A 113,085-nucleotide genomic window follows, 5' to 3' on the forward strand; every position below is an offset into this window, starting at 1 on the left:
GCAACAGCGCCGTGAGGTTGATCGAGAGCATGTTCACGAGAACGAGCGTTCCGGCGGTGACGACGACTTCTGGGTTCCCCCAGGCGATTCCGAGCCCCGCGGTGGCGGCGGGGGGAACGAGCGCGACGGCGATCGCAACGCCGACGAGGACCGAGCCGACGTTCCGAGTGAGGCTGACGACGGCGGCCACGCCCGAGCCCAGCGCGAGAAACAACGCGAGAACGTTCGGCGTGATCCGCTCGTGGATCTGGGGTACCGTCGTGATGTCGAACCCCGGTGGGAGCAACACCGTCCCCCTGAGTGCCCACCCGATCAGCGCCGCCGTCGCGATCGCGACGACCAGCCCGGCCCCCTGCAGGACGACGCCGCGCGTCGCGAGCGACTCGTCGTCGACGATCACGCCGACGCTCGCCGCGAGTGCGGGCCCCATCAGCGGGGCGACGACCATTGCGCCGATGATCGTCGCCGCCGAGTCCAGCAACAGTCCCGCCGTCGCGATCGCCGTACTCACGACGAGCAGGCTGAAGTACGTCGACGCCGCGGGCGCGAGGTCGGCCGCTCGTGCCCGGAGTTCTTCCCGGGAGATCCGCGTCCCGGAAGCCGATCCGGAGACGGCGTCGGTTCGACTCGAAACGATCACCTCGGCCGCCGTGACGACCGTGTACGACCGTTCGTCGAGGCCCGCGTCTCGGAGATCGGACAGCAGCGGTTCGACACCTGACGGCGAAAGCGGAATCGAGACGACGGCCTCGAACTCGCCGCGGTCCGTATCCCGGGAGACGCTGTAATCGACACCGGCTTCGTCCGCCGTCTCGAGGACGAGATCCAACTCGCCCTGCGGCACGAAGACCTGTATGAGACGCATACGGGGTGTATGACAAGGAAAGACATAGGCTATTGTCACACCGTGACGACTACCAGCTGTACCGACGGTTCTGGCGGGAGCGGTACCGGGGACGAGGTGTCGTGGTCCGGACTCAGAACTGCTGGCGGCCCTCGTCGGTGACGACGCTCTCGAGCAAGTCCACCGGAGTGGCATCGTAGGCGGGGTTCTCGACGGCGAACCCGTCGGCTGGTTCGGCCATTACCTCGCTGCCGGGCCGGTGTTCGTTCTCGAAGACGAACCCCTCGGCGACGATCTTCGAGGACGCCCCGAGGACGGTGACCGGCACGTCGAGCCGGTCGGCCGTCGACGCGAGCGGGAAGGTCCCGACCCGGTTATACAGCGTCTCGTCGACGATACAGTCCATGCCGACGACGACCCGGTCACACTCCTCGAGGTAGATCCCGTGTGCGCCGTCGGTGATCAGCGTCGCGTCGACGCCGTCCATGGCGGCCAGTTCCCGCGCGGTCTTGCGCCCGAGATACCGCGGTCGGGCCTCGGTGACGTACACCTCGAAGGTCTTGCCCGCGTCGGTCGCTTGCTCGAGGGCCGCCTGAACCGTCGAGGAGTAGTCGTGGACCAAAAGCGTCGCGCCGTCTTCGAGGACATCGACGGCGTTTTCGGCGGCCAGTTGCTTGCCGGACTCGATCCGCGAGACGACTGCGTCGATCCGCTCGCTGGTGAGGCGCTGGGCCGCCGCGACGTCGTCCGGGTCGGCGTCGGTCACGGCGTCGACGACGTCCCGAACGGCGTTTTGCAGGGAGGCGTGGGAGGGGTTTGCCCCCCGCAGCACGGAGCCGTTGCGCTCGAGGGCGCGGACGTACTCCTCGACGGTGGCGAACTCGCGCTCGGTCAACTCTGCTAGGGCCTGGGCGGCACGGACCGCAACCACCGAGGAACTGTGGGTCTGCATCTCCCGGATCTCCTCGGCCGTCTCGTCGATCATACCTACACGGTTTTCCGTGAGCGGCAAAGGTGTTCCGGGTACTCTCAGGTGGATGCTCGCCCCGCCGTCACTCGGTCTCGTCGAACTCGAACTGATTCCGCAGCTCGGCTTCGATCCGATCGACGAGCGTCTCGAGGACGACGTCGAACTGCTCGTGGTCGGCGGCCGGCCCGACTCGCTCCCGCGGGTTCTCCGGGAGTTCGACGCGGAACGCGCCCGCGCCCTCATAGAACGGTTCGCTCTCGCTCAACACCTGTCGATCGATCGCTTTGAGGACCCGGGAATCGTATTGGCCGTGTAGTTGCTGGTAGGCGCTCGAATAGGCCGCCTCGAGTTCCTCGAAGTATCCTGTCGGCTGTACCGGTTACGCGATTCGCCGGGAATGGCCCGGCAAATCGCTACACTGACTTACAGCCGACAGGATCGGAGACGTACTTTTCCTCGAACTTCTCGGGGTCGAACTCGGTCATAGCAGAGCATCGGAGCGCGAGCGGGGAAACCGTTCGGAACCGACATCGGCCACCGGCGAACGGTATAGGTTGCCTCAGCCCCTAGCCCGCCCCATGACCGTCACCGTCCGCTACACCTGTCCCCACTGCAACGCCATGGTCAGCCTCGAGCGGCCGCCGGATCTAGCCGATCGGTCGGTCACCAAAATCCGCCAGCCGGGCTGGGAGTACGCGAACCCGGACGATCCCGACCGCGAATCGGCCGACGGGATCGAATTCGTCTGTGGCGAGGACGGCCCCGTCACCGACCTCGAGGGCGAGCCGGTCGCGGGCTGTGGCCGCCCGTTCTATCTGAACTTCGTCCGCTACGAGCAGGGGGTCGAACTCGAGCCGGAGCCGCCGACTTACGGCGGGCCGCGGTTCGACTTCAACGGCTGACCCCGCCACGAAACTTATGCCGTGACTGGCCCACGTCGGCCCATGAGCGATCCGCTCCCCGAAGAGCGATCGTCGGAACCGATCACGGTCGAGTCGCTGACGACGGATCTCCGCGATCTCGGCATAGTCGCCGGGGAGACGGTGCTGGTCCACGGGTCACTGTCCGCCCTGGGGTGGGTCTGTGGCGGCGCTCCCGCCGTAGTCGACGCCCTTCAGCGCGTGATCGGCGAGGACGGCACCCTCGTGATGCCGACGCACTCGCCCGGCAACAGGGACCCCACGAACATGGGACACCCGCCGGTGCCCGACGCCTGGTACGAGACGATCCGCGAGGAGCTGCCGCCGTACCGACCCGCCGTGACGCCGACCCAGGGGATGGGCGCTATCGCCGAATGCTTCCGCTCGTATCCCGGCGTCCGCCGGAGCGCCCACCCACAACACTCCTTCGCCGCGTGGGGTGCCGACGCCGAGTTCGTTACTGAGGAACACCCGTACGACGACTCACTCGGCGAGTCGTCGCCGCTTGCTCGGCTCTACGACCTCGAGGGGCGGATCCTGTTTCTGGGCACTACTCACGCGACGAACACCTCGCTGCATCTCGCCGAGTATCGCGCCGACATCGACCTCGAGCAGACGAGCCACGCCAGCGCAGTGGTCGTCGACGGCGAACGCGAGTGGATCGAGTGGGCGGACCTCGATATCGACGACGGCGACTACCCGGACTGCGGCGAGGCCTTCGAACGTGCCCACCCGGACGCGTTCGAAACCGGCGAGGTGGGTGTTGGCGACGCAAAACTGCTCGAGCAGCGTCCACTCGTCGACTTCGCCGTCGACTGGTTTGAGGCGACGCGAGAGTAAGCGACCCGTTCGCGATCCACCGCTCCACGTCGCCGTCGCTCCCTCGAGCCCGGCGGCGACGGCCGCTTCCGGTGAACACAACCCTTTTCGACCGTCGGACGAACCTACCGACATGGACGAAGCCGCCGTTCGCGACCGCCTCCGGACGGTCGAGGATCCGGAACTCGGCGACGATATCGTGTCGCTCGGACTGGTCAACGACATCACGGTCGACGGCGACGAGGTCGCGATCGATCTCGCACTCGGCGCTCCCTACTCCCCGAGCGAGAGCGACATTGCCGCCGCCGTCCGCGAGGCGCTGACCGACGCGGGCCTCGAGCCGGACCTGACCGCCAGCGTCCCGGACCGCGACGACCTCACGAGCGAGGATCAGGTGCTGCCGAACGTCAAGAACGTCATCGCCGTCGCCTCCGGGAAAGGTGGCGTCGGCAAGTCGACCGTCGCGGTCAACCTCGCGGCCGGACTCTCGCAACTCGGCGCTCGAGTCGGCCTCTTCGACGCCGACGTCTACGGGCCGAACGTGCCGCGGATGGTCGACGCCGACGAGCCGCCGATGGCCACCGAGGACGAGACGCTCGTCCCGCCCGAGAAGTACGGCGTGAAGCTGATGAGCATGGCATTCCTGACCGGCGAGGACGACCCCGTCATCTGGCGCGGTCCGATGGTCCACAAGGTCATCACCCAACTCACGGAAGACGTCGAGTGGGGCCACCTCGACTACCTCGTCGTCGACCTCCCGCCGGGGACCGGCGACACCCAACTGACGATGCTCCAGACCATGCCCGTCACCGGCGCGGTCATCGTCACGACGCCCCAGGACGTCGCGCTGGACGACGCCCGCAAGGGCCTCGAGATGTTCGCCAAACACGACACCGTCGTGTTGGGGATCGCCGAGAACATGTCGACGTTCGCCTGTCCCGATTGTGGCGGCGAACACGATATCTTCGGCTCCGGCGGCGGCGAGGACTTCGCCGAGGAACACGAACTGCCGTTCCTCGGTTCGATCCCGCTCGATCCGGCCGTCCGCGAGGGCGGCGACGGCGGCAAGCCGACGGTGCTGAAAGACGACGACGCGACCAGCGACGCCGTCCGGACCATCACCGAGAACGTCGCCAACAACACCGGGATCGTCCACCGACAGGCGATCTCCCAGAGCCGGCGCAACGAGGCCGCCTCCCCCGACCGATGACCGACGGCAGTGAGGCGGACGACGCCGGGGCTGACGAGTTCGAGCCCGACCCCGAACGCGTAGACCGGCTGCGGGAGATCGCCGACGACGTCCGCGGCGAGACCAGCGAGAGCAAACAGCTCGCGAACATCCTCTACCGGACCAGCGACCTCTACGACGAGGACGAAGAGACCTCGCCCGAGGAGATCGTCCGCAACGTCAAGTTCATTCTCGAGGTCAACGAGCGCGGCGGCCTCGGCCGCTGAGCGGACAGCGGCGATCGCGGCCGATCGCTCGGCGCGGCGCTTTTGTCGATCCGCCTCGAGGGGCCACTGTGGACGCGAATCAACGGTCTCGAGCGAACCCCTACGGCATGGACGAAGACTGCCGGAACTGTCCGGCGCTCTGTGAGACGCGCGAGCGGGTCGTCCACGGCTACGGCGACGTGGCTGCGGACTTCCTGTTCGTCGGCGAGCGGCCGACCACACGGGCCGACGAAACGGGCATCCCCTTCGCCGGCGCAGGCGGGAGCGACGGCGACGGTGGGCTCCGGCGGATGCTCGAGCGACTCGGCCTCTGTGCCGTCGACTCGCCGGCCGACGCGCCCGCCCTCGAGAACGTCTACGTGACGCATCTCACGCGCTGTCGCGACCCCGACCGCCGACCGACCGACGCGGAGGTCGACACCTGCGAGCCGTATCTCAGCGCCGAGATCCGGATGATAAACCCCGAGATCCTGATTCCGGTCGGCGAGCGCACGCTCTCGGAACTCGGCCGCGAGTACACCACGACGCCCGCGGCGGACCTCGGGTTCCCGGACGATCACGCGCGGCGCATCCGGGGTCGGGGCTTCGAACTCGTCCCGATGATCGAGCCCCGCGAGCAGACCGCCGAGCAGACCCAGAACTGGCTCGAGGCGTTCGTCGAGCTGATGGCGTCGGACTATCGGCAGACGAAGGGGCGACAGGAACGGTAAGGAAGCGGCGGTGATCGAGCGGCGCTACCAGTAGGGGTTCTCGCGCCAGCGGCCCGAGCCGATGCCCGAGGCGATCAGCGCGGCGACGGCGACGGCGGCGACGGCGAGGACGCCCATCGACGGCGCGAGGTACTCGCCGGGCGAGTCGAGCAGATAGCCGGTTGTGAACCCGTACAGGCCGAAGACCGCCAGCGCGGCGATGACGGCCGTCGCGACCAGTCCAGCGATCGAACGTTCGTCCATACCGACTCGCACGCACTCCCCCACTATAATTCGTGGTCTTTCGACGCCGGTACCCACCCTCGGGAAGCGCCGCGTTCAAGGACCGCGACCGTGGAGTACCGGCCATGATCGTCGTCGTTCCGGTCGACCCGCCGCGGGACGGACTCGTCCTGTCCGCGCTCGCCGACAAGTCGCCGCTGACCGACTCCGAGGCCACGTCCCTCTACGAAGCCGCCGTCGCCGATGTCTGCCGGGCCGTCGCCTCGAGCGGGGGCGACCTCCTGGTCAATTACCGTGACGCCGGGACCCTCCCCGAGACCCACGCTGACGGCGACCCCGAGGCCGAGGTCCGGGCGCTGGTCGTCGAGGCCTTCGGCGAGGACGCCGCGGTCCGGTTCGAGCGCCAGGTCGGCTCGAGCCGTTCGGCTCGCGTGGGCAACACGGTCACTCACCTGCTCGAGCAGGAGGAGGCCCAGAGCGTCGGCGTCCTCGAGCCGACGGCACCGCTGGTCAATCGGACGGAAATCGACGGCGCGGCGATGTCGCTGCGCCGGGACGACGTCGTCCTTGGGCCCTCGACCGGCGGCAGCGTCTACTTCGCGGGCTTTTCCGAGCCGATCGACTTCACCGACGCCCACACGCCGCCCGAACTGTCGACGCTGGCTCGACGGGGGGCCGACGCCGGCCTCGGCGTCGGGTTCGCGCCGATGCTGCCGACGATCCGGACGCCGGCCGGACTCCGTGAGACCATCGCCGGCCTCGAGGCACGACGCGCGGCCGGTCGGCCGAGTGCCGAGGCGACTGCGGCGCTCGTGGGCGAACTGGGACTTCGGGTCGGTGAGGACGGGACGCTCGAGCGCGCGTAGACCGACAACCCTTTTTGAGCGTGTGCGGAAGCGATAGGTGAGGTGGGGTGGCAGAGCGGCCCAACGCGCCTGCCTTGAGAGCAGGTGGCTGTCAAGCCTCATGGGTTCAAATCCCATCCCCACCGCTTTTGCGACGCGTTCGCGAGTAATGCGAGCGAACGCCCGTGAGAACTCCGTTCTCAAGATGAACGGACGTGAGGAGCAAAGCGTCAAGATGGATTTGAATTAGACCGAGGTTCTGCGAGCGTAGTGAGCAGGTTCTCGGGCGTGGTTCAAATCCCATCCCCACCGTCTTCTCACGAGTACGATACGACGAGCGAAGTCGTTCGAAACGGTGAAGCCGTTTCGTGATGACGAAAGACGCCCAGCGTCTTTCGAACCACGAGGAGTCTCTCGAGCGGAAAACGAAACGGTGGGATTTGAATCAACGAGTGAAACTCTCAGGCTTCGTTCAGCGAGCGTATCGGTACAACGACTCAGGAGCGCGGTTCCTTCTCGAATTCCCGCTTCAAATACCGAGCGAGGTGTTCGGCAAACAGTTCGACGCCGGCTTCCGAGAAATCGATGTGTAGGTCTTCGGGTATCGAATCGACGACCTCTTTCGCCGTCTTTTCCGCGACTGGTTTGATGTTTTGTTCCTGAATACTCCAGTATCCCAGGAACAGAACGATGGCACTCGCTTCCGTTTCGGTCGCTGCCTCCAACTCGAAGTCGAGTATCTTCTTCGGTCCAGTTGGATCGTTCTGGTAGAGTTGCAACTGCAGCCCGTTCGTTAGCACGCCGAACTTAGCACCGGTGTCGTCGATGTATCCGTTCAGCTGATCGAGATGGTTCTCTAACGTTCGCTCTGGTCCTTTGAACTCGTATACGACCGTCTTCGTGTCTCGGATCGTATTCCCCTTTCCGGACGTGATGTAGTCGACGTAGCCACTCGGAACCGCGTATTCGCTCCGGAGGTCCGTCCCGACCCGCTCGTACCCTAACAGTTGGAAGTATCCCTCGTTGAGAAAGACCATCTGCACTTCGTCCTCAGAAAAATCCCGCGAGACGATCGCACCGATATCGTTCAACACGTCGGTAAATTCGGAGGTTTCGAGCAAGAATTCGGGGTCGGTCTCCATAACGCGTCTATTCTAGTACTCGAGAAGAGCGTTTCGAAAGAAAGGCCGTCCCGTGGTCCACTCTCGAGGCAGTCCTCGAGATACTATAGCGGAGTCATAGCCCACCCGGATCTCCGTACGGACGCTTCGTCCGGTTGCTCGAGAACAGATGCGGCGAAGAAATCAGAGACGGTCGGGTCGCGACGCAGTACCGCCGGACCGAGGTCCTATTCGTAGGACAGCTCGAGATCGAGCGTGCGCTCGAGGAGGTCCTCGTCGTAGTACTCCTCGGTCTGGCCGGGTCGCATCTCGTGGATCGCGCGGACCTGCTGGACCGTGTTACGGAAGTTCTTGAACGTGGCCTCGTCGACCATCTGGCCGTCGAGGGTGACCGCACCGGTCCCCTCGGCCTTGGCCGCGTTGAAGCGCTCGATCTTGCTCACGTCGCGCTCGAGTTCCTCGGGCGTGGGCATGTGGACGGTGTTTGCCTGCAGGGTCTGTTTGGGATAGAGCGACCAGGAGCCGTCGAGCCCGAGCTGGGCCTCGTGTTCGACCTGATCCGCGTAGTCGTCGGCGTTGTAGAACGTCAGGCCGGCCCGTTCCTTGAACAGGTCGTCGAAGGGGCCGCCGATCGAGACGAGACCGGCGGCGCTGGCCTCGTTCGAGAGCGCCTCGAGCAGGCCGTCCCAGCGGGGCATGCCGTCGCCGAGGTCGCGGCCGCCGAGTTCGGCGGCGTAGTCGACGGGACCGAAGACCAGTCCAGTGAGCCGGGAGTCCTCGCCGAACTTGGCGATCTCACGCAGATCCGAGCGGGCGCGGCCGGTCTCGATGATGATCGAGAGGCCGATGGAGCCGTCCTCGTAGCCGTACTCGGACTCGGCCTCGGCGACGACCTCGGCGGCACGCTCGACGTCCTCGAGGCGGCCGACCTTGGGGACGACGACGCCGTCGATCTCGTCGCCGATCTCGGCGACGAGCTGGTCGATCTGGTCGCGGCCCTTCTCGCGGTACTCCGCGTCCTCGTAGCTCCACTCGACGCGGGGCCAGATCTCGCCGGGGAAGTCGTACTCGGGAACCTTCTCGATGGTGTTCTCGAGCCCCTCGGCTTTCATGTTCGGCGCGGTGCCGTCCTCCATGTCGGGGACGAGCCAGTCGGGTGCCTGGAAGCCCTCGGCCTCGAGCGCGGAGACGAGGTACTTCGCGGAGTCGTCTTTTGGAACGGCGGCCGGTGCAGTCTGGAACGTACGGCAGAGTCGGATGTCGTCAGTCATGTGTTCGTATCTGAGTTCGTGATTGTCCGCGGTCGTTTGTGATAATCGATCGTGTTAGTTAGAACGCTTTCGGATCTCGGCCGTCCGCGTCCCCGAGTAGACGGGTTCGTCGTTCTGGTTGAACGCGATGTGCTGGAACCGGACGGTGCCGGCCGCGTCGCTCGAGGCGTCGTCTTCGGCCTCGAGGACGCGCGTGAAGGCGTAGACGGTGTCGCCCACGGCGACGAACGTGTGGAAGGATTCGTCGTCGAAGCCGACCTCGCGCCACGTTTGCTCGTCCGAGCGAGCATGGCCGAGTGCCGTCGACCGGGTCACGTCGCCGTAGGTGACGATGTTGCCCGACGGCGAGTCGGACATGACGTCGACGTTGTGATGCTGTTTGGCAGTGTTGAGCGTCGACAACGGCAGCGAGGCGACGGTCACGTCGTCCTGCGTGCGACCGCGCTCGTGGCGGTAGGCGACGGCGGCGTTCTCGTCGTCGGCGTCCTCGAGGGCCGCGACGAAGTCCTCGAAGTAGCCCCCTTCGGGTGCGATGAACTCGTCGGGGAGTGTGGGTTCGTCCTCGTCTTCGGCGGCCGCAGCGCCGCTCCCGTCCGTGGCCATCGGCTCGCGGCGCGGAATCATGTTCGTCCGCTCGTAGGAACAGAGAACGTCACCGGTCTCGGCGTCCGTACCGCGGGTGCGCCAGGAGACGATGCCGTACTCCGGTCGGGAACTCGAGGTCGCCGTGTTGACGACCTCGCTCTCGACGTGGAGTTCGGTGCCCGTGTAGACCGGCGCCTCGGGGAAGCGAACGTCGGTCCGACCGAGGAAGTAGCCGCCCTTCTCACTGAGGTCCTCGACGGTGATCCCCAGCGTCGCGGCGGTCAGATAGTCCGGGTGGACCGGCGGTTCGTCGAAACCACGCGCTGCGGCGGCGTCGCTGCGCCAGTAGGCGGGGTCGTGGTTCAGGGTCTGGCTCATCCACTGTTCGTTGCCGAACTGGGTGAGCGTGAGGCCGGGGTCGTGTTCGATGATATCGCCCTCCTCGAAGTCCTCGAAGCAGTTGCCCTTCTCCTTGGTCTCGACTTCCTCGAGCGCCTGTGCGAACGTGTCCGGATCTGTCCAGTCAGTCATCTGCAGTCACCTCGTCAGTGTCGGTCGCTAACTGTTCGCGTTCCCGGCGGGCGATCGTCCGTCGCATCTCGTTTTCGACGATCATGTAGCCCTCGTCGAAGCCCATGCCGGGCTTTGCCAGCACCTGTGCGGCGTTGGTCGCGAGCGCGACGTGGGCGCAGGCTCGCGCCGAGGTTTCGGTCTCGTTGCAGGTCCCACCGAGGTAGGCGCGGGTATCGGTTCCCTCGCAGTAGCGGACCGCCTGCCCGCTGCGGTGGATACCCCCGAGGTCGGGGGTCTTGACCTGCACGAGGTCGGCGGCCCCCGAATCGACGAACGCCTGCACGTCCTCGAAGGTGTTACACCACTCGTCGGCGACGATGTCGACGTCGACGCCGGCATCTTTCAGTCCCTCGCGGAGTTCGACCATCGCGTCGATCTGGTCGGCACGGTTGCCGACGTCCATCGGCCCCTCGATCTGGATCGGGTAGGGCGCGGCGGCTGCCTCGAGGTCGGCGAAGTAGTCGACGACCTCGTCGCGGTCGTAGGGCGCGCCGAAGATCTCGCCGATCATGCCGTAGACGTCGATGTGGAAGCGAGGGTCGTAGCCCTCCGGGCCGAGTTCCTGGGAGCGCTCGACCAGCCACTCGACGTACTCGAGCAGCACTTCGCCGTTCTCGCCGATCTTCTCGACGCTGTTGATCAGGGCGTGGGGCAGGACGGGGACGCCCTTGACGAACATCTTCTCGGTGTTGTTGTACCGGTCGTCACCGGACTGGCCGAAGACCGGCACCGGCTCCGTGGCGGGCTCGGTGCCCAGTGCGTCAGCCATCACGTCCGTCTTTGTCTTCCCCGTGGCCGACCCCGCGGCGGCGAGTAAGGCCTGCGAGACGCCGTAACGGATCGCGGTGTGGAGCCGGTCACCGTCGACCTCCAACTGCTCGAGGGACTCGGCGTTGTCGAGGAAGTCGGTGGCGTCCCGGCCCTCGAGTGCGTCGGCGACGGGGCCCTCGATGACCGGGGCGTACTCTTCGGCTTTGAACAGCGGGTCGCGCCCGCCGGCACCGGAGTACTGGACCGCGGCGCAGTCGCCCCGGACAACGGTCCCGTCGGCGAGTTCGATGTCGACGATGATCGACTCGCCGGCCTGGCGAATCTCGTCGAAGCCGTCGGTAACGGGCTCGCCCTCGTAGGTGAACCCGTCGTGTTCGGCACCTTGCTTGATCGCGCGCTGATCGTCGAAGAAGAACCCGGAGTAGCCGGGCGTGGCGTGAATTCCTGTAATCTCCATTTAGACGTCACCCTGTGGCTGTGACTGCGGTCGGCCGATGAGCTTTCCGTCGCTGATCGCGTCGACGTCGTCCGCGACCATGCGGAACGACTGATCGCGGCCCTCGGTGTCGGCACGTCGGGAGAGTCGGGCCTTGTGAATCTCCTTGATGTCCTCGTCCATCTCGAGGTCGGCCCACTCGAAGATGCGGACGCGACCGTCGTCGTCGCGTGCGGGGAGGACGGCTCCTTTCGCGCTGTCGCTGGGTGCGAACGGCACGTCGAGTGCGCCCGAGTCGAAGGCCTTGAGCGTCCCCTGAACGACGTCGCCGTCGCCGTGTTCGAAGATGGTGTCCATCAGACAGCGGGTCTCGCGCTCGATGAGGTCCTGTTCCTCCTCGATGCCATCGATGTCGATTTTCTGCTCGATGGCCATGTCGATGACCTGCCGCGTGGTGCGCAGGCCGGCCGAGTTGGCCTCCTTGGTCGGGACGCCCTGGAACTCCTGTGGGGACTTGGTGATGACCTTGTCGGGCTGGGCGATGGCGGCGGTCATGCCGCCGAGGCTGATCACGCCGTTGGCGCGGGCCTCGTCCGGCGGGAAGCCGCCCATCCACTCGTGGAAGACCGTCGTGACGACGACCTCGTCGGGCAGATACTCGTTGCCCAGCTTCTTCAAGGCGTTCAGGGCGGCGACGTCTTGCACGACGTTACCGACCTGCCCGTAGCCGAGGGTGATCGAGCGCACGCCCTGCGTGGCGGCGAGTTTCCCCTCGACCAGCATGACTGCGATCGCGATCGACGGCGGGACCAAGGTACCGGTAAGGGGGCCGAACGGCTCGCGGTTGATCCGCACGCCCCGTTCGGTGTAGGCTCCCGCGAGTCGATCGACGAACTGCCACTTCTCGATGGTCTCCTCGAGCCCGTGGCGTTTCGTGTACGGAATGTTGTAGGAAATCGGGCCGCCCTCGAAGCTCTGGAAGCCGCCGGCGAAGGTGATCGCCGCCAGCAGGCGGGCGTCGGGCGTCCCGTGGCGCACCTCGATCGGCGCGTCGACCGCGTCGATCAGCTGTCGACAGCCGTCGACGCCGTGATTGACGGCGGGGAACCCGTTGAGCGTGTCGTCGCCCGTCTCGAGGGCCTTGTCCAGCCCCTGTTGGGCCTTCTCGTACTCGTTGTCCCGGGTGTAGGAGTCGATCGTGGTCGGCAGGAGATCCGCCTGTCCCTCCTCGTGGAGGTATCGCAGGAGTTCGATCTGATCGTCGAGCCGGGGGACGCCGGCTCGTGGCTGCAGAAGGGGCTTGTCGGCCGACTCGAGGACGTCGGCGAATCGCTTGTGGTCGGGCAGCGATTCGTGGTACTCGATGGCCTCCTCGAAGTCGACGTCTTCGCCCGTCGGCCAGTTAGATCGAATTTCCTCGTCGATACGCCGTAGCTCGTCGGACGGAATACGTTCGTCTCGTATCATCTAGGAACTAATAGTAGCGCGTTCCGACTCCGTCGGTGTGATCTGGAGGTCTTCGCGCAGCGCGGCAATCGCGTCCTCGGGATCGGTTTCCGAATCGAAGACGCGGTCGAAACCGAGTTCGCGGAAGGTCCGACGGGTTTCCTCGAACTCGTCTTGCCCGACGGCGAGGTTGCCGCCGATGTAGGTGACCGCGTCGACGCCCGCGTCCTCGAGAACGCCTTGGAATCCCTGACAGTCCTGCTCGGCGTGTCCGTAGAGCGAGGAGACGAGTACAGCGCTGGCGTCGTGGGCTTTAGCGGCCTCGGCGAACTCCTCCTGGGAGGTCTGGACACCGAGGTTCACGACATCGAAGCCGGCTGCGCTGAAGGCTTGCTCTAGGATTGTGATGCCAACGACGTGGGCATCGGAGCCGATCACGCCGAGGACGACCGTTTGGGACATCGTACTCGGACTCATGAGCGACCGGTGTATAAACCTAATGATCTTCCATGATAATACTCCTTAAAGATCCTAAGACCGTCCCAATGGGTGATGCTCACTCAGCCCTCGGTACCTGCCACCAACTACATAATCGATGGTAAGGGTTTTGGTACTGGTTTGGAAAGGGGGGCATACAGACATGGGCGCACTCTCGAACCTTCGCGTGCTGGATCTGACCCAGGTGCTTGCCGGGCCGTACTGCACGATGTTGCTCGCGGACATGGGCGCGGACGTGGTCAAGATCGAGCGGCCGGGCGGCGATATGATCCGGTCGAACCCGCCGTTCGTCGACGACCCCGACGAGGAAGCCTACGGGGGCTACTTCCAGAGCGTCAACCGCGGCAAGAAGAGCATCGAGCTGAACTTAGGCGACGAGGAGGATCGTGCGGACTTCCTCTCGCTGGTCGAGGAGGCAGACATCGTCGTCGAGAACTACCGCTCCGGGACGATGGAGAAGTACGACCTCGGCTACGAGACCCTCACAGAGTACAACGAAGATATCATCTACTCCTCGATTCGGGGCTTCGGCGACCCGCGGACCGGCGAGACCCACCGCCAGGGCCAGCCCTCCTTCGACCTCATCGCGCAGGCGCTTGGCGGCGTCATGGAAACCACCGGCCAACCCGACGGCCCGCCGACCAAGACCGGTCCCGGCGTCGGCGACCTCTTCACCGCGACGCTGAACTGCATCGGGATTCTCGCCGCCGTGAACCACCGCGAACAGACCGGCGAGGGCCAGTACGTCGACACCGCGATGTACGACTCGATGCTCAGCTTCACCGAGCGCGCCATCTACCAGCAGTCCTACACCGGCGAGGCCCCCACCCGACGGGGCAACTCCCACCCCACGCTCTTTCCCTACAACGCCTTCGAGACCGACGACGGCTACGCCGTCATCGCCGCGTTCAACAACAACCACTGGGCCGAACTCTGTGACATCATGGGTCGCGAGGACTTGGCCGAGGAGTACCCCACGACCGCCGAACGCCTCGAGAGCCGCGATCACCTCCGCGGCGAGATCTCGGAGTGGGCACTCGAGCAGACCAACGACGAACTCGTCGGCCAGCTCGAGGGCCGGGTCCCGGCCGCGCCCGTCCAGACCACCGAGGAGATCTTCGAAGACGACCACGTCCACGCACGCGACATGCTCGTGCCCGTCGAACAGCCCGGGGCCGACACCGACGTCGAGATCGCGGGCAATCCGATCAAGATGAGCGAGACCGAGCCCGAGCCCCGCGGTCGCGCGCCGCTGCTGGACGAACACCGCGAGGACGTGCTGGGCGAGCAGGCAGAAGAGACGGCCGACGACTAACACCGATTGTTTGTTTTCTGATATGTGGGTCGGGAAGATGAGTTAAATTCCGCCCGACTTCGTAGGCTCCCTTAGCGAGTTCCGACTTTTCTTCTGCTCGATCACGAACGTCGCGACGGAGTTCCTCGAGGTCCATTGGTAGTTCTTCGAGAATCATCGGATACCTCTTCGTAGTGTGACAAGAGATAAAAATGTCGGCCCAGTACAGTACACACCTGTCTGAACTCTCATCCTACAAAATCTCGTGTAGTATGTGTTCGAGGCCTTGCTCCAACTCCGAGGCCTGCAGGATCGTTACCGGGTTCTCGGTTTGCTCCTCGAGAGAGGCCGTTTCGTCCTCAAGGTCCTGCGTTACCAGCAGGCCGTTCCACCCGGAGCCGAAGTACTCGTCCTCGTCGGGACCGAAAACGAACTCCTCGTTGACACGGAGGAAAGCGAGGTACTCCAGCGTCTCCTTGATCCCACGTCGGATCGTGTCGACGTTGGCACTGTTTTTGACCTCGACGATCAGGTACTCGTGTTGGTCATCGTCCTCAGAGATGACCTCAAGGACGATCACGTCGGGGCGACCGGTGTGATTCCTGAACTCTCGACCGAAGTAGTCGCTCGCGATTTCCTGTGCCTCGAGCTGGACTTTGTCGGTCCGCGAGAGTGTCTCCATGTCTCTGTCGGGTTCGGCGACGAACGACAGGTTCCGATCGCTCGCCGAGTTGTCGTGGTAGAGGACGATCTCCTTCTCGTCCTCGAACCGCGCTACCTCCTGTCGGCCCGTCGCGATCGTCTTGTACGTCGGCCGATTCTCTTGGAGTCGCTCGAGCGTTGCGACGAACCGAAAGAGGACGAATAGTTCGAACAGCGAGTCCTGATCGTCGGGGGCGATCGCCGTCTCCTCGAGTAGTGAGCGGATCGCGTCGGCGTCGCCATCGAACAGTCGCTCTCGAGTCCGCAGGAGCGACGCCGCCTCGCGGTACACGGCGTGGCGTGAGTTCGCCGCCGTGGTGAGCATTCGCTCCGTCGGCTCGTAGCTGTCCGGATCGCGAATCCGTCGGACGTGGACGTTTCGCTCGACGATCCGCTGGAGTTCATCGATTAGATCCTCGCTTCCCTTCCACGTCTCCTGTACCCAGTCGTAATCGTCGCGGAGGTACTCTTCAGCTTCCCGGATCGTCGTATGGACAATCGAGATCAGACGTTTGAGGACGATGTTTTCGGGGATGTCGTAGTCTATCGTCCGGTCATCACAGACGAAGATGGACCGGTCTCGAGGATGCTCGGAATACCTCTTTTTGATCGTCTCGTTCCAATTGATTCGGCCATCGACCGTTCCGCGGCGGGTTCTCGACGTCGTTCGCGTTTCGGTTCGAATGCTCCGTAGGTGGCTCCGAAGGTCGCGAACGAAGTCGACGATGTCAGATTTGAGGATGAAGTGGAGGTCGAGGAGGAGTTCGTACTCCTCGAATCGTTCATCCAACTGTTCGGGTTTAATCGACGCCGCCAGCTCGCGTTCGGGAAACGACCCTCGCATAACGTGTGCGAGGATGTCCTCGGTCAGTTGATCGAGGAGTTCGTCCCTATTCATTTTCGGCGAGGGTCACCTGTAGCATCTCTCGAGCGGCTTGCTCAAGCAGCAAATCGTCGATCTCCCTGACGGCCGCGATTTCGCGGACGATCTGCCGTCGCTTCGGGACGCCCTCGAGCTGCGGGAAGACGTAGCTGATGACGGCCTGCGTGAGATGGTACTCGAGGTCCGATTCGGGATGCTGATCCACGTAGCGGAGTACGTCCTCGACGATCGCTGGCCCGATCGCTCGCTCCTCGACGGCATCGTTTGTCTCCCGCCAGACGCGGCCGGTCGCCATCGCGACGTTCCGATCGGGGTCGAGTCCCCACGCGTCCGCATACTCGTAGACGAGGTCCTCCAACTGGTCGTCGTCAGACGGAAGGTCGGGAGCCGACACGCGAATAAATGCGAATCGGCGCATGAACGCGTAGCTCATCTCGTAGAGCGATGTCTTGTCGTAGGTGTTCATCGTCGCGAAGATCCGCCACGAGTCCGGCACGACGTACTGGTTGTCCGCCGGAAGTCCAGTCAGTTCGTCGGTCGTCGTGAGTTCGATCTCGTGACCGTCCTTGGTGTACGGCAACTGCACCGACTGGCCGGAGAGAAGTGTGAAGAGTTGGCCGAACGCCTTGTCGATGTCGGCGCGGTTCAACTCGTCGATGACGATCAAATCGTTCGATTGCGTTCCCGTCCGGTTGTTCTTGAGACGGTTAAGGACGACACCTGGAGTGAACGCGAGGTCGTCGCTACCGCTCTCGTCGGATTCGTTCGGCATGTAACCGCCGACGGTGTCGAACGTCGACCAGTCGGCGGTCGCCGTGGTCAACTCGTAATCCGAATACAGGTGCGGATAGCCGTCCACGAGGGACGAACAGACTCGACGAGCGATTTCCGTTTTCCCCGTGCCCGGCGGACCGGTCAGGAGGATATGTTTCCCCGATCGCAGCGCCGTCGTGATCTGCTCGAGAATCCGCTCGCCCTGTTCGTCGGGGAAATAGAGCCCGTCGAGCGTCGCGGCCGGTATCGAGCCCCGATACGGTTTGTGAACGTTGATCGGAGAGACTTCACGCAACTCCGGCGAAAGCGCCTCGAGGAGGGTGACGGGTCTGTCGTAGTCGATCGTTCCGTCGTCGTTCCGAAACGCCGCGTATTTGGACTGAAGGGGGAATCCCGTACCGGACGCTTCCCCACAGAGGCCGTTGGCTCGGTCGATCGAGAGCGACCCCGTCGTCAGTGCAGCAGCCTCGCGATCGATCTCCGCGATCGACTTGTCGACGATCGAGCGAGACGTATCGATATCGTCGATCGAACCCGTGAGGAACAGCCGATCGAACGTTACGATAAACGGATAGTGTACGTCGGTTTCGTGTTCGTCTCGCCACCACCGCTCGTCGTTCTCGAACCGTTCGCCGAGGATGCCGACACCAATAATCCCGTTCGGTTGGCGGCTGAGATCCTCGGCCGATGGCTCGGCGCGGGAATGCAGGATCGCAACGTCCCCCTTCGAGACGCCCTCCCACCGATCCCGGTGGTCCGTTTCGAACGAGACTGCCCCGTACTCGACGCTCGTGAGCCAGTAGTCGGGCGGCGCAGTGAATTTGTAGACCGTCGGCGATGTCGTCCGAATATGGGAGAGTACCGGATGGCTACTGTCCGACGGCTCAGGCATCGATCCTTCGTCCGTCGGTACCGTGTACGTCTCTCGGAGGATGCTGTTCAGTCGGGGCTGGCTGAGGACACCGCCCGCGTGATCTATCTCCGCCTGGAGGAAACGGACCCAGCAGAGAAAGAGTGTCTTTGCCGGTGCGAACGAGCAGTGGGATCCGACACCGAGTTCGTCGGCGATCTCCTCGAGTTCGGGTTCGATCGATTCGTAGATCCGCCTGAGTTGATCGAACGTCGCCGCTGTACTCGCCGAGACGGTACCCGAGGGTTTGAACCCGGAAAGGGAAGCCGACCACTCGGCGATGAGTGCCCGTCCGAGGCGGGTCTCGAGCCATGACACGTCTCGGTCGGAGTCCTCGAGTCGCGCTCGAATGTCGGTCATCGCTGCCTCGAGGGTCTCGTAGTCCTCGACCGGTTCGGCCGGATAGAGCTTGCGACCCCGAATCTCCTCGATGAAAGCCGAAATCGAATCGTATTCCTCGAAGAACGTCGATCCGCCGCGTTCGAAGTCGATCGAGCTGAACGTGTCGTTCGGCCACCCTCGGAAACCGAGCGTCTCCCAGAAGTCCTCGCGTTCGAGGGTCGTCTCGTAGACGGGATCCAAAAACATGACGTGGTGATACGTGGCGTCCGACACGTCGCCCCACCCGATCGCGTCGGTAAACGCCGTCGCCGTCTCCCCGTCCAGAATCGTCGCGTGATCGATACGTGCCAGCAGCGTGTACTCGCCGCCACGACGGCCATCTCGATCCGCGAACAGGAGGTAGTCCCCGGTGTCGGCCGCGATGTCTTCTCGATTGCCCCAGACGCGAAGCGTCTCGTACTCGAGAGGGATCTCACAAACGTCCGCAAGTCGGTCCCGACGAACGCCGTCGACGGCGGTTCGCTCGAAATTGATCCGGATCGGCTCGTCCGCTTCCGTTTTCACCGGAACCTGATAGACCGTCGGCGGCCCGTTATTGTCCGTCTCCGCGGATAGTCCCGCACCCATTGTTCTCTAAATCGAGACAGTATCACCGTATAAATCCTGTTGCAGCATCACGATTCCCTCTCCGGGTTCCGCTCTTTATACGCCGACGACACCCGAGACACGCTCGAGGCGAGGGCCATCCGAAAAATCGAGACTCGAGCCCCGCTTACGGACCGACCGGCCGACCGACGATGCCGACGGAGAGGTGGTGTGTCGAATGGTGGATTCGCCCGCGACGGCCGACCGGCCGGCTGACCGCCGAGGCTCGAGCCGACCCGGCTACTCGAAGCCTACGAACGTCGCCGGCGGCACCGTACAGCCACAGGGCTGGAGGTGGCTCGTGTCGGGGCCGGTGACGACCGACACCGTCACCGGCTCGCCACAGCGGGGACAGTCCGGCAGCGACCAGTCGTCGTCCGACTCCCGGTCGCTCGCGGGGTCCCTAGCCATCGCAACCACCACGTGCGGCGCGCGTGGCAGAGGCTCCTTGCGTCGGGCGATTTGTGCGTCGTGCGGGACGTTTATATCCCGGAAGTAGTAACGTAATCATGGCTTCAACCCTTGCGGGTTTGGAAGCCAGTCTCGGGTGCTGTGACACCCGGGGCATTTCGATGTGCCCCCTGTTTCGGAGCCTGACTTCCAGTTAGTACGTTTAGCTGTTCGGACTTATATCTACTGTTGGCGCGGTGGAATAGAGGGCGCTCGAGCGATCCCGAGCGGCGCGTCCCGGCGGGCCTCGAGCGTCGCCGTTTCCGGACGCCGGGTGGCGGCCTCGAGGCGGCCCGTCGCGATCGAGCGGCCAGCCACAATCTATATCCGCGTCGTCGCGAGAGAGGGGGCATGAGCATTCGGGACGGGCCCCGCTCTGGGGGCGTCTCGATGGACGAGATCCGTGTCCTCTGCGTGGACGACGACCCGCAGTGGGCCGTGAAGATCGCCGAGTTGCTGGACCGACGCGACGTCGCCATCGACACGCTCAGTGCCACCCGCGCCAGCGAGGCCCTCGAGTACCTTGCCGACCGCGAGATCGACTGTATCGTCTCCGAATACGACCTGCCCGACGCCGACGGGCTGGCGCTGCTCGAGGACGCCCGCTCGGAAGTCGACTCGATCCCCTTTCTGCTGGTTACGGGCTCGGGCTCGGAAGCGATCGCGAGCGAGGCGATTTCGGCCGGCGTCACCGACTACGTGCGGAAGGCCGACGACCCGGAGCGGGACGCGGCCCTCGCCGACGCGGTCGTCGATGCCGTCGAGGCGGCCCAGCGCCGCCGGGAACGCGAGCGACAACTCCACGCCGTCGAAACCGCACAGGAAGGGGTCAGCATCCTCGACTCGAGCGGCCGATTCGTCTACGTAAACCGGGCCTACGCCGACCTCTATGGCTACGAGCCGGCGGAGCTGATCGGCGAACACTGGGAACTGATTTACCCGGACGACGAGGTCGCCGCCGCCCACGAGGAGATCATCCCGACGGTGATGGCCGAGGGCGAGTGGTATGGGGAAACGACCGGGCTCCGGGCCGACGGCACCACCTTCGTCGAGGCCCACTCGCTGTCGACGACGGGCAACGGCGATCTCATCTGTACGGTTCGGGACATCACGGACCGCAAGGAACGCGAACGCGATCTCGAGCGCTACGAGACGATCATCGAGGCGCTTGGCGATCCGGTCTACACGGTCGGCGACGACGGGCGCTACACCTACGTCAACGACGCCTACGCCGAGATGACCGGCTACGAGAAAGACGAGATCGTCGGCGAGCCGATCTCGTTCCTGCTCGACGACGAGTCCGTCGAGCGCGGGGAAGCGACCGTCGGCTCGCTGCTGTCCGCCGACACTGAGGGCCGCCAGTGTACCTACGAGATCACCATCGAGACGAGCGACGGCGAGCGGATTCGGTGTGAGGACAACGTCTCGCTGTTGCCCCTCGCGGACGGTCAGTACCGCGGCGTCGCCGGCGTCGTCCGCGATATCACCGCCCGCACCGAGCGCAAACGCGAACTCGAGGAGTACGAGACGATCCTCGAGACGATCCCGGACGAGGCCTATCAACTCGACGCCGAGGGCTACATCACGAAGGTCGTCCCGCCGAGCAACGGCGAGGTGACGACGACCGGCTACCGACCCGAGGAACTGGTTGGGGAACACGTCTCGCTGATCATGGACGAAGACGACATCGCCACCGCCGAAGCGGAGATCAGGGCCCTGCTGGCCGATCCGGACCGCAATCACGCCTCCTTCGAGATGGAGACGGTCACGAGAGACGGCAGGCGACGCCCCAACGAGAACCACATCTCGATCCTGCCCTCCGACGAGGACGGCCGCTTTCAGGGGACCGTCGGCGTCCTGCGGGACATCAGCGACCGCAAGGAACGCGAGCGCGAGCTGAAAGCCCAGAACGAGCGCCTCGAGCGCTTTGCCAGTATCGTGTCCCACGACCTCCGGAACCCCCTGAACGTCGCACAGGGCCGCCTCGAGCAGGCCCGCCGGACCTGCGACTGTGACGAGACCCACCTCGAGGAGGTCGCGTGGGCCCACGACCGGATGGGCGTGTTGATCGAGAACATCCTGACGATCGCGCGCGATCGGGATCCACAGCCCGACCCGGAGCCGATCGATCTCGCGGCGATCGTCGACGACTGCTGGGATCACGTCGACACCGGGACGGCCGCGTTGCGGGTCGACACCGACGCCGTCGTTCGGGCCGATCGGGCGCGGCTCAAGCAGTTGCTCGAGAACCTGCTTCGCAACGCCGTGGATCACAGCGACGTCGGCCCCGCGGGCCCCGACGGCGATGGGGACCGCTCCGGCGTCACGATCACGGTCGGCGACCTCGCGGGCGGGGACGGCTTCTACGTCGCGGACGACGGCCCGGGGATCCCGCCCGACGAACGCGAGCGGGTCTTCGAGAGCGGCTACTCGAGCGACGGGGACGGGACCGGCCTCGGGCTCGCGATCGTCGAGCGGATCGCGGCGGCCCACGGCTGGACGGCGACGGCGACCGAGAGCGCGGCCGGCGGCGCACGGTTCGAGCTGGCCGATGTCGACTCGGTCGGCCGGTGACGGCGACGAGGAGAAATCCTTTTGCGGGACCCCCACACACGTCGAGGTATGAGCAACGATTGGCCAGTCGATCCCGACGGCGAGGAGGGCAGCGAGGGGATGCGCAAGTTCGACATGCGGATCATCGCGGACAAGGTCGACGAGGAGGAGGACTTCCCGATGGTGCGCGACGAGTTCGTCGAGGAGTACGGCGACTATCCCGTCCGAATCAACCACGAGACGGTCGTCGCGCTCAGCGACATCTTCGAGTACGTCGAACCCGCGGAGTTCGAGACGATGGTCGACATGCACAAGGCCGTCGGCGCGGCGATGCGCGAGGGCGGTTTCTGGAAGTACCACCCACACGGCAAGGACCCGGAGAAGGTCCACGCCTGATCGGGCGCCCGCTCCATCACGAATCTGGATTACGTATCACTTATACGACGGCGTTCGAAAGGAACGTTCACAGTGACTAACACGCAGGTAACGCTCGTTCAGATCGACAACTACGGCCCCTGGACCGTGACCCCGGAGCCCCGCCGGGAAGCGGACCTCCAGACCATGCAATCCCGACTGTACGCCGACATCTCCCAGTTCGTCGGCAACCGCGACGGCTACACCTTCTTCACCCGGTTCGACAACATCATCGCCGTCACGAACGGCTGCTCGATGGAGGACCACGCGCTCCTCCAGGAGTCGGTCGGCAACCGATACCCCGTGACGCTCAGTCTCGGCGTCGCGACCGGTCGCAGTCCCGTCCAGGCGCTGTCGGACGCGACCGAACGCCTGCAAGACGCCGGCAGCGCACAGGACGAGGACCGTCGGGAGTGTCTCGAGGGACGGGCCATCGACGAGGAGTTCCGGGCCGACGAGGACGTCCAGATCGCCCACTTCGACGTGATCAACGCGACCGGCAACTACACGGACGAACTCAACGCCTTCGACACCTTCATCGAGATCGAGCAGGGCTATGCGGAACTCATGCGCCACATGCGCCACGCCCACGACAGCCTCTCCTTCTTCGTCGGCGGCGACAACGTCATTGTCGTCTGCCCCGATCTCGGGACCGCCGACTACGAGGAGGCAGTCACACACGTCGCGGACGCCGTCGGCGTCGAGATGCAGGTCGGCGTCGGTCGCGGGAAGAGCGCCCACGAGGCCGGCTACGACGCCAAACACGCCCTCGAGACCTGTCGGGCCGACGGGACGCGGGTCGAACTCGAGTGGGAGAACGCCTGAGTTCGGGAGTTAGAGAACTTCGCTCCCGATTTTCTTAAGTGTGGTGGAGGTAGCTTTTAGCCCGTCCGTGTGATCCGTACACGTATGGAATCGGAACTGTCCGTCAGGGACGTGCTGACGAGCGAGTACGTCGGCGTCAGCGAATCGGATACCGTGCTCGACGTGGTGCGGCTCATGCGCGAGGAACGGACCAGCTGTGCGCTGGTCGTCCGGGGCTCCGAGCCCGTCGGCATCGTGACCGAGTGGGACGTCCTGGAACTGATCGCCGGGGAAGGCGAGCCGTCCGCGACGACCGTCGACGAGGTGATGACGACGCCGGTCATCACGGTCGACCCCGACCGATCGCTGACCGACGTCGCCACCACGATGGCCCGCCAGAACATCCGTAACGTCGTCGTCGACGGCCCGGACGGGATCGTCGGGCTCGTCACCCAGCGCGACGTCATCGCGGCCGCCAGCTCCTTCCAGGCGACGATGACTCCCGCCCGCTCGAGCGAGCCGCCGATCGATCGCGACCGCGGCATCGCCGAGCCCGCGACCGCGCCCCCCGCCGGGGAGGGCGAGGCTGCCGTCCTCCCCAACGGCGGCGACGAGTACACCACCCAGGGCGTCTGCGAGGCCTGTGGCTCGCTCGCGGACGCGCTGTGGGACGCCAACGGCCAGCTGGTCTGTTCGGACTGTCGGACGGTGTAGGCCGCTCTCGGAATTCACAACTGCGTGTGGTGTGTCATCAGTCAACGCAGACTATCTCTCCGATAGAAAGACCTTTCGGGTGCCGCAGTGGACTGACCGGTAATGATCGCGACCCTCGACGACCTGGACGTCGAAGGGACTACCGTCGGTGTTCGCGTCGACGTCAATAGTCCGATCGACGACGATGACACGCTCGCGGACGACGCCCGCCTGCGCGCCCACGTCGATACCCTCGCGGAACTGCTCGAGCGGGACGGTCGGGTCGCCGTCCTCGCCCATCAGGGCCGACCCGGCGGCGACGAGTTCGTCTCCCTCGAGTCCCACGCCGAACGGCTCTCGGAACTGCTCGGGCAGCCGGTCGACTACGTGGACGCCACCTTCACCGACGCCGCCCGCGAGGCCGTCAGGGACCTCGAGGACGGCGACTGCGTCGTCCTCGAGAACACCCGCTTCTACAGCGAGGAGTACATGGAGTTCGAGCCGGAGCGGGCCGCCCGGACCCATCTGGTCGAGGGCCTCGAGCCGGTGTTGGACGCCTACGTCAACGACGCCTTCGCGGCGGCACATCGCTCCCAGCCCTCGCTGGTCGGGCTCCCAACGGTCCTGCCGAGCTACGCCGGCCGGGTCATGGAGTCCGAACTCGACGTACTGGGCTCGATCGAGGAGACCGACGAACCCCGCGTCTACGTCCTCGGCGGGGCGAAAGTCTCCGACTCCATCGACGTCGCCTGGTCGGTCCTCGAGAAGGGGCTGGCCGATCACGTCCTCACGGCCGGCGTCGTCGGCAACGTCTTTCTCATCGCCGACGGCGTCGACCTGGGCGACGCCAGCTCCGATTTCATCTACGACCAGGGCTACTGGGACGAGATCGACCGCGCCGCGGATCTGCTCGACGCCCACGGCGACCGGATCGCGCTGCCCCGCGACGTCGCCGTCGACCGGGACGGCGGCCGCCACGAACTCGGCGTCAACGCCCTTCCGCCGGGCGACGGCGAATCCGCCATGGACATCGGCGGGTCGACCCTGGAGTACTACCGGCGCGTCCTCGAGGACGCCGAAACCGTCATCCTCAACGGCCCCGCCGGCGTCTTCGAGGACGACCGCTTCGAGACCGGGACACGACAGCTCTACGACGCCGCGACCGACATTCCCACGAGTATCGTCGGCGGCGGCGACACCGCCTCGGCGCTTCGCCAACTCGGCGTCGAGGGCTTTTCACACGTCAGCACCGGCGGCGGCGCGGCCCTCCGGATGCTCACCGCCGAATCGCTGCCCGCCGTGACCGCACTCGAGAATGCCCCCGAGCAACCAGCGGCCGACGATTGAACTCGCCACGCGGGCCGACCTCGACGCTCTCACGGACCTCTGGGTCGACCTCGCCCACGACCAGCGCCGGTACCAGTCGGCGGTCCGCCCCGAGGCCAACCGCGAGGCCATGCGGGAGACGCTCGGTGCCTATCTGGTCAGCGACGGCCTGTTCGTCGCCCGCCTCGAGGGCGCGATCGTCGGCTTCGTCTCGGTGACGGTCGAACGCGGCACCCTCGAACTCGACACCACGCGCGGCCTGCTCTCGAACATCTACGTCCGGCCGGCCTACCGGGGACAGGGGATCGGCACCGCCCTGCTTGAGGCCGCCGAAGCGTCGCTCGCCGACCGCGGCGTCGACGAACTGCTGCTCGAGGTGATGGCGGACAACGAGGCCGCCCGTCGGTTCTACCGCCGCCACGGCTATGATCCGTTCCGCGTGTCGATGACGCGCTCGCTCGCGGACCGCGACGAAAACGATACACACTCAAAGGAGGACGGCTAACCCACGGCCTGCGCCAGGGGAGCATGGGCGGTTCATGCACTCGACTTGTAATCGAGACTTCCGGGGTTCAAATCCCCGCCCTGGCTTTCTACCTCGCGTTCAAACGCCGCCACCGACCGGTTCGGACCGTCGGTTGCTATCGGCTCCCGTCGAACGTCACGCGCTCGAGACGCGACCGAGCAGTGCCCCACGGAGCCGAGAGACGGCCGTCTCGCGGCGTCCCGGCCGTCGGTTCCGCCGGCGGCCTACCACAGTCCGAGCGCGCGACCGGTCGCGAGGACCGCGAACATCGCCAGTCCGAGCAGGATCAAAACCAGCGCTTCCGCCGAGACGGCGGTGACCAGGGCCCGAGCGACACGAGTCGGACGACCGGTCGTCCGGTCGAGGCGCCAATCGGCCCGCTCGTCGGGTGACACACACGCGGGTACGGGCGGGGACGACTAAAAGCTGTCCGCGGGACGCGGCGGTCGGCGACGCCCTGACGGACTACTCGAGGAACCGGGTTCGAACGTCACCGGTCGGCATCAGACACTGTTCTTTCTGCCCGAACCAGCGATAGCGACGGGCCGCGACGAAGTCGTAGGCGCGATCCCGGATCGGGCGCGGGAGATACCGCAGTGCCGACAGGAGGGCGTAGACGCCGCCGAGGTGGGCCGCGATCCGAGCCACGGCCGCGGACTTGACGTAACAGTCGTCGCCCTCGACCAGGACGATCGACTCCAGCGCGTCCGTCGGCAGGTCGTGAGCCGCGAGCAGGTCCTGACCGACGTCGGACTGGAGGGACGCGAAGTGGATCTTCCCCGCCGGATCCCGGGGGACGATGAACTGGACGACCCCGTTACAGAGGTTACAGACCCCGTCGAACAGGACGATCGGACTCTCGTCGGGGACCTCGGTACTCATCGGACGGAACGCAGTAGGCAGCGGGGCCAGTTCAGCGTTCCGATCGGACCCGTCTTCGAACGAGAAGTAATCGCACAAATAGCTGTTTCAGCTTGCACGAAGCATATTCCGTGCCGGTCGAGACGCCCGGACGTCTCTCCACGACGATGTCCCGACACCCCTCCATCACTGCCGTCCGCCGGCGACTCTCGAGCGGTGCCGATCGAGTCGCCGCCGGGATCGAACGCCGGTTCGCGATCGACGCGCGAGCGCTGGCAGCGTTTCGGATCGCGCTCGGACTCCTGTTGCTCGCCGACCTCGCGCTCCGGGCTCGAAACCTCGAGGCGTTCTACACCGACGCCGGCGTCCTTCCGCGCCGGGCCCTGTTCTCGGACTACTCGCAGGTGTACTCGCTGCACGCCCTCTCCGGCGAGGCGTGGGCGATCGCGCTGTTGTTCGTTCTAGCGGGCGGCGTCGCCCTCGCGATGACCGTCGGCTACCGGACACGGCTCGCGACGATCTGCTCGTGGCTGTTGCTCGTCTCCCTGCACGCCCGGAACCCGATGGTCCTCAACGGCGGGGATGTGCTGCTTCGACTCCTCGTGTTCTGGGCGATGTTCCTCCCGCTGAGCGAGCGCTGGGCCGTCGACGCGTACCGTCCCGAGACGGCCCGGGCGACCGTTGCGAACGTGGCGACGATGGCGCTGTTGCTCCAGGTCGTCGTCATGTACGTCTCGAACGCCATCCACAAGAGCCGGGGGGAGCTGTGGTTCGGCGGGGAGGCAGTCGCCTACGTCTTCAGCCTCGACTACATGTTCACGTACCTGCTCGGCGACGTCCTCACGGCCTATCCCGAACTGTTGCGGCTCATGACGTATCTGTGGGTGGCGTTGCTCGTCTGTACGCCGCTGTTGCTCCTCCTGACCGGATGGCCGCGAGCGGCGCTGGCTGGTGCATTCGCCGGAATGCATATCGGAATGCTCGTGACGATGCGGATCGGGCTGTTCCCGCTGGTCGTCGTCGCCGCGCTCGTGCCCTTCTTCCCGCCGGTCGTCTGGGATCGGTTGACGGCGGCGGTCGCCCGAACCGGCCTTGCCGGACCGCTCCGAAACACGGTGGAACGATTCCGGCGGTGCCGTCCCGAAAGATCGATGGCCGACGTGGTCGGGACCGCCGTCGTGCCGTCGCATCGGTTCCTCACCGCCGGCGTCGCCCGCGGCCGGTCGCTGCTATCGACGGCCGTTCCAGCGGTCTTTCTCGTCCTCGTCGTTCTCTCGAACGCCCAGGCACTGGGATACACGCAGGTGCCCGACGCCGGCGAAACGGCTCTCGAGGCCACCGAGACCGACCAGTCGTGGCGGATGTTCGCCCCGGAACCGCTTCGGACCGACGGCTGGTTCCACGCCCCGGCCGACCTCGAGAACGGCTCTCGAGTCGACGCCATGCACCGGTCCGCGGTCAACTGGAACCCACCTCCGAGCCACGAGGACGTCTACCCGACCACGCGGTGGCGGAAATACCTCGCGAACATGGAGAGCGGGGACAACGAGAACCACCAGTCGTACGTATCGAACTACCTCTGTGAGCGGTGGAACGACGACCATCAGACGGACATCGAGCGCCTCGAACTCTACTACATGGCCCAGGAGTCGGAACCGTACAACGAGACCGAACCGGTCACCAGCATCAAACTGCGCGAGTACGACTGCGACGGCGCGTTCGTTCAGGACTGAGACGGGTCGCTGTACCGGTGGTCCAGTGGGGACGCCGACGCTACTCGTCGACCGGTCCCTTCGCGACGCGGGCCTCGCCGGAGACGGCGTCGACGTGGACGTGAACCGGTCCCGCGTCGGTCTCGAGCGGCACGATCCACGAGGCGCTGGTCCGGTGGGGCTGGTCGGCCAGCGCGAGACCGTCGTACCCCTCGTTCGCGGCGGTCTTGCGGGCGATGTCCGCGGCCTCCTCGGCGTCGTCGATACGGATGTCGTCGGTCAGTCGGACGGTCACCACGGGGGCGTCGGCCATGCGGACGATCCGTTCGGTGACGCTCCCGACCAGCACCCGGTCGAGTCCGGTCCGGCCCTGGGTCCCCATCACGATCATGTCGATATCGTTCTCGTCGGCGTACTCGAGGATCGTCTCGTGGGGGACCCCCTGTTCGACGGCCGTCACGGCCGCTACGCCCTCGCGGTCGGCCTCGGCCGCGACGCGCTCGACTGCGCGCTCGGCCGCGGGAATCGCCTCGTCGGTCTGTAGCGTTCCGAGCGGGCCTTCGGGGACGATCGATAGCGCGTGGACCGTCGCATCGAACCGGTCGGCGATCGCCAGCCCGTGGGTGATCGACCGGCGGGTACCGTCGCTCCCGTCCGTCGGAACGAGGATGTCCTGATACATCGACACCGCGAGGGTAGGGAACGCGGCCCTAAATACCCTCGAGTCGATGCTCACGGGCCGGTGACGGCCCACACGGGCCGCTGGTTGTCCCCTCGAAACGACGAGGGCGTATCAGTGATCGGGAGTACTCAGATCGATTATCGATGGTAAGCGATCCCGGCGCGCTCTCCGAACGATGTAAATCTTTTTTACGGTACGCGCGAACGTACCGCACGGACTATGACAAATCTTGTCACTAATCTCGCGGCCGCCGTCGAGGAACACGGCGACAACACCGCGATCGGCTATCAGGGGACGGAAACGAGCTACGAGGAGTTCTGGGGGCAGACGGGTGCCTTCGCGACCGCGCTCGAGGAGCGCGGACTTGGTGCGGGCGACCGCGTCGCGCTCTATCTGCCGAACGTGCCGCCGTTCCTGATCGGGTTCCACGGGACGCTGCGAGCCGGCGGGGTCGTCGTCCCGATGAACCCGCAGTACAAGTCCCGCGAGATCGGCCACCTGCTCGGCGACAGCGAGGCCAAGGTCGTCGTCGCGCTCGCCGACCTCGTCCCCTTCGTCAACGAGGTCCAAGACGAGACGAGCGTCGAACACGTCGTCAGCATCGGCGGCGAGGCCGAGGGCGCGGTCACGCTCGAGGAGTTCCTCGAGCCGGGCGATCCCGATATCGTGGACCGGGCCGACGACGATGTGGCGGTCCAGCCGTACACCTCCGGGACGACGGGCCAGCCGAAGGGCGTCCAGCTCACCCACAACAACCTCGCGTCGAACGCGAACTCGGCCGCGAAGCTCATTCCCGATGGGATCCGCGCCGACGACAAAGGACTCGGCGTCCTCCCGTTGTTCCACATCTACGGGATGACCGTCACGATGAACGCGACCCTGTTCAACGGCGGTGCCTTCTACCCGATGCCCGAGTGGGACGCACAGGACGCCGTCTCGCTGATCGAGGACGAGCAGTTGACGATTATGCACGGCGTGCCCGCGATGTACAACGACGTCATCAACCAGCCAAACGCCGAGGAGTTCGACCTGTCGTCGGTACGGCTCTGTGGCGTCGGCGGCTCGGGCATTCCGGTCGAGGTCCTGCGCCAGTTCGAGGAACTCTACGAGCCGAAGATCTACGAGGGGTACGGCCTGACCGAAACCAGTCCGATTACCCACTTCAACAGCCCGATCGACGGCCGACGCGTCGGCAGCATCGGGAAGACCGTCCCCGGCGTCGACTCGAAGGTCGTCGACGACGACTTCGAGGAAGTCCCGCCGGTCGAGGAGGGACCGATCGACGAGGAAGAGGCCGACCTGCGCGAGATCACCGGCGAGATCGTCGTCGCCGGGCCGAACGTCATGAAAGGCTACTACGGCCTGCCGGAAGCCAACGAGGAGGCGTTTACCGAGGAGGGCGGCCGGACGTGGTTCCACACCGGTGACATCGGCTACCACGACGAGGACGACTTCTTCTACGTCGTCGACCGCGAGAAACACATGATCGTCACGGGCGGGTACAACGTCTACCCGCGCGAAGTCGAGGAACTCCTCTTCGAACACGAGGACGTCGCCGACGCCGCCGTCGCCGGCATCCCCGACGAGCGCCGCGGCGAGACCGTGAAAGCGTTCGTCGTCCGCACGCCCGACGGCGACGTGACCGAGGAGGAGATCAAGCAGTACTGTCTGACTAACCTCGCGGAGTACAAACACCCCCGCGAGGTCGAGTTCGTCGACGAACTCCCCCGAACGACCACCGGGAAGGTCCAGAAGTTCAAACTTCGCGAGCAGGAGGGTGACGACTGATGGCGCTCGGTGACGCAGTCCGCCTCGATCTCGAGGCGGACGGAGCCGCGACGATCACGCTCAATCAGCCCGACCGCCGAAACGCACTCTCCGAGGAGATCAGCACCGGGATCTCCGAGGCCCTCGACGAGATCGAGGGCAGCGACGCCCGCGTCGTCGTCTTACAGGGCTCCGGCGGCTCGTTCTCCGCCGGCGGCGACATCGAGCGGATGACCGAGGCCATCGAGGACGACGTCCCCGCGGACGATCGGGTACGCCGCCTCGAGCGGTCGACGAACGAACTGATCGGGCGACTGGTCGAGTTCCCGATTCCGACGGTGGCGCTGATCGACGGGGCCGCCGTCGGTGCCGGCGCGAACCTCGCGATCGCGTGTGACATCCAACTGGCCAGCGAGGACGCCGCCTTCGGTTTCGTCTTCCGACAGGTCGGCCTGAGCGTCGACGCCGGAACCTCCTATCTGCTGCCCCGAATCGTCGGCGAGAACGTCGCCAAGGAACTCGTCCTGACCGGCGACATCTTCGGCCCCGAGCGCGCGGCGGATCTCGGGCTGGTCAACCACGTCTACGACGCCGACGAGTTCGACGACCGGGCCGACGCGTTCGTCGAAAAAATCGTCTCCGGGCCACCGATCGCCCTGCGCCATGCTAACCGGCTGGTCGGCGAAGGGCTGAACAAATCGCTCGAGCAGGCCCTGACCGACGAGGCCGTCGCACAGGGGATCGTCTTCGAAACCGAGGATCACGCCGAGGGCGTCTCCGCCTTCCTCGAGGACCGCGAGCCCGAGTTCGACGGACAGTAGGGAGTCGGCTTCGGGTTTTAGTTCCCCCTCGAGTCACTCGCCCCGGGCTGACCCGCCCAGCGGAACCAGCCTCGAGACCCGCGCGTTCTCCTTGAGCCGGAGGCCGCCACCGGCCACCGTCAGCGGGATCAAGGGCAGGTGATCCCGGACCTGCATCGACGGATGCGAGCCGCCCCGGGCGAGCAGTTCGTTGCGGGGCTGGAGCTGTACCGGCTCCGTGAGGTCGGTCAGGAACTCGTTGTGCTGGATGACGTACTGGCCCCCATCGAGGTGCCACCAGCCGTACTCGTCGTCGGGGGCCTCGAGTTCCGTGGGGACGGGCTCGAGGTCGGCGTCTGCGAGTTCGTCGCCGCCGAAGTCGAGCCGGCCCGGTGTGGCCACCTCGTAGACGGCACTCACCGTCAGCTCGATCCCGTTCTCATCGACCTGTACCGGTTCGTAGACGAGGTTGTCGACGGCGTCTGCGAGGGGATGGTCGGCGGACATGTTGGGTGAGCTGACGGTGCCGAACGTCAAAAAGGATGCTGTCAGCGTCGCTCGAGTCGCGGGGCTGCCCGAACCCAGTAAACTAGACTCCATATAGATTGCAATATATAAATATATGAATAAAATACTGATAACTTATCAATAGTTATTTGAGAAATGGTTTTCAACACACATGTCGATGCGCCCTCCACTCGACCGCCGCGATGTCTGTTACATCGCGATGGTACTCGTCGTTTCGAGCATCGTCGGTATGGCATCGGAACAGTCACCCTACCCGCTCCGTACAGACCTCATGTACGCCGTTGAGGGAAACGCCGTCGCAGTACTCCAACCTGACCCGAACCTTCTCCTGACCGCGCTGTTCGTCATCGTCTATCTTCTCGTGTACCCAGCGCTGCTTCTCGCCACCTATATTAGTTTGAAACACCGCCACGGCCGCACCCGGGCACTCGATTACGTCACCACGTACACGACCGTCCTCGTCGTGTCCATGCCGTTCTTCTACTTCGTGCCCGTCGGCGTCACCGGCTACTACCTGGACGGCGTCGAACCGGTACTGTACGAATCGACCGGCCCGATTCAGACCGTCATGAAAAACGTCGACACCCTCGAAAAGGCGTTCCCGAGCCTGCACGCTGGCCTCGCCGGAACTGCGGCCCTCTACGCACCCAGCGGCTACAAACGGCTCAGTTGGGCGGCCACCGGTGCCATCCTCGCCGCCACGGTATACCTCGGCGTCCACTGGCTCACGGACCTCGTCGTCGGCCTCGCTCTGGCGTACGGCTGCTACCTCGCCACGCCGACGATCCGGGCCTTCCTCGAACGCGTCGAGCCGCGGCCGGAACCGGTCACCGTCACCGACGACTGACCGCGTCGCGTGTCGCCTTCTCGGAGACCGTCAGTGGTTACTATAGTGTCCGGCGGTCGTATTCGCGTGTATGACCGACGTCCTCTCCGATGAGATCGCCCGGTTCGTCCGCGCGGTCGGTCCCGACCCCGACGAAACGCTGCTCGAGATGGACGAGTACGCCGCCGCCGAGGGCTTTCCCCACGTCGGCCCCGAAGTCGGCGCGTTTCTCCGACTGCTGGCCCGACTGACCGACTCCGAGCGGGTCTTCGAGTTCGGCTCGGGCTATGGCTACTCGGCCTACTGGTTCGCCGAGGCCCTGCCAGCGGACGGCGAGATCGTCCTGACCGAGGTCGACGAGGCGGAACTCGACCTCGCCCGCGAGTACATGGCCGCGGGCGGCTACGACGGGATCGCGACGTACGAACTCGGCGACGCGATGGAGACGATCGACCGCTACGACGGTCCGTTCGACGTCGTCCTGATCGACCATCAAAAGGAGCGCTACGCGGACGCGTTCGCGGCCGTCCGCGATGAGATACCGGTCGGCGGCGTCATCGTCGCCGACAACGCCATCACCGCCAGCGTCGTCGCGTTCGACGACCTGCTAGCGTGGGCCGAGGGCGACGCCGTCGAGACCAACGATCACACCCAGGGGGTCATCGACTACCTCGAGACGGTCCGAGCGGACCCGTCGTTCGAGACGATCGTCGTCCCGCTGGGCGAGGGAATCACGGTGAGTTACCGCGTCGAGTAACCGCGAGCGGCGGCGATCGGTACGCGGTCCGTCTCAGGGGCTACTGTAGTCCGAGGTCTCGCCCTCGAGGACTGCGTCGTCGGCCGGGGCCGGTGAGCCGTACTCCCGGAGGCCGAGAAAGAGCGTCGTGCCCGCAGCGGCCAGCAGCGTCGCCCACGTGACCGCGGTCACTGCGAGGACGGTCGCGGCGGCGGGTCCCGGTGCGACAGTGCCGAGGGTCTCGAGGCCGGCGGCGTGACCGACGGCGGTCACCAGAAACGCGAGCCAGAGGGCAAGCGCCGTCCGCGCGAGCGCCCGCCGGCTGACCGAGCCGGCGTGGCGGGCGAGGGCGTAGACGCCGACGACGGCCACGGTCGTCGCCGTGAGGGTCAGCCCGAGCCCGTCGACGGTGGCGTTCGCGACGCCGGCGACGGCGAAACAGGCCAGCGCGGCGGCGAGGCGAAAGCGGTCCGTCCCGCGTGGTGTCGAAGTCACGTCAGGCACTGCTTTGCCGGGTTGAATGGGTGATCGAATATATAGCTGTTGACTGGGCTCGGGCTCGAGCCACGATCCCCGACTCGCCGCCCGCGCGACGGGCTCACTCGGCCGAGCCGTCGGCGGCCGGCAGGGTGACGGTAAAGGTTGCGCCCTCGCCCGGCTCGGAGTCGACGGTGATCTGGCCGCCGTGGCGCTCGATGATCCGGTGACAGAGTGCGAGCCCGATCCCCGTCCCGGGGTGGTCCTCGTGGCTGTGGAGCCGCTGGAACACCCGGAAGATCCGGTCTTGATGCTCGGGATCGATCCCGATCCCCTCGTCGCGGACCGAGATCGCCCACCGGTCGCCGGTTCGTTCGGCGCTGACGTGAATTTCCGGTGGCTCGTCGCCGCTGTACTCGAGGGCGTTCGTGAGGAGGTTCTGGAACACCTGTCGGAGCTGACCGGCGTCGCCCCGGACCACGGGCAGGGACTCGACCGTGACCGTGGCGTCTTCCTCCTCGATCCTGAACTGGAGGTCCTCGCGGACGTCTGCGACGACGTCCGCGAGGGAAAGCGGCTCGAGGGGGTCCCCGCGGGTCTCGATGCGGGAGTACTCGAGCAGGCCGTTGATCATCTCCGAGAGCCGCTCGGCCCCGTCGACGGCGTAGTCGATGAACTCCTGGCCGTCCGCATCGAGGTCGTCGGCGTAGCGGCCCTCGAGCAAGCGGAGGTAGCTCGAGATCATCCGCAGGGGTTCTTGCAGGTCGTGGGAGGCGGCGTAGGCGAACTGCTCGAGGCGTTCGTTCGACTCCTCGAGTTTGCGCTGGTACTCCGTGCGTTCGGTGACGTCCTGAATGACGAGCATCCCCGAGGTGACCGCCCCACCGGTCCGGACGGGAAGGGTAGTTGCGCGGAGTTCCCGGCCGCGGTAGCCGATTTCGAAGGACCGCTGCTCGCCCTCGAGCGCGGCGCGGAAGTGGGGTTCGATCTCCGCGAGTAGGTCGTCGGGGTATCGCTCGTGGATCGTCTGGCCGATCGTGGCCTCCCGATCGATGCCGATCTCGCCGAGGAGACCACCGCCCGCGGCCGTATACCGCAGTTCCTCGTCGAACAGCGCGACGACGCCGTTCGGGAAGTTCTCGGCCAGCGTCCGGTAGCGCTGTTCGCTCTCCTCGAGTCGGCGCTGTCGCGCCTTCCGTTCGGTGACGTCCCTGACGACGCCGATCCGCTCGCGCCCGCGGTCGGCCGACGTGACCGACGTGACCGCCGCCTCTATCGAACGTCGCTCGCCGGCTTTCGTCCGAAGATCCGCTTCGACGGTCGGCTCGCCGCACTCGTCGGCGGCGATCTCCCGTGCGAGGGCCATCACGTGTTCGTCGACGACCATCGAGGCGTGGCTCCCGAGCAGTTCCTCGCGGTCGTAGCCCGTCAACTCGACGTACGCGTCGTTGACCATCGTGAACCGGCCCTCGGCGTCGAGGACGTAGATCCCGTCCTCGACCGTCTCGATGATCCGTTCGTACTGCTCGAGCTGTCGTTCCCGTCGCTTTCGCTCCGAAACGTCCCTGAAGTACACCGACAATCCGGTCTCGGAGGGGTAGGCCTGAATCTCCATCCAGACGTCGAGCGACTCGGAGTAGCGCTCCCACGAGACCGGCTCCTGAGTCGCCATCGCCTCCCGGTAGCGGTCGGCGAGATCCGAGCGCGTCCCGCTGGGGAACACCTCCCAGATGTTCCGTCCGAGCAGTTCGTCCCGTGAACGGCCCAGTAGCTCCGCAGCGCGGTCGTTGACGTGAGTGAAACACCACTCGTCGTCGAGCGCGTAGAAGGCATCCGAGACGCGCCCGAGGATCTCGCTCAGTTCGGACTCGAGTTCGTGTTTGCGACGTTGGAGACGGCGTTCCTGTTCTTTCAGCGCCGTGATGTCCTCGCCGACGGAGACAACCCGTTCGACGTCGCCATCGGGGCCGAACACGGGGACGGCAGTGATGGAAAACCACGTCCGCTCGCCCGAGTCCGCCCCGATCGACAACTCCACATCGCGGACCGGCTCGCCGGTGTCCCTGACGCGTGCCGACGGGCCGTGATCGGGGCCGATCGGCTCGCCATCGGCGTCGACGACGGTCCGTTCGGCGAGCAGTTCGGTCTCGCCGAGCGGCTCGCGATCCGCGAGTCCGAGCGCCGTCTGTGCGTGTCGGTTCGCCAGCACCGTCTCTCCCTCGGCGTCCTCGACCGAGACCGCCACCGGCATCGTCCGGAGCAGTGTCTCGGTCTGGACCCGTTCGCGCTCGAGGTGCTGTTCGTGGCTGATCCGGTCGAACGTCGCCTCCAGACTCGAGGCGACGATCTTCGCCAGTGAGAGATCGGCCGCGTCGAAGGCCGCTTGCTCCTCGGCACCGATGATGACGATCCCGTGGTCGCCGATCGGGAGACAGATCTCGCTGTGGATCGGCGTCTCGGGGTTGTAGACGGCCTCGTCGGCAGTGACGTCGTCGTAGATCAGCGGCTCGCCGGTCTCGAAGACCTGCCAGGCGATCCCCTCACCCGCCTCGAACGTCGGCGGCTCGCCGAAGAGGGATTCGGCCGCGTCGGTCCAGGCGACCGGCTCGAGCGTCTCGTCGGCCGGCTCGTGGAGGAAGACGCCGTTGACCTCGAGCGCGAGGATGTCGGCGAGATGGCGACACGCCTGCTCGGCGACCGCCCGCCGCGTGCCGGTGGCGAGCCACTCGCGAACGGCCTCGTTGAGCCGCCGCAGCTGATAGGCCCGACGGTGTCGGTCGGTCACGTCGTAGTAGAGTTCGAGCCGGCCGCCGGCGTACGGCCCCGACCGGATGGGCTTGCTCCGGTGTTCGAGCCAGCGTTCCTCGCGGCCCTCGTCCGACGTGACGCGACACTCGAACCGTTCGGCGTCGCTGTTGTCGTCGTAGGTCGCGCCGACGATGTCGGCGAACCCGGCCGGTTCGGCGATCCGGTCGCTGATCACGTCGTCGACCACCGTCATCTTGTCCCGGCCGACGACGGTCGCCGCGTCGAGCCCGAAGTACCGCTCCGTCGCGTCGTTGATCCAGACGATATCGAACTCGTCATCGAGGACGAAGACGCCGACATCGGCCTCCTCGAGGACGGCCGTAATCGGTTCGAACGTCGAGGGCGGTCCCGCGGTGGCCGACGTCGCTTCGGACGCGGTGTCGAGTTCACGGACGAGCGCGATCGATCCCCGACTGCCATCGGCGGCCGGAACCGTCCCGAGGCGAACCGAACAGGCCACAGTGGTCCCGTCGGCCGTCCGAACGGGGAACTCGAACGGGGCATCGTCGGCCGCGAGCGCGTCGGCACCCTCGAGCAGCCACGAGACGTGTTCGCCCCGGAGCGCCTCGTGCGTGTACCCGGTCAGCTCGAGCAGGTCGTCGTCGACGGCGACGATCCGGTCGTCGGCGTCCAGTTGGATCACGCCGTCGTCGACCGTCTCGACGAGCGTTCGGTACCACTGGCGGGCCGCCCGGCCGTCGCCCTCGTCCCACGGTGGCGAGCCCGCTGGTTCCACCCGTTCAGTCATTGAGAGAGCAACGCCACTCCGACGGATAAGTGCAGCGCCGATGGCTATCACGGCGGGGCCCGCATGCGGGCGCGGCCGTCGAACCGAAACACGGCGACCGGGCCGTTCCCGTCAGTCGTCGCCGGTGAGGACGCGCTCCTCGGGGCTCGGCCGACCCGGATGGATCCCGTACGTGGCGAACCCGTAGAGGACCGTCATCGCGACTGCACAGATGACCGTCGCACCCGCGAGCGACTCGACGGCGAGGCCGACGACGGGCCCGCGAAACGCCTCGCCGACGGCGGCCGCCGACTCGCCGTCGGGGGCCGCCGACAGCCCGTAGGGGAGAAACGTCGCGAACGCGACGAGCCACCATCGCGTTACGGCCCGTCGGAGTCCCACCGTGCCGGCGTCTCGGGCGGCGTTCGTGAGCGCGGCGACGCCGAGCGCGATCAGGAGCAGCGCCGGCAGCGTTCGAAGCGGGGAGTCAAAGCCGGTATTAACCGCGACGCCGACGGCGACGATCGCGACCGCGGCGACGCGCACCGAACGGGGCGGCCGATGGCCTGTTTCGGGCATCCTGTCGCCCGGTAGCAACGGGTTGTACAAAACTCTCCCGACCCGTCCGTGTCGTCGCGCGGACGACGCGATCGCCGCGCCCCCGCGGCCACAACAAAGGACGTATTACCACTGCCGGTAACTCGAGGGTGAGAACGAATGCAGGACCGCGATCGAGTCTCCCTGACGGCACTCCGACGGTCGGTGGCGGCCGCTCGCGGCCGCGCGATCCGCGCCGCATCGCGGCTGCCCGGTGCCGAGACCGCCGGACGGCTGGGGCGGCTCTGGCAGCGACACGTCAGGGGCCGGCCCGACCAGTATCAGGCGTCGATCACCTTTCCGACCGGGCCCGACCGACCGGATATCGGCGAGATACAGGGCTGGATCGAGGCCCTCGAGTACGCGTTCGAGGGGCGACTCGATGTCTACGCCCGACGGGGGCGCATCGCGGTCGAAACCGATCCCGTGTCGGCGGAGCTGTTCGACTCCGAGGAGTTCGAGGCGATCTGCGATCGGATCGCGGACGGCTACGGCGGTTCCCACTCCCTCGCACATCTGCGGAAGTGGCGACGGAACGAGGGCCGGCTCGTGCGGGCCCACGTGATCGTTCCGGTCAAGCCGCTGTTTCCCCGCGATGAGGAACCGGCGACGGAACCCGCTGCGACCGCGCCGGCGGCCGGGTCCGACTGAGGACCGGGCGCAGCGTCGCTCGGCCGCCTGCGGTCGTCGCCCGCCCGATCAGTCGTCGTCGCTCGGCCCGGGGCCGGGCTCGCGGTCGGTACTCGGACTGCTGCCCGCGCGATCGCGGTCGCCGCTCCGCGACCGATCGCCGGTCGTATCGCCCTCGCTCGGCGTAACCTGACTCGTCCGATTCATCCAGTTATCGATGTTCTCGGCGACGTAATCCTTGCCGCCCCAGCCGAAGGCGACGCCCGCACCGATGGCGATCGCCGCGCCCAGCCCCCACGCGAGCGCTCGAGCGAACACGTAGAGGATGCCGACGTCGATCCCCATCGTATCGAGGCCGATGACGATCGCGGTGAAGTAGAGGAACATCCGCGCGCCGGTCGCGAACCAGGTCGTGTAGGCTGTCTCGGTCGCGGCCCGGGTCCGCTCGATGGCGTCGCCGATGAAGTCCGCGACGACGAACCCGAAGGTGATCACCAGCAGGCCGGCGACGAATGCCGGCAGGTACGAGACCGCCGTGGAAATCCACTCCGACAGCATTGCGATCGCGAGCGCGTTCGCGGCCGCGAGGATCGCGAGGCCGTAGACGAACCACTTCGCGAGCGTTCCGAAGGCGTGTGAGACCGCCCGTTCGGTGCCGCCGAGGATGCGTCCCAGTGGCGTCTCGAGAACCATCCGATCGAGTTCGACGCCGTCGGCGAGCCGGCGGACGACGCCGGCCGCGACGCGCCCGAGGACCCAGCCGATCGCGAGGATGATCAGCGCGCCGACCAGCCGCGGGAGGAACGTGACCAGCTCCGCGATCGGGTCCTGCAGCCAGTCGGGGACCTGTGCTTGAGCGGGGTACGGTGGGATCATGGACAGTGGGAGTTGGTGTCGTCCCGCCTTCGTAATTGAGTGCGTACGGATTGGTATCGAAATCAACCTGTTTCGGCGGCGGCCGCCGCGGCGATTGAAGTGTCCGTTACGGCGAATTGCGCGCTGGCCGTACCGTGCCGGTCCGATGGGATTTCCGAGCGGACCGGCGGTCGTGCCGGTCTCGATCGGGCGGGCGACCCGCGAGCCCGCGGGCGATAAACGGCTATTGGGGCCGATCGAACCAACGGCCGGAGACGTACCGGCACGCGGGCGACAGGAACGGTCGACCGCCACTGACCGAACATGTCCAGTTTCACTCATGGGCTGCCCCGGTGACGCGCCGCCGTCGGCCGGTGACGTCGGTTTCGAGGGCGGTGTCGCGGCCGGTCCGCCGAGGGTCGACGGAGCGACCGCCCGACGGGAGCGCCAGTGAACGGCGTCGGGCCCCGCGTTCGGTAATCCCGCTTTACCGAGATCGGGGCTGCAGCGGCCGCGTTCGCCGGAACGGTGGCGTCACGCCTTACGTCCGACGGTGCCACAGCACGGTCACGTACTGCCGTTATACCCACGCTTAGGAGGATCCGCGCACGAGGGGCAGTATGTACCTCGCCGACCACGCGTGGCCCGACCTCGAGTCGTACTTCGAATCGGAGTCGCTGGCGCTGGTGCCGCTGGGATCGACCGAACAGCACGGCCCGCATCTGCCGGAGGCGACCGACCACCTGATCGGGGAGGCGTTCGCCCGCGAGGTAGCCGACCGGACGGGCTATCTCTGCACGCCGACGATCAACGTCGGCGTCAGCGGCCACCACCGTCAGTTCCACGGGACGATGTGGGTCGAACCGTCGGCGTTTCGCCAGTACATGGAATCGTTGACCCGGAACCTCACGACCCACGGGATCGACCGGGTGATCTACGTCAACGCCCACGGCGGCAACGTCCAACACCTGCGCGAGGTCGGGAGCCGACTCCGACAGGAGGGCGTCGCCTACGCCATCGAGTGGATGTGGGACGAGTCGATTCCGGACCTGGTCGACGACCTCTTCGAGCAGAACGGCCCCCACGGCGGGCCCAAGGAGACCGCGATGATCCAGTACCTCGAGCCGGAGTTGGTCCACGACGACCGCCTCGAGGAGGCCAGAGACACTGGGGTCCCGAGCGTCGAGGACGCCGACACGGTCAAACACGGCTCGCGGACGTTCTTCGACGCGGCCGACAACACCGACAACGGCGTGTTTGGCGACCAGACGGACGCCTCGGCCGAGAAGGGCGAGCAGTTGTTCGAGGCCGCGAGCGACCAGCTCGTCCAGTTGAGCGAGTGGCTCGCCGCACAGGACTTCGAAGACTTACTCCCGAACGACCACGTCTAAGCCACCGACTGCGGTCGTCCGACCCTGTCCCGGCCACGGCAATGATAATCCTTAATAGCAACTTCTGCCGAGTTATTATATGGCAGTCGTCAGCGTCTCGATGCCCGACGAACTCTTGGAGCGACTCGACCAGTTCGCCGACGAACACGGCTACACCGGCCGGAGCGAAGTCGTCAGGGAGGCCTCACGGAACCTGCTCGGGGAGTTCGAGGACACCCGCCTCGAGGACCGGGACCTGATGGGGATCGTCACCGTCCTCTTCGACTACGAGACCACCAGCGTCGAGGAGCGGATGATGCATCTGCGCCACGAACACGAACACCTCGTGGCCTCGAACTTCCACAGCCACGTCGGCGATCACTACTGTATGGAACTGTTCGTCCTCGAGGGCGAACTCGAGGACATCTCGGCGTTCGTCGGGAAGATCCGCGCGACCAAAGACGCGCTGACTGTCGATTACTCGGTGATTCCGGTCGACAGTTTCGATCCGCTCGCACAGGGATAGCGGCGAGTCCGCCGACTCTCGGCCAGCAGCGATCCCCCACACCGGCTCCGTCGGCCACTGTGACTCCCGGTCCTACCCGAACGCCTCGCCGATCTCGAGGACTGCGCCTGCATGACCGCGAGCGGTCGGTTCGCGACGTTGACCGACACCGCGGGGCGGCCGCGGCCGGCTCGCTGCCGACCGGCCCGAACTCGTTCGGCAGTCAGTATCGTTTTACTGTCGTCTCCCGAATGGATCCGTATGACATACCGGAAGGTCAACTACGAGGAGGTCGAGGAAGTCTCGAGCGCGATGCACTTTCTGAGCGATCCGCTCGAGACCGAGCAGGTCGGGGTCACGGTCGCGCGGTGCGATCCCGGCTGGAACAGCAAGCCCCACGACCACACCGACAACGGCCACGAAGAGGTCTACGTCCTCATCGAAGGAGCGGCAACGGTCGTCGTCGACGACGACCCCGTGGCGATGGAGACCGGCGATGCGTTGTGGCTCCCGCCCGAATCGACCCGCCAGATCCGCAACGGGGACCGCGAGAGCGCGTTCGTCCTCGTGAGCGCGCCCAGCATCGCCGACGAGGACGGCGACGAGGAGTGGTCGCTCTCGGGCTTTGCGGGCTAGCCTCGAGTCGCCGTGTGGTCGGCGGTCCGAAGCGAAACCGGCGGGGCTCGGCAACCGCGACCCTCGCACGAGGACCGGCGGGACGGTTTAGTGGGCTGACGTGGTCGCCGTCCGTAGGTGACTCCCGATTTACTCGAAACATCACGCGGCGATCTCGTTCGTCGTCGCCGGGGTACTGGCCGTCCTCCTGCCACCGGTAACCCTGCTGGGCACGCCGATCCCGACCCCGGCGGTCGTCGCCTACGGCACTGCCGCCGGCGTCTGTATCGACTTCGATCACTTCCTAATCGCCCGGCTCAAGACCCGCCGCTGGGACGCGCTCCGGTTCTGTCTCACCCATCCGCGCGCGACGATCACGGACCAGTCCGAGATCTTCGACCCCGGCGACGTCGGCGTCCTCTCGCGGCTGTTGAGTCACGTCGTCATCGCCGGCGTCGTGGTTCCGGCGCTCGCACTGGCGAGCGTCCCGCTCGCGGTCGTGACCGGCGGCGTCCTCTATGCCCACCTGCTGGCCGATCTCGTCTGGGATCGCCACCTGCTCGAGTCCCACGCCGATGCGGCCGACTCGATCGACGAACTGGTGCGGACCATCGGGTAGCCGCCGATCACGGGCGAGCCCCGACCGCGTGATGCTCGAGCGGACATCGTTCTCGGGTTGCAATATTCGCCCGCGGCTATTTCCTTTGTGCGATCGTGTGACAGGACATGGAACTGCTCGACGACGACATCGTCCCCGAACACGCACACGAGATCAAAGCCGAGGCCCGCGAGTTCGCTCGCGAACACATCGAGCCCAACGCCCAGGAGTACTTCCAGTCCGGCGAGTATCCCGAGGAGATCCTCGAGGCGGGTCGCGAGGCGAACCTCGTCGCACAGGACATCCCCGAGGAGTGGGGCGGGCGGGGGCTGGATCTGGCCCAGCTGCTCGCGATGACCGAGGAGTTCTATCGGGCCGACGCGGGGATCGCACTGACGCTGCAGTTGGCGAGTTTCGGCTGCGAGATCACCTACGAACACGGCACCGACGAGCAGTGCGAGGAGTACATCCGCCCGGTGGCGGAGGGCGAGCAACGCTCCGGGCTCGCGGTCTCGGAGCCCGAGACCGGCAGCGACCTCGCGGGGATGCAGACCACGGCGGAGAAAGACGGCGACGAGTACGTCATCAACGGCGAGAAGTACTGGATCGGCAACGGTGTCGAGGCCGACTGGATCACTCTCTACGCCCGCACCGGGGACGACGAGGACAACCGCTACGGCAATCACTCGATGTTCATCGTCCCGACCGACACCGACGGCTACGAGGCCGAACACATCCCCGAGAAGATGGCGATGCGGGCCTCGAAGCAGGCCCACATCGAGTTCGACGACTGCCGAGTCCCCGCCGAGAACGTGATCGGATCGGAGGGGGACGGCTTCATGCTGCTGGCGGACTTCTTCAACCACGGCCGGGTAGCCGTCGCCGGCCACGGGCTGGGCATCGCCGCGGCCGCGATCGAGGAAGCGTGGGAGTTCACCCACGACCGCGAGGAGTTCGGCAAGACGATCAGCGACTTCCAGAGCGTCCAGCACGGGCTCGCGGACATGCTGCTGGAGTTCGAAAGCGCCCGGACCCTCGTCTGGCGCGCCCGCGAGAAGGTCGCCGAGGAGGACAACGCGGGCTACTGGGCAGCGATGGCGAAGACGAAAGCGACTGAAACGGCCGTCGACGTCGCGGAACAGGGCATGCAGTTCCACGGCGGCCGATCGATCCTCGACGAGCGGCGGATCGCGCGCGTCTACCGCGACGCCCGGATCCCCGTCATCTACGAAGGGGCAAACGAGATCCAGCGCAATCTGATCTACGGGCAGGCGGAGTAGCAGTAGCGAACGCGATTTCGTTGTTCGGTCCCAATCGGAACTGCTGGTCCGCGAAGTGGTTCGAACGCACTGATAAAGTGAAGCAGTCGCTACCGGCCACACAGGTGGACAGTCACCACGGGCGAGAGCGGAGGGGAGTCGCTTCGAGTCCTAGTTCTCGGACTGGAGGTCCTGAAACGCACCCACGAAATCGTCGTGCGAGGACATCCCCGAGACCGTCTCGTCGACCCGTTCCTCGAGGCGGTCGACGCGGTCACAGAGGTCCTGATACTCCTCGTTGTCCGCGAGTTCGCGGTCGGCCTTCTCGGACTCCAGCAGCGCCTTCTTCGAGACGAGCGCGTAGTACTCCTGGATGTCGGATTCGTAGTCCGAGCGGTCGGCGACATCTTCGACCATGTCGACGAGTTCGTCCTTCGAGACCGGCTTGACGAGGTAGTCATCGAACCCCATTTCGATGATGTCGAAGTCCGGATCGACGGCCGTTACCATGACGACCCGGGAGTCGTAGCCGGCTTCGCGGATCTGCTCGAGGACCTCGTCACCGGAGAGCCCCGGCATCCGTCGGTCCAGCAGGACGACCTCGACGGAGTCGGCCATTTTCGAGAGCGCTTCCTCTCCGTCGTACGCCGTTTCGACGGTCCAGTCGGCCTGGAGCCACGCGGCGAACAGATCCGCGAGCCGTGCCTCGTCGTCGACGACGAGGACCGATGGCCCGTCACTCATGGGGAACCTCCGTTCTCTTCATCGTTACAGCCACGGGACATCCATGGTACCTCTGGGTGATAAATCTCGCGACCAGAACTCAAATATCAGACAACAATGGTGGGCAAATAGGTGGTATGCTGCCGGTCTCCGTCACGAGTCGGCACGGGTTCTCGCTGACCGGCCGCTGGCGACAGCGGGCGTCGCCTTACTGCCCCTCGAACTCCGGCTCCTCGTCTTCCATGAAGGCCGTGATTCCCTCCATCAGGTCGTCGGTCCCCATCAGGTGCCCGAACGCGGAGGCCTCGTACTCGAGACCGGACTCGGTGTCGTCACGGCCGGCCAGCATCGCGCGCTTGGTGAACTTCTGGGCGATCGGCGGGCCGCCCGCGAGGTCGGTCGCCAGCTCGAGGGCGCGGTCCTCGAGGTCGGCGTTGTCGACGATCTCGTTGACGAAGCCGTAGTCGGCCAGCGTCTCGGCGTCGTAGCGCTCGGCGGTGAAGATGATCTCCTTCGCGCGGCCCTCGCCGACGATATGCTTGAGTCGCTGGGTGCCGCCCCAGCCCGGAATGAGGCCGAGGTCGATCTCGGGCTGGCCGAACTCCGACCGGTCGCTGGCCACGCGGAGGTCCGCACAGGTCGCCAGCTCCATCCCGCCGCCGAGACAGAAGCCGTCGATCCCGGCAACGACGGGCAGATCACAGGCCTCGAGCTTGCCGAACGTCTGCTGGCCCAGTCGCGAGAGTTCCTGGCCCTCGATCGGGTCGGCACCGCTGCCGGCCATGCTCTGGACGTCCGCACCCGCGGAGAAGGCCTGCTCGCCCTCGCCGGTGACGAGGATCGCGCGCACCTCGTCGTCGGCCTCGAGGTGGTCGATCGCGGTCGATAGCTCCTCGAGGAGTTCGTCGCTGATGGTGTTCATCCGGTGCGGGCGGTCGAGAACGATCTGTCCGACGTAGTCGGCGGGGTACTCGAGTCGGATCGTCCCGAAGTCGACCCCCGATGCGTCCTCGTCGTCGTCGTAGAAGCCACCGGCCTCGGCTCGTTCTCCGAGGTAGTCATCGGGCGCGTATCGCTCGTGACCCGTCTCCTCGTAGGCGTCCTCGAGGGTCTCGTGTAGCGTCTCGAGACCGTAGTCGTCGACCAGCGCAACCGAGCCGTCGGGGAAGGCGGCTCCGAGCTGGACGGCCTCGTCGATCGACGCCGGCGGGGCGACGTCGCCGCCGATCAGCTTCGCGGCCTCGTTGGCGATCGTCGCGAGCAGGCGCTGTTCGACGAACTCCGATCCTTCGTCGGTCGGGATCTGGACGCCGTCGCCGTCCTCGTAGTCGTAGAAGCCCTTGCCGGTCTTCTTGCCCAGTTCCTCGTTCTCGACTTTCTCCTCGAGCAGTGGGGCCGGCTCGTAGGCCTCGCCCAGCACCTCGTTCATGTACTCGAGGACGTGGTAGCTGACGTCGTTGCCGACCTGGTCGCCGAGTTCGAAGCTGCCCATCGGCAGGCCCATGTCGTACTTCGTCGTCGAGTCGACCTCGGCGATCGTCGCCTCGTCGTTGCTGACGAGCCACGCGGCCTCGTTCATCAGCGGCACGAGGATGCGGTTGACGATGAACCCGGGCGAGTCCTTGTGGACCCGAACGGCAGTCTTGCCGAAGTCCTCGGCGAGGTCTTCCGTCACCGAGAGCGTCTCCTCGCTGCTTTCGGCACCCGAAATCACTTCGACCAGCTGCATCCGGACCGGCGGGTTGAAAAAGTGCATCCCGCAGAAGCGCTCCGGTCGCTCGGTGAACTCGGCGAGGTCGGTGATCGAGAGGCTCGAGGTGTTCGTCGCGAAGATCGCATCGTCGGGCGCGACCGCCTCGAGGTCGGTGTAGACGTCTTCTTTGATCCCCATCTGCTCGGGGACCGCCTCGATGACGAAATCCGTGTCCGCGACGGCCTCCTCCATATCGACCAGCGGCGTCACTCGGTCCTTGGCGGCGTCGGCTTCCTCGTCGGTGAGCCGGTCGTTCTCGGCGAGTTTGTCAAGCGACCACTCGATCTGCTCGTAGCCGTTCTGGACGAACTCCTCTTTGATGTCGCGCATGTTCACGTCGTACCCGGCCATCGCGGCGACCTCCGCGATACCGTGACCCATGTTGCCCGCACCCAGAACTGTGATGGTGTTGATGTCCTCGAGTTGCATGCTCGAAAATCCTATTCGGACCCGTTTCAACGTTTCCCTCTCACTTAATGGGAACTGGAGTTTGGTTTACTATCGGTTACAAAGCTCTTTACCGTTCCGATCGTAAGGGTCGTTCATGGAATTCGGACTCAACGAAGAACAGGAGCAGATCCGCGACGAAGTTCGCCGGTTCGCCGAAAACGAGATCGTGCCCCACGCCGAGGAGTACGACACCGAAGAGAAGTTCCCCCACGAGATCGTCGACGAGGCCGCCGAGATGGGGCTGGTCGGCACGTCGATCCCGATGGAGTACGGCGGGGCCGGCTACTCCACCCTCGAGTCGGCGCTCATCGCCGAGGAACTGTTCTCCTACGATCCCGGCATCGCGCTGTCGATCATGGCCTGCTCGTTCGGGACCGAGGCCATCAGCGAGTTCGGGACCGAAGACCAGAAAGAGCGCTACCTCGAGCCCGTCGCGACGGGCGAGAAGATCTCGGGCGCGGCCATCTCCGAGCCCGACACCGGGTCGGACGTCTCCTCCGTGTCGACCCGCGCCGAGAAGGACGGCGACGAGTGGGTGATCAACGGCAACAAGATGTGGATCACCAACGGCTCGGTCGGCGACTACTTCGTCGTCCTCTGTAAGACCGACCCCGACGCAGACAGCCGCTACGGCGGCTTCAGCCAGATCATCGTCGAGTCCGACCGCGACGGGTTCTCCGCCGACAAGATCACCGGCAAGCTCGGCATCCGGGCCTCCGACACTGCCGAACTCATCCTCGACGACGTCCGCGTCCCCGAGGAGAACCTCGTCGGCGACGAGGACGCCGCCTTCCTCCAGCAGATGCAGTTCTTCGACGCCACCCGGACCGGCGTCGCCGCACAGGGACTGGGCATCGCCAAGGGCGCGCTCGAGGCCGCCCGCGAGTACGCACAGGACCGCGAGCAGTTCGGGCAGTCTATCTCGGAGTTCCAGGCCATCCAGCACAAACTCGCGGAGATGGCCACCGAGACCGAGGCCGCACGCAACCTGACCTACAAGGCCGCCTGGAACGTCGACCAGGGCAACGACATCACCAAGCTCGCCTCGATGGCCAAGGAGTACGCCTCCCGTGTCGCCGTCGACGTCGCCAACGAGGCCGTCCAGATCCACGGCGGTGCCGGCTACGTCAACGACTTCCCCGTCGAGCGCTTCTACCGCGACTCGAAGATCACCCAGATCTACGAGGGGACCACCGAGATCCAGAAGAACGTCATCGCGCGGGAACTGCTGGACGAATAGGAGCGAAATTTCACGTCACGAACTTTGGCTCTGCGGGCCGCCTTCGGCGGCCCTCGGCAAGGCATTCAAACGACCGCCACGCGCTCTTTTGGACACGAGGGACCTTCGGACCCTCGCTGCTTGGAAGAACTTGCTCTTCCATAGGATCGTGTGGCTCTCGCAGTCGCTCGAGTCGGGCTCGTCCCCAGCAACGCTTTGCCCCACGGGAGCCTACAACGACGTAATGAGAGAGTTCGTCTTCGCTCTCGAGTACGAGCCCGGCCACAACGGGGTGGCGGATACGCTCGCCGACCACCCCGACGCCCGGATCCGTTCGCTGTCGCTGCACGCCACCGACGAACGGCTCTGGCGGGTCGACCACGCCACCGGCACGCGGGCGGCCCTCGCGGACATCGAGGCGGCCTTCCGCGACAGCGATTACTACGCGGACTGTCTCGCGACCGAGGACTGTGGCGCGACCCAGACCACGCAGGTCCTCGACCGCACCGACGACACGCTCGTCCTCTACTCCGACTGGGAGCGCACCCCAACCTGTGCATCCGTCCCGCACATCGCCCGCGATCACCTCGGCGAGGGCATCCTGTTCGAGACGCGCCACGAGGGACGCCACTACACCTGGCGGATCGTCCACTCCGGCGAGGGTGACGTGGCAGCCTTTTTCGACGCACTCGAGGCGGCGGTCGGTGACTGCGCCCGGATGGAGATGCTCCGGGCGGCGACGGCGGAGACCGATGCACCGACGCGTGATGCGAACGGCGAAGCGAGCGGCCTCGCCCCCGAACAGGAGGCCGCGCTCCGGGCCGCGGTCGAACACGGCTACTACGAGTCGCCCCGGGCGGTCGACGTCGGCGACCTCGCCGACCACCTCGACGTACCCCGATCGACGCTCACCTACCGGCTCCGTCGGGCCGAGGAACGGTTGGCCAAGGGATACGTTTCGGACGAGCGATTCGCCGACGGCCCATCGACGCGGCTCTAGCGTTCGTGGACTTTGGAATATTCCAACCAAGGCTTATCGAACTGACGCCCCTACCACGACGTAATGAGTACTGAATCGGACGCGACGCGGGAAACGGACGGGGGCGGGCAGCGACGGGAGCTGACCGCCCGACTCGCCGTCCCCGAGATGGACTGCCCGTCCTGTGCGGGGAAGGTCGACAAGAGCCTCGAGCGCGTCGAGGGAGTGGCCGACGTCGATCTCAATCCGACCACCGGGACGGCCACGGTCACGTACGACCGCGATCGAACCAGCGAGGCCGATGTGGTCGCGGCGATCGAAGGCGCCGGCTACGAGGTCACCGGAGGAACGGCCGACGACGGGGCGACGGACTCGGACTCGAGCGGCGACGGCGTCGACGTCGCACCGCCCTCGGAGGTCTGGACGAGTCCGCGCGCGAAGAAGACGTGGCTCGGTGCGGTGTTCGTCACGCTCGGACTGGGCTTCGAGTTCCTCCTGACGGGCGGCAACGTCGCGGTGGCGAGCGTCCTCGAGTATCCCCTCCACGTCGCGGATCTGCTCTTTCTCGGGGCGGTCGCGGTCAGCGGCGTCCCCGTCGTCCGCAGCGGCTACTACTCCGCGAAGAACCGGAGCCTCGACATCGACCTCCTGATGGGGACGGCGATCATCGCCGCGACCGGCATCGGCTACTTCGTCGAAGCCGCGACGCTGGCCGTCCTCTTCAGCATCGCCGAACTGCTCGAGGACTACGCGATGGACCGGGCGCGGGACTCCCTGCGAGAACTGATGGAGCTGTCGCCGGACGAGGCCACAGTCATGCGCGACGGCGAGGAGGTGACCGTCGACGCGGACGACGTGGCGGTCGGCGAGACCGTCGTCGTCCGGCCCGGGGACAAGATCCCGCTCGACGGGACGGTCCGTGAGGGCGAGAGCGCGGTCGACGAGTCGCCGATCACCGGCGAGAGCGTCCCCGTGGACAAATCGACCGGCGACGAGGTGTACGCCGGAACCATCACCGAGGACGGCTACCTCGAGGTCGAGGTCACTTCGACGGCGGGCGATTCGACGCTCTCACGGATCATCGAGATGGTCCAGGGGGCACAGGCCGACAAGACGGAAACCGAGCAGTTCGTCGACCGGTTCGCGGGCTACTACACGCCCGTCGTGGTCGTCCTGGCGATCCTGACCGCCGCCGTGCCGCCGCTTCTCATCGGCGACACCGTCACCGCGGGGGTCGCCGGCTACGAGATCGCGTTCGCCGGCGACTGGGGGACGTGGTTCGTCCGCGGGCTCACGCTGCTGGTGATCGCTTGTCCCTGTGCGTTCGTCATCTCGACGCCCGTCTCGGTGGTCTCGGGGGTTACCAGCGCCGCGAGAAACGGCGTCCTGATCAAGGGCGGCACGTATCTCGAGGCGATGGGCGAGGTCGACGCCGTCGCCGTCGACAAGACCGGCACGCTCACGAAAGGCGAACTCGCCGTCACCGACGTCGTGCCCTGCGCGGCACCCAGCGCCGCGAACGAGGCGAGCGGTGAAACCGCGAGCCAGGCCGGCGGGACAGACGAGGCGACGCTGCTTCGCTACGCGGCCGGGCTGGAGCGACGCAGCGAGCATCCCATCGCCGCGGCGATTCTCGCCCGGGCCGACGAGGCGGACGTGGGCGACCTCCCCGAGCCGACGGGGTTCGAGAGCCTCACCGGCAGGGGGATCCGCGGGGAGATCGAGGGCGAGACGTACTACGCGGGCAAGCCCGCGCTGTTCGAGGAACTGGGCTTCGATCTCTCACGGACCCGCGCGGACGACTCCTCGTCGGATCCGCGGACTGACGGCGGGGCCGCGCCCGAGAGTGCGCTCGCGGCCGACGAGGGGACCTTCGCCGAGGAGACCCTCGCAGCGCTCGAGCGGGAGGGCAAGACGGTCGTCCTCGTCGGGACGGAGACCGACCTGCTCGGCGCGGTCGCGATCGCCGACGAGGTCCGGCCCGCTTCCAAGCGGGCGGTCGAACGGCTCCACGATCTCGGCGTCGAGCGCGTCGTCATGCTGACCGGGGACAACGAGGGCACGGCGCGGGCGATCGCCGAGCAAGTCGGCGTCGACGAGTACCGCGCCGAACTCTTACCCGACGAGAAGGTCGACGCCGTGGCGGCCCTCCAGGAGCAGTACGGCGACGTGGCGATGGTCGGCGACGGCATCAACGACGCGCCCGCGCTGGCGACCGCTGAGGTCGGCATCGCGATGGGCGCGGCCGGCACCGACACCGCCCTCGAGACGGCGGATATCGCGCTGATGGGCGACGACATCGGGAGGCTACCGTACCTGTACGACCTCTCGCACACGGCAAACGGCGTCATTCGACAGAACGTCTGGGCGAGCCTCGCCGTGAAGGCCCTACTCGCCGTCGGCGTGCCGCTGGGGCTGGTCAGCGTCGCGGTGGCGGTCGTCGTCGGCGACATGGGGATGAGCCTCGGCGTCACCGGCAACGCGATGCGGCTCGCGAACGTCGAGCCCGACGCACTCACGACCTCCGAGGGCGGCCCCGACGCTCCATAACGCCGCGTCGGCCATCCGGGCACAAGCGTACTGGTGCGACCTCGGTGGCGACCGGATCGACCGCTCGTATCGATGCTGTAGATAGTCTGCTACGATCGAATGATTGGTATCCGTGCCGACCTTTATTCGCGGCACCAGATACGGCGGTAAAGTCGAATATAGCTCCTCGTAGGCCTGAAAGCCATCTTTTGCATCGTTCGGGGCGAGGCCTAAACCCGGCCGGTCATTACATCCACTCGATGACAGAATCACCATCCAACGGCAGCGACACGGTCGACGATAATCGCCGAACGACGAGCCACGAGCGGTCGACCGCCGGGATCGAGAACCGACTCGAGACCGAGGGCGATCCCGGCTTCGCCGGCGACCCCGAGTACGAGGTCGTGACGACCCCAGTACTCGTCATCGGGGCCGGAGCGGCGGGTGCCCGCGTCGCGATCGAACTCGCCGAGTCGGGGATCGACCCGCTCGTGATCGGCAAGCGCGATCACGGCGACGCTCACACGACGTGGGCGGCCGGCGGCGTCAACGCGGCGCTGGGCTCGCTCGATCCCGAGGACGACTGGACGATCCACGCGGCGGACACGTTCAACGAGGGCCATCACCTGAACGATCCCGACGCGGTCGAACTGACGGCGCGGGAGATGCCCGACCGCATCCGCGAACTCGAGGCGTGGGGGATGCCGTTCGACCGGACCGAGGACGGCGACGTCAACCAGCGCTACTTCGGCGCGCAGTCCTACCGGCGGACCTGCTTCGTCGGCGACCGGACCGGCGAGGCCATGCTCGGGACGCTGGTCGACCGCGCTCGCGACCTCGAGGTGCCCTACCGCGAGAACGTGATGATCACGCGCTTGCTCTCGGACGGCCGCCGCGTCGACGGGGCCGTCGGCTTCGATATGGAGACCGGCGAGGGGCTGCTCTTCCGGACGAACCACGTCGTCCTCGCGGCCGGCGGGTTCTCGGCGCTCTATCACCGCCACTCCTCGCGCGACGACGAGAACAACGGCGACGGACAGGCGCTGGCGCTCGAGGCCGGCGCGCGACTCGTCGACCTCGAGTTCGTCCAGTTCCACCCGACCGGGATGGTCGGCGAACGCTACGGCGAGGAGTGGGACGGCCGGCTGGTCACCGAAGCGGTCCGCGGCGAAGGCGGGCGGCTCTACAATTCGGAGGGCGAGCGGTTCATGGAACGCTACTCCCCCGACCAGATGGAACTCGACGCCCGCGACGTCGTCGCGCGGGCCATCGCTCAGGAGGTGCGGGAGGGACGTGGCACCGAGGACGGCGGCGTGTACCTCGACATCTCCCACCGGGACGATCAGTACGTCCGCAACCGGCTGCCGTCGATGGTCGAGCGCTTCGAGTCGCTGGGCGTCGACATCACCGAGGAACCGATGGTGGTCGGGCCGACGGCCCACTACACGATGGGCGGGGTCGATATCGACTTCCGAACGGGCGAGACCGGCGTGGGCGGCCTCTATGCCGTCGGCGAGACGGTCGCCGGCGTCCATGGCGCGAACCGACTCGGCGGCAACTCGCTGGCCGAGACCGTCGCGATCGGCAAACTCGTCGGTGACCACGTCGCGGCCGCGGTGACCGACGGTGACGACGACCCGGCCCTCACGGACGGCCAGCGAGCGCTCGCCGAACGGGAGTTCGAGGCGCTGCGGGAACTGGCCGCCTCGGACGGCACCGTGACGCCGACGGCGCTGCTCGAGGACCTCGGCGACCTGCTGTGGGACCACGCCGGCATCCTCCGCGACGACGCGGGGCTCCGGGAGGGACTCGCGAAACTGGACGCCCTTCGGGAACGCACCGCCGATCTCCGCGTCGCGGGCGACCGGACCTCGAAGTCGTTCGAGTACGCCGTGGACCTCTCGATGAGCCTCACCGTCGCCGAGGCGATGCTCCGGGCCGCCCGCGAGCGCACCGAATCCCGGGGCGCACACTACCGGACTGATTACCCCGAGACGGCCGATGACTGGCGGGTAAACCTCGTGGTCACGGCCGACCCGGCGGGGCTCTCGTTCAGTCGGCGCGGCGTCGGTGACCCTAGCCCGGCCGTCCGGGCGGCCCTCGAGGCCGACCACGAACTCGACTATCACCACCTCGAGTGAGCCCTCGCGGGATCCACCGAGACGCCTATCGGTCTCCGGTCCCCTACACCCGTCTCATACCTGTCCATGAACGACGAGGCACACGACGTTCTCCGTGCGGATCCCGTGATGGCCGGGCTGCTCGACCGACACGATCCCTACGTCGAACCCGACTGGAGCGAGTACGAGCGGCTCTGTATCTCGATCATCAACCAGCAGCTCTCGACCGCGAGCGCCGCGGCCGTCCGGGAGCGAGTCTTCGAGGTCCTCGATGGGGAAGTGACGCCGGAATCGGTACTGGCCGCCGACGAGGCAGCGCTTCGCGACGCCGGCCTCTCCCGGCGCAAGGTCGAGTACGTGCGAAACGCCGCCCGCGCCTTCCGTGAGGAGGACTACACGCGGGCGGGGCTAGCCTCGTATTCGAACGCCGAGGTCGTCGACCTGCTGACCGAGATCAAAGGCATCGGCGAGTGGACCGCGCGGATGTATCTGCTGTTCGTCCTCGAGCGCCCCGACGTCCTCCCGCTGGGCGACCTCGCCGTTCGCCGCGGCATCGAGCAGCTGTACGCCGACGGCGAGGAGCTGACCCGCACGGAGATGCGCGAGATCGCCAAGCCGTGGAAGCCGTACCGCAGCGTCGCGACGCGGTACATTTGGGCCGAGTACGAGGGTGACTGAGCCGCCGACGGCGGGCCGGCGGCGTTCGGTCCACCCACCGGATCCGTGTCGCCGGTAACAACGTGTTGGACGACGCTCGAGTGATGAAACGGACCGAAACGATCGCGAATCCGACCGGCAAGATGTGATTACGACCCGGCTCCTGCCGGCCGATAACGGGGGGTGAAGAAACGAGACACTGTACCGACGGGACGGCCACGTCGACTGAAGTACGGCGGTGTCCCGGACCTATGGGAGATGTCGAACGACACACCGCCGACCGATACGGACGCACCCAACGAGCGCCGGATGACCCGAGATCCCGACCGGATCAGGAAGTGGGCCGAGGCCCGCGACGCCGTCCCGGTTCGGATCCGGGACAGCGACGATCACGGCCACTCGTTCGCCCGCCGCGACGAACTGGGCGAGGGCCACGAGGAGTACTCCTGGGAGGAGTTCGAGCGACGGTTCGACGACGAGGACTACGTCTTCGTCTACCACGAGGACGAGCCGACCGGCGAGGGGCTGGGCTTTTTCGAGATCGTCGAGCGCGAGCGGGCCTTCGAGCGGGCGGATCTCGGCCGCGACGAACTCGAGGACTCGCTGCGACGCGGCGAGACGGTGACGACCGAGATCGTCGAGACGCAGGTCGTCGAGACCGAGGTCGTCGAGCGGGACACGATCGAGAGCGAGGTGGTCGATACGGAGTTGGTCGAACGCGAGATCGTCGACTCCGAACGCCGCGCCCGCGAGGTCGTCGACACCGAGTTCGTCGGTGACGACACCATCGAGGTAACCGTCGACGAAACCCGCCTCGATACGGTCGAGGAGATCGAACGATACATCGTCGAGAGTCGGGTCGTCGACGTCGACATCGAACGGGACCAGGAGATGGAACGCGACGAGATCGAGACGGACGTCGAACTCGAGAGCGTCCAGCGATCGATCCTCGAGAGCGACGTCGTCCGCTCGAGCGTGGCCCCCGACGAAGTCCTCGAGCGGGAAGTCATCCGGAGCCAGCGTACCGAGGGCGACGCCGTCCGGAGCGAACTCATCGAGCGCCGTACCGTCGAGGAGCAACTCGACGAGCGACTGGAGCTGCGATACGTTCTCGAGGAGTCGGAACTGGTCGAGTCCGACGTCGTCAGCAGCGAGTTGCTCGAGGGCGAGATCATCGACGTCGAGGAGTACGGGTCGATGGCGGCCGGCGAGACCGCCGGTGTCGCAGGTGACGAGACGATGGCGGACGCCGACGTGACCGGTATCGAAGGCGAGAACGCGGCGGCCGGCGAGACGGCAGCGCCGACGGTCGAACTCTCGAGGGACGACCAGGGGAAAGACGTCGTCGACGAGTCGGGCCAGCAGATCGGGATGGTCGCCGAAGTCGAGGGCCAGACCGCCTACGTCGACCCGGAGCCGGGGCTCACCGATCGGCTCAAGGCCCGCATGAACTGGGGCGGTCACGGCGGCGACGACTACCCGGTCGAGGCCGCACAGATCTCGGCGATCACGGACGACGAGGTCGTCATCCGCAGCGAGTAAGAGACCGGCCGCGGCGGGGGACCGCGACCGGGCGATGATCGGTCCCAGCGAACGCGATGGTTTGTCGGCGGTTCGTCAGCGACGGCGCGAGCGCTCGATCACTCGAGGTCGAAGCGGTCGTTGGTCATGACCGTGTGCCAGGCATCGACGAAGTCCTCGACGAACGTTTCCTCCTCGCTCGCGTAGACGTCCGCGATGGCCCGCAGCCGGGAGTTCGAACCGAAGATGAGATCCACGCGCGAGCCGGTCCACTCGACGTCGCCCGTCTCGCGGTCGCGCAGTTCGTAGATCTCCTCGCCCTCCGAGGCCTGCTCCCACTCGTAGCCCATGTCGAGCAGGGTCTGGAAGAAGTCGTTGGTCAGCGTTTCCGGCTCGTCGGTGAAGACGCCGAGGTCGGAGTCCTGGTAGTTGGCGTCCAGCGCGCGCATGCCGCCGACCAGTACGGTCATCTCCGAGGCCGTTAGGTCAAGCAGGTCGGCGTGGTCGACCAGCAGGTCCTCGGCCGGCCCGTCGTACTCGCCGCCGAAGTAGTTACGGAACCCGTCGATTTCCGGTTTGAGCGCCTCGACCGATTCCTCGTCGGTCTGGTCCTGCGTGGCGTCGGTCCGACCGGGTTCGAACGGGATCTCCACGTCGTAGCCGGCGTCAGCCGCGGCCTGCTCGACGGCTGCGTTGCCACCCAGCACGATGAGGTCGGCCAGCGAGACGCGTACGTCGTCGTCTCGAGCAGCGTTGAATTCCTCCTGAATCCCCTCGTAGGTCTCGAGGACGGTCTCGAGTTGGGCCGGCTCGTTGACTTCCCAGCTGCGCTGGGGTTCGAGGCGGATGCGAGCGCCGTTCGCACCGCCGCGTTTGTCGCTGTCGCGGTAGGTCGACGCGGCCGCCCAGGCGGTCGTAACCAGTTCGGAGACGGACAGCTCCGACTCGAGGATCTCCGCTTTGAGCTGGTCGATCTCCTCGTCGCCGATCAGTTCGTAGTCGGCATCGGGGACGGGGTCTTGCCAGACGAACGTTTCCTCGGGGACATCGGGACCGAGGAACCGCTCCGGCGGGCCCATGTCGCGGTGGATCAGCTTGTACCATGCCCGCGCGAAGGCGTCCAGGAACTCCGGGGGGTTGTCGCGGAAGTTCTCGATGATCTCCCGGAACTCCGGATCCCGCTTGAGGGCGACGTCGGTCGTCATCATCATGGGGGCGTGCTTCTCCGAGGGATCGTGGGCGTCCGGGACGGTGTCGTAGGCCTCCTCCTCGACGGGCTGCCACTGGTTCGCGCCCAGGGGGCTCTCGGTGAGTTCCCACTCGTAGTCGAGCAGGTTGTCGAGGTAGGAAGTGTCCCACATCGTCGGCCACTGGTTCCATGCGCCCTCGATGCCGCTCGTGGTCGTCTCCGAACCCTTGCCGGAGTCGGGCCAGCCGAGGCCCTGCTCCTCGATCGGGGCCGCCTCGGGCGCGGGACCCATGTCGTCGTTCTCGGCGCCGTGGGACTTGCCGAACGTGTGTCCGCCGGCGATGAGGGCGGCCGTCTCCTCGTCGTCCATCGCCATGCGACCGAACGCCTGGCGGATCCGCTTTGCCGACTCGAGCGGCTCGGGGTTGCCGTCCGGCCCCTCAGGGTCGACGTAAATGAGCCCCATCACGGTCGCGCCCAGCGGCTCCTCGAGTTCGTCGTCCTCGTCGAAGCGCTGGTCCTGCGGGGCCTCCCACTCTGTTTCCGGCCCCCAGTAGACGGCCTCGTCGGGCTCGAACACGTCCTCGCGGCCGCCGGCCCAGCCGAGCGTCTGCATCCCCATCGACTCGAGGGCGGTATTCCCGGCGAGGACGATCAGATCGGCCCACGAGAGCTTCCGGCCGTACTTCTGCTTGATCGGCTCGAGCAGTCGGCGTGCCTTGTCGAGGTTGCCGTTGTCGGGCCAGCTGTTGAGCGGCGCGAAACGCTGGGTCCCGCCAGAGGCACCGCCGCGGCCGTCGGTAGTGCGGTACGTCCCGGCGCTGTGCCAGGCCATCCGGATGAATAGCGGCCCGTAGTGGCCGTAGTCAGCCGGCCACCAGTCCTGTGAGGACGTCATCAGGTCCTTGAGGTCGGCTTTGACCTCTTCGAGGTCGAGTTTCTGGAACTCCTCGGCGTAATCGAAGTCGTCGTCGTACGGACCGACGGCTTCGGCGTTCTGGTCGAGAACGTCCAGGTTCAACCGATTCGGCCACCACTCGTGGTTCCGGTTCCGTTTGTTGTCGCTCATGTATTCGTACGGTTTGGAAAACGGATTGGGGAATAATATATGTACCGAATACAAGTTCCACTTTTGCTTCCACGGCAGATAGTTTCCGATATAGCAAAACAATATCGCATATCGTGTTGAACCGTGTGGGAACGGGACGTGTGTCCGGCCGGCGGAGCCGTACCACGTCTTGTCGACCGCTACTCAGTACGGGTCGTCCGTCGCGGAGAAAGACGATCGCCGTCTCGAGACCGATCCCGATCGGGGACGGACGACGGTGACGAGGATATACATCGATGATCGAAACCTGTGACGGGCAGCTACCGCAGTGGGCCGCCCGCGGGCGACAGGACAGTTACTCCTCTTCTTCGGGCGTGTCTGGCACGTCGCCGTCGATCCGGCGGCTCACGTCGACCTGATAGTTCTCGAGGATGTCCCGGCCGAGGATGACGGGGTAGTCCATGTGGCTGCGGTCCTCGACGCTTGCCGTGACGGTGTGTTGGTTCCCGCCGACGCCGACGACGACGTCGACGACGGGGCGGCTCTTCGATTGCTTGCTGCTGCCCGAGCGGACGCGAGTGATGGACTTGATCGGGCCGGCACCGATGTCGGCGGCCAGCCCGGTGTCGATGCTCGTCCGTGTCGCGCCCGTGTCGGATTTTGCCAGTATCGTCTTCGAACCGCTCGTGCCCGAGAGAACGACCTCCTCGGTGTAGCCGATTACCGCCGGCTCCGTCGCCGACGCCACCGTGTCCGGCGGCTGGGCCGTCGGTCGGGAGTCGTCGAGGACGTTCGCGATGTCACGCACGCGATCGTCGTCGACCTCGCCGCCGGCGCGCTCGATCGCCAGCTTTGCGATGTAGGGGGCCGGGCTCACCTGCGTCGCCTCGTAGAGTCCCTTGAACCCCGCCGTCGGGTTGACCTCGAGGACGTACCAGCCGTCGTCGCCCTCGACGAGGTCGACGCCGGCGTAGTCGAGACCGACGACGCCGGCCGCCTGCCGTGCCATCTCGGCGGCCTCCTCGGGGAGGTCGTCGGTCGCGTCCTCGACGGAGCCCCCGAGCGCGACGTTCGTTCGCCAGTCGTTGTCCGGCGCGTAGCGATACATCGCGGCGACGACCTCGCCGCCGACGACGTACACCCGTAGGTCACGGTGACGGACGTCCTCCTGATCGACGAGTTCCTGCAGAAAGGCATAGCGGTTGCCGACCTTCGCGTTGATCGGGTCGTCGGGGCCGACCTTCCAGGTCCCCCCGCCGTGGGTTCCGATCGCGGTCTTGTACACGGCCTCTTCGCCGTACCGCTCCCGTGCGGCGTTCAGCCGGTCGCCGCTGAGCGCGAGCGTCACGTCCGGCGTCCGGATCTCGTTGGACGCCAGCGCGGTCGCCGTCGACAGCTTGTGGATCGCGGTCAACACCGTGTTCGGCTCGTTGAGCATCGGCACGAGCTGGGTAAAGGTGTTCGCGAGCCCCAGTTCCTCCGCTGGCTGTTCGGTGTTCGACAGCAGCATCCGGTTGGCGATCACGTCGACGTCAGGCTCGAGGACGGGAGTGCCATCCGTGACGCTGACGGACGTGTTTTCGGCGCGGAGCCACTCGGTGTCGTGGCCGAGGTCCTCGGCGGCGTTAAGAATCGCTTTGGTTTCCTTGCTCGTATGCAGACTCAGTACCCCGACAGTAACGGGATCGGAAACGGCCATACGGAACCGACACCGAGACGGCGGATAAGTATTGATAGTTCTCTAACTGACAGTCGTCTGTAGTGATCGGTCGCGTCGACGTCACCCGATGACCGATCGGACCTGCCCCGGATCGACCAGCCCGCTCAGCACCGCCAGCGCACCCCACGTGATGGCTCCCACTGCGATCGCGCCGAACAGCATCAGCAGGTTCGAGACCAGCGGCGTCACCAGCAACACGGCCACGCCCATCACGCCCGTTATCCCACAGATCATTCCGGTCGTCCGGGCAAGCCGCCGAACGTTCAGGCCGAGTTCGGTGTGGACGATATAGAGGTTCACCGCGACGTAGACCGAGTGGGTCGCCACCGTCGCGATCGCCGCACCGACGACCCCGATCGCTGGGATCAGGACGATGTTCAGTCCGAAGTTGGTGACCGCCGTGCCGCCCTTCGCAACGGCACGAGCGCGAGCGCGGCCGAGGTAATCCAGACTGTCACTGGTCAGGTTCGTGATCGCCTGCAACACGACGAAGCCGGCGAGTACCTGCAACACGGGGACCGCACCGGCGTAGCTCTCCCCGATCACCATCGTCAGGAACGGCTCGGCGACGATCGCCAGCCCGACCGCCGCCGGGATGTAGAGCAGCAGGACGTTCGTCAGCGAGGTCTCGTAGATCCGTTTGGCCTCCTCGAGCTGGTCGGCAGCCTTCTGCTCGCCGAAGTTCGGCGAGATCGTAAAGCCGAGCGACTCGGCGGGCGCGAGGACGAAGTCGGTGATCTGTTTGGCCAGCGTGTAGAACGCGACCGCGGCGGGGTTCAGAAAGATCCCGACCAGCACGATGTCGATCTGCTTGTCGATGACGTTCGCGCTCCGGGTCGCCGTCAGCGGGAGGCTGTACTCGAGCAACCGTTTCGAGAGCCCGTCCTCGTACTCCGCGTCGGCGTCGTGACGGGCGTAGAAGCCGTAGTAGAGGATGCCGATCCCGACGGCCCCGGCGATGGCATATCCGACGACGTAGCCGAAGAAGGCACCGAGCGCACCGAAGCCCGCAAGGACGAACCCGACGGCAAAGAGCAGCCGCCCCGCGCCGCTGATCGCTTGCACGATCGCGCTGTAGCCCAGATGATTAAAGCCCTGCAAGGCGACCTGGGAGAAGGTACTCGCGGAGAAGACCACGAGATAGACGACGCCGGCCGCGAGGAACGGGGCCGCCCCCGGCTCGCCGAGCGCGGTCGCGAGCCACTCGTGGTAGACCAACAGGACGTAGCCGACGACCGCGAGCAGGATTACTTTGACCGTGATCGTCGTCTCGAGGAGGTGGGGGACCTGCCCGGGGTCGGTCTCGCGGTACTCGGAGATGTACCGTGCGACCGACCGGGACAGCCCCAGATCCGCGAACAGCTGGACGATCGCCAACACCCCGATCGCCCAGTAGAGCGCGCCGTACCCGTCCGGGTCCAGCAGGTACCGCGCCAGTACGAACATCAACAGCGCGCTCGAGAGCATGTAGATCCCGCGCGCGACGAGCGTTGCCTTGAAGCCGTGGACGATGTGATCCTCCCTGTTCATAGTAGCCGACGGAGACACGCGGCGCTGCCGACCGACCCGGCAGCGACCCACTGACTGACGACTCGAGGGATCGCACAATTGTAATGGGGAGCCAACAGTCCGAAGGGATGGACAACAGCCACGGCGATGTCGGGGTCACGCGGCGGGGCCCGATCGGACCGAGAACGCCCGGTCGAGAGTGTGGGACCCGTAACCGACTGTAAACCGCGGAAAGGACCGCCTACGGGGGTCGAACTCGACCGGGCGAAGCGAAGAAAACGCCGTCGGTGAACGCCTCCCGGAACCTGCTCAGAGGTACGAGGAGTCCCAGCGGGTCGCCTTGCGGCGGTTGCCACACTCGTTACACTCGATGCGCCCCATCGCGTCCATGGCGTTGTCGATCGAATCGCAGTTTCCGCAGAACCAGGCGTAGTGGTCGTTGCGGTCGTCGTCGCTGTACGCCACGTAAAACGGTGCCTGCGATCCTCTGGCGGCCTCGCCGTAGCTCACGTAGACCGTCTCGCCGTCGACGGTCAGTTCGTCGACCGTCCCCCACTCGCCCTCGTCCTCGAGGTCGGCCTCGACGTAGACGTTCTCGGTGAACGTTTCCGAGCCGATCTCGACCTCGCGCTGGCCCGCCTGCTCGAAGCCGTGACTGCGGTAGAACTCGTTGCCGCCCTCGTTGTCCGCGAGGACGAAACACTGGATCCCGTCGGCCCCCTCCTCGAGGAGTCGCTCGCGGGTGCGAACCAGCAGGCGCACACCCGTCCCATCGCCGCGGTGGTCCGGGTGGACGTGGAGCCAGAGCAGTCGGCCGGTGTTGGCCCGCTGGCCGACCAGTTCGCTCTGGGAAAAGCCCGCGAGTTCACCGTCGCGTTCGACGAGCAAGAACAGCGTCCGGTCGTCCGCGAGTTCGTCCGCGAGCGGGTCACCGTACCACTGTTCGACGGCCTCGTCGATGGTCTCGGTCTCGAGGAAGTCAGTGTACGTCGAACCCAGCGAGTCGCGGGCGATCGTCCGAATCGCTTCGGCGTCCGAATCGGTTGCCTCTCGGATCTTCATGAGCATCCATACTACTGCCAGATACAAAACGTATGCCCACGCTCCCAGTCGCTGGTAGACGTTGTTCGAGGGAAACGGCTTTTCTCCGGGAAAACTGGCACTGGGCAGTCACGGTCGATCGAGCGTCGAGGCTCGAGGCGGTCCGAGGGGGAACATTCACGTCGCTGCTCCCGGAGAACGTGATATGAGCGACGACGCGACGAGCGACCCTCCCGACGAGGCGGCCACCGAGGCGTTTACCTACAACGGCGGCCGCGTCGATCCGGGCGAATCGGCGAACATTCGATACGGCATCAGCGAGACGTATCTCGGCGATCCCGTCAGGATTCCCGTGACGGTGGTCAACGGCGAGCATCCGGGGCCCACGGTGTTTCTCTCGGCGGCGGCCCACGGCGACGAACTCAACGGGATCGAGGTCGTCCGGGAGGTGGCCCACGACTGGGACCACTCGATACTGCACGGGACGCTCGTCTGTCTGCCCGTGATGAACGTCCCCGGCTTCCTCGCACAGGAGCGGTATCTCCCGATCTACGATCGGGACCTGAACCGGTCGTTCCCCGGCCGCGAGGGCTCGACCAGCGCCCGACGGATGGCCAACCAAATCTTCACGAACTTCATCGAGCCCTGCGATCTCGGGCTGGACTTCCATACGTCGACGCGGGGCCGGACGAACATGCTTCACGTCCGTGCGAACACGGAGCGATCGACCGTCGCCAGACTCGCCAAGGCGTTCAGTTCCAACGTCATCATCGCCGGCGAGGGGCCGTCGGGAACGCTCCGACGCGAGGCAACCGAAGCCGGGATTCCGACGATCACGGTCGAGATGGGCGAGGCCCACCGGTTCCAGCGACGGCTGATCGACCGCGCACTCACCGGCGTCGCGAGCGTCCTCGCCGAGTTCGGACTTCACCGGGAGTCGTCGGTCCACTGGCCCGGCTGGCGGACCGTCATCGACGACGACGACGAGAAGACCTGGCTACGGGCCGACGCCGGCGGCATCGTCGATATGAAACGTGGCCGCGGCCAGCTCGTCGAGGAGGGCGAAGTCATCTGTACCATCACCAACCCGTTCAAGGAAGACGAGGACATCGTCACCGTCGAGGCCCCCTTTACCGGCCTCATCGTCGGCGTCCTCGAGAACCCCGTCGTCTACCCGGGGAACCCGCTGTGTCATCTCGTCGGGCTCTCGCCGGATACCCTCACCGCGCTCGAGCGCGAGCGGACGACCGAGCGGTCACGGTCGGACCTCCGTCAGGGAGACGACTGAGCGAACATCTGACATCTGCCGGGAGTTCCCCGAACTCCTTCGGAACATGTCAACGGAACTCGTTCGTTTCTGGCCGTGTTCTCTCGGACCGAACGGATGAACAGGAGCGATAAAAGTAACTTCTATACCGCCGCGGTCAAACGGTCCACATGAGCGCATGAGTCAGTCTTACAATCGCGGCCTCATCGAGGACTTCGGGCGGTGGAAGGAGTTCTCGGCCGGCATGTGGGCGTGGATCTTCCACAAGTTCACCGGGTGGATGCTGATCGGCTACCTGTTCACCCACATCGCCGTGCTGAGTACGTCTATCAGCGCCGCAGGAGAAAGTACGGACGTGATCGAAGCACAAAACGACATCTACAGTACGACGCTGCAGGGGCTCGAGGGGCTGTTCCTCATCCGCCTGCTCGAGATCGGCCTGCTCGCGGTGGCCGTCTTCCACATCCTGAACGGCCTTCGCCTGCTGATGGTCGATCTCGGGATCGGCCTCGAGTCGCAGGACAAGAGCTTCTACGCCTCGCTGGTGCTGACCGGGGCGATCACCGTCGCCAGCGTCCCGACCTTCCTGACGGGGGTGGGGATCTGATGGCGGAACGATACTCCTCTTTCACGCCCGGCGGCACCGGCTGGTTCCTCCAGCGCATCACCGCCGCGTTCCTCGTGGTCGTTCTCGCGTTCCACTTCTTCCTTCTGCACTTCGTCAACCACGCGTACGAGGTAACCTTCATGCAGACGCAGGTCCGAATGGAGAACATCGGGTACTTCCTCACGATGGTCCTGTTCCTGGTGACCGCCGCCTTCCACGGCGTCAACGGCGTCTACAACGCCCTGGTCAATCAGGGACTCGAGGGGGCCCAGAAGAAGGTCGTGCTGGCGGTGCTGACGATCGCCGGCGTCGGCCTCGTCGCGCAGGGAATCTACGTCGCACTCGCGATGCGGGGAATGATCTAACATGAGCACGCAACAAGCCGAACCCGAGAGCCAGGAAGCACCGGAAGATCCGGCGATGAAAGGCGCGGAGTCGCTGGCAGCCGAAGAGCAGAACGGCGGCGGGATGGTCGACGAACACGCCGAGAAGGCCGCCGAACTCGGGGGGGAGACGGTCCACATCAAGGTGTTCCGCTACGACCCCGAAGTCGAGGGGAAACAGGAACCACGCTTCGACGACTTCCACGTCCCCTTCGAGAAGGGGATGACAGTCCTCGACTCGGTCATGTACGCCCGCGACGAGTACGATTCGTCGCTAACCTTCCGTCACTCCTGTCGACAGGCCGTCTGTGGCTCCGACGCCTTCTTCGTCAACGGGAAGCAGCGACTGGGCTGCAAGACCCAGATCTCCGATCTAGAACAGCCGGTCCGCATCGAGCCGCTGCCCCATCAGGAGGTCGTCAAGGACCTGGTCGTCGACATGGACCACTTCTACGACCAGATGCATACGGTCGAGCCGTACTTCCAGGACGAGGACACGCCGCCGGTCGATGACCTCGAGGAACAGCGCCAGAGCCAGGAAAACCGCGAGAAGATCAAGATGTCCTCGCGGTGTATCTGGTGTGGCGCGTGTATGTCCTCGTGTAACATCGCGGCCGGCGACAACGAGTATCTGGGCCCGGCAGCGATCAACAAAGCCTACAAGTTCGCGATGGACGACCGCGAGGGCGAGGAGATCAAGGAGCACCGACTCCGCATTCTCGAGCAGGAACACGGCGTCTGGCGGTGCCAGACCCAGTTCTCCTGTACCGAGGTGTGTCCGAAGGACATTCCGCTCACCGAGCACATTCAGGAGCTCAAGCGGGAGGCAGTCAAGAAGAACCTGAAATTCTGGTAACCATGTACGAACACGACGTCATCGTGGTCGGCGCTGGCGGCGCCGGCCTCCGAGCCGCGATCGCAGCGCACGAAGCGGGAGCCGACGTGGCGATGGTCACGAAGCTCCACCCCGTCCGCAGCCACACCGGCGCGGCCGAGGGCGGCATCAACGCCGCACTACAGGAGGGCGACGACTGGGAACTCCACGCCTACGACACGATGAAAGGCTCGGACTACCTCGGCGACGCACCGGCGGTCGAGACCCTCGCCCAGAACGCCCCCGAGGAGACCATCAACCTCGAACACTGGGGGATGCCGTTCTCCCGCGAGGACGACGGCACCGTCTCCCAGCGTCCGTTCGGTGGCCTCTCTTACCCCCGGACCACCTACGCCGGGGCGGAGACGGGCCATCACCTGCTGCATACGATGTACGAACAGGTCGTCAAACGGGGCATTCAGGTCTACGACGAGTGGTACGTCATGGACCTGGCGACGACCGACGAGGACGACCCCAACGACCGCGAGTGTCACGGCGTCGTCGCCTACGACGTCCAGTCGGGCAACATTGAAGGATTCAAGGCGAACAACGGCGTCGTCCTCGCGACCGGCGGCCCCGGCCAGGCCTTCGACCACACCACCAACGCCGTCTCCTGTACCGGCGACGGCCACGCGATGGCCTACCGTGCCGGCGCGCCGCTCGAGGACATGGAGTTCATCCAGTTCCACCCGACCTCGCTGCCCTCGACGGGGGTCCTGATCTCCGAGGGTGTCCGCGGGGAGGGCGGCATTCTCTACAACAGCGAGGGCGAGCGGTTCATGTTCGAGTACGGCTACGCGAACAACTCCGGCGAACTCGCCAGCCGCGACGTCGTCGCCCGCGCGGAACTCACCGAGGTCGGCGAAGGACGGGGCGTCGACGACGAGTACGTCCACCTCGACATGCGCCACCTCGGTGAGGAGCGCATCATGGATCGGCTGGAGAACATCCTCCACCTCGCGGAGGACTTCGAGGGCGTCGACGGGCTCGTCGAGCCGATGCCGGTCAAGCCCGGCCAGCACTACGCCATGGGCGGCATCGAGGTCGACGAGAACGGCCAGACCTGCGTCGACGGCCTCTACGCGGCCGGCGAGTGTGCCTGTGTCTCCGTCCACGGCGGCAACCGACTCGGCGGCAACGCCCTGCCGGAACTGATCGTCTTCGGCAAGCGCGCCGGCCAACACGCCGCCGGCGAGGACCTCGGCGAGCCCGAGATCCGGACCGGCTACGGCGACGACGTCGAGGACGAAACCGACACCGAACTACCGGTCGCACCCGGCAAAGCGGGCCTCGAGACCAGCGGGAGCGTCGCCGCCGACGGCGGGATGGCCACCGACGCCGAGGGTGTCCTCCAGCGAAAGGTCGAAACCGCCCGCGAACACGTTGACACCCTGATGGACAAGGACGACGGCGTCCAGCACGCCGAGATCCGCGCGAAACTCCAGCAGGCGATGACCGACTACGTCAACGTCTTCCGGACCGAGGAGGGCGTCAAGAAGGCCCTCGAGATCATCCGGGAGTGTCGCGAGGAGTACCAGGACGTCTACGTCGACGACCCCTCGCGGACGTTCAACACCGACCTCCAGCAGACCATCGAGACGCGCAACCTGATCGACGTCGCCGAGACGATCGCGCTCGGCGCCCTGGTTCGCGACGAGTTCCGCGGCGCTCACTGGCGCAAGGAACACCAGGAACGCAAGGACGAGGAGTGGCTCAAGCACACGCTGATCTCGTGGGACGACGGCTCGCCGTCGATCTTCTATCGCCCCGTGATCCTCGAGGGCGAGAACAAGACCTACGAGCCGAAAGAGCGCAGCTACTGACCGCGCCGTCGCCGTTTTCGCCGCGTAATCCGGCCGCCTCGAGTAGAACCGTTTATTGCTGTCCCGACTAATGGCGACGTATGGGAACTGTTTCGCTGCTCGGCGTCGCCGCGGCCTTCCTCGGCGGCTCCGTCCTTGCCGGCCCGCTACTGTTCGTAGCGGTCGTGTTCTCGCCCGCGGCGTTTCTTCTAGTGCTTTGGGTACTCATGCGGTTCGTCCTCAGTACCGAATCGACGGCCTGACGCCGCGGTCCCCCGCCGCTCGGTCGAACCGCTACAGCCCCAGCACTTCGAGCAGGTCGACGCCGACGCCGGCGCGTTCGACCACCCTGTAGTCGAGGTAGATCCCGATGATCCCCATGATACCGGGGAGTTCCGGCGGCGCCGGAATCGGGACGTTGAGAAATCGGAACAGCGCACCGGTCACCAGCCCGGTCAGCAGTGCGAGGGCGGTAAGCTGGGTCGACATCTCCTATTACTCGCGAACCCGGCCACAAAAGCAGTCCGTCCGTCTTCAGCGGCCGCGGTGACTTCGTCACCCGCTACCACTACACACTACTACGACGATCGCCTACACTCGAGATCGCGCGATCGCGACCCCGTCAGTCGGTCTGAACATACTTTCGACCATCGACGTATGCTATATCGACAGTAGTGGCGGCCGCTCGTCGTCGCAGTTTCGACAATCGTTGTAGACGACATTTATTATCGTCGAAAAATACAGGGTTCAGTATGACACGAGCAGCGACGACGACACCGGCCGTATCGATTCCGACCGACCTCGACTCCGCCCGTGCCAAACTGGTCTACCTGTATCTCGCCGCGACCGACGGTGCGACCGCGGACGACCTCTGTGACGACCTCGCCGTCACGAAAGGGACCGTCCTCTCGATCACGGGGACCCTCCGGGATCGGGGCTACCTCGAGCGACGGGACGGCCGGTTCGAACTCGCGTAACGGACGCTCGGCCACATCGACCGGCCGGGAGCGAGGGCCGAGCGTTGCGAGGACCTCGCGACCCGGGGAAGGGCAGGCGTTTTCCCGTTACTTACCGCGAGCGAACCCGAAGGGTGAGCGAGCGGGCCGACGACTGATGTGAAGGCCCGCTATGCGGGCCGGAACGGAAGGAGGAGTGCTTTTGATCGAAATTTTACCGAGGGACATCGCGGTCGCGATCCCGCGACCGCGATAGACCGCAGCGTAAAATTTCGTTAGAGTTCGATCCGCTCGACCAGCCGCTCGTGGTTTTCGTTCGTGTTGACCGCGACGATGCGGATCTCCTCCTCGAGCCCCGAATCCTCGAGTTTCGCTTTGAGGAGGTTGTCGACCTGGTAGACGCCGGCGGCGTTGGTCATCGCGATTTCGACCATCACGGGCGTCGTATCGCCGGGCTGGAGCGAGACGCGTTTGATCGCCTGACTCGAGAGGGTATTGATCCCACGGCCGCCGTGTTCGTAGGGGATCCGCGAGCGCCCGCTTTCCATGTCCAACGCGTCGGCGACGCGGATGACGCCGGCCTCGGTCGTCAGGGGCGTCTCGGCGGTGTGATGACAGAGGATCGCGTGGAGGATCTCGCCTTTCATCCGGACGCGATCGGCGACGTCGTAGAACTCCGGGAGGATCCGTTCCAAGATGTCGGCGGCCAGCGGGATCGAGTAGTAGGCGTGGCTATCGCGGTGGACGACGTGGCCCACGTCGTGTAAGGTCGCCGCCAGCGCGATGATGACCGCCTCGTCTTCCTCGGCGAGCCCTTGCTGGCGCGCGCCGTTGAAGTCGACGTCGCCGGCCTTGAGCAGATCGTAGAGACACAGCGCCCGGTTACGGACGATCTCGATGTGTTTGGTGCCGTGATCGTTGTACCGCATCCGATCGACCGCATTGATGTTTTGGGCCTCGAGATAGGCCGCGATTTCCTCGTCGGTCTCGACGAACTCGAGGACGCGGTTCAGTTTCCCGTCGGGAAAGTGGTGGTCGTCGTCTGGGGTGTAGACATGGTAGGGCTCCTCGGCGGCGGCAGAATCACTCATACGTACTCCTCGGTTGCTGACTAAAAAAGCCCTGCGACGGTCTCGGGTTCGTTACGACAGGTCCTCGACGGCGGCCTCGACCTCGTCGTAGTCGGGCTCGACGCCGGGGTCGTCACTGACCCACGAGTAGGCGATCTGTCCGTCGCCGTCGACGACGAATACCGACCGCTTGGCGACGCCGTGGACGCCCAGGTCGGCGAAGTCCATCGAGAGATCGTACTCGTCGACGATCTCCTTGTTGTAGTCGCTGATGAGGCCGAACTCGAGGCCGTTCTGCTCGCGGAACTCGTTCAGGGTAAACGGCGAGTCGCGGCTGACGCCGTAGACGGCGGCGTCGAGGTCGTTGAACGCGGCCAGTCGGTCCTGGAACGTACACATCTCGGTGGTACAGACACCGGTGAACGCGCCGGGGAAGAAGGCGAGGACGATCGGTGCCTCGTCCTCGAGGCGCTCAGAGAGCGTGAACTCTTCGATGTCGCCGTTTGCGAGCGGTGCAGTGAAGTCGGGTGCGGCGTCTCCGGTTGCTGCCATCGTTGTAATCGTTACGTACAAACCGGAAAGACAGTTTCGCTCCCGGACGGGACGTGGATCGATCCGAGCGAGGCCCCGTCGCGGTCGGCGACGGAAGTTGAGTGCGGCGTCGGCCGGCCCGGCTCGCGTGGAAATTCCGAACTGTGCGCTCAGACGGACTGTCGCGCCCGCATGCTTACCTTAGTGCTCCAAAAAGGTTATAATTGCCAGCGGGTAAGCTACGCATAGAGATGGTAGCCGAAATCACACCGCTGTTCATCCCCGGCGGCATGGGGCCTCCGGAACTCGCCATCATCCTCGTCATCGCGGTCTTGCTCTTCGGGGCGAACAAGATCCCGAAGCTCGCGCGATCGACCGGCGAGGCGATGGGTGAGTTCCAGAAGGGCCGCGAAAAGGTCGAATCGGAACTCGAAGAAATGCGCGAGGGCGGCACCGTCAGTGAGGGCGAGACCACCGACGACGAGGAGTTCGTCGACACCGAGCCCGTCACCACCGAGGACGAGACGACCACCGAGTCTGGAACCGAGACGGAGACCAACTAACGTTCTTTTTCCGCCGGGGCGTGTGGCCTAGCGGACAGGGCAGGAGGTTCCTAACCTTCTGATCGTGGGTTCGAATCCCGCCACGCCCATACAGCGAACAGGGAGTGAACCGCCACGCCTGCCGTTCACGTCCTCGAGGCGATCCCGGTCGAAATCGATCGCCAGTCGCACCTCGACGGCCGACTCTCGAGGCGACGACACGGGAGGGATTCGGCCCGTGACCAACGAGTCCGTCCCTAGCCGATCGTGCCACTCGAGAGGGCGGCAAGCGGGGTCCGACGGGGGTCGGACGAAAAGCGGCGCAGCGAACGGCCTGTCAGTGGTCGGCGCTTCGTTCCCGGTTCGGATCGCCAAAGCGGGTCAGCGGCTCGAGTTCCTCCTCGGGGACGTCTTCGAAGGCGGCGCGAGCGATGACTCGGCGGTGGACTTCGTCGGCACCGTCGACGATGCGGAACTGGCGGACGGATTCGTAGAAGTCCGACAGCGGGAGGTCCTTCCCGATGCCGTTGGCACCGCAACACTGTACCGCGAGGTCGATGGCGTCTTGGGTGACGTTGGCCGAGAAGACCTTACACATGGAAACGGGGATGCGGGCCTCGTCGCCGGCGGCGATCCGGTCGGCGGCGTCGCGGATGCCGGTCCGGGCCATATGGAGTTTCGTCTCGGCGTCGGCGATCCGGTGTCGGAGCGACTGCTTGTCCGACAGCGACGAGTCGAAGCCGCGTCGTTCGCTGATGTAGGCCTTCGCGATGTCCAGCGATCGCTGGGCCATCCCGGAGTAGCGCATACAGTGCGTGAGTCGGGCGGGACCGAGCCGTTCCTGTGCGTGGGTAAAGCCCTCGTTCAGTTCGCCCAGCAGGTGTTCCTCGGGAACGCGGACGTTCTTGTATCGGATCTCGGCGTGGGACGTGCCGTGATTGCCGCCGCCCATGTGTGGGACGTCGCGGATGACCTCGACGCCGTCAGCGTCGGCGGGAACGAGAAAGAGCGAACAGGCCTCGTAGGGATGAGCCTCGGGGTCGGTTCGGGCGAGGACGATCAGCACGTCGGCCTCAACGCCCTGCGTCGTCCACCACTTATGGCCGTCGATGACCCACTCGTCGCCGTCTTTTTCGGCGGTCGTCTGGATCATCTTCGGGTCCGAGCCCGCACCCTGCATCGGCTCGGTCATCGAGAAGCCGGACTTGATCTCTCCCTGGACGAGCGGCTCGAGGTAGGTCTCTTTCTGTAACTCGTCGCCGGCCAGTTCGAGTAGGTGCATGTTCCCTTCGTCGGGAGCGTCGACCCGCATCGCGATCTGGCCGAGCAGACTCCGGCCCGCTTCTTCGAAGGCCGGGAGCGAGTCGCGGAAGGAAAGCCCCATGCCGCCGTACTCCTCGGGGATCTGTGGTGCGTAGACGTCGTACTCGCGGGCGGCCTCGCGGAGTTCCGCGATGGTACCGCTCGAGACGGCCATCCCCCCGGCTCGTTCGCGTTCGATCGGCAGGACGACCTCCTCCATCAAGTCGTTGGCACGCGATGCGACCTCGCGTGCTTGGTCACTGTCATTGTAGCGCATAGTTGGGATACCCCCGATCGACGGCTAAGGGTTTGGAGAACACCCACGCGATCACAACTACCCCCGTGATTTTTGATGAAAGATTGCGGGAGCCGAACGTGATCGGCTCGTGAGCAGGGTATCGGCCTTACGATCGGCCGAACGGCGGGAGCGGGGAGTTATCGAGCCGTCCAGCCGCCGTCGGCCGCGAGGACGGAGCCGGTCACGTAGCTGGCGGCGTCGCTCGCGAGAAAGACGACCGGGCCGGCGATCTCCTCGGGATCGGCGAACCGATCCAGCGGTGTGCGGTCGATGATCGACTGGCGGAGCCGATCGTTCCCCTCGAGGTCCGCGGTCAGTTCCGTCGAGACGTAGCCCGGTGCGACGGCGTTGACCCGGACCTCGGGTGCCCAGTCCAGCGACATGCTCTTGGTCAGTCCGACCAGTCCGTGCTTCGAGGCGACGTAGGGGTGTTGGCGCGGCAGGCCGACCAGCCCGCCGACGCTGGCGACATTGATTACCGAGCCGCCGTCGCTTGCAAGGAGGTGGTCAGCGGCGGCGTGGGTGACCTCGTAGGCCCCGTTCAGGTTGACGTCTAACACCCGATCGAGGCTCTCGGTCTCGACGTCTTCGGGCCGGCCCAGCGCATCGTCGGGATTGAAGCCGGCGTTGTTGACGACGACGTCGACGCCGCCGAACTCGGCGGCGGCTCGGTCGATCACGTCGCCGACGGCATCGGAGTCGGTCACGTCCGCAGGGACGGCGAGGGCGTCACCACCAGCGTCCTCGATGTCCGCCGCCACGGTCTCGATCTCGTCCGTCGATCGGGCGCTCGGGACCACTGCCGCGCCCGCGTTCGCCAGCTCGACTGCGATCGCGCGGCCGATGCCACGGCCGCCGCCCGTTACCACTGCGACTCGTCCCTCGAGATCGAAGAGTTCGCTCATCGGTCCCCCGTTTCGTGGGTACCCACGTCAAGCTTTTCGCGCGGCCAGGCGGCGATTGTCGTTTTCCCCCGGCAGCAAGCCTGTCAATAACGGAACCTAAATCCTCCTCGAGCGAGCCGTAATCGATAGAAAACGGCGGGACAGTGGATTATCAGAACTGGTAATGGGCGGATGAATTTTTTGAGGGGTGAGCGTTCGTGTAGGGGCAATGGCTATTGACGAGGCCGACCAATCGGACGCCGGGGACTTTTCTGAGGGGGAGGCGTCCGACCCTGCGTCGGAGGACGAGCCGTCGGAACGGGACTCGCGTGTCCGTGTCGGCGAGTACACGTGGGAAGCGTTCATGGAAGAACACGGGCACGGGGACGAAGTCGCCGACCTGTACCCGGACGAACCCGAGGGTGACGACCAGCTCGGGCTCGACACCGACGAGGACGTGAGATCGGTCGTCCCGAGCGGGGACGACTGGAACGACGTCGAGTTCGACCCCGAGGAATACCTCGGCCACCACCCCGACGACCTCGACGAGACGGTCCTGCCGACCGCGGGGGACAACGGCGAGGCGATCTGGGACGCCTACTGGGAGTACGCCAACCCCGAGACGACACCGGTCGTCAAGGATACCTGGACGTGGGAACACTACAAGTGGGAATACTACTACGAGGACGACGGCAGCCGGCCGCGGGATTCCGACGGTGAGATCGTCCGGCACGACCGGGAGGAGGCACTCGGTTTCGATCCCGAGACCCTCGAGAACCGGCTCGCGGCGGGCAACGACGCCGCCTTGGAACTCGACGACCTCATCGAGGAACGGACCGTCAACATCCAAGACGAGATCGACGAAGACGAGTTCTTCTCGACGGCGGCGGGCAACACGACCGTCTCGAACCGATACGACCTCGAGAAAGCGGTTCCATTCGAGAAGAAGACCCACTTCCGCGAGGTCGAGCGCTACTGGGTCAACAAACCCTACGCCTTCGTCGTCATCTTCCATTCGGAGAAGGAAAACGAGAAGAAGTACTACATGGTCGAACCCTACCAGAACGAGATCGAGACGGAACTCAAGGAGTTCCTCTCGGGCAAACTCAGGACGGCCATCAAGTACTCCGAGGACGGGATCAAGGAGAAAGCGACCGAGGACGGCCGGCGCACGGTTATCGAGGACGAGACCCGGCGGCTGCTCAAGCGCTATGACCTCTTCGAGGCCACGTCGGACGAGACGGCAAAGAGCATCCTCGAGACGCTACAGGGGCTGCTCGACGACGAGGACGAAGCAGCGGAAAGCGAGGACGACGGGCCCTCGCAGCTACAGGGGATCGAGGTCCGACCGGAGCCGGCGATTCTGGCCGACGATCCGGACACGCTAAGCGAGTATCAGGTCGAGAAGCTACTGTACCTGCTCAAACGCGACTTCATCGGCTACGAACGGATCGACGGGATCAAACACGACATCAACGTCGAGGACATCTCCGTCGACGGCTACAACTCGCCGGTGTTCGTCTACCACTCCGAGTACGAACAGATCATCTCGAACATCTACCACGGGAAGGACGAACTCGACGATTTCGTCGTCAAACTGGCACAGCGCTCCGGGAAAGGCATCAGTAAGCGACTCCCACAGGTCGACGCGACCTTGCCCGACGGCTCGCGCGCCCAGTTGACCCTCGGCAAAGAGGTGTCCGACCACGGGACGAACTACACTATCCGCCAGTTCAAGGACGTCCCCTTCACGCCGATCGACCTCATCAACTGGAACACCTTCTCGCTCGACGAGATGGCCTTCCTCTGGCTGGCCATCGAGAACCACAAGAGCCTGATCTTCGCCGGCGGTACTGCCTCGGGGAAGACCACCTCGCTGAACGCCGTCTCGCTGTTTATCCCCAGCAGCGCCAAGATCGTCTCCATCGAGGACACCCGCGAGGTCGAACTGCCACAGCGCAACTGGATCGCCAGCGTGACCCGCCCCTCGTTCGCCGACGACGAGCAGGGCGACGTCGACGAGTTCGACCTGCTGGAGGCCGCGCTCCGACAGCGCCCCGACTACATCGTCATGGGTGAGATCCGCGGTGAGGAGGGTCGAACGCTGTTCCAGGTCATGTCGACCGGTCACACCACGTACACGACCTTCCACGCCGACTCCGTCGACGAAGTCCTCAAGCGGTTCACGACGGACCCGATCAACGTCTCGAAGACGATGTTCACCGCCCTGGACCTGGTCTCGATCCAGACACAGACCCGAGTACAGGGCCGGAAGGTCCGCCGGAACAAGTCCCTGACCGAGATCAACCACTACGAGGCCGAACACGACGAGATCAACGTTCAGGACGTCTACCAGTGGCAGGCCGAGACCGACGAGTTCCTCAAAATGGGGGACTCGAACACCTTAGAGGAGATCCAGTTCGACCGCGGGTGGAGTACTGAAAAGCTCGAGGAGGAACTGTTCAAACGCGAGATCATCCTCGCCTATCTCATCAAAAACGGACTGAACACGTACGCACAGGTCGCCGCGACCGTCCAGGCCTTCATCAACGATCCCGACACTATCCTCACGCTCATCGCGAACGGGCAACTCGAGGACAGCCTCGAGGACCTCCGCGAGATGGAGAGCGTCCTGATCGACGTCGACCCGGAGAAAGAGGAACTGGTCCCCCGGCCGGAGGCGACCGACGAGACGTACAACCTCTCGATGGACATCCTCGAACGGGCCGAAGAGTCGGTGTTCGAGGAGTACCGCGGCGAAGTGCCGAGTGGGCTCGCGAGCGCGCTCGGCGACGTCGAGGAGGAAAGCACGATCGAGGTCGACCGAGCCGACAGCGAGGAGTTCGAGTTCGCAGGCGACGTCGACGAAGGCGTCAATGACTCGGAGTGGGAACTCGGCGACAGCGACACGGAATTCGCCGTCGAGGGTGACGACGGGACCGCCGACGAGCCGGCGTGGCTCAGCGAAGACACCGGCTTTGCGATCGGGGGCGACGACGGCGGAACCGCGACCGGCGGCGACAGTGTCGAGGCCGACGCGGCCGGAGCCGCTGCGGATCCGGCTTCCGATACCGGTGAAGCCGCCGAACCCGGGCCGAGTACGGACGAGTTGGAGACGGCCGATGACAGTACCCCCTCGAGCGGGAACTCGTCGGTCGCTGCCGGGGCCGACACCGAGGCGTCGACCGCGGACACCGGACCGGATCGCTCCCGAACCGCGAACCAGTCTGCCGATGCCGGCAGCGCGATAGCGGGGGAAGAAGCCGACGACTCGACGGTGATGCCCACCGAAGACGCTGGAGACGGCGATCTGGGCGGTTTATTCGACGACATGGGTGAGACGATCGACGACCTCGGAGAGCCGACCGGCTCCGGCCGACCGGCCGTCGAGGACGGGACCCCCGCGGGCCGACCCGACACCTCCGGCTTCGATTCGATGTTCCCCGAGGACGATCTCGACTCGATCTTCGATCCGGAATCGGACGACGGTGAACGCCGTGAGGGCAACGCACAGATCGACGATCTCTCGGACGTCCCCGAAAGCGACACCGCGTCCGCCGCATCGACACCCCCCTCGAGCGACGCGGGCCCGGACGGGACGGCCGACCGTTCGCCGGCCGATCCAACGGCCACGGAGTCGACGGACGACGGTCGCGAACCGGCCGTGGAAGGGACGGCCTCGAACGAGACGCCCACACAGTCAGGCGGGGCCGAAGCCGACGGGGCGTCACCGTCGGAGCCGGAGCCGCCGACGATCGACCTCAGCGAGCCCTCGTCGGATGACGAGGGGGAGAGCGACGGGACGTCAGCGACCGATGCCGTCGATGCGGGGAGCGACGACGAGCCTGCGACTACGGACGACGAGTCCGCGGACGCAACGGCGGTCGAACCGCCGACGATCGAGATCGACGAAAGCGGTTCTGACCCGCCGGACGGGACCGATAACGACGACGGAGACGAAACCGCTTCCGGCTCGACTGCCACGGATGTGGACGACGGGCCCAACACTGGCTCCGGCGTCGACGAAGCACTCGAGTCGCCGGACGAGACGGCGTCGTCAACGGACGGATCGACGCCGACCGACCGGTCTGCCGGGGGTGACGACTCCGCGACGGACGAGGACTCGATCTTCGGCGGTGGGTCGGATTCGATCTTCAGCGACGAGGCCGACGACGACGATAGCGACGGCTCGCTCTTCGACGGCGGGGGCGACGACTCGATCTTCAGGGATGAAGAAGACGAATCGGGCGACGACGATACCGGCATCTTCGATGCCGACGACGCGAACGAGGACGGTGACACATGAGCCTCCAACGGGACGACAGTAGCGGGACGGGGATGTCGGCGGGTTCCGACGCCCTCGGTGATCGGTTCTATCCGCTCTACGACTGGCTGTTCGGCGAGGAAAGCGAGTTCGTCGCGGACATCGAGACGAAACTCGCACAGGCCCGGATGACCGACACGGTCGAACTCTACCTCTCCCGGGCGCTCGGTATCGGATTCATCAGTGGGCTGAGCCTCTGGCTGATCGGCCTGATGATCGGCTACGGCCTGGTCGCGCTCGGATTCATCGCGAACGAACCGCTGATCGGGATCCCTGTCGGGACCGGCCTCCTGCTCGACATCATCAACCTCCTCCGAATTCCCGCCGTCATCTTTTTCGCCGGTCTCCTTTTCGGCTCGATCGGCTTCGCGTTCGGGTTCGGCTCGATGGTCGCGATCCCCTACTCGCGGGCCTCGAGCCGGAAACGCGAGATCAACATGCTGTTGACCGACTCGATTTCCTTTATGTACGCCCTCTCGGTCGGCGGCCTGAACCAGCTCGAGATCATCGAGGCGATGGCCGAGGCCGACGACACCTACGGCGAGGTCGCCCGTGAGTTCCAGAGCATCGTCAAGGAGACCGAGTACTTCGATATCGACTACCGGACGGCGATCCGCAAGCAAGCACTCGAGACGCCGAGCGACGACCTCTCGCAGTTTTTGACCGACATGCTCTCGATCGTCAACAGCGGCGGTGACATGGAGAGCTTCCTCGAGGACAAGAAGGAAAAGCATATGCGGACCGCCAAGCAGGAACAGGAGCTGACCCTCGAGACGCTCGAGCTGTTCGGCGAGATGTACATGACGCTGTCGCTGTTCCCGCTGCTGCTGATCATCATCATGGTGATCATGCAGATGATCCCGAACGCCGACGTCTCGGATCAGATGCTGTATATGGTCGTCTACGGCCTCATTCCGATGATCGGTGTCGGGTTCATAGTTCTGGTTTCGACGGTCAAGCACGACGAACCCGGTGACGGCTATCTCACGATGGGCAACACCGACCAGCGGACCGAAACGGGACAGGAGGGCGGCCTGCTGAGTCTCGGCCTCGTCGAGCAGTTCACCGGTCGCCACAGCGTCTTCGACCGGATCAAGAACCGCGAGGGGACCCACGAGACGATCGAAGTCCTGCGTCAACCCCACATCTTCTTCCGAGACCATCCGCTGGTCACTCTCGTACTGACCCTCCCGCTTGCGCTCGTCATCGTCGTCACGGCGCTTGTAAACGGATCGGCCCCGACCTCGTGGGACGAGATGCTCGAGGCCCCGATCTGGGGGACGTTCATCTATCTCTACGTACCGCTGTATATCACGGCGCTGCCGCTCTCGATCTTCCGGGAGTGGAACGTCCGGCACCGAAACGCCGTCGTCAACAAACTCTCGGAGGACCTTCGAAAGCTCTCGAGTTCCAACGACACGGGGCTGACGCTGCTGGAGTCGCTCAAGGCCGTCTCGGACACCACGAGCGGCAAGCTGGCCCGCGAGTTCGAGATGATGCACACGAAGGTCAACTACGGGATGAGCCTGACGGAGGCGCTCATCGAGTTCAACAACAAGTACCACATTCCGCGGCTGGCCCGGACGACGCGGCTGATCACCGAAGCCCAGGAGGCGTCGAACCAGATTTCGGACGTCCTTCGGACGGCCGCCACCGCCAGCGAGAACCACGACGACATCGAACGCGAGCGCAAGTCCCGTACCCGCATGCAGATCGTGATCATCATCATGACGTTCATGACGGTGCTTGCGGTGATCGCGATCCTCAAGACCCAGTTCATCGATACGATGGCTGGGCTCGAGACCGGCGGAAGCGGTGGCGGTGGCGGTGGTGGTGGTGGCGCGATGCAGGGCGCGAACCTGAGCGAGAACATCGACGTCAACATGCTGTCGGTGTTGTTCTTCCACGCGGTGACCCTGCAGGCGATCATCTCCGGCTTTATCTGTGGCTACATCCGGGACGCGGACCTACTGAGCGGCCTGAAGTACGCGGTCGGACTGTCCGCAGTCGCACTCATCGGCTGGACGCTGGTGGCCTAACATGACCGGGAACGGAACGCACGATCGATGCCGGGATCGAACGGACGGACGAGAGCTGCTGGCCACCTCGAGTCGGGCAGCGGCCGAGCGCGAACGGGGCCAGACGACGCAGGACTTCGCCGTCGGGATCGGGATCTTCCTGCTGGCGATCGCGTTCGTCTTTCTGTTTCTGCCGTCAGTCGTGACCCCCTTTGACTCGTCGGTCGGCGGTGCAGAGACGGCACAGGCCGATCGGATCGCAGACCGGATCGTCAACGATACGGCGACGGGGACGGGTAACGAGATCAACTTCGAGGATAGCGACTACGACGATACCGAAAACCTGACCGAGCAAGTGGGTCTCCGAGCGAGCAGCGACGAAGACCTCGTCTACGATCGGGTCAACGTAACTATCGAACGTCTCAACGGCAGTTCGGATATCGACACCGGTCTGACGGCGGGGGACGACTACACCGGACAGCCGGCGGCGAGTTCTGCACGGATCGTCACGCTCGCGAACCATCCCGACGAGTGTCGGCCGGCATGTCGACTCGTCGTGAGGGTGTGGTAACATGAGTGGGATCAAACGGACCGGGGGCGGTGACCGCGGACAGGCCTACACGCTCGAGGGATTCATCGGTTCGATGGTCGTGTTGATGGCAGTGCTGTTCGCGCTGCAGTCGATCGTGATCACGCCGACGACCGGCGGCGCGGCCGATCGGACGGTCCAATCGCAAGTACAACAAGAGACGATGGACGCGCTGTCGATCGCCGCGGAGGGACAGGGCGAAAACGGGACGCTCTCGTATATGATTCGGTACTGGAACCACTCCGAAAAGCGCTTCCACGGAGCGAACGCGACGGATTCGGGCGATACCTACGGTGCGCAGTCGTTCAACCGCGAGGCGTTCGTCCTCGGACAGATCCTGTCTGACCGGTACACGGAGACCGGTTCGTACTACAACGTCGAACTCGTCTATCAGAACGGCAGCACGACGACGGACAACGTTACGATGGTCAACCAGGGATCTCCGCCGGAAAGCGCGATCACGGCGAGCCGGACCGTCACGCTGTACGACGATGACGAACTGACAGCACCGAACAGCAGGAACAAGGGAATCACGCTTCGCGAGGCGTACAAGAACGATGGCTATCCGATTCCCCCGGCCGGGACCGATCCGGAGAACCCGGTCTACAACGTTGTCGAGGTACGGGTGATCGTATGGTAAGCCGTCGTCGCGTGCGATCGAACGGTGATAGTCGGGACGACCCCGGACACGATCGCGCCCAGTTGCTCCTCATCGGTGCGATCACGCTCGCGTTCATCATTCTCGGGCTCGTCGTCGTGGTCAACAGCGTGTTGCTCACCGAGACGCTCTCGTCGGGCGACTCCGGCCGGAGCGGAAGCCAAGCGGCGACGGTCGAACACGAACTCGAGGCAGGAATCGGAGGGATTGCCCACCGTGGCAACCTCAGGTGGGACGAATTGGGCTATGACACCTACAACGGGACTCTCAGAGAAGTCATCGAGGACGACGGATTCCGGAGCCGCTACCAGAACGTGACCGGGAACAGCCGACCCGTAATCGTCAACGTCTCAGTCGACGGCATTCCCGAGAACCAACAGGCCCGGGCCAGAACAGACGAATCCGTCAACGGACGATTCGGTTCCTTGGTTACTAACCGACGGATCGGCCACCTGTCGTTCGATCTCCAGTCTAACGGGGACGACGCTACCGTGACAGTCGAGAAGGCAACCGGTGATTCGATCGAAATCCGTGAGGTAACGGTCGACGGCGAACCGGGATTCGAGATCACCGACGAAACTAACACGAAGTGTGTAATCGGGAACGACCGTGCCGAAATCGATCTCGTTACCGGTGCGGTCAACGCAACGGTCGACGGTTCATGTGATCGGCGGTTTATCGACCCGTCCACACCAACGACGGTGACGATTGCTGGGGACACGGATGCATCGGGAACGTACGATATCGTCGCCAAGAGAGATTCGGAAATCATCAACGACGGGTCTATTGACCCCCACGCCGCTTGGGCCGTCGACGTCACCGTCACCTACGACTCGAGCGACGTCTCCTACGAGCGACCGTATCGCGTCTTCCTGTACGGTGATCGATCATGAACCGCGGCTTCGAGGACGACGAGCGGGGCGTCTCGATCGCACTGACACACGTCCTGACGATCGCGATTACGACCGTCCTCGTCGCCATGTTGATCACGAGTGCAAGCACCATGCTCGAGACCGAAACCGACCGCAGCGCCGATATTGGCCTCGAGACGATCGGCGAGCGCCTCGCCAACGAGATCGGCAACGTCGATCGGATCGCGACCGGAGACGACGGGCGGGCCGAGCGGGTAGCCGTCACGGCCAGTCACCCGCGGACGGTCGCGAACTCCAGATACACCGTCGAACTACGGCGTAACTGTACTGCACCGTTGCTCGACGGGCAGACCGATTGCCTGCGACTGACGGCGGCGAGTGCCGACACGGTCGCCTACGTGCCGGTTGAGACGACCGCCGACATCGAGAACAGTTCGGCCAGCGGCGGTGAGATCGAGCTGCAGTACGACGGATCGTCGAACAACATTTCGATCACGGAGGCCCGCTAATGCGGGGGTGTCACGATCGAGCCGGTGGCGACCCCGCGAGCGACGACCGGGCAGTTTCGGACGTCCTCGCGTTTATCCTCGTTTTTGCGATCATCCTCGGCTCCGTCGCACTGCTGTCGACGATCGGATTTCAGACGATGACCGACTATCAGGAGGGTGAACAGGTCCGGACCGCGGACCGGGCGATGGCGGCGCTGGCGGACAACTTCAACGACGTCCTCCGGTACGACGGGGTAACGGGACGAGAGGGGGAACTGTCGCTTCGAGGGGGGACCGTTCGAACGGGAACGGGCGGAACGAGAGTGAACGTCTCGATCGACGGGACATATATTGGCAACGGATTGAACACTAACGACGGCGGCGAGTTCGACCTCGGCCGGTTCGAGTACGGTCTGGATGAGGACACGGTCGCCTACGAGGGCGGTGGTGTCGTCCGAGCTGACGACGGCGGGAGCGTCTTCCTCGAACGGCCGCGACTGCGATGTGATACCGATCACGATCGGGCAGTCGTCTCGCTCGTCGCGATTCAAAACCCCGACCGTTCGGTGCAGGCCGACGGACGCGTCGGCCTCGAACTGACGAGCGTCAACCGCGAGACGGTCGTCCGGGAAGGCGTCAGCGAGGTCTCGATCAACGTCACCGAAACGGAGTACGAGACGGCATGGGAAGGGGCGTTCGACAGCGGCAACTGGTCGACCACGACGTCAGGCGGCAACATCGAAGCAACCTGTGGATCGGGCGACGATCTGACAGTCGTCGTTACCGTCCTCGAGGGCCGGATCGACTACTGAGCTTCTCGGTCCCAGTCGCCGGTGAGCATCGCCCGCAACCCCGCGCGGTCGGCCAGTGATTTCACGCGGGTGGCCCGCTGATCGACGCTGCCGGCGGTCTCGAGTACGAGACCGTTCGAGAGTCGTTTCGGTGCCGCCATCGGTGAGCCGTCGGCCCCGACGGGGCCGTCGTTGAGGACCGTGCGGTCGCTCCCGTCGGGACGCCACGGCGGATCGACCCCGGCAAGGCCGCGATCGAGGAGGTATTCGGCGGCCTCGACCAACGCGCCGTCCGACGTCGAGTGGCCGATCGCACCGATCGACCCGCGCTCGTTGAAAAACCGGACGACGTACTCGCCGTCCCCGTGACCCTCGTCGTCCGGTTTGCCGGAACGGCTGTCAGTTGCGGTGTCGGACTCGCCGTCTCGAGGTTCGTCCGCCGACTCGTCGTGTTCGGCCCCAGTTTGGTCGTCCGCCTCGAGCGGGGCGTCGCCGGCCGCCGTCGGTGATTCGGCCGTCCCCTCGCGAGTCGGACCGTCGTCGGTGATCGCCGATTCGCTGAATCGGACCGAGACGGCCGGACCGTCGCCCGAAGCCGGCTGCTGCTCGGCGAACGCGACGACGAGCTGGTCGAGAAAGCGCTCGGCTGCGGCCTCGAACTCGGGCGCGTAGGCCTCGCCCTGTGTCGTCACCGCCGTGAGCCGGTCGACGATCGATTCGACGAGGACGGGCCGCTCGACGGCGAGCTGTCTGGCGACCAACTCCCGCGAGTGGCGCTCGAGACGGCTCCCGAGCGTCGATCGCGTGTAGTTGGCCAACACCGACTCCGCGTCGGGGAGGTCGGCGAGCCGGACGGTGCGGTAGTCGATATCGGACGTTCCCGCCAGCAGGAGGAAGTCGCGACCGTTCGTGTAGATCGCCCGGTCGACGCCGGTCCAGGCCATCGCCCGTCTGAGTGCGTTCGCCCGACTGCCGTCCAGCGAGTCGGTCGCGGGTTCGACGGCGACGAACAGCGCCGGCACCGAGTCGACGGTCGGGACGTACTCGAGGTGAACGTCGTCGACGTCCCGATCGACAAGACACGAGTCGGCCCGGACGTCCCAGCCGAGCGTCTCGAGGAGGGGCTCGACGAGCCACCTGCGGGTGTCCCGCAGGGTGGTCGGCGGCGAGGCGTCGACCAGTGCCCCGGCGCGAGCAGTATACGAGCGAATGTCGAGGGGTGGCATTCGTCGGGAGTAGTCGGTCGACCGCCATGTAACGTCCGGTCGACTGCAGGCGGCGACGACGGATCCGCGGTCGTGCAGTTGGGGTGACTACTGGTCGGTCGCGGACGGCTCCGCTCGCTGGTAGATCCGGAGGCGGGCCTCGCGGACGGCAAAGGCCGACTGGAGGTTCGGCGGGATGGTTTCGGCCTTCCCGATGACGAGATAGCCCGACGACCGGAGCGACCGGGCGATGGTCTCGAGCATGGAGCGCTTGTACGCGTTGTCGATGTAGATGAACAGGTTCCGGCAGACGACGAGGTCGAATCCGGATTTGGGCTCGTCGTTGATCAGGTCGTGGCGCTGAAAGCGGACGTTCGTCCGAACGTCGTCGGCGATCCGGTAGTTGCGGCCGTCGACATCGACGTACCGTCGGTAGTCGTCGAGAAAGGAGAGTTGCTCGTCCAGATCGATCGTCCGCGATTCCTCGTAGACGCCCTCGCGGGCCGTCTCGAGTGCCGGCTGCGAGATGTCGGTCCCGAGGACGTAGACCGACGACTCGTCGATTTCGGGGTCGTCGTGAGCGAGCATGGCCAACGAGTAGGGTTCGCGCCCGTCGGCACAGGCGGCGCTCCAGACCCGGACGGGCCCGTTTCCGGAGAGTCGCCGGAGGACGGTCCGGATCCCCTCCCAGACGTCCGGGTTCCGAAAGAATCCCGTGACGTTGATGCTCAGCGCCTCGAGCAGCGCCTCCTGTTCGGCCGGCTCCTGCCGGAGCAACTCGAAGTACGACTCGTAGGTGTCACACTGGGTGCGTCGCATCCGGGAGGAGACGCGGCGATCGAGGTAGCTATCGTTGTAGTGGCTGGTCGCGAAGGAGAGTTCTTCCTCGACGAAGGCCAGCAGTTCCGTGAACGTCTCCTCGTCGTCGTCGCCGGCGGTGTCGTCGAGCGGGAGATCCAGGTCTTCGGGATCGATCTCGCCGGCACCGTCGCCGATCACAGTTCCGTCACTCCGTTTTCATCGTCGCCGTCGGAGGTCTTGACCACGAGGCTCCCCGTCCCGGGGGTAAATTCGACGGTGCGACCGTGTTCGCCGCCGACGTCTTCGGCCTCGAGGGGAACGCCGAGCTTCTCGAGTTCCTCTTTCGCGGCGGCGATGTTTCGCTGGCCGACGCCATCGCCGAAGCTCTCGAACTCGAACATGTCGCTGCCGCCGGCGATCTTGGCCTCGACGGCGGTGTAGTTGGCCCCCTGTTCGACCATCCGGCGCAGTAGTGCCCGGATGGCCGTGTCGGCGTACTTGCCCGGCTTGCGGTCGCTGTTGTCGGCGGCGTCGCCGTCGGGTAACATGACGTGTGCCAAGCCGCCGATCCCCGATTGCGGGTCGTACAGGGCGATCGCCAGACACGAACCCAGCCCGTAGGACTTGAGCGTGTCGTCGCCATCGCTGACGACGAGTTCGGAGATGCCGACCTGGACCGGCGTCGGTGCGCCCGGTTCGGTGCCGTAGGTCTTCATGTGGTATCGACTTCCTGGAACTCGGCCGTCGTCTTGGCGTCTTCGATCCGATCGACGTCCAAGTTGTTCAGCGCCCGCTCGAGGTCCGATTCGTCCGGAATGGCGTACACTTCACAGTCGAACTCGCGGCCGTCGGCCACGACGACCGTGTCGAAGACGAACGCGAAGTCCTGGTTCTCACCGAGTTGGATGATAACGGGATCGACGGCCGCGGCACCCATGTCGTGGATGAACTCGGGGGTCGAGTGGTCGATCGTCGTGTCCAGGACGTTCGCCCAGCCGTCGAGGAAGCCGCTGGCCATGATGTTGCCCAGTTCCTTGATCGCGCTGGTCCCCATCTCGCCGAAGCCGTCCTCGTCGACCTCCATCGGGACCATCGCGTCGACGATCTCGTGGGCCGACTCCTCGTCGAACAGGAAGAGCAGATAGCCGCTTGGCATCCCGTCGAACTCGAAGGCGACGCCGACGAGTTTCTCCTCGGCGACCTGCTCCGGAATGGCCTCGAGCGAGACGAAGTTGAGCCGCCGGATCTCGACGCTGGTGTCGATGCCGGTCAGCGTCGTGGCGGTTTCGGCGACTTCCTCCGCGCCCCGTTCGGCCATCCGATCGAACCCGTCTAACTTGTCGTACTCGATGCCCTCGCTGGTGCGCAGCCGCTCTAAGAGCTTCGACATCGACTCCCGTTTCGGGAACAGGTAGTGGTTGAACCCGACTTCGGTGCCGACGGTCTCGATCCGGCTCTGGAAGAGCAAGGCGAGGTCGTCGTCGCCCGGCGCTTCGTCGATGTCGCCGAAGAACGGCTCCGCGGAGACGCCTTCGACGAACTCGGGTGTCGAGACGTCGATGACGGCCTCGAGGACGTCGGCCCAGCCGTCGATGAACCCGCTGTTTATGATGTGGCCGACCTCCGTCGCGGCGCTTTCGGTCATCTCGTCGAACTCGTCGGGTTCGCCCACGTCGCCGTCGATCTCCGCGTCGGGGCCGGCCTCGGCCAGCAGCGTTTCGACGACCCGGAACGCGCTCTCGCGCTCGAAGACGACGACCGAGTAGCCCTCGATCGCGCCGGTGAGTTTGACGCGAACGCCGACCTTCTCGGTCGAGTCCTCGAAGTCACGGCGGATCTCGCGCCCGCGCATGAAGTTGAGCTTCGTGACGCCGACCTGCGTCTCGACGCCCATCATGTGGGTCAGTCGACCGGCGGCGATCCCGGCACCCTCGCGGGCCATCCGGTAGAACGTGCCGAGTGCGTTGACGTCGAGTTTCATGCGGGTTGGACTTCGATGCCGTTGACCATTTCCACGAACTCTTCCAGATCCGGGAACGCGTAGATCTCCGCCTCGATCTGGTAGCTGGGGACCGACAGATCGGAGTCGAAGAACAGCGCGAGGTCGTCACCGCCGAGACTCGCAGTCCGGGTGACGATCTCGCCCGTCGGGGCGTAGACCAGCTGTGGCGCGGCGATATCGATCGCGCGGCCCAGCACGTCAGCCCAGCCGTCAATGAAGCCACTGGCCATCATGTTGCCCATCTCCTCGACGGCACTACGGGCCATCTTGCCCGAAACATCTCCCATGTCGTCGACGACGTCACGCAGCATGATCGCCGTGATCTTCTTGGCGCTGGCCTCGGGGAAGAGGATGAGGATGTGACCGTGTGGGGGATCGAGCAGTCGGACCCGGACGCCGACGCGCTTCCCGGCGTCGAGCTGTGACTCGATGTCGTCGACGTCGATGAAGTTGGTCTTGGTCACCTCCATCTGGGCGTCCTCGCCGGTCAGTTTGCTCATGTTGTCGGCGACGCCGTTCGTCCCGACTTTCGCCATCTCGTTTATGAAACTCAGCTTTCGAATGTCGACCATCATCGTCATGGATTCCTCCGTAGGGTTGGGTGTTGTTCGTTCATAGTGTCGTCACGTCCAGAATGTTGACTACCTCCCCCCGTCCCCGAACCGTCGCGCCGCTGATCCCAGGAACGCCGCTCATGAAGCCTTCGAAGGGCTTGACGACGACTTCCTGTTGGCCGCTGACCCGATCGCAGTGCAGGGCGACCTCGCGGACGTCGTCGCGGATGCGGACGACCATGCCGTTCCCGTTCGCGCCGGCTGCCGGCGTTTCGAGGATGTCGGCCAACGAGACGACGGGGTAGTCGCCGTCCTCGCCGGGCAGGATCGACTCGCCGTCCGTTGTTTCGATCGCCGTGGCGGGCTCGATGTCCCGGACCGCCTTGGTCGGGACGCCGAACTCCTCGCCACCGCTTTCGACGAAGAGGATCTCGTCGATCGCAACCGTCACCGGCAGTTCCATCGTCACCGTCGTTCCCTCGCCGGCCTCGCTGTCGATCGAAACCATCCCCTCGAGATCCTCGACGGTCCGCTTGACGACGTCCATCCCGACGCCGCGGCCGCTGACGTCGGTCACCTCATCGGCCGTCGAGAGGCCGGGATGGAAGATGAGATCGTAGGCGTCCTCGTCGGGAAGTTCGGCGGCCACTTCGGGCTCGAGGACGCCCGCCTCGACTGCTTCGTCGCGGAGCCGATCGGGGTCGAGCCCGCTGCCGTCGTCCTCGACGGTGATCGTCACGCGATCGCTCTCGCGGTCGGCGTGGACTTCGACGCTGCCCTCGGTGGGTTTGTCGGCGGCCTCGCGCTCGGCGGGCGGTTCGACCCCGTGGTCGACGGCGTTGCGAACCAGGTGGATCAGCGGATCGCCGATGCGATCGAGGATACTCCGGTCGAGTTCGACGTCCTCACCGGTCATCTCGAAGGCGACCTCCTTGTCCTGTTCGCGGGCGATGTCGCGGACGACCCGCGGCAGGCGGTTCGTGACCGTCCGCAGCGGGACCAGTCGGATGTCCATCACCGTCTCCTGCAGGTCGGTCGTCAGGTCCGACAGCGCGTCGAGCTCCGTCTCGAGGGCGTCGTTGTCGTCGTCGGCCTCGGCCGCGTGCCGGAGGCGAACGCGACTGGTCACCAGTCCCTCGACGAGATTGAGCAGGGAGTCGACCTGTTCGACGTCGACCCGGACCGACTGGATCTCGTCGGCCTCGTCGTCGGCGTCCTGCTCGACGTCCGTGTCGGGAATCTCGATGTCCGGAATCTCGAACTCGGGTTCCTCGACGGTCCGGACGACATCGTCGCCCTCGTCGTCGTCGGCATCGTCTCCGAACGACGATTCGGAACCGGATTCCGACTCGTCGGTCGACGATCCGAAGTCGGTATCGACGTCGAACGCGTCGGTGTCGTCGAACGCGTCGTCGTCGAGTCCGTCGTCGAGTCCGTCGTCGAGTCCGTCGTCGAGTCCGTCGTCGAAGCTGCCGAACCCGTCGTCCCCATCCTCGAGGTCGACGGAGTCGGCCGATACCTCGAACTCGTCGTCGTCATTGAACGAGTCGGCAGCGTCGTCGATCGGCTCATCGCCGAACGGATCCTCGTCGGCCGTCTCGAGGCCGTCGTCGAATCCCGCCGACGGTTCGAAGCCGTCGTCGGTACCGAACGAGTCGTCGGCCGCGCCGGCTTCGATATCGGCGTCGGCAACACTGCTGTCGGCGGCAGGGGTCTCGGCACCGTCGTCGGCCTCGACGTCGTCGACGGTATCGGCCCCAGCGGTGGCGGTATCGGCCTCCTCGAGGTCGGCCCCGTCATCGGTTTCCGTCTCGAGATCTGTCGGGGCTCCGTCGTCGGCGTCGACGGCGACACGCTCGTCGGTGGCGTCATCGATCGCGGGCTCGGTATCGGCGTCCGAGACGCCCGCCTCGTCGGCAGGCGCGTCGTCGACTACGATCGGGTCGTCGGCGGGACGGCCCGTTTCCGCCGCCCCGGGTTCGGTATCGTCGGCGTCGTCAGCGTCGGGCGCTGCCGTGCCATCGGGTTCCGTCGACTCCTCGAGTGCCGTCTCGGCTTCAGTATCGGCGGACTCGGCGGTGGCCTCGTCCGACGCCGGCGAGCCCGCAGTACCGGTCGTCGCTTCGGGTTCGTCGGCCGGCTCCGCCGTCGTGTCCGCCTCGATCCCGTCGGCCGGTTCGGTTTCGGGAGCGTCGGTCGCCGGCTCGTCGCTTTCGGTCCCGCTCTCGCGGTCGTCGGAAGCGGGGGCAGCGACCACGTCGGTATCGGCCGTCTCCTCGGCGTCCGCGGAACCGTTGACCGCCGACTCGCCGGCCGCCAGTTCATCGGCCGCCGGTTCCGTCTCCGCGTCGACGAGCATGTCGTCGACGGCGCTCTCGGTCGGCTCTTCGCCCTCGAGGAACGCGTCGTCGTCGGCCTCCTCGCCGAGGAGTTCGTCCATGTCGACTTCTTCGTCCTCGTCGAACTCGTCGAACTCGAGTTCCTCGAGTTCGTCCTGCAGTTCGTCGAAACCGACCATCTCGACTTCGTCTTTGAGTTCGTCGAAGACCGCGCTGGCGTCGTCGACCTCGTCGTCGCCGTCGTCGGCCGCCGACCCAGCGGCCGCGGCGTCGGCATCGGCGCCGCCGGACGCCGCGTCCGTCTCGCGGTGTTCGGCCGGCGGTTGGCCCGGCTCGGCCTCGAGTTCCTCGACGTCCTCCTCGTCGAGCAGGTCGTCGAAGGACCCGGCCTCACCCATGTCCTCGAAGGCATCGAGTTCCTCGTCCTCGACGTCCTCGACCATCTCGTCTAGGTTGTCGAACTCGTCGAACTCGTCGAGCAACTCGTCGACCTCGAGGTCCTGTGCGTCGGCGGAGGAGATGTCTTCGGCCGCGACGTCGCCGGGATCGTCCGCCGGCGCGGCCTCGAACCGGTCGTCGACGTCGACGATCTCGAAGTCGTCGACCTCCTCGACGGGCTCGAGGCCGGAGGCGATCGCGGCCTCACCGACCGCGGTCGCGAAGACGGCGTCGAAGCCGCGGTCGTACTCGTCGGCCTCGATTCGATCCCGAGACGGGGCGGTTCCCATCAGCTCGAAGGCGTCGATCAGCGCGTCGACGACCAGTTTGCCGTTGTTGATGCCCTCGCGTTCGGCGATGTCGAGACGGGCGAGGTAGACATCCCGGTCGTCGTCGGTTGGGGGTGCGAACCGCGAACAGATCTCGTCGATCTCCTCGGGCGTCGGCGACGCGAGCCCGTGCCGGGCTGTATCTCGCTCGAGGTACTCCCGAACCGCGTCGATCGTCGCCGACGGATCGGTGTCGATCTCGCCGTCGGCGGCGACTTCGTCGATCATCGTCTCGAGTTCGTCGACGGCCTCGAAGACGACGTCCATCAACTCCGGCGTCACCTCGATGTCGCCCCCGCGGACGGCGTCGAGCAGGTCCTCGATCGCGTGTGCGAGATCGCTGGCCGACTCGAGTCCCATCGCCCCGCAGTTGCCCTTGAGCGTGTGCGCGATCCGGAAGATCTGCTCCATCGCCTCCTCGTCGTCCGGATCCCGCTCGAGGGTCAACAGGGCGTTGTTCAGCTCCGTGATTCGTTCTTCGCTCTCCTGCACGAAGTCCGTCAGATAATCACTCATCGTTCTCACCGTCCGTCGTGAACGCGTCGACGATCGCGTCGGCGATGCCGTCGGCGGGCGCGACCGTGTCCACGCAGCCAGTTTCGATTGCCTGACAGGGGATGCCAAAGACCGGGCTCGTCGCCTCGTCCTGTGCGATCGTGTGGCCGGCGGCGGCGTCGATCGCTTCGATGCCGGCCGCGCCGTCGCGGCCCATCCCGGTCATGACGACGCCACAGAGCGGGTCGGTGACCCGGGCGGCGACGCTTTCCATCGTCACGTCGATCGACGGCCGGACGCCGTGGACCCGTTCGCCGTCGTCGAGTCGCAGACGGAGCCGTTCGCCGACGTTGCTCGCTACCTCGAGGTGGACGCCGCCCGGAGCGACGGCCGCTTCGCCGGGTGCCAGTCGCTCGCGATCCGCGGCCTCGGAAACGTCGTAGCCGCTGCGTGCATCGAGTCGTTCGGCGAACCGCTCGGTAAACCCCGGCGGCATGTGCTGGACGACCAGTACCTTCGCCTCGAGGGCGGCCGGGAGTCGCTCGAACAGTCGTTCGATGAGCTTCGGGCCGCCGGTCGACGCGCCGATGACGACCGTCGGGGCGGTCTCGGTTTCGCCGTCGACGGTCACGGGCGCTGTGTCCTCGTCGATCCCGGACCCGGAACCGACGCTGGGGACGTCGGGGCCGACTGCGGAGCGATCGGATACCTGCGTCTCCGTACTCCCGCCGGCGACGGCGTTGCCGGTCGTGGTTTCGCCCGCGCCGGCCCGACCAGTGCGGGTCGCGTGGGCTGTCGCGGCCGCTCGAGCCAGTGCCATCGAGGATACCTCCGCGGCGGCGAGGTCGTCGACGGCTTCGACGACCTCGTCGGTGAGGTGTGCGATGTTGCGCGAGCCCGAGCCGTCGGGCTTGTGGAGGAAGTCCGCGGCCCCGCGCTCTAACGCGTCGAGCGTGGCCGTCGTTCCCTCCTCCGTGTGGACGCTGAGCATGAGAATGGGTGTCGGATTCGTCGCCATGATTCGCTCGACGGCATCGATCCCGTCCATCCCGGGCATCTCGACGTCCATCGTCACGACGTCCGGATCGATTGCGGCGGCGCGTTCGACGCCGGTCGCGCCGTCTTCGGCCCGTTCGACCTCGTAGCCGGCCTCCTCGAGCGCGTTGCCGATGACTGTCCGCATGAACTTCGAGTCGTCGACAACGAGTACTCGCGTCATGCAGCGACGACGTCCGAGAGGGCCTTTCTGACGCTGGGTTCTTCGAACGGTTTCGTAACGTAGCCGTCCGCCCCAGCTTTCACGGCGAGTTTCATTTTCTCACGCTGTCCGACGCTCGTACACATGATGACGCGGGCGTCCGGATCGATCTTCTTGATCGCTGCGGTCGCCTTGATGCCGTTGCATTTCGGCATCACGATGTCCATCATGACGATGTCGGGATCGTGTTCTTTGTACAGTTTGACGGCTTCAGCGCCGTTGGACGCCTCTCCGAGGATGCGGTAATCCTGTTCCAAGATCTGACGCAAGAGGTTCCGCATAAAATGAGAGTCGTCCACGATGAGCACCCCTGTCGACATTCAGTAGTACACCAAACTCTCGTTGAGATACAACTACCATAAATGCTGTCTCTCGATTATCAGTTATGATAAACGCCGAATACGGGACGCAGACCCGGGTCAGATCCCCTCTTAGCGAACGGCGTGGGTTCGCCTTTCGTTACGACCCACCGGACGCCAATAACAACCGCTCGATGTCGACCACGGCCGTCGCTTCGACGACGATCTCCGTCGTCGTCTCCTCCCCGTCGCCCTCATCGGGTTCGGCGGCCGACTCGTCGGTCGGCTCGACTTCGAACGTGTCGCCGATCGATTCCCCGAGCGCACCGCCGGCCGACCCCATGGACAGGGCCGCGGAGCCGCCGGCTTCGGTTCCGCCACCCATCTCGGCACCGGGGACAGCACCGATCCCGTCGTTGGTCGGTCGCTCGGAGCGGACACCGCCGACGTCGACGCTCGGGTCCCGCTCTTTGGTCACGATCGCGACGACCAGCGGATGCTCGAGGGCGTCGCCCGTGAGGTCGCTGTCCGCGACCGACTCGGCGTCGACGATGTCGCTTTCCGGCACCGTCTCGACGCCGATGACCTCGTCGACCCGGATCGCTGCCGACTGCCGATCGCTCGGTCGATCGAGAACGAGCAGGCGCTCGCGGCCCGACCGCTCCTCGGTGACCGGGAAGTGGACCCGCGGATCGATGACGGCCGTGATCTCCCCACGAAGGTCCATCAGCCCCTCGATTGCGGGCGGGGCACGTGGGACCCGTGTCAGTTCGTCCGGCGGTTCCGCGATGGTTCTGACCGCATCGACCGGGAGCGCGAGTCGGTGTTCGCCGACGCCGACGAAGACGAACCGGAGCAACGTCTCCTGGTCGTCCTCGTCGCCGTCACCGGGCCGGTCGTCGTCGGTATCGATTCCGAGAAGCTTTTCCGAGAGATCCGGGGCCATGGTCCTGTTCGTGTATCAGGTTCCACCAATAAAACGTTGACTCCACCGTGGGAGTCATCGAAACTGATACGTCGCCGACCATCGATTACCGTCCCGGTCGCATCGTACGTCATTTGACCGAAAATTCAACCATCCGGAAGGCTTATTTTCCGAACGGACTTCGTCCAGTTCGAATGGGCTCGGCTTCGAACCCCGACGACCGTCAGGAGACGAACGACCCCGTCACCGTCCTCACGTTCGACCTCGAGGAGCGACGCTACTGTGTCGGGGCCGAGTCGGTCGAATCGGTCCTCGGTGTGACGAACGACGAGCCCCTCGCGGACGCTGCGGACCCGTGGGACGCGGGAACGATCACCGTCGCCGGCGAGCGGGTTCGAGTCGTCGACCTCCCACGGGCCTTCGGCTCGTCGCTCCGGACGACCGCCCGCGTCGACGAACCAAAACTGCTCGTCTTCAGCGTGACCGACGACGAGGACCGCTACTACGGCTGGCTGGTCGACGACGTCGACGTGACGCGGTCGGTTCGACCCGGCAGCCTCGAGCCGCCACGCGTCGAGACGACCCACGTCAAGGGCCGGATCGAGATCGACGGCGACGAAGTCGTCTGGCTCGACGAGCGAACGATTCACGGCTGAAAACGGCGCTTCGAACCCCCCACGGGCGGGATCGAGCCTGCGTATCGGCGAACTGATTATAACAGTCCCGGCGGCCCGTCGTCGGACTCGTCCTCGGTATCGACGTCGAGCCCGAACTCCTCGCGTTGCTCCCGAAGCCGTCTGATCTGCCGGTAGTAGTAGGCGATCCCGATCCCACCGAGCAGCGCGGTTACACCGATGAGTCCGAGGAACAGCGGGATGTCACGCGTGAGGTAGTACCGAAGCGAGATCGGACTGTCGACTTCGTCCCACACGAGCCGTTCTCGGTCGTCGACGACCTCGCGCTCGTAGCCGTTCGGCGAGACATCCCCGAAGAAGAAATTCGAGGTCCGGTGGTTCTCGGGGACCGTCACCTCGTAGGAGCCGTCGACGTAGGCCGGCAACTGGAAGGTCTTCCGGCCGGCGTCACCGGAGAACGCCAGCGTTCCGTTCCCGTTCGGAACCTGCACGGTCGTTTCGGACTGGCCCTGCTCGATCTCCAGATCCGAGCCGTTCACTTCGGTCCCGTTGGGATACCAGTAGCGGACGGCGCTGATATCGAGGGGGTCGTCCTGATAGAGCGAGGAGCGATACAGCGAGAGTTCGTCGGTGTCCTCGAGGTCGTAGACTGCGCGGAACTCGCCGTTGCTGATCACGTTGCCCCCCTCGATCTCGATAGCGACGTCGGCGTCGCTGTCGCGCAGATCGTCGTATTCGGCGTCCTGATCGAGCTGCTCGTCGGAGATCCCGCCGGAAAACGCCGAACAACCGGCCCCCATCGTCAACAGGGCAACTGCGACCATCGCGAAGAGGAGCCGTCGGTTCATGCTAGGGAACGACACAGCGGAGTTCGGCCGGGAGGTACTCGCCGACGCTCGCGAGCAACCCCGGCGGATCGGTGTCTTCGGGACAGATCACGCTCTGCTCGAGCAGGCCGAGCCGTTCGACGGTGACGTAGTCCTGGGCGTGGCCGGCGCGGTTGAGCGTGGCCCGAACCTCCGCGCGGGTCGCGCTGTTGACGTTGAGACGGCCGTCGCCGCGGGTCCACTCGTAGAGGCGATCCTGTTCGGCGTCGGACAGACGGGACGGGTCATCGCCACCGTACACGAATCGGAGCGGGAGATGCTGGACCAGCCCGTACCGTTCGCGGATCTGCGTCGCCGACCCCGGGCCGAGCCCGAGTTCGTCGGTCGGGATCCGGACGCCGTCGCCCTGTCCCGCGTCGAGGACGAACCCGTCGTCGTCCCACGACTCGAGGGTGCCGACGTAGGTCTCGCCGGGCTCGAGATCGGGGACGATCTCGCCGAACTCCTCGCGGAGGACGTTGCGCGCGACCGTGGCGTCGTCGCCCTCGACCGTCACCGACGGGAAATCGTCGTGGCGTACGCCGATTTCGAACTCGACGTCGAGATCGGCGATTTCGTTGCCGACCAGCGATCGCAGCGAGTCCAGCGCCCGTTCGCGGGCTTCTCCCTCGACGTACAGCTTAGTTGCGAGTACGACCATTAGGCGTCCGCGTCGATGTTGAGTTCGTCCTCGAGCGCGTCGAGGCGGTCGTCCATCGCGTTGACGAGTCGGTCGTTGTCCATCGATTCCAGCGGCGAGCCACATTCGGGGCACTCGAAGCCGAAGTCCATCGCCTCGCCGAACTCGAAGCGGATGGAACAGATCTCACAGAGGTAGAACTCGTGGTTGCGCTCGTACTCCCGGCGTTCGTCGAGGGCCTCGCGCAGCCGGTACATCTCCTCCTCGAGATTCTCCGGGATGTTGTCGTACTCGAAGGTCCAGAGGTAGGTCAGCCACCCCGAGTCCTCGTCGCGCAGTCGCCGATACGTGGCGAGATCGTTCTCGTAGAGAATGAACAGCGCGCGCCGCACGTCGTTCAACTCGAGGTCGAGTTCCTCGGCGAGCTCCTCGTCGGTCACTTCCCCGTCCGGCGGTGCCGCCGCGACGGGCATCCCCTTGGGACCGACCAGCTCGTGCAAATATTTCTGGATCACCGGGTCCTCGAGCAGGTCCTCAAAAGCCATTACCTCCATGTAACGGCATGACGCCATTAAGTCTTGCCAACTGCCCCGCGCGCGACCGACCGGCCGAATCGCGGTACATTCCACTGCGACCGTGACGAATCCGAACGCCGTCGGCGTGTTCGGGCGCGACGTTTATGTGGCTGGGTGGCACTTCTCAGGACAATGACTGCCGATGCCTCCTGCGGAGCCGTCCGAGCTGACCGCGCCCACGAACGGATCCATCGCCTCGAGTTCGACGTTCCCTGGCCACCCAAACACGTCGCCGCCTACTTGCTCGAGGGCGAGGAGCCGATCCTGTTCGACGCGGGCGCACCGGACGATGCCGGCGAGACGGAACTGCGCGAGGGGCTGGCGGAGATCGGCTACGAACCGGCCGACATCGACCACGTCGTCGTAACCCACGTCCACAGCGACCATATCGGCCAGTTGCCCGTCCTCCGGGCGGCCGGCGCGACCGTCCACGCGCCGGCGCGGTCGCTGTCGCGACTCGAGCGAGACCTCGAGACCGCCCGCGAGGGCTTTCGCGAGATGACGACGGCGGCGGGCTACGAGGGCGACAGAGCCACGGAGATCGTCGAGGAGGAACTCGAGGAACTACGCCGCGATCGGCGACTGGTCGAGCCCGAGACCGCCCGCACGATCGAGCCCGACGCGACGGTCGCGATCGGCGGTCGGGAGTTCGAGACGTTCGCGACGCCGGGTCACGCGGTCGATCACCTGTGTTTCGAGACGACCGTCGAAGGGACGACGGTGTTGTTTTCGGGCGACGCGCTCATCGAGCCGTTCCGCGCCGGTGCCTTCCAGGTCGGCCTCGACCACGGTGCCGACGGGGCAGTCGACGCCTACTACGAGGCAATGGACCGACTGGCCGAGACGGACGCGACGGTTGTCTTCCCGGGCCACGGCCCCGTCTTCGAGGGGCCGCAAGCGGTCATCGAGGCCACGCGGGACCGGCTGGACACGCTGCTCGAGGAGACCCGGGAGGCCGCCGCGGCCGTCGGACCCGCGAGCCCGCTGGCGATCGCCGAACAACGCGTCGGGACGGTGCGGCACATGGCTCCGCTGCTCGATACCCTCGGCGCGCTCGGCACGCTCGAGCGAGAGGGTGCGGTAACGTACGAAACGGAAGACGGCGTCAGATACTACGAGATCGCGTGAGGTGGGTGTCGGGAGTTATGACGCGTCGTCCTCGAGCTTGTACTTCTGGATCTTCCCCGAGGTCGTGCGGGGCAGTTCCTCGATGAACTCGACCTCGCGGGGGTGTTTGTACTCGGCGACCTCGGCGAGACAGAACTCCTGTAACTCGTCGGCGGTCACGTCGCTGCCGGGTTCGACGCCTTCGGCGGGGACGATGAAGGCCTTCGGCACCTCGTTGCGCCGCTCGTCCGGAATCCCGACGACGGCGGCGTCCGCGACGGCCTCGTGTTCCAGCAGCAGGTTCTCGAGTTCGCTGGGGTAGACGTTGTAGCCGGCGGTGTTGATCATGTGTTTCTTCCGGTCGACGATCTCGTAGTAGTTGTTCCCGTTGCGGCGGGCGATGTCGCCGGTCCGGAAGTAGCCGTTCTCGGTAAAGGCCGCCTCGGTCGCTTTGGGCATGTTGAGATACCCTTTCATCACCTGCGGCCCGCGGACGACGAGTTCGCCCTCCTCGCCGGGGGCGACCTCGTCACCCGATCCGTCGACGATCTTGCAGTCGGTCATCCGGAGAGGCTGGCCGATCGTCCCGTGTTGCAGGCCGAAGGTCGACCCGCTCTGGGTGTGGGTTGCGCCGTGGGTCTCCGTGAGGCCGTACCCCTCCGAGATATCGACGCCGGCGACCTCCTCGAACCGTTCCTGGACCGACGGCGAGAGCTTCGCGCCGCCCTCCGAGGCCGACTCGAGGCTCGAGAGGTCGTACTCGCCGAAGTCATCGGACGCGACCATGTCGGCGTACATCGTCGTCACGCCGACGTAGTGGGTGATCCCTTCGTCCTCGATGAGTTGCATACACTCCTGGGCGTCCCACTCGAGGGCGCTACGGAAGTAGAGGCGGCCGCCGCCGACCAGCGGCTGGAGGGCGGTGTGGGTGAAGCCAGTGATGTGGTAGAGCGGGAGCCAGGTCAGACTGCGGACGTTCTCGGGCTCGACGTCGACGTTCGAGGCGGTCAGGGGCCACATGAGCTGGGCCCGCGTGTTCTCGTGAGTGAGTTGGACACCCTTCGGATCGCCGGTCGTCCCGGAGGTGTACGGCAGCAGGGCGACGTCGTCGTCCGCGCGCTCGACCATGGTCGGCTCGCCGCGCACTTCCTCGAACGCGTGGTCCTCGGGATCGCGGGGCCAGTCCTCGCTTTGAATGGTGATTATCTCCGGTTCCATTCCGGCGTCCTCGATCGCCTCGTCGACGACCTCCCGCAGCGCCGGATGTGTGACGATCGCGCCCGCGTCCGTGTCCTCGAGCTGGTAGGCCACTTCGCGGCGCTTGTACTGCGGGTTGACCGGCGAGATCTCGACGCCGGCCTTGAACGCGCCGATCGAGGCGATCAGATACTGCGGACAGTTCGGCAGGAACAGGAGGGCACGATCCCCGGGCTCGAGGCCGAGGTCGTGGAAGCCGCCGGCGAGTTCGGCGGTCCAGTCGCGGACCTCCGCGTGGGTCCAGCGCCGGCCGTGGTGTTCCATCGCCTGTGCGTCCCCGTGGTGGGCCGCCGTCTGGTCGAACAGCTTCGCGACGTTGCCCGCGAGGGCGGATTCGTCGACCGCTTCCAGGTCCATGAATCGTGATACCGAATCCCATGTTTAAAATTGTACCTCTCTTACAGCCGACCCCCGCACGGAAGCCGCAACGTTCGGCGACCGACGGCGAGCGATATGCTTAGTAGCGATGGTGTTGTATTGTCAACAGATGCTTCGCGAGTCGGCCGCTCGAGTCGGTGATCGAATCGACCGTACCGACGTCGTCATCGCTCTCGTCACCGCGGGCGCGGTCATCGTTCTGGACCTCGACCTGAGCGTTCTCGGGACGGTCCTCGGTATCGCGATCGGCGCGCCGCTGCTCGAGAGCGCGTTCGAGGAGTTCGACATCGATCCGGCGCTCGCCTGGATCGGCGTCGGTCTGTTCGCCGTCGCCGCGGGCGCCGTGCAGTTACAAGAGGGGAACCGCTGGATCGCCGCCGCGTTGCTGGCGGCCGGTTGCTGGATCTGTCTCGACGGGCTGTATGCGCGACGGACCGACGACGGTTCCGAGACCGACGAGGACGAGCTGACCGACGACGAGTTCCACCTCGTCTCACTTCACAGTCGCTGGCTGCTCGAGGAACTACAGGAGGCCGACCGGCCGCTCACGAAGACGGAGATCTGCGACCGAACCGGACTCATGGAAGAGGACTTCGAGCGGGTACTCGAGGTCCAGAGTAGCTCGAGCCCGATCGAACGGGTCGGCAACGGCTACGTCCTGAACGAGGACGAGACCGGCGTCCTCGCGGCCGTCCGGACGGCGCTGGGGCTGGTGTGGGGGCGGCTCGTCCGGCCGGTTCGATTAATCAACTCGAGCGGTTGAGGCGGGGCCAGGCGGTGTCACGGCTCTCGCGGGCCGTCGGCGCTCGGTTGGCTTACTCTTCGGCGTCCGAATCCGCCGATTCGACGCGCTTGCCCGTTTCCGTGGGAATCACGCGCCGGTCGGCGTCGTCCCACTCCCGCTCGAGTTCCCGGCCCTCGAACAGCCGGTCGAGAAAGACCGCCAGCCCGGCCACTTCGGAGTGGGGTTGGTTGGTGACGCCGACGTTCCAGTCGGCTTCCTCGTAGACGTCGAAGGGAACCTTTTCGGAGCCGACGACCAGCAACAGCGGCTCGCCCGCGTCGGCGTGGGCCGCCCTGATCTCGGCTTCGACGTCCTGGACGCGCTCGCCGTACATCGTGAGGTGGACGACCCGGCCCTCCCAGTTGCGGATGACCCCCTGTGGGCCCGCGGTGAGTTCGGCCTCGAAGGGGCCGCCGAAGCGGTCGGTGATGTCGGCGACCGTCTCGAGCGACTGGCCGGCGTTGTCGGGAAAGACCACGCGGTCGGCCCCCAGCGCCCGCGCGGTCAGACCGACGTGGGTGGTCATCCGGTCGTCCCGTCCCGGCCGGTGGCCGAGCCGGAGGACGGCGACCTCGCTGTCGTCGTGCATGCCCGTTCCCACGCTCGGGCGGGGTTAGGGGGTTTCGTTTTCCCATCAAAGTTTTTGCGCGGGGTTCGAGCGAGCCGAGCGAGCGAGGGCCCCGCGCAAAAACTTTGATGAAAAAGGCCGAGCGCGCCGACGGCGCGCTCGGTGAACCGCTCACTTCGTTCGCGGATGCTGGCCTCGAGACTCGTTCGCTTCCCTCTCGAGCCCCAACCGATAGCGACCGAAGCGGTTCGCATCGCGAGAACTATTATATTGTTGACGGTCGTCGGTACCCGGACATGGAGAAGGTCAACGAGGGCGACGTCGACTGGAAGGAGTACGACCGCGAAGAGACCACCTTCCGCCGAAAAGAACTCTCGAATGCCGTCGACGCCGACGACCTCGGCTGTAGTCTCTACGAACTCCCGCCCGGGGAGCGGTCGTGGCCCTACCACTACCACACCGCCAACGAGGAGGCGCTCTACGTGCTGGCGGGTGACGGCCAACTCAAAACCGAAGACGGCCTCGAGCCTCTCGAAGCCGGCGACTACGCGACCTTCCCGGCCGACGAGTCGGGTGGCCATCGGGTTGTCAACGACGGCGACGAAACGCTTCGATACCTGGCGATGTCAACGATGAACGAGCCTGACGTCACGGTCTACCCCGAGATGGAGAAGGTCGGCGTCTTCGTCGGTTCGCCGCCGGGCGGTCGGGACGAGCGGTCGCTCGAGGGCTACTACCGGCTCGCGGACGAGGTCGAGTACTGGGAGGGCGACGAGCGCCGATAGGCTTTTTCCGTGACCCTGCGAAAGTCCCACACGATGAACGGATCCGACCGTCGGGTGAGCGGCCGATGACAGGGGCCGGTGAGTGGTTGCGGACCGCCCGCGAGGAGCGATGGGGTATCCTGACCGACCTCGCGTTCGCGGTCGTCTGGGTGACGCTGGTCGAGGTCGTCGCTTACTTCCTCGAGCCGCCGACCTGGGTGTACTACATGCTCATGCTCGCGGGAATCGTCGCCTACTTCGGGTTCATGTGGAACGTCGAACTGGCAGTCCGGCAAAACCAGTAGTCCCGCGAACGGTCCCGCCACAGTCGCCCCGTCTTCTCGAGTCTCGACTTGCGGTCCTGTCGCCGCTGATCGATGGGGCGTCGAAAAAACGAGCCTCGAGTCGCGTTACTCCTCGTCGGCGTCGATGACGAGTACCGGCGCGCGGGTCGATCGGAGCGTCCGTTCGGTTACGCTCCCGAGCAGCGCCCGGCGGACGCCGGTGCGCCCGTGCGAGCCCATGACGACGAGGTCGATGTCGTTGTTCGCGACGTAGTTGGCGATCATATCGTGGGGTCGCCCCGCCGACACGTGTTCGACGGTCTCGATCCCGAGTTCGTGGGCGCGGTCGGCCACGTAGCCCGTGGCGTTCTCGGCTCGTTCCCGCACCTCGTCCATCTCGCCGTAGTGGCCCTGCTCGATGCGGTCGAGCTGTTCGCCACCGAGGCTGAGACTCATCGCGTTGGTATCGACCACGTACAGGGCGTGTACCGTGGCCCCGTACTGTTCGGCGAGGTCGAGCGCGTGCTCGACCGCCAACTCGGCCGTATCGCTACCGTCGGTCGGAACGAGTATTCGATCGTACATGGATTCAGTCATCCGCGGGGGTCTCGCCCCCGTCGGTCACGACGTCTTCGGCGGTCTGTTGCTGACCCATCGGTTCGGGGCTGTGACACTGCCGGACGACCCGCTTGGTCTCGATGTCCGGCTCCTCGGTCATCAGCGAGACGGCGATGGTGACGATGAACACGACCGGCAGGGTGATCAGCGCCGAGCCGATCGCCGGCATCCACTGTGCCAGGCCCGCCGACAGCGGGGCCTCGAGCGAGGAGACGTAGTTCGGGACGATCTCGTTGATCATCGGGATCGACCAGCCGATCAGCCCGGTGGTCATCCCGGCGAGCGCGCCCGGACGGTTGGCGTTCTCCCACCACATGCCGATGAAGAACATCGGGAACAGCACGGATCCGGCCAGCGCGAACGCGTAGCCGACGAGCGCGGCGATCGACGACGCGGGGTCGAGCGCGGCCAGCGTGGTCAGCGCGCCCAGTGCGACGATGGACAGACGCCCGACGAGGATCTGCTGGCGCTGGGTCGCGTCCTCGTTGATGATGTTCGTGTAGATGTCGTGGCTGATGGCGGAGGAGCCGGCGATAAAGAGGCCGGCGACCGTCGCGATGGCCGCGGCGATCCCGCCCGCCGCAATCAGTCCGACGAACCACTGTGGCAGCCCCGATAGCTGGGCCGCCAGCACGACGATGACTTCGCTTGCCGCACCGGTCATGCCGGGGTCACCGTAGGTCGCGCCGACGTTCTGCGTGTACAGGTCCGTCCCGAACGCCGCGAACGCGGGGGCGCTCCAGTACAGGATGCAGATGAAGAACAGCCCCCAGACGGTCGACCAGCGGGCCGTTCGTTCGCTCTCGACCGTGTAGAACCGCACCAGCACGTGGGGTAGTCCGCAGGTCCCGACGATCAGCGAGAACGTCGTCGCGACCCACAGGTAGTAACTCGAGGTCGCGAAGGGTTCGCTGAACTCGCTGCCGAGTTCGTCGATCAGCATGCCGTACTCGAGTTGGGGCAACACCGTCGAGTAGCCGTTCGTGTAGCCGACGACGTACAGGCCGGCCACGAACGCCACGATGAGGATCGTGTACTGGACCGCCTGGTTCTTCGTCGCGCCCATCATCCCGGACAGGGTGAGGTAGCCGACCGTGACGACCATCATGGCGACGACCATCACCTGGTAGCCGTCGAGACCGGGGATGAGGCCGCCGTAGTCGCCGAAGATGTACAGGCCGACCAGCGCCATCCCCTTCGCCTGCCCGATGGCGTAGACGAAGCCGATGAGGAACGTCGTCACGGCCGCGATGGCGCGTGCGCCGTCGGAGTTGAAACGGTCGCCGACGAAGTCCGGCGCGGTGTACTTCCCGAACCGGCGCAGCTGTGCGGCCATGAAAATCAGCAGGATGAAGTAACCCGTCGTCCAGCCGACGACGAACACCAGTCCGTAGAAGCCGGCCAGCGCGATCGAGGCCGCCATCCCGAGGTAGGACGCCGCCGACATCCAGTTGGCACCGATCGCCATCCCGTTCTCGACGTTCCCGATCGAGCGGCCGGCGACCCACATGTCCTCGGTGTCGGCCACGCGGAAGACGAAGCCGATCGCCAGGAACAGCGACAGCATCCCGATCACCAGAATTGCCGGGAGGAGCTTGAACGAGATGTTGAGCGCCTCGGGCAGCAGGCTCTCCTGTAGCGGCACGGCAGCGACGCCCATCATTCGTCGACCCCCCCGTCGGCGGCCGTCGCGTCACCGCTCTCGTGACCGGCGCTCTCGACGGACGCGTGGTCGATGCCGTACTTCTCGTCTAACGCGTCGCGCTTGCGCGAGTACCAGAACGACAGGAGCAAGGCGCTGGTCGGCGCGCCAAAGGCGACCAGGAAGTAGTGCAGCGGGAAGCCGAGTACCGGCATCTGGGCCGTCATCGTGTCGGTCGCCAGGTACGTCGCCGTTACCGGGCCCCACACTGCGAGAAACCAGATGACAAAGCCCGTCCAGACGATGCGCAGGTGGTCACGCATGAACTGGGTACTCGGGTTCAGCAGGTTCACCTCCGCGTTGAGGTAGTCGGTGTTTCGGTGGGCTTGGCCGGCCTGTCCGGCCACGCCACCGTCCGTTGCGGCTTGTCTATCGGTCGAGTCCTGGGTGTTATTATCTGGCATATGTGTGTGAGTCGTGTGTCAGTCGTTTTTTGTTCGAAAAAACCGTCTCAGTGGGTCAGTCGTCCGATACCTGTTCCGCGATGTCGTCGACGACCCCCGGGTTCCGGAGCGTCGACGTATTGCCGAGTTCGTTGCCGCTCGCGATGTCCTCGAGCAGTCGACGCATGATCTTGCCCGAGCGGGTCTTGGGCAGTTCGTGCGTGAAGATGATCTGCTCGGGTTTGGCGATCGGCCCGATCGAATCGAGGACGGCCGCCATGGCCTTCTCCTCGAGTTCGGCGTGGCGGTCCTCGTAGCCGTCCTCGGGGATGGCGTAGACGTAGACCGCCTCGCCCTTGACCTCGTGGTCGCCGCCGACGACGGCGGCCTCGGCGATGCCTTCGACGCCGACGACGGCGGACTCGATCTCCATGGTGCCCAGCCGGTGGCCGGAGACGTTGATCACGTCGTCGACCCGGCCGAGGATGGTGATGTAGCCGTCCTCGTCGATCTTCGCCCCGTCCTCGGGGAAGTAGACCCACTCGTCAGCGTCGGGGTCGGAGTACTCGTCCCAGTACTCCGAGACGAATCGTTCGTCGTTGTTGTACAGCGTCCGGAGCATGCCGGGCCAGGGATTGTTGACCGTGACGTAGCCGGCCCGTCCGGCCTCGACTTCCTCGCCCTCGGTGTCGACGACCTGTGCGTCGATGCCCGGGAGCGCCGGGCCGGCGGAGCCGGGTTTCATCGTGTTGACGCCAGGTAGCGTCGTGATCATCATCCCGCCGGTCTCGGTCTGCCACCAGGTGTCGACGATCGGGCACTCCTCGTTGCCGATGTGCTTGTAGTACCACTTCCACGCCCGCGGGTTGATCGGCTCGCCGACGGTCCCCAGCAGCCGCAGCGAGGACAGGTCGTGGTTCTCGGTGTACTCCGAGCCCCACTTCATGAACGCCCGGATCGCCGTGGGCGCGGTGTAGAAGATGTCGACGCCGTTCTTCTCGACGATCTCCCACAGCCGGTCCTTGTCGGGGTAGTCGGGCGTCCCCTCGTACATGACGCTGGTCGTCCCCAGCGCCAGCGGGCCGTAGACGATGTAGGAGTGGCCGGTGATCCAGCCGATGTCGGCCGAACACCAGTAGGTGTCGTCGGCCTCGATGTCCAACACCGCGTGGCTCGTCCACGCCGTGTACGCGAGGTAGCCGCCGGTGGTGTGTTTGACTCCCTTCGGCTTGCCCGTCGTCCCCGAGGTGTACATCAGGAACAGCATGTCCTCGGCGTCGCGGGAGACCGGCTCGACCGTCGATCCCGCGTGGTCGGCCACCAGCTCGTCGTAGTCGTGCTGGTTGTCCGCCAGCTCGTGATCGAGGTCGTCACCCAGCCGATCGACGACCACGACGTCGGAGACCTCGTGGTCGACCCCCTCGAGGCCCTCGTTGGCCTTCGAGATGTGATCGAGCGCGTCGCCGCGGCGGTAGTAGCCGTCGCAGGTGACCAGATACTCGCTGTCGGCCGAGTTCATCCGGGTCGCCAGCGCGTCCGCCGAGAAGCCGGCGAAGACGACGCTGTGGGGCGCGCCGATGCGGGCACAGGCCAGCATCGCGATCGGCAACTCGGGAATCATCGGCATGTACAGCGTGACGACGTCGTCTTCCTCGACGCCGAGGTCCCGCAGCGTCGCCGCGAAGTCCTCGACCTCGTCGAGCAGTTCCTCGTAGGTGTACGTGCGCGTCTCCCCGAGTTCGCCTTCCCACTCGATCGCCACGCTGTCGGCGCGACCGTCTTCTACGTGTCGGTCGAGACAGTTGTACGACGCGTTGAGTTCGCCGCCGGTGAACCACTCGTAGAACGGGGCGTCCCCATCCTCGAGGACGGTGTCGTACGCCTCGTCCCACGAGAGGAGGTCGGCCGCACGCTCCCAACACTCCGGCCAGTTCTCCTCGAACTCCTCGTAGATCCCCTGATCAGTGACGTTTGCCTGCTCGACGAACGACTCGGGGGGCTCGAAGGCCTCCTGCTCCTCGAGTCGTGCCTCGAGTTCGGCATCCTCCTGTGACATGGTACAGACACTCAATCACGTACCTCCATAGTAAAGAGCCCCTCTAGTTGTGCAAAATCGACCCCATTCACCCCGAATACCCTAGCATATATTGACTATATTAGGTCGTGATAGGCGCTCGAGTCGCGTACGAACGGGGGTAAATCGACGGCGCGACGAGCCGATCGCGCGGTCGTCGATACGCCGGCGACCGCGGTCGGCGATCGCTCGAGTGGGTCCTCTAGGTATGTAGCCCTCGACGTATCGACCGGCGTCGGCTGCCGAGTCCGCGCTACCCGTCCGGATCGTCGAAAAAGGTCCGCAGCAGTTCGTGTTGGCCTTTCCGCAGGTGGTTGTGCAGCGTCGGCGAGGAAACGCCCATCGCGTCGGCGACCTCCTCGGCCGTACTCTCCCGGGGCCAGTCGTAGTAGCCGCCGAAATAGGCCGCCCGGAGCGCGGCCTCCTGGCGGTCGGTCAGCCGATCCTCGAGACCCTTCCGGAACTCGCGGGCCGTCTGGACGGCCCGTTCGGTCTCGCGTTTGCCGACCAGTTCGGAGTCGGGAAACGCCGAGCGGAGGCCGTCGAGGATCGTCCGGAGGTCGGCGTCGGCCGCGCACTCGGCGGTGATCGTCGCCGTACCGCCGTCGAAGACCGCCTCGTGGACGGTCGCGCCGTACTCGGTCAGCGTGCCGATCGGACACGAGCCTTCGACGACGATCTCGATCCGCCAGCCGTCCTCGTCGGTCTCGACCAGCCGGCAGTCCTCGATCGCGGGGTCGTCCGCCGCGAGGTCGAAGACGTCGCCGGGCGAGCCGTCCGCGAGCCGGACGTAGTAGAGCCGGGTGGACTCGTCGATCGGCACCAGCGAGTCGAGTTCGAGCCGGCAGTCGAGCCGCCCCGAGGCGTCGACGAAAAAGGAGCGGTCGTCCCGACAGGCGACCTCGAGTTCGATCACGCGGTCGGACAACAGGAGGTTGCGCCGCCGGATCGCGGCGATGGCGTAGCCGACCTGCCGGCCGACCGTCGCGAGCCACGTTCGTTCGTCGTCCTCGAACGCTGCCGGCCGGTCGGTCGCGACCGCGAGCGTCCCGTAGACGGTATCGCCATAGGCCAGCGGCACCCTCGCGAGCGTGCCCTCGAAGGGCTCCCCGCCGACGGTCGCCGCGACGTCGTCGGCCACGGTCACCGGCGGATCGCCGCCGTCGGAACCGGTATCGGGGACCAACGCGGCGCTCTCGAGGTCGACCGTCGGGTCGTCGCCGTCCCACTCCTCGGGGACGAGCCGCTCGACGGCGTCGGGTTCGATCCCGCTGGCGGCGCGCCACTCGCGGCGGCGATCGGAGAACGTCGCCCGGTCGATCCAGGCGAACGCGTAGGCCCGGCCGTCGGTCAGGGTCGCGCACGTGGCCGTCTCGACCTCCTCGTGGTCGGTCGCCTCGAGCAACGCGTGGGTGACAGCGCGGTGTCGCCGGGCGACGGCGTACAGTCCCTCGAGTTCGTCGCGTCGGTCGCGGGCGGCCGCGAGTTCCTCGTGGGCAGCGGTGACGTCGCGGACGAAGACGGCGAAGCCGCGGTGGTGGCCCTGATCGTCCCGGAGCGGCGAGACGACCTCGGTTGCGCGAAACCGCGAGCCGTCCTTGTGGACGCGCCAGCCGTCGGTCTCGCAGCCGGATTCGTCGAGGGCGGTCGAGAGGGCCCGCTCGGGCGCGCCGTCCGCGACTGCCTCGTCGGTGTAAAACGTCGAGACGTGGGTGCCGACGATCTCGCCGGCCCGGTAGCCGAACATCGCGGCTGCACTGCGATTCCAGCGTTCGACGTAACCGTCCGCGTCCAGTCGCAACAGAGCGTACCGATCGCTGGCGGCCAGCAGCAGGCGGATCACGCTGTCGTCGCTTACCGCGGGCCCGGACCCGGAGTCGCCGGACCGGGGACCGGACGGCCCCTCGACGGGGTCGAAGGCGTCGACGATTTCGGCGTCGGTCGGCTCGGGAAGATAGGACTCGAGGGCTTCGAAGCTGCGCCAGCCGCCGGCGGTCTTGACGACGCGGGGGTTGACGTCGTGGTCGACCAAGGCGGTGTGGGCGAAGTACTGCCGGAGGTCGCTGGTGGAGACATCCGCGAGGGCGGGGTCGTCGAACAGGTCGCCGGCCCGATCGGCGACGTCCGAGACGAGCATCTGGAGCCGCCGCGGCGTGACCGAGAAGATCCGATCCGCCGGCGAGAGGTCGTTGCTACGGGCGTAGCGCCGGAGTTCGCGCTCGACACGAGTCGGCAAGTAGGCGGTCCGGTCGTCCCGCTCGTCGTCGGTCGGCACCCGCACCAGATACCGGGGCGGGTCGATCCGGACCTGGTCGACGTGGTCGATCGTGAGCCGGGTCAGTTCGGCCGGCCGCAGCCCCACGTCGCCACAGAGCCGGATCACCAGCGCCTCGCGGTAGGTCTCCGCGGCGTCGAGGAGCGATTCGTACTCCCGCCGCCTGAGTACCGCCCCCGTGGTCCCCTCGAGACTCATAGCGTCTGGTTCGCCTATTCTGGCGACCCGAACATAATTGTATCGCCGGTCCAGCGGTGCCGTGAACGAGCGGTCGTTTACGGGACTGATTCGTCCACAGACCGCGTTTCGCGATCGCAGAGAGCGCGAAACTGCTACCGGTCGCGGCCGCCGTCCGAACTCTCGTCGCCGACCTCAGCCTGGATCTCGCCGACGATCTCCGGGTTGCGCAGGGCGCTCGTATCGCCCAGCGACTCGCCGTTGGCGACGTCCTCGAGCAGGCGGCGCATGATCTTGCCCGAGCGGGTCTTGGGCAGTTCCGGCGTGAAGACGAGTTCTGTTGGCGTCGCGATCGGCCCGATCGCCGCCGCGACGTTCTCGCGGATCGCCGTCCGGATCCGATCGCCGGGTTCGCGGCCGCTCTCGGTGCTGACGTAGGCGTAGATCTCGGTGTCGCCGGCCGGACTCGAGCGGCCGACGACGGCGGCCTCGGCGACGCCGTCGACGTCGGTGATCGCGCTCTCGACCTCCATGGTGCCCAGCCGGTGACCGGAGACGTTGATCACGTCGTCGACCCGGCCGAGGACGGTGATGTAGCCGTCCTCGTCGATCCGGGCGGTGTCGCCGCTGAAGTAGCGCCAGTCGTCGGCCGCGGGGTCGGAAAAGCGCTGCCAGTACTCCGTGACGAACCGCTCGTCGTTGTCGTACAGCGTCTGTGCCATCCCCGGCCACGGCCGGTCGATCGTGAGGTAGCCGGTCCGGCCGGGCTCGACGGGATCGCCGGCCTCGTCGACGACGTTCGCGTCGATGCCGGGCAGGGGCGGCCCCGCGGAGCCGGGCTTCATCTCGTCGACGCCGGGCAGCGTCGAGATCGTCACCGCGCCGGTCTCGGTCTGCCACCAGGTGTCGACGACCGGGCAATCGCCGCCCCCGACGTGGTCGCGGTACCAGTTCCACGGCCGGGGGCTGATCGGCTCGCCGACGGAGCCCAGTAGCCGCAGCGAGGAGAGGTCGTGTTTGGTGGGGTACTCCTCGCCCCACTTCATGAACGCCCGGATCGCCGTCGGCGCGGTGTAGAAGACGTCGACGGCGTTGCGGTCGACGATCTCCCAGAGGCGGTCCCGGTCGGGATAGTCGGGGGTTCCTTCGTACATCACCGTCGTCGTTCCCAGCGCCAGCGGGCCGTAGACGATGTAGGAGTGGCCGGTGATCCAGCCGATATCGGCCGCACACCAGTAGGTGTCCGCAGGCTTGACGTCGAGGACGGCGTGGCTCGTCCAGGCGACGTGGGCGAGATAGCCGCCCGTCGAGTGGACGACGCCCTTCGGCTCGCCGGTCGTCCCCGACGTGTACATCAGAAACAGCATGTCCTCGGCGTCCCGCGAGACCGGCTCGACGGTCGCGCCGGCGAACGCGTCCCGAAGCTCGTGATAGTCGTACTCGTCGTCGCCGAGGACATGGGGCAGGTCGTCACCGAGTCGGTCGACGACGACCGTCCGCACGTCCTGCTCGAGCGCGAGCCGTGCGTTGTCGGCCTTGCTCTTCTGATTGAAGGCGTCGCCGCGGCGGTAGTAGCCGTCGCAGGTCACGAGGAACTCGCTGTCGGCGGCGTCCATCCGGGTCGCCAAGGCGTCCGCGGAGAGTCCCGCGAAGACGACACTGTGCGGTGCGCCGATGCGGGCACAGGCCAACATCGCGATCGGCAACTCGGGAATCATCGGCAGATAGATCGTTACGACGTCGTCCTCCTCGACGCCGAGATCGCGCAGCGCCGCCGCGAACTCGTTGACCTCGACGTAGAGGTCGCGGTAGGTGTAGGTGCGGCGCTCGCCCTGCTTGCCCTCCCAGCGGATCGCGGCGTGGTTCTTCCGACCCGACTCGAGGTGTCGATCCAGACAGTTGTACGCGGCGTTGAGTCGTCCGTCGGGGAACCACCGATAGAAGGGGGCGTCCGCGTCCTCGAGGACGGTGTCGTAGGGCTCGTCCCACGAGAGCAGGTCCGCCGCGCGCGTCCAGCAGGACGGCCAGTCGGCCTCGAACGCCTCGTAGATCCCCGGATCGGAGACGTTCGCCTGCTCGACGAACGACGCCGGCGGGTCATGGGTGGTCCCGGTCGGCGCGGTGCCGTCCCGGTCCCACCCGTTCCGATCGACCATTTCGTCCGAACCGTCGTCGGTCAACGGAATAAACGTTCCTCCGAATCGCCAGCCGGTGGCCGGTTCCGACGGGGGTCACCGTCGCACAGACGGTTCCTGTCGGCCATTGGCAGAAGGAGCCAGGTCGGGCCGCGGTCCCACCGGTAAATCGGTCCAACGGACCGTCTCAGAGGTCGTCCTGCGTCGAGTCGATGTCCGCGAGGTCCTCGGGGTCGACCTCGTGGCCGGGCTCGCGGACGACGTAGACGTCGTAGCGGTGGTCGCTCGCGACCGGGCTCCCGACGCTTGACTGGGGCGCGATCACCGAGCCGGCGTTCTCGGAGCCGATGAAGACCACGCTGGCCTCGATCTCGGCGGCGACCCGGCGGATCTCGCGGACGACGTTGGTCGTCGACGTCGCGGTCGGCTCGTCCGAGTCGACGCGCTCGGTCCGGACCGTCGCCTCGGGCGCGACCTCGTTGGCCCGGTCCCCGATCCCCGCGGCGATCGCGTCCATGTCGAACGGTTCGCCCTGCGTGATCCAGCCCCGGTCCCGCGCGTACTCGGGGTCGTCCGGGATCACCGTCAGCGCGACGACTTCCTCGTCGAGCAAGTCGCTGAACGTCGACGCACGCTCGAGCGCACGCGTCGCCAACGCCGAGCCGTCGAAGGGAACGAGCAGTGACATGGCGCTAGGTCATACGACAGCGAAGGTAAATGTTCGCCCCAACGTTGGGACCTACGTCCGTTCCCCGTCCGCGCCTCGAGTCGGATCGTCGGCCGTCCGGTCGGCGTCTTCGCCCCCGCCGACGACCAGGACCGATCGGGCCGTGGTCCTGACGACCCTGTCGACGGTGCTGCCAAGCAGCGCCCCTTTGAACGACGAGCGTCCGCGGGAGCCGACCACGATCGGATCGGCCCCGACCTCGTCGGCGTACGCGAGGATCTCCTCGTGGGGGACGCCCGATCGAACCGCCGTCTCGGCCTCGATCCCGTCCTCGCGCGCCCGTGTTTCGAGGTCCGTGAGCCAGCCGGCCGCCCGCTCCTCGAGGTGCTGGCGGGCCTCCTCGGGATCGACGATACCGGTGTCGTAGTCGGTTCGTTCGTCGACGACGGCGACGCCGAACAGCGCTGCGTCGAACCGGTCGGCGAGCGCAACGGCGTGGTCGACCGCCGTCGCCGCCGCCTCGCTGCCGTCGGTCGCAACCAGAATCGAGTCGTACATGGGCGTCGATACGGTCCCCCTCGAGAAAGGTCTACGGCTCGTCGGCCGTCGGTCCCCCTCTGACGGGACCCGACAGTTCAGAAGAATTATAGTATCGGTCGGTACTTCTCACGGGTACGATGGCACAGGAACTGGGCCCGCTCGCTCGAGAGCTATCGCTGCCCTACTACGACGACGCCCTCCCGGCACACGATCGGTTCCACGCCGAGCGCGTCCGCGATCTGGCGATTCGGTTGGCAAACGACTGCGAACGGCCCGTCGACAACGATGTCCTCGCCGCGGCGGCCTGGATACACGACATCGGCCGGCCGCTGGAGCGAACGGGCGAGATCGACGACCACGACGCGTGGGCGGCGGCCGAGGCCGCGGCCCGCCTCGAGTCGGAAGGCGTGGCGCCGGACCGAATCGACGCCGTCACGCACTGCGTTCGCGCCCACAGCATCCGGGCGAGTTCGCCGGAGCCCGAGACGCTCGAGGCGCGGTTGCTCTTCGACGCGGACAAGTTAGACGCCGCCGGCGGGCGCGGGATCGTCCGGCTGGCCTGTATCGTCGGCGAACGGTCGGGCAGGCAGGGCGAGGCGTACGCGGTCATCGACGACGCGTCGGCGTCCGAACTGGCCGCGTCGGGACTGCCGGACGTCGCGCTCCTTCGAGAGTGGGTCGACGAGCGGCTAGACGCGCTGTACACCGACCCCGGTCGCCGCCTCGGCGAGTCCCGCCGGCAGTTCGTCGACGACTTCTTCGCGCGCTTCGAGAACGAGATCGGCGTCGACGGGACGCAGTAACCCGACTCAGTCGCCGTCGGTCCCTCGGTCCTCGACGCCGCGGACCGCCGTCGCCTTCACCGAGGCGACGATCGACCGGCCGGGCTCGAGCCCAAGCGCATCGACGCTGCGGCGCGTAACCAGCGCCACGAGTTCGGCGTCGTCCGCGTCGCCGCCGTCCTCGGCGGCCTCGAGGTCGATCCCGACCCGAGCGACCGCGTCGCCGGCCTCGAGCCACGCGACGGTTCCGGGGAATCGGTTACGGACGCTGGTGCCCTCGGCCCGTGGCACGTCTTCGGGAGCGTGGAGGCTCACGGCGTCGGAGCGGATCGTCACCGACGCGGCCGCGGCCTCGCTCGG

Annotated in this window: 106 protein-coding genes, 3 tRNA genes and 1 pseudogene (2 of these 110 cut by a window edge); 54 read left to right on the forward strand and 56 right to left on the reverse strand. The window is 65.9% G+C overall.

Annotation, left to right across the window (positions count from 1 at the left end; genetic code table 11):
• The 3 genes and pseudogenes from ACERIM_RS00870 to ACERIM_RS00880 form a co-directional block, all read right to left on the reverse strand.
• Positions 1–865, reverse strand: the 5' portion of a protein-coding gene (locus ACERIM_RS00870) for a TIGR00341 family protein (RefSeq protein WP_373630754.1). Its footprint begins 428 nt before the window's first position; only the first 865 of its 1,293 coding nucleotides appear in the window; it begins with the start codon at positions 863–865; its stop codon lies beyond the left edge, outside the window.
• 112 nt (positions 866–977) lie between these two features.
• On the reverse strand, positions 978–1,829 hold the full coding sequence (locus tag ACERIM_RS00875) for a translation initiation factor eIF-2B (RefSeq protein ID WP_373630756.1): 852 nt from the start codon (positions 1,827–1,829) through the stop codon (positions 978–980).
• 67 nt (positions 1,830–1,896) lie between these two features.
• Positions 1,897–2,175 (reverse strand): annotated as a pseudogene (locus ACERIM_RS00880) (DUF5783 family protein); the annotation flags it as partial.
• Between the two features lie 217 nt (positions 2,176–2,392).
• On the opposite strand from ACERIM_RS00880, the gene ACERIM_RS00885 reads away from it, so the two are divergent.
• The 5 genes from ACERIM_RS00885 (at position 2,393) to ACERIM_RS00905 (ending at position 5,718) form a co-directional block, all read left to right on the forward strand.
• The gene (locus ACERIM_RS00885; protein WP_373630757.1) at positions 2,393–2,716 is read left to right on the forward strand and encodes a hypothetical protein; all 324 of its coding nucleotides are present in this window, start codon (positions 2,393–2,395) and stop codon (positions 2,714–2,716) included.
• Positions 2,717–2,758: 42 nt separating this feature from the next.
• Complete coding sequence (locus ACERIM_RS00890; protein ID WP_373630759.1) at positions 2,759–3,574, forward strand: aminoglycoside N(3)-acetyltransferase; 816 nt, start codon at positions 2,759–2,761, stop codon at positions 3,572–3,574.
• A gap of 112 nt (positions 3,575–3,686) precedes the next feature.
• Positions 3,687–4,763, forward strand: coding sequence for an Mrp/NBP35 family ATP-binding protein (locus ACERIM_RS00895; RefSeq protein ID WP_373630762.1), 1,077 nt, complete (start codon positions 3,687–3,689; stop codon positions 4,761–4,763).
• Positions 4,760–5,008: a hypothetical protein gene (locus ACERIM_RS00900; RefSeq protein WP_373630764.1), complete on the forward strand. Its 249-nt coding sequence runs from the start codon at positions 4,760–4,762 to the stop codon at positions 5,006–5,008. Before ACERIM_RS00895 ends, ACERIM_RS00900 begins: the two co-directional genes overlap by 4 nt.
• Before the next feature lie 107 nt (positions 5,009–5,115).
• Positions 5,116–5,718 (forward strand): uracil-DNA glycosylase family protein, encoded by a 603-nt coding sequence (locus ACERIM_RS00905; RefSeq protein WP_373631389.1) that lies wholly within the window; start codon positions 5,116–5,118, stop codon positions 5,716–5,718.
• A gap of 24 nt (positions 5,719–5,742) precedes the next feature.
• Here the strand turns inward: ACERIM_RS00905 and ACERIM_RS00910 are convergent, their stop codons facing one another.
• The gene (locus ACERIM_RS00910) at positions 5,743–5,961 is read right to left on the reverse strand and encodes a hypothetical protein (protein WP_373630766.1); all 219 of its coding nucleotides are present in this window, start codon (positions 5,959–5,961) and stop codon (positions 5,743–5,745) included.
• 104 nt (positions 5,962–6,065) lie between these two features.
• Between ACERIM_RS00910 and ACERIM_RS00915 the strand changes: the two genes are divergently transcribed.
• Both ACERIM_RS00915 and ACERIM_RS00920 read left to right on the forward strand, forming a co-directional pair.
• Positions 6,066–6,806, forward strand: coding sequence for a hypothetical protein (locus ACERIM_RS00915; RefSeq protein ID WP_373630768.1), 741 nt, complete (start codon positions 6,066–6,068; stop codon positions 6,804–6,806).
• 41 nt (positions 6,807–6,847) lie between these two features.
• Positions 6,848–6,931 (forward strand) — tRNA-Ser (locus ACERIM_RS00920).
• Positions 6,932–7,282: 351 nt separating this feature from the next.
• On the opposite strand, the gene ACERIM_RS00925 is transcribed toward ACERIM_RS00920, so the two are convergent.
• From ACERIM_RS00925 to glmS, 6 genes are all read right to left on the reverse strand, one after another.
• Entirely contained in the window at positions 7,283–7,927 is a 645-nt protein-coding gene (locus ACERIM_RS00925) for a type I restriction enzyme HsdR N-terminal domain-containing protein (RefSeq protein ID WP_049964453.1), read from the reverse strand.
• 206 nt (positions 7,928–8,133) lie between these two features.
• Complete coding sequence (citE, locus tag ACERIM_RS00930; protein WP_006181782.1) at positions 8,134–9,177, reverse strand: L-malyl-CoA/beta-methylmalyl-CoA lyase; 1,044 nt, start codon at positions 9,175–9,177, stop codon at positions 8,134–8,136.
• Between the two features lie 54 nt (positions 9,178–9,231).
• On the reverse strand, positions 9,232–10,293 hold the full coding sequence (mch, locus tag ACERIM_RS00935) for a 2-methylfumaryl-CoA hydratase (RefSeq protein WP_006181783.1): 1,062 nt from the start codon (positions 10,291–10,293) through the stop codon (positions 9,232–9,234).
• The gene (locus ACERIM_RS00940) at positions 10,286–11,563 is read right to left on the reverse strand and encodes a methylaspartate ammonia-lyase (protein WP_373630771.1); all 1,278 of its coding nucleotides are present in this window, start codon (positions 11,561–11,563) and stop codon (positions 10,286–10,288) included. Before ACERIM_RS00940 ends, mch begins: the two co-directional genes overlap by 8 nt.
• Positions 11,564–13,009, reverse strand: coding sequence for a methylaspartate mutase subunit E (locus tag ACERIM_RS00945; protein WP_006181785.1), 1,446 nt, complete (start codon positions 13,007–13,009; stop codon positions 11,564–11,566).
• Positions 13,010–13,465 carry a methylaspartate mutase subunit S gene (gene glmS / locus ACERIM_RS00950; RefSeq protein ID WP_006648954.1) on the reverse strand — a complete coding sequence of 152 codons (456 nt, stop codon included), beginning with the start codon at positions 13,463–13,465 and terminating at the stop codon, positions 13,010–13,012.
• A 163-nt stretch (positions 13,466–13,628) separates the two neighbouring features.
• Between glmS and mct the strand changes: the two genes are divergently transcribed.
• The gene (gene mct / locus ACERIM_RS00955) at positions 13,629–14,801 is read left to right on the forward strand and encodes a succinyl-CoA:mesaconate CoA-transferase (protein WP_373630772.1); all 1,173 of its coding nucleotides are present in this window, start codon (positions 13,629–13,631) and stop codon (positions 14,799–14,801) included.
• A gap of 232 nt (positions 14,802–15,033) precedes the next feature.
• On the opposite strand, the gene ACERIM_RS00960 is transcribed toward mct, so the two are convergent.
• The 4 genes from ACERIM_RS00960 to ACERIM_RS00975 form a co-directional block, all read right to left on the reverse strand.
• Positions 15,034–16,380, reverse strand: a complete 1,347-nt coding sequence (locus ACERIM_RS00960) for a hypothetical protein (RefSeq protein ID WP_373630774.1) — start codon at positions 16,378–16,380, stop codon at positions 15,034–15,036.
• Positions 16,373–19,018, reverse strand: a complete 2,646-nt coding sequence (locus tag ACERIM_RS00965; protein WP_373630776.1) for an AAA family ATPase — start codon at positions 19,016–19,018, stop codon at positions 16,373–16,375. Before ACERIM_RS00965 ends, ACERIM_RS00960 begins: the two co-directional genes overlap by 8 nt.
• Positions 19,019–19,276: 258 nt before the next feature.
• A complete protein-coding gene (locus ACERIM_RS00970; RefSeq protein ID WP_373630778.1) occupies positions 19,277–19,447 on the reverse strand; it encodes a hypothetical protein in 171 nt (56 codons plus the stop codon).
• A 222-nt stretch (positions 19,448–19,669) separates the two neighbouring features.
• Positions 19,670–19,804 carry a hypothetical protein gene (locus ACERIM_RS00975; protein WP_373630780.1) on the reverse strand — a complete coding sequence of 45 codons (135 nt, stop codon included), beginning with the start codon at positions 19,802–19,804 and terminating at the stop codon, positions 19,670–19,672.
• Positions 19,805–19,837: 33 nt separating this feature from the next.
• On the opposite strand from ACERIM_RS00975, the gene ACERIM_RS00980 reads away from it, so the two are divergent.
• The 7 genes from ACERIM_RS00980 (at position 19,838) to ACERIM_RS01010 (ending at position 25,867) form a co-directional block, all read left to right on the forward strand.
• Positions 19,838–22,060: a PAS domain S-box protein gene (locus tag ACERIM_RS00980; protein ID WP_373630782.1), complete on the forward strand. Its 2,223-nt coding sequence runs from the start codon at positions 19,838–19,840 to the stop codon at positions 22,058–22,060.
• A 48-nt stretch (positions 22,061–22,108) separates the two neighbouring features.
• Positions 22,109–22,435 (forward strand): DUF5785 family protein, encoded by a 327-nt coding sequence (locus ACERIM_RS00985; protein WP_006181792.1) that lies wholly within the window; start codon positions 22,109–22,111, stop codon positions 22,433–22,435.
• 72 nt (positions 22,436–22,507) lie between these two features.
• Complete coding sequence (locus ACERIM_RS00990; RefSeq protein WP_006648960.1) at positions 22,508–23,278, forward strand: GTP cyclohydrolase III; 771 nt, start codon at positions 22,508–22,510, stop codon at positions 23,276–23,278.
• Positions 23,279–23,362: 84 nt separating this feature from the next.
• Complete coding sequence (locus tag ACERIM_RS00995) at positions 23,363–23,971, forward strand: CBS domain-containing protein (protein ID WP_373630784.1); 609 nt, start codon at positions 23,363–23,365, stop codon at positions 23,969–23,971.
• Positions 23,972–24,073: 102 nt separating this feature from the next.
• Positions 24,074–25,297 carry a phosphoglycerate kinase gene (pgk, locus tag ACERIM_RS01000; RefSeq protein ID WP_373630785.1) on the forward strand — a complete coding sequence of 408 codons (1,224 nt, stop codon included), beginning with the start codon at positions 24,074–24,076 and terminating at the stop codon, positions 25,295–25,297.
• On the forward strand, positions 25,266–25,781 hold the full coding sequence (locus ACERIM_RS01005) for a GNAT family N-acetyltransferase (protein WP_006648963.1): 516 nt from the start codon (positions 25,266–25,268) through the stop codon (positions 25,779–25,781). The genes pgk and ACERIM_RS01005 overlap by 32 nt, the downstream gene beginning before the upstream one ends.
• A gap of 12 nt (positions 25,782–25,793) precedes the next feature.
• Positions 25,794–25,867, forward strand: a tRNA-Thr gene (locus tag ACERIM_RS01010).
• A 159-nt stretch (positions 25,868–26,026) separates the two neighbouring features.
• Here ACERIM_RS01010 and ACERIM_RS01015 read toward each other — a convergent pair.
• Complete coding sequence (locus ACERIM_RS01015; protein WP_158413747.1) at positions 26,027–26,197, reverse strand: hypothetical protein; 171 nt, start codon at positions 26,195–26,197, stop codon at positions 26,027–26,029.
• A 70-nt stretch (positions 26,198–26,267) separates the two neighbouring features.
• Positions 26,268–26,684 carry a thiol-disulfide oxidoreductase DCC family protein gene (locus tag ACERIM_RS01020; RefSeq protein ID WP_373630787.1) on the reverse strand — a complete coding sequence of 139 codons (417 nt, stop codon included), beginning with the start codon at positions 26,682–26,684 and terminating at the stop codon, positions 26,268–26,270.
• A gap of 146 nt (positions 26,685–26,830) precedes the next feature.
• On the opposite strand from ACERIM_RS01020, the gene ACERIM_RS01025 reads away from it, so the two are divergent.
• On the forward strand, positions 26,831–28,396 hold the full coding sequence (locus ACERIM_RS01025; RefSeq protein ID WP_373630788.1) for an HTTM domain-containing protein: 1,566 nt from the start codon (positions 26,831–26,833) through the stop codon (positions 28,394–28,396).
• A 40-nt stretch (positions 28,397–28,436) separates the two neighbouring features.
• Here the strand turns inward: ACERIM_RS01025 and ACERIM_RS01030 are convergent, their stop codons facing one another.
• Entirely contained in the window at positions 28,437–29,057 is a 621-nt protein-coding gene (locus ACERIM_RS01030; RefSeq protein WP_373630789.1) for a universal stress protein, read from the reverse strand.
• 219 nt (positions 29,058–29,276) lie between these two features.
• On the opposite strand from ACERIM_RS01030, the gene ACERIM_RS01035 reads away from it, so the two are divergent.
• The gene (locus ACERIM_RS01035; protein ID WP_373630790.1) at positions 29,277–30,845 is read left to right on the forward strand and encodes a long-chain fatty acid--CoA ligase; all 1,569 of its coding nucleotides are present in this window, start codon (positions 29,277–29,279) and stop codon (positions 30,843–30,845) included.
• Positions 30,845–31,645: an enoyl-CoA hydratase-related protein gene (locus tag ACERIM_RS01040; RefSeq protein ID WP_373630791.1), complete on the forward strand. Its 801-nt coding sequence runs from the start codon at positions 30,845–30,847 to the stop codon at positions 31,643–31,645. The genes ACERIM_RS01035 and ACERIM_RS01040 overlap by 1 nt, the downstream gene beginning before the upstream one ends.
• Before the next feature lie 33 nt (positions 31,646–31,678).
• On the opposite strand, the gene ACERIM_RS01045 is transcribed toward ACERIM_RS01040, so the two are convergent.
• Complete coding sequence (locus ACERIM_RS01045; protein ID WP_006648970.1) at positions 31,679–32,131, reverse strand: hypothetical protein; 453 nt, start codon at positions 32,129–32,131, stop codon at positions 31,679–31,681.
• 178 nt (positions 32,132–32,309) lie between these two features.
• On the opposite strand from ACERIM_RS01045, the gene ACERIM_RS01050 reads away from it, so the two are divergent.
• Positions 32,310–32,999 (forward strand): phosphatase PAP2 family protein, encoded by a 690-nt coding sequence (locus ACERIM_RS01050; RefSeq protein ID WP_373630792.1) that lies wholly within the window; start codon positions 32,310–32,312, stop codon positions 32,997–32,999.
• A gap of 70 nt (positions 33,000–33,069) precedes the next feature.
• On the forward strand, positions 33,070–33,735 hold the full coding sequence (locus tag ACERIM_RS01055) for an O-methyltransferase (RefSeq protein WP_373630793.1): 666 nt from the start codon (positions 33,070–33,072) through the stop codon (positions 33,733–33,735).
• A gap of 33 nt (positions 33,736–33,768) precedes the next feature.
• On the opposite strand, the gene ACERIM_RS01060 is transcribed toward ACERIM_RS01055, so the two are convergent.
• The 3 genes from ACERIM_RS01060 to ACERIM_RS01070 all read right to left on the reverse strand — a co-directional run bounded on the left by ACERIM_RS01060 (position 33,769) and on the right by ACERIM_RS01070 (position 38,305).
• A complete protein-coding gene (locus tag ACERIM_RS01060) occupies positions 33,769–34,218 on the reverse strand; it encodes a hypothetical protein (RefSeq protein WP_049905576.1) in 450 nt (149 codons plus the stop codon).
• A 94-nt stretch (positions 34,219–34,312) separates the two neighbouring features.
• Positions 34,313–37,747 (reverse strand): PAS domain S-box protein, encoded by a 3,435-nt coding sequence (locus ACERIM_RS01065; RefSeq protein WP_006648974.1) that lies wholly within the window; start codon positions 37,745–37,747, stop codon positions 34,313–34,315.
• A 111-nt stretch (positions 37,748–37,858) separates the two neighbouring features.
• On the reverse strand, positions 37,859–38,305 hold the full coding sequence (locus ACERIM_RS01070) for a hypothetical protein (protein ID WP_049905578.1): 447 nt from the start codon (positions 38,303–38,305) through the stop codon (positions 37,859–37,861).
• 138 nt (positions 38,306–38,443) lie between these two features.
• Here ACERIM_RS01070 and ACERIM_RS01075 point away from each other — a divergent pair, with 138 nt between their 5' ends.
• The gene (locus ACERIM_RS01075; RefSeq protein WP_006648976.1) at positions 38,444–38,974 is read left to right on the forward strand and encodes a hypothetical protein; all 531 of its coding nucleotides are present in this window, start codon (positions 38,444–38,446) and stop codon (positions 38,972–38,974) included.
• Between the two features lie 48 nt (positions 38,975–39,022).
• On the opposite strand, the gene ACERIM_RS01080 is transcribed toward ACERIM_RS01075, so the two are convergent.
• On the reverse strand, positions 39,023–39,829 hold the full coding sequence (locus tag ACERIM_RS01080) for a hypothetical protein (protein WP_049964470.1): 807 nt from the start codon (positions 39,827–39,829) through the stop codon (positions 39,023–39,025).
• Positions 39,830–40,428: 599 nt separating this feature from the next.
• Between ACERIM_RS01080 and ACERIM_RS01085 the strand changes: the two genes are divergently transcribed.
• The 5 genes from ACERIM_RS01085 to ACERIM_RS01105 all read left to right on the forward strand — a co-directional run bounded on the left by ACERIM_RS01085 (position 40,429) and on the right by ACERIM_RS01105 (position 44,176).
• On the forward strand, positions 40,429–41,199 hold the full coding sequence (locus ACERIM_RS01085) for a creatininase family protein (RefSeq protein ID WP_006648978.1): 771 nt from the start codon (positions 40,429–40,431) through the stop codon (positions 41,197–41,199).
• Positions 41,200–41,278: 79 nt separating this feature from the next.
• On the forward strand, positions 41,279–41,704 hold the full coding sequence (locus ACERIM_RS01090) for a CopG family ribbon-helix-helix protein (RefSeq protein ID WP_006181810.1): 426 nt from the start codon (positions 41,279–41,281) through the stop codon (positions 41,702–41,704).
• Positions 41,705–41,944: 240 nt separating this feature from the next.
• Entirely contained in the window at positions 41,945–42,319 is a 375-nt protein-coding gene (locus ACERIM_RS01095) for a cupin domain-containing protein (protein ID WP_049964471.1), read from the forward strand.
• Between the two features lie 127 nt (positions 42,320–42,446).
• Positions 42,447–42,917, forward strand: coding sequence for a hypothetical protein (locus ACERIM_RS01100; RefSeq protein WP_373631391.1), 471 nt, complete (start codon positions 42,447–42,449; stop codon positions 42,915–42,917).
• A 107-nt stretch (positions 42,918–43,024) separates the two neighbouring features.
• A complete protein-coding gene (locus ACERIM_RS01105; protein ID WP_006648981.1) occupies positions 43,025–44,176 on the forward strand; it encodes an acyl-CoA dehydrogenase family protein in 1,152 nt (383 codons plus the stop codon).
• Positions 44,177–44,326: 150 nt separating this feature from the next.
• Here ACERIM_RS01105 and ACERIM_RS01110 read toward each other — a convergent pair whose 3' ends face one another.
• Both ACERIM_RS01110 and ACERIM_RS01115 read right to left on the reverse strand, forming a co-directional pair.
• The gene (locus ACERIM_RS01110; RefSeq protein WP_006648982.1) at positions 44,327–44,899 is read right to left on the reverse strand and encodes a HalX domain-containing protein; all 573 of its coding nucleotides are present in this window, start codon (positions 44,897–44,899) and stop codon (positions 44,327–44,329) included.
• A gap of 187 nt (positions 44,900–45,086) precedes the next feature.
• On the reverse strand, positions 45,087–47,060 hold the full coding sequence (locus ACERIM_RS01115; protein WP_373630795.1) for a 3-hydroxyacyl-CoA dehydrogenase NAD-binding domain-containing protein: 1,974 nt from the start codon (positions 47,058–47,060) through the stop codon (positions 45,087–45,089).
• A gap of 115 nt (positions 47,061–47,175) precedes the next feature.
• On the opposite strand from ACERIM_RS01115, the gene ACERIM_RS01120 reads away from it, so the two are divergent.
• From ACERIM_RS01120 to ACERIM_RS01145, 6 genes are all read left to right on the forward strand, one after another.
• Positions 47,176–48,321, forward strand: coding sequence for an acyl-CoA dehydrogenase family protein (locus ACERIM_RS01120; protein WP_373630796.1), 1,146 nt, complete (start codon positions 47,176–47,178; stop codon positions 48,319–48,321).
• Between the two features lie 223 nt (positions 48,322–48,544).
• On the forward strand, positions 48,545–49,300 hold the full coding sequence (locus ACERIM_RS01125) for a helix-turn-helix domain-containing protein (RefSeq protein WP_373630798.1): 756 nt from the start codon (positions 48,545–48,547) through the stop codon (positions 49,298–49,300).
• A 63-nt stretch (positions 49,301–49,363) separates the two neighbouring features.
• Positions 49,364–51,829 carry a heavy metal translocating P-type ATPase gene (locus tag ACERIM_RS01130; RefSeq protein ID WP_373630800.1) on the forward strand — a complete coding sequence of 822 codons (2,466 nt, stop codon included), beginning with the start codon at positions 49,364–49,366 and terminating at the stop codon, positions 51,827–51,829.
• Positions 51,830–52,068: 239 nt separating this feature from the next.
• Positions 52,069–53,949 (forward strand): L-aspartate oxidase, encoded by a 1,881-nt coding sequence (locus ACERIM_RS01135; RefSeq protein ID WP_373630802.1) that lies wholly within the window; start codon positions 52,069–52,071, stop codon positions 53,947–53,949.
• Positions 53,950–54,015: 66 nt separating this feature from the next.
• Entirely contained in the window at positions 54,016–54,606 is a 591-nt protein-coding gene (locus tag ACERIM_RS01140; RefSeq protein ID WP_373630803.1) for a DNA-3-methyladenine glycosylase, read from the forward strand.
• A gap of 237 nt (positions 54,607–54,843) precedes the next feature.
• Positions 54,844–56,127: a hypothetical protein gene (locus ACERIM_RS01145; RefSeq protein ID WP_373630804.1), complete on the forward strand. Its 1,284-nt coding sequence runs from the start codon at positions 54,844–54,846 to the stop codon at positions 56,125–56,127.
• A gap of 98 nt (positions 56,128–56,225) precedes the next feature.
• Here the strand turns inward: ACERIM_RS01145 and katG are convergent, their stop codons facing one another.
• The 4 genes from katG to ACERIM_RS01165 form a co-directional block, all read right to left on the reverse strand.
• The gene (gene katG, locus ACERIM_RS01150) at positions 56,226–58,364 is read right to left on the reverse strand and encodes a catalase/peroxidase HPI (RefSeq protein WP_049964481.1); all 2,139 of its coding nucleotides are present in this window, start codon (positions 58,362–58,364) and stop codon (positions 56,226–56,228) included.
• Positions 58,365–58,698: 334 nt separating this feature from the next.
• Positions 58,699–60,042 carry a RimK family alpha-L-glutamate ligase gene (locus tag ACERIM_RS01155; protein WP_006648992.1) on the reverse strand — a complete coding sequence of 448 codons (1,344 nt, stop codon included), beginning with the start codon at positions 60,040–60,042 and terminating at the stop codon, positions 58,699–58,701.
• Between the two features lie 81 nt (positions 60,043–60,123).
• Positions 60,124–61,593 (reverse strand): flippase, encoded by a 1,470-nt coding sequence (locus ACERIM_RS01160; protein ID WP_373630806.1) that lies wholly within the window; start codon positions 61,591–61,593, stop codon positions 60,124–60,126.
• 288 nt (positions 61,594–61,881) lie between these two features.
• Positions 61,882–62,634, reverse strand: coding sequence for a GNAT family N-acetyltransferase (locus tag ACERIM_RS01165; protein WP_006648994.1), 753 nt, complete (start codon positions 62,632–62,634; stop codon positions 61,882–61,884).
• Positions 62,635–62,818: 184 nt separating this feature from the next.
• Here ACERIM_RS01165 and ACERIM_RS01170 point away from each other — a divergent pair, with 184 nt between their 5' ends.
• From ACERIM_RS01170 to ACERIM_RS01195, 6 genes are all read left to right on the forward strand, one after another.
• On the forward strand, positions 62,819–63,901 hold the full coding sequence (locus tag ACERIM_RS01170) for a succinylglutamate desuccinylase/aspartoacylase family protein (protein WP_006648995.1): 1,083 nt from the start codon (positions 62,819–62,821) through the stop codon (positions 63,899–63,901).
• 157 nt (positions 63,902–64,058) lie between these two features.
• Positions 64,059–64,487 carry a succinate dehydrogenase, cytochrome b556 subunit gene (sdhC, locus tag ACERIM_RS01175; protein ID WP_006648996.1) on the forward strand — a complete coding sequence of 143 codons (429 nt, stop codon included), beginning with the start codon at positions 64,059–64,061 and terminating at the stop codon, positions 64,485–64,487.
• Positions 64,487–64,852, forward strand: a complete 366-nt coding sequence (locus ACERIM_RS01180) for a succinate dehydrogenase hydrophobic membrane anchor subunit (protein WP_373630809.1) — start codon at positions 64,487–64,489, stop codon at positions 64,850–64,852. The genes sdhC and ACERIM_RS01180 overlap by 1 nt, the downstream gene beginning before the upstream one ends.
• A gap of 1 nt (position 64,853) precedes the next feature.
• The gene (locus ACERIM_RS01185; RefSeq protein WP_373630810.1) at positions 64,854–65,726 is read left to right on the forward strand and encodes a succinate dehydrogenase/fumarate reductase iron-sulfur subunit; all 873 of its coding nucleotides are present in this window, start codon (positions 64,854–64,856) and stop codon (positions 65,724–65,726) included.
• A 2-nt stretch (positions 65,727–65,728) separates the two neighbouring features.
• The gene (locus ACERIM_RS01190; protein WP_006648998.1) at positions 65,729–67,567 is read left to right on the forward strand and encodes an FAD-binding protein; all 1,839 of its coding nucleotides are present in this window, start codon (positions 65,729–65,731) and stop codon (positions 67,565–67,567) included.
• A gap of 80 nt (positions 67,568–67,647) precedes the next feature.
• Positions 67,648–67,809: a hypothetical protein gene (locus tag ACERIM_RS01195; protein WP_158413748.1), complete on the forward strand. Its 162-nt coding sequence runs from the start codon at positions 67,648–67,650 to the stop codon at positions 67,807–67,809.
• Between the two features lie 31 nt (positions 67,810–67,840).
• Here the strand turns inward: ACERIM_RS01195 and ACERIM_RS01200 are convergent, their stop codons facing one another.
• Positions 67,841–68,035, reverse strand: a complete 195-nt coding sequence (locus ACERIM_RS01200) for a XapX domain-containing protein (RefSeq protein WP_373630812.1) — start codon at positions 68,033–68,035, stop codon at positions 67,841–67,843.
• Between the two features lie 263 nt (positions 68,036–68,298).
• Between ACERIM_RS01200 and ACERIM_RS01205 the strand changes: the two genes are divergently transcribed.
• Entirely contained in the window at positions 68,299–68,523 is a 225-nt protein-coding gene (locus tag ACERIM_RS01205) for a MarR family transcriptional regulator (RefSeq protein ID WP_373630813.1), read from the forward strand.
• 254 nt (positions 68,524–68,777) lie between these two features.
• On the opposite strand, the gene ACERIM_RS01210 is transcribed toward ACERIM_RS01205, so the two are convergent.
• Positions 68,778–69,593, reverse strand: a complete 816-nt coding sequence (locus ACERIM_RS01210; RefSeq protein ID WP_373630815.1) for an HD domain-containing protein — start codon at positions 69,591–69,593, stop codon at positions 68,778–68,780.
• Positions 69,594–69,644: 51 nt separating this feature from the next.
• Positions 69,645–70,124, reverse strand: coding sequence for a redoxin domain-containing protein (locus tag ACERIM_RS01215; RefSeq protein ID WP_006181837.1), 480 nt, complete (start codon positions 70,122–70,124; stop codon positions 69,645–69,647).
• A 230-nt stretch (positions 70,125–70,354) separates the two neighbouring features.
• Between ACERIM_RS01215 and ACERIM_RS01220 the strand changes: the two genes are divergently transcribed.
• Together ACERIM_RS01220 and ACERIM_RS01225 are read left to right on the forward strand one after the other, a co-directional pair.
• Positions 70,355–70,666: a twin-arginine translocase TatA/TatE family subunit gene (locus ACERIM_RS01220; protein ID WP_049964492.1), complete on the forward strand. Its 312-nt coding sequence runs from the start codon at positions 70,355–70,357 to the stop codon at positions 70,664–70,666.
• A gap of 16 nt (positions 70,667–70,682) precedes the next feature.
• A tRNA-Arg gene (locus ACERIM_RS01225) sits at positions 70,683–70,755 on the forward strand.
• Between the two features lie 227 nt (positions 70,756–70,982).
• On the opposite strand, the gene ACERIM_RS01230 is transcribed toward ACERIM_RS01225, so the two are convergent.
• Entirely contained in the window at positions 70,983–72,224 is a 1,242-nt protein-coding gene (locus ACERIM_RS01230) for an acyl-CoA dehydrogenase family protein (RefSeq protein ID WP_049964493.1), read from the reverse strand.
• A gap of 158 nt (positions 72,225–72,382) precedes the next feature.
• The gene (locus tag ACERIM_RS01235; RefSeq protein WP_006649006.1) at positions 72,383–73,150 is read right to left on the reverse strand and encodes an SDR family NAD(P)-dependent oxidoreductase; all 768 of its coding nucleotides are present in this window, start codon (positions 73,148–73,150) and stop codon (positions 72,383–72,385) included.
• Positions 73,151–73,358: 208 nt separating this feature from the next.
• On the opposite strand from ACERIM_RS01235, the gene ACERIM_RS01240 reads away from it, so the two are divergent.
• The 7 genes from ACERIM_RS01240 to ACERIM_RS01270 are packed head-to-tail and all read left to right on the forward strand — an operon-like array spanning position 73,359 to position 82,890.
• Positions 73,359–77,435, forward strand: coding sequence for an ATPase, T2SS/T4P/T4SS family (locus tag ACERIM_RS01240; protein WP_373630818.1), 4,077 nt, complete (start codon positions 73,359–73,361; stop codon positions 77,433–77,435).
• On the forward strand, positions 77,432–79,492 hold the full coding sequence (locus tag ACERIM_RS01245) for a type II secretion system F family protein (RefSeq protein WP_373630820.1): 2,061 nt from the start codon (positions 77,432–77,434) through the stop codon (positions 79,490–79,492). Before ACERIM_RS01240 ends, ACERIM_RS01245 begins: the two co-directional genes overlap by 4 nt.
• A gap of 1 nt (position 79,493) precedes the next feature.
• Positions 79,494–80,042, forward strand: a complete 549-nt coding sequence (locus ACERIM_RS01250) for a hypothetical protein (RefSeq protein ID WP_373630822.1) — start codon at positions 79,494–79,496, stop codon at positions 80,040–80,042.
• Between the two features lies 1 nt (position 80,043).
• A complete protein-coding gene (locus tag ACERIM_RS01255) occupies positions 80,044–80,700 on the forward strand; it encodes a hypothetical protein (RefSeq protein ID WP_373630823.1) in 657 nt (218 codons plus the stop codon).
• Complete coding sequence (locus ACERIM_RS01260) at positions 80,694–81,611, forward strand: hypothetical protein (protein ID WP_373630824.1); 918 nt, start codon at positions 80,694–80,696, stop codon at positions 81,609–81,611. The genes ACERIM_RS01255 and ACERIM_RS01260 overlap by 7 nt, the downstream gene beginning before the upstream one ends.
• Positions 81,608–82,099, forward strand: coding sequence for a hypothetical protein (locus tag ACERIM_RS01265; RefSeq protein ID WP_373630825.1), 492 nt, complete (start codon positions 81,608–81,610; stop codon positions 82,097–82,099). Before ACERIM_RS01260 ends, ACERIM_RS01265 begins: the two co-directional genes overlap by 4 nt.
• Entirely contained in the window at positions 82,099–82,890 is a 792-nt protein-coding gene (locus ACERIM_RS01270) for a hypothetical protein (protein ID WP_373630827.1), read from the forward strand. The genes ACERIM_RS01265 and ACERIM_RS01270 overlap by 1 nt, the downstream gene beginning before the upstream one ends.
• Here the strand turns inward: ACERIM_RS01270 and ACERIM_RS01275 are convergent.
• The 9 genes from ACERIM_RS01275 to ACERIM_RS01315 all read right to left on the reverse strand — a co-directional run bounded on the left by ACERIM_RS01275 (position 82,884) and on the right by ACERIM_RS01315 (position 93,535).
• Positions 82,884–84,095, reverse strand: coding sequence for a hypothetical protein (locus ACERIM_RS01275; protein ID WP_373630828.1), 1,212 nt, complete (start codon positions 84,093–84,095; stop codon positions 82,884–82,886). The genes ACERIM_RS01270 and ACERIM_RS01275 overlap by 7 nt on opposite strands.
• A gap of 87 nt (positions 84,096–84,182) precedes the next feature.
• Positions 84,183–85,073 (reverse strand): protein-glutamate O-methyltransferase CheR, encoded by an 891-nt coding sequence (locus ACERIM_RS01280; RefSeq protein WP_373630829.1) that lies wholly within the window; start codon positions 85,071–85,073, stop codon positions 84,183–84,185.
• The gene (locus ACERIM_RS01285) at positions 85,070–85,591 is read right to left on the reverse strand and encodes a chemotaxis protein CheD (RefSeq protein ID WP_006181850.1); all 522 of its coding nucleotides are present in this window, start codon (positions 85,589–85,591) and stop codon (positions 85,070–85,072) included. Before ACERIM_RS01285 ends, ACERIM_RS01280 begins: the two co-directional genes overlap by 4 nt.
• Entirely contained in the window at positions 85,588–86,856 is a 1,269-nt protein-coding gene (locus ACERIM_RS01290; RefSeq protein WP_006649016.1) for a chemotaxis protein CheC, read from the reverse strand. The genes ACERIM_RS01285 and ACERIM_RS01290 overlap by 4 nt, the downstream gene beginning before the upstream one ends.
• Complete coding sequence (locus ACERIM_RS01295) at positions 86,853–87,458, reverse strand: chemotaxis protein CheC (protein WP_006181852.1); 606 nt, start codon at positions 87,456–87,458, stop codon at positions 86,853–86,855. The genes ACERIM_RS01290 and ACERIM_RS01295 overlap by 4 nt, the downstream gene beginning before the upstream one ends.
• Before the next feature lie 31 nt (positions 87,459–87,489).
• Positions 87,490–91,053 (reverse strand): Hpt domain-containing protein, encoded by a 3,564-nt coding sequence (locus ACERIM_RS01300; RefSeq protein WP_373630833.1) that lies wholly within the window; start codon positions 91,051–91,053, stop codon positions 87,490–87,492.
• Positions 91,046–92,251 carry a chemotaxis-specific protein-glutamate methyltransferase CheB gene (gene cheB, locus ACERIM_RS01305; RefSeq protein WP_373630835.1) on the reverse strand — a complete coding sequence of 402 codons (1,206 nt, stop codon included), beginning with the start codon at positions 92,249–92,251 and terminating at the stop codon, positions 91,046–91,048. Before cheB ends, ACERIM_RS01300 begins: the two co-directional genes overlap by 8 nt.
• A complete protein-coding gene (gene cheY, locus ACERIM_RS01310; RefSeq protein WP_006181855.1) occupies positions 92,248–92,610 on the reverse strand; it encodes a chemotaxis protein CheY in 363 nt (120 codons plus the stop codon). Before cheY ends, cheB begins: the two co-directional genes overlap by 4 nt.
• 139 nt (positions 92,611–92,749) lie before the next feature.
• Positions 92,750–93,535, reverse strand: coding sequence for a chemotaxis protein CheW (locus tag ACERIM_RS01315; protein WP_373630837.1), 786 nt, complete (start codon positions 93,533–93,535; stop codon positions 92,750–92,752).
• 173 nt (positions 93,536–93,708) lie between these two features.
• On the opposite strand from ACERIM_RS01315, the gene ACERIM_RS01320 reads away from it, so the two are divergent.
• Positions 93,709–94,170, forward strand: coding sequence for a chemotaxis protein CheW (locus ACERIM_RS01320; protein ID WP_373630838.1), 462 nt, complete (start codon positions 93,709–93,711; stop codon positions 94,168–94,170).
• Between the two features lie 56 nt (positions 94,171–94,226).
• Here the strand turns inward: ACERIM_RS01320 and ACERIM_RS01325 are convergent, their stop codons facing one another.
• The 3 genes from ACERIM_RS01325 to ACERIM_RS01335 are packed head-to-tail and all read right to left on the reverse strand — an operon-like array spanning position 94,227 to position 96,200.
• The gene (locus ACERIM_RS01325; RefSeq protein ID WP_373630840.1) at positions 94,227–94,997 is read right to left on the reverse strand and encodes a DUF5803 family protein; all 771 of its coding nucleotides are present in this window, start codon (positions 94,995–94,997) and stop codon (positions 94,227–94,229) included.
• Between the two features lies 1 nt (position 94,998).
• On the reverse strand, positions 94,999–95,676 hold the full coding sequence (locus tag ACERIM_RS01330) for a DUF2110 family protein (protein WP_006649022.1): 678 nt from the start codon (positions 95,674–95,676) through the stop codon (positions 94,999–95,001).
• A complete protein-coding gene (locus tag ACERIM_RS01335) occupies positions 95,676–96,200 on the reverse strand; it encodes a transcription factor (protein WP_006181860.1) in 525 nt (174 codons plus the stop codon). The genes ACERIM_RS01330 and ACERIM_RS01335 overlap by 1 nt, the downstream gene beginning before the upstream one ends.
• Before the next feature lie 162 nt (positions 96,201–96,362).
• Between ACERIM_RS01335 and ACERIM_RS01340 the strand changes: the two genes are divergently transcribed.
• Positions 96,363–97,358: an MBL fold metallo-hydrolase gene (locus ACERIM_RS01340; RefSeq protein WP_373630842.1), complete on the forward strand. Its 996-nt coding sequence runs from the start codon at positions 96,363–96,365 to the stop codon at positions 97,356–97,358.
• A gap of 15 nt (positions 97,359–97,373) precedes the next feature.
• Here ACERIM_RS01340 and ACERIM_RS01345 read toward each other — a convergent pair whose 3' ends face one another.
• On the reverse strand, positions 97,374–98,951 hold the full coding sequence (locus ACERIM_RS01345) for a class I adenylate-forming enzyme family protein (RefSeq protein WP_373630844.1): 1,578 nt from the start codon (positions 98,949–98,951) through the stop codon (positions 97,374–97,376).
• Between the two features lie 130 nt (positions 98,952–99,081).
• Between ACERIM_RS01345 and ACERIM_RS01350 the strand changes: the two genes are divergently transcribed.
• Positions 99,082–99,735 (forward strand): hypothetical protein, encoded by a 654-nt coding sequence (locus tag ACERIM_RS01350; protein WP_373630846.1) that lies wholly within the window; start codon positions 99,082–99,084, stop codon positions 99,733–99,735.
• Between the two features lie 52 nt (positions 99,736–99,787).
• Here ACERIM_RS01350 and ACERIM_RS01355 read toward each other — a convergent pair whose 3' ends face one another.
• Positions 99,788–100,345: a tRNA (cytidine(56)-2'-O)-methyltransferase gene (locus ACERIM_RS01355; RefSeq protein ID WP_373630847.1), complete on the reverse strand. Its 558-nt coding sequence runs from the start codon at positions 100,343–100,345 to the stop codon at positions 99,788–99,790.
• A gap of 275 nt (positions 100,346–100,620) precedes the next feature.
• On the opposite strand from ACERIM_RS01355, the gene ACERIM_RS01360 reads away from it, so the two are divergent.
• Positions 100,621–101,109 (forward strand): cupin domain-containing protein, encoded by a 489-nt coding sequence (locus tag ACERIM_RS01360; RefSeq protein WP_373630849.1) that lies wholly within the window; start codon positions 100,621–100,623, stop codon positions 101,107–101,109.
• A 65-nt stretch (positions 101,110–101,174) separates the two neighbouring features.
• Positions 101,175–101,393 carry a hypothetical protein gene (locus ACERIM_RS01365; protein ID WP_006649028.1) on the forward strand — a complete coding sequence of 73 codons (219 nt, stop codon included), beginning with the start codon at positions 101,175–101,177 and terminating at the stop codon, positions 101,391–101,393.
• Positions 101,394–101,498: 105 nt separating this feature from the next.
• Here ACERIM_RS01365 and ACERIM_RS01370 read toward each other — a convergent pair whose 3' ends face one another.
• The 8 genes from ACERIM_RS01370 to ACERIM_RS01405 form a co-directional block, all read right to left on the reverse strand.
• Positions 101,499–101,957: a universal stress protein gene (locus ACERIM_RS01370; RefSeq protein WP_172704538.1), complete on the reverse strand. Its 459-nt coding sequence runs from the start codon at positions 101,955–101,957 to the stop codon at positions 101,499–101,501.
• A gap of 4 nt (positions 101,958–101,961) precedes the next feature.
• On the reverse strand, positions 101,962–103,653 hold the full coding sequence (locus ACERIM_RS01375) for a VC_2705 family sodium/solute symporter (protein ID WP_049905588.1): 1,692 nt from the start codon (positions 103,651–103,653) through the stop codon (positions 101,962–101,964).
• Positions 103,650–104,096 (reverse strand): DUF4212 domain-containing protein, encoded by a 447-nt coding sequence (locus tag ACERIM_RS01380; RefSeq protein WP_172704539.1) that lies wholly within the window; start codon positions 104,094–104,096, stop codon positions 103,650–103,652. The genes ACERIM_RS01375 and ACERIM_RS01380 overlap by 4 nt, the downstream gene beginning before the upstream one ends.
• Positions 104,097–104,151: 55 nt before the next feature.
• On the reverse strand, positions 104,152–106,131 hold the full coding sequence (acs, locus tag ACERIM_RS01385; RefSeq protein ID WP_373630850.1) for an acetate--CoA ligase: 1,980 nt from the start codon (positions 106,129–106,131) through the stop codon (positions 104,152–104,154).
• A 271-nt stretch (positions 106,132–106,402) separates the two neighbouring features.
• The gene (locus tag ACERIM_RS01390; RefSeq protein WP_373630851.1) at positions 106,403–108,622 is read right to left on the reverse strand and encodes a bacterio-opsin activator domain-containing protein; all 2,220 of its coding nucleotides are present in this window, start codon (positions 108,620–108,622) and stop codon (positions 106,403–106,405) included.
• 134 nt (positions 108,623–108,756) lie between these two features.
• The gene (gene acs / locus ACERIM_RS01395) at positions 108,757–110,757 is read right to left on the reverse strand and encodes an acetate--CoA ligase (RefSeq protein ID WP_373630852.1); all 2,001 of its coding nucleotides are present in this window, start codon (positions 110,755–110,757) and stop codon (positions 108,757–108,759) included.
• A 166-nt stretch (positions 110,758–110,923) separates the two neighbouring features.
• On the reverse strand, positions 110,924–111,424 hold the full coding sequence (locus ACERIM_RS01400) for a universal stress protein (protein ID WP_373630853.1): 501 nt from the start codon (positions 111,422–111,424) through the stop codon (positions 110,924–110,926).
• A 51-nt stretch (positions 111,425–111,475) separates the two neighbouring features.
• Complete coding sequence (locus tag ACERIM_RS01405; RefSeq protein ID WP_006649037.1) at positions 111,476–111,961, reverse strand: universal stress protein; 486 nt, start codon at positions 111,959–111,961, stop codon at positions 111,476–111,478.
• Positions 111,962–112,080: 119 nt separating this feature from the next.
• On the opposite strand from ACERIM_RS01405, the gene ACERIM_RS01410 reads away from it, so the two are divergent.
• Complete coding sequence (locus ACERIM_RS01410; RefSeq protein ID WP_049964521.1) at positions 112,081–112,746, forward strand: HD domain-containing protein; 666 nt, start codon at positions 112,081–112,083, stop codon at positions 112,744–112,746.
• 6 nt (positions 112,747–112,752) lie between these two features.
• On the opposite strand, the gene ACERIM_RS01415 is transcribed toward ACERIM_RS01410, so the two are convergent.
• A protein-coding gene (locus tag ACERIM_RS01415) for a TOBE domain-containing protein (RefSeq protein WP_373630855.1) crosses the window boundary here: on the reverse strand, positions 112,753–113,085 show its end. Its footprint extends 390 nt past the window's final position; the window shows 333 of its 723 coding nt (coding positions 391–723); its start codon lies beyond the right edge, outside the window; it ends in the stop codon at positions 112,753–112,755.

Source organism: Natrinema sp. H-ect1, assembly GCF_041821105.1.
Classification (GTDB): domain Archaea; phylum Halobacteriota; class Halobacteria; order Halobacteriales; family Natrialbaceae; genus Natrinema; species Natrinema thermotolerans.

Coding starts and splice junctions, on each gene's coding strand:
- ACERIM_RS00875 (WP_373630756.1), bottom strand. CDS start 1,829: ATGATCGACGAGACGGCCGAGGAGATCCGGGAGATGCAGACCCACAGT.
- ACERIM_RS00885 (WP_373630757.1), top strand. CDS start 2,393: ATGACCGTCACCGTCCGCTACACCTGTCCCCACTGCAACGCCATGGTC.
- ACERIM_RS00890 (WP_373630759.1), top strand. CDS start 2,759: ATGAGCGATCCGCTCCCCGAAGAGCGATCGTCGGAACCGATCACGGTC.
- ACERIM_RS00895 (WP_373630762.1), top strand. CDS start 3,687: ATGGACGAAGCCGCCGTTCGCGACCGCCTCCGGACGGTCGAGGATCCG.
- ACERIM_RS00900 (WP_373630764.1), top strand. CDS start 4,760: ATGACCGACGGCAGTGAGGCGGACGACGCCGGGGCTGACGAGTTCGAG.
- ACERIM_RS00905 (WP_373631389.1), top strand. CDS start 5,116: ATGGACGAAGACTGCCGGAACTGTCCGGCGCTCTGTGAGACGCGCGAG.
- ACERIM_RS00910 (WP_373630766.1), bottom strand. CDS start 5,961: ATGGACGAACGTTCGATCGCTGGACTGGTCGCGACGGCCGTCATCGCC.
- ACERIM_RS00915 (WP_373630768.1), top strand. CDS start 6,066: ATGATCGTCGTCGTTCCGGTCGACCCGCCGCGGGACGGACTCGTCCTG.
- ACERIM_RS00925 (WP_049964453.1), bottom strand. CDS start 7,927: ATGGAGACCGACCCCGAATTCTTGCTCGAAACCTCCGAATTTACCGAC.
- citE (WP_006181782.1), bottom strand. CDS start 9,177: ATGACTGACGACATCCGACTCTGCCGTACGTTCCAGACTGCACCGGCC.
- mch (WP_006181783.1), bottom strand. CDS start 10,293: ATGACTGACTGGACAGATCCGGACACGTTCGCACAGGCGCTCGAGGAA.
- ACERIM_RS00940 (WP_373630771.1), bottom strand. CDS start 11,563: ATGGAGATTACAGGAATTCACGCCACGCCCGGCTACTCCGGGTTCTTC.
- ACERIM_RS00945 (WP_006181785.1), bottom strand. CDS start 13,009: ATGATACGAGACGAACGTATTCCGTCCGACGAGCTACGGCGTATCGAC.
- glmS (WP_006648954.1), bottom strand. CDS start 13,465: ATGAGTCCGAGTACGATGTCCCAAACGGTCGTCCTCGGCGTGATCGGC.
- mct (WP_373630772.1), top strand. CDS start 13,629: ATGGGCGCACTCTCGAACCTTCGCGTGCTGGATCTGACCCAGGTGCTT.
- ACERIM_RS00960 (WP_373630774.1), bottom strand. CDS start 16,380: ATGAATAGGGACGAACTCCTCGATCAACTGACCGAGGACATCCTCGCA.
- ACERIM_RS00965 (WP_373630776.1), bottom strand. CDS start 19,018: ATGGGTGCGGGACTATCCGCGGAGACGGACAATAACGGGCCGCCGACG.
- ACERIM_RS00970 (WP_373630778.1), bottom strand. CDS start 19,447: ATGGCTAGGGACCCCGCGAGCGACCGGGAGTCGGACGACGACTGGTCG.
- ACERIM_RS00980 (WP_373630782.1), top strand. CDS start 19,838: ATGAGCATTCGGGACGGGCCCCGCTCTGGGGGCGTCTCGATGGACGAG.
- ACERIM_RS00985 (WP_006181792.1), top strand. CDS start 22,109: ATGAGCAACGATTGGCCAGTCGATCCCGACGGCGAGGAGGGCAGCGAG.
- ACERIM_RS00995 (WP_373630784.1), top strand. CDS start 23,363: ATGGAATCGGAACTGTCCGTCAGGGACGTGCTGACGAGCGAGTACGTC.
- pgk (WP_373630785.1), top strand. CDS start 24,074: ATGATCGCGACCCTCGACGACCTGGACGTCGAAGGGACTACCGTCGGT.
- ACERIM_RS01005 (WP_006648963.1), top strand. CDS start 25,266: ATGCCCCCGAGCAACCAGCGGCCGACGATTGAACTCGCCACGCGGGCC.
- ACERIM_RS01020 (WP_373630787.1), bottom strand. CDS start 26,684: ATGAGTACCGAGGTCCCCGACGAGAGTCCGATCGTCCTGTTCGACGGG.
- ACERIM_RS01025 (WP_373630788.1), top strand. CDS start 26,831: ATGTCCCGACACCCCTCCATCACTGCCGTCCGCCGGCGACTCTCGAGC.
- ACERIM_RS01030 (WP_373630789.1), bottom strand. CDS start 29,057: ATGTATCAGGACATCCTCGTTCCGACGGACGGGAGCGACGGTACCCGC.
- ACERIM_RS01035 (WP_373630790.1), top strand. CDS start 29,277: ATGACAAATCTTGTCACTAATCTCGCGGCCGCCGTCGAGGAACACGGC.
- ACERIM_RS01040 (WP_373630791.1), top strand. CDS start 30,845: ATGGCGCTCGGTGACGCAGTCCGCCTCGATCTCGAGGCGGACGGAGCC.
- ACERIM_RS01045 (WP_006648970.1), bottom strand. CDS start 32,131: ATGTCCGCCGACCATCCCCTCGCAGACGCCGTCGACAACCTCGTCTAC.
- ACERIM_RS01050 (WP_373630792.1), top strand. CDS start 32,310: ATGCGCCCTCCACTCGACCGCCGCGATGTCTGTTACATCGCGATGGTA.
- ACERIM_RS01055 (WP_373630793.1), top strand. CDS start 33,070: ATGACCGACGTCCTCTCCGATGAGATCGCCCGGTTCGTCCGCGCGGTC.
- ACERIM_RS01065 (WP_006648974.1), bottom strand. CDS start 37,747: ATGACTGAACGGGTGGAACCAGCGGGCTCGCCACCGTGGGACGAGGGC.
- ACERIM_RS01070 (WP_049905578.1), bottom strand. CDS start 38,305: ATGCCCGAAACAGGCCATCGGCCGCCCCGTTCGGTGCGCGTCGCCGCG.
- ACERIM_RS01075 (WP_006648976.1), top strand. CDS start 38,444: ATGCAGGACCGCGATCGAGTCTCCCTGACGGCACTCCGACGGTCGGTG.
- ACERIM_RS01080 (WP_049964470.1), bottom strand. CDS start 39,829: ATGATCCCACCGTACCCCGCTCAAGCACAGGTCCCCGACTGGCTGCAG.
- ACERIM_RS01085 (WP_006648978.1), top strand. CDS start 40,429: ATGTACCTCGCCGACCACGCGTGGCCCGACCTCGAGTCGTACTTCGAA.
- ACERIM_RS01090 (WP_006181810.1), top strand. CDS start 41,279: ATGGCAGTCGTCAGCGTCTCGATGCCCGACGAACTCTTGGAGCGACTC.
- ACERIM_RS01095 (WP_049964471.1), top strand. CDS start 41,945: ATGACATACCGGAAGGTCAACTACGAGGAGGTCGAGGAAGTCTCGAGC.
- ACERIM_RS01105 (WP_006648981.1), top strand. CDS start 43,025: ATGGAACTGCTCGACGACGACATCGTCCCCGAACACGCACACGAGATC.
- ACERIM_RS01110 (WP_006648982.1), bottom strand. CDS start 44,899: ATGAGTGACGGGCCATCGGTCCTCGTCGTCGACGACGAGGCACGGCTC.
- ACERIM_RS01115 (WP_373630795.1), bottom strand. CDS start 47,060: ATGCAACTCGAGGACATCAACACCATCACAGTTCTGGGTGCGGGCAAC.
- ACERIM_RS01120 (WP_373630796.1), top strand. CDS start 47,176: ATGGAATTCGGACTCAACGAAGAACAGGAGCAGATCCGCGACGAAGTT.
- ACERIM_RS01125 (WP_373630798.1), top strand. CDS start 48,545: ATGAGAGAGTTCGTCTTCGCTCTCGAGTACGAGCCCGGCCACAACGGG.
- ACERIM_RS01130 (WP_373630800.1), top strand. CDS start 49,364: ATGAGTACTGAATCGGACGCGACGCGGGAAACGGACGGGGGCGGGCAG.
- ACERIM_RS01135 (WP_373630802.1), top strand. CDS start 52,069: ATGACAGAATCACCATCCAACGGCAGCGACACGGTCGACGATAATCGC.
- ACERIM_RS01140 (WP_373630803.1), top strand. CDS start 54,016: ATGAACGACGAGGCACACGACGTTCTCCGTGCGGATCCCGTGATGGCC.
- ACERIM_RS01145 (WP_373630804.1), top strand. CDS start 54,844: ATGTCGAACGACACACCGCCGACCGATACGGACGCACCCAACGAGCGC.
- katG (WP_049964481.1), bottom strand. CDS start 58,364: ATGAGCGACAACAAACGGAACCGGAACCACGAGTGGTGGCCGAATCGG.
- ACERIM_RS01155 (WP_006648992.1), bottom strand. CDS start 60,042: ATGGCCGTTTCCGATCCCGTTACTGTCGGGGTACTGAGTCTGCATACG.
- ACERIM_RS01160 (WP_373630806.1), bottom strand. CDS start 61,593: ATGAACAGGGAGGATCACATCGTCCACGGCTTCAAGGCAACGCTCGTC.
- ACERIM_RS01165 (WP_006648994.1), bottom strand. CDS start 62,634: ATGAAGATCCGAGAGGCAACCGATTCGGACGCCGAAGCGATTCGGACG.
- ACERIM_RS01170 (WP_006648995.1), top strand. CDS start 62,819: ATGAGCGACGACGCGACGAGCGACCCTCCCGACGAGGCGGCCACCGAG.
- sdhC (WP_006648996.1), top strand. CDS start 64,059: ATGAGTCAGTCTTACAATCGCGGCCTCATCGAGGACTTCGGGCGGTGG.
- ACERIM_RS01180 (WP_373630809.1), top strand. CDS start 64,487: ATGGCGGAACGATACTCCTCTTTCACGCCCGGCGGCACCGGCTGGTTC.
- ACERIM_RS01185 (WP_373630810.1), top strand. CDS start 64,854: ATGAGCACGCAACAAGCCGAACCCGAGAGCCAGGAAGCACCGGAAGAT.
- ACERIM_RS01190 (WP_006648998.1), top strand. CDS start 65,729: ATGTACGAACACGACGTCATCGTGGTCGGCGCTGGCGGCGCCGGCCTC.
- ACERIM_RS01195 (WP_158413748.1), top strand. CDS start 67,648: ATGGGAACTGTTTCGCTGCTCGGCGTCGCCGCGGCCTTCCTCGGCGGC.
- ACERIM_RS01200 (WP_373630812.1), bottom strand. CDS start 68,035: ATGTCGACCCAGCTTACCGCCCTCGCACTGCTGACCGGGCTGGTGACC.
- ACERIM_RS01205 (WP_373630813.1), top strand. CDS start 68,299: ATGACACGAGCAGCGACGACGACACCGGCCGTATCGATTCCGACCGAC.
- ACERIM_RS01210 (WP_373630815.1), bottom strand. CDS start 69,593: ATGAGTGATTCTGCCGCCGCCGAGGAGCCCTACCATGTCTACACCCCA.
- ACERIM_RS01215 (WP_006181837.1), bottom strand. CDS start 70,124: ATGGCAGCAACCGGAGACGCCGCACCCGACTTCACTGCACCGCTCGCA.
- ACERIM_RS01220 (WP_049964492.1), top strand. CDS start 70,355: ATGGTAGCCGAAATCACACCGCTGTTCATCCCCGGCGGCATGGGGCCT.
- ACERIM_RS01230 (WP_049964493.1), bottom strand. CDS start 72,224: ATGCGCTACAATGACAGTGACCAAGCACGCGAGGTCGCATCGCGTGCC.
- ACERIM_RS01235 (WP_006649006.1), bottom strand. CDS start 73,150: ATGAGCGAACTCTTCGATCTCGAGGGACGAGTCGCAGTGGTAACGGGC.
- ACERIM_RS01240 (WP_373630818.1), top strand. CDS start 73,359: ATGGCTATTGACGAGGCCGACCAATCGGACGCCGGGGACTTTTCTGAG.
- ACERIM_RS01245 (WP_373630820.1), top strand. CDS start 77,432: ATGAGCCTCCAACGGGACGACAGTAGCGGGACGGGGATGTCGGCGGGT.
- ACERIM_RS01250 (WP_373630822.1), top strand. CDS start 79,494: ATGACCGGGAACGGAACGCACGATCGATGCCGGGATCGAACGGACGGA.
- ACERIM_RS01255 (WP_373630823.1), top strand. CDS start 80,044: ATGAGTGGGATCAAACGGACCGGGGGCGGTGACCGCGGACAGGCCTAC.
- ACERIM_RS01260 (WP_373630824.1), top strand. CDS start 80,694: ATGGTAAGCCGTCGTCGCGTGCGATCGAACGGTGATAGTCGGGACGAC.
- ACERIM_RS01265 (WP_373630825.1), top strand. CDS start 81,608: ATGAACCGCGGCTTCGAGGACGACGAGCGGGGCGTCTCGATCGCACTG.
- ACERIM_RS01270 (WP_373630827.1), top strand. CDS start 82,099: ATGCGGGGGTGTCACGATCGAGCCGGTGGCGACCCCGCGAGCGACGAC.
- ACERIM_RS01275 (WP_373630828.1), bottom strand. CDS start 84,095: ATGCCACCCCTCGACATTCGCTCGTATACTGCTCGCGCCGGGGCACTG.
- ACERIM_RS01285 (WP_006181850.1), bottom strand. CDS start 85,591: ATGAAGACCTACGGCACCGAACCGGGCGCACCGACGCCGGTCCAGGTC.
- ACERIM_RS01290 (WP_006649016.1), bottom strand. CDS start 86,856: ATGAAACTCGACGTCAACGCACTCGGCACGTTCTACCGGATGGCCCGC.
- ACERIM_RS01295 (WP_006181852.1), bottom strand. CDS start 87,458: ATGACGATGATGGTCGACATTCGAAAGCTGAGTTTCATAAACGAGATG.
- ACERIM_RS01300 (WP_373630833.1), bottom strand. CDS start 91,053: ATGAGTGATTATCTGACGGACTTCGTGCAGGAGAGCGAAGAACGAATC.
- cheB (WP_373630835.1), bottom strand. CDS start 92,251: ATGACGCGAGTACTCGTTGTCGACGACTCGAAGTTCATGCGGACAGTC.
- cheY (WP_006181855.1), bottom strand. CDS start 92,610: ATGTCGACAGGGGTGCTCATCGTGGACGACTCTCATTTTATGCGGAAC.
- ACERIM_RS01315 (WP_373630837.1), bottom strand. CDS start 93,535: ATGGCCCCGGATCTCTCGGAAAAGCTTCTCGGAATCGATACCGACGAC.
- ACERIM_RS01320 (WP_373630838.1), top strand. CDS start 93,709: ATGGGCTCGGCTTCGAACCCCGACGACCGTCAGGAGACGAACGACCCC.
- ACERIM_RS01325 (WP_373630840.1), bottom strand. CDS start 94,997: ATGAACCGACGGCTCCTCTTCGCGATGGTCGCAGTTGCCCTGTTGACG.
- ACERIM_RS01330 (WP_006649022.1), bottom strand. CDS start 95,676: ATGGTCGTACTCGCAACTAAGCTGTACGTCGAGGGAGAAGCCCGCGAA.
- ACERIM_RS01335 (WP_006181860.1), bottom strand. CDS start 96,200: ATGGCTTTTGAGGACCTGCTCGAGGACCCGGTGATCCAGAAATATTTG.
- ACERIM_RS01340 (WP_373630842.1), top strand. CDS start 96,363: ATGACTGCCGATGCCTCCTGCGGAGCCGTCCGAGCTGACCGCGCCCAC.
- ACERIM_RS01345 (WP_373630844.1), bottom strand. CDS start 98,951: ATGGACCTGGAAGCGGTCGACGAATCCGCCCTCGCGGGCAACGTCGCG.
- ACERIM_RS01350 (WP_373630846.1), top strand. CDS start 99,082: ATGCTTCGCGAGTCGGCCGCTCGAGTCGGTGATCGAATCGACCGTACC.
- ACERIM_RS01355 (WP_373630847.1), bottom strand. CDS start 100,345: ATGCACGACGACAGCGAGGTCGCCGTCCTCCGGCTCGGCCACCGGCCG.
- ACERIM_RS01360 (WP_373630849.1), top strand. CDS start 100,621: ATGGAGAAGGTCAACGAGGGCGACGTCGACTGGAAGGAGTACGACCGC.
- ACERIM_RS01365 (WP_006649028.1), top strand. CDS start 101,175: ATGACAGGGGCCGGTGAGTGGTTGCGGACCGCCCGCGAGGAGCGATGG.
- ACERIM_RS01370 (WP_172704538.1), bottom strand. CDS start 101,957: ATGTACGATCGAATACTCGTTCCGACCGACGGTAGCGATACGGCCGAG.
- ACERIM_RS01375 (WP_049905588.1), bottom strand. CDS start 103,653: ATGATGGGCGTCGCTGCCGTGCCGCTACAGGAGAGCCTGCTGCCCGAG.
- ACERIM_RS01380 (WP_172704539.1), bottom strand. CDS start 104,096: ATGCCAGATAATAACACCCAGGACTCGACCGATAGACAAGCCGCAACG.
- acs (WP_373630850.1), bottom strand. CDS start 106,131: ATGTCACAGGAGGATGCCGAACTCGAGGCACGACTCGAGGAGCAGGAG.
- ACERIM_RS01390 (WP_373630851.1), bottom strand. CDS start 108,622: ATGAGTCTCGAGGGGACCACGGGGGCGGTACTCAGGCGGCGGGAGTAC.
- acs (WP_373630852.1), bottom strand. CDS start 110,757: ATGGTCGATCGGAACGGGTGGGACCGGGACGGCACCGCGCCGACCGGG.
- ACERIM_RS01400 (WP_373630853.1), bottom strand. CDS start 111,424: ATGTCACTGCTCGTTCCCTTCGACGGCTCGGCGTTGGCGACGCGTGCG.
- ACERIM_RS01405 (WP_006649037.1), bottom strand. CDS start 111,961: ATGTACGACTCGATTCTGGTTGCGACCGACGGCAGCGAGGCGGCGGCG.
- ACERIM_RS01410 (WP_049964521.1), top strand. CDS start 112,081: ATGGCACAGGAACTGGGCCCGCTCGCTCGAGAGCTATCGCTGCCCTAC.